At 36.7% G+C, this 115,343-nt stretch carries 94 protein-coding genes, 8 tRNA genes, 3 rRNA genes, 1 pseudogene and 1 other annotated feature (1 of these 107 running past the window's edge); of the genes and pseudogenes, 81 read left to right on the top strand and 25 right to left on the bottom strand.

Translation table 11 applies throughout. The features are described from left to right. Positions 1–229, top strand: the 3' portion of a protein-coding gene (locus AC4BB7_RS17590; protein ID WP_490483923.1) for a M24 family metallopeptidase. The gene continues 1,166 nt to the left of window position 1, outside the view; only the last 229 of its 1,395 coding nucleotides appear in the window; the start codon falls outside the window, past its left edge; the stop codon is at positions 227–229. Between the two features lie 85 nt (positions 230–314). Here AC4BB7_RS17590 and AC4BB7_RS17585 read toward each other — a convergent pair whose 3' ends face one another. Both AC4BB7_RS17585 and AC4BB7_RS17580 read right to left on the bottom strand, forming a co-directional pair. Then, on the bottom strand, positions 315–1,265 hold the full coding sequence (locus AC4BB7_RS17585) for a 1-phosphofructokinase family hexose kinase (RefSeq protein ID WP_490483922.1): 951 nt from the start codon (positions 1,263–1,265) through the stop codon (positions 315–317). Positions 1,266–1,329: 64 nt separating this feature from the next. Next, positions 1,330–2,088 carry a DeoR/GlpR family DNA-binding transcription regulator gene (locus AC4BB7_RS17580; RefSeq protein ID WP_010770240.1) on the bottom strand — a complete coding sequence of 253 codons (759 nt, stop codon included), beginning with the start codon at positions 2,086–2,088 and terminating at the stop codon, positions 1,330–1,332. A 200-nt stretch (positions 2,089–2,288) separates the two neighbouring features. Between AC4BB7_RS17580 and AC4BB7_RS17575 the strand changes: the two genes are divergently transcribed. The 15 genes and pseudogenes from AC4BB7_RS17575 to AC4BB7_RS17505 all read left to right on the top strand — a co-directional run bounded on the left by AC4BB7_RS17575 (position 2,289) and on the right by AC4BB7_RS17505 (position 18,411). Further along, complete coding sequence (locus AC4BB7_RS17575; RefSeq protein ID WP_490483921.1) at positions 2,289–2,759, top strand: PTS sugar transporter subunit IIA; 471 nt, start codon at positions 2,289–2,291, stop codon at positions 2,757–2,759. Further along, complete coding sequence (locus AC4BB7_RS17570) at positions 2,752–3,054, top strand: PTS sugar transporter subunit IIB (RefSeq protein WP_010770238.1); 303 nt, start codon at positions 2,752–2,754, stop codon at positions 3,052–3,054. Before AC4BB7_RS17575 ends, AC4BB7_RS17570 begins: the two co-directional genes overlap by 8 nt. 138 nt (positions 3,055–3,192) lie before the next feature. After that, positions 3,193–4,548, top strand: coding sequence for a PTS galactitol transporter subunit IIC (locus AC4BB7_RS17565; protein WP_490483920.1), 1,356 nt, complete (start codon positions 3,193–3,195; stop codon positions 4,546–4,548). A gap of 26 nt (positions 4,549–4,574) precedes the next feature. Then, on the top strand, positions 4,575–4,832 hold the full coding sequence (locus tag AC4BB7_RS17560; protein ID WP_010770236.1) for a hypothetical protein: 258 nt from the start codon (positions 4,575–4,577) through the stop codon (positions 4,830–4,832). A 6-nt stretch (positions 4,833–4,838) separates the two neighbouring features. Further along, positions 4,839–5,597, top strand: coding sequence for a class II aldolase/adducin family protein (locus tag AC4BB7_RS17555; protein WP_010770235.1), 759 nt, complete (start codon positions 4,839–4,841; stop codon positions 5,595–5,597). Between the two features lie 409 nt (positions 5,598–6,006). Further along, positions 6,007–6,723, top strand: coding sequence for a 16S rRNA (guanine(527)-N(7))-methyltransferase RsmG (rsmG, locus tag AC4BB7_RS17550; protein ID WP_490483919.1), 717 nt, complete (start codon positions 6,007–6,009; stop codon positions 6,721–6,723). 15 nt (positions 6,724–6,738) lie between these two features. Next, positions 6,739–7,500, top strand: coding sequence for a ParA family protein (locus AC4BB7_RS17545; protein ID WP_086314713.1), 762 nt, complete (start codon positions 6,739–6,741; stop codon positions 7,498–7,500). After that, positions 7,493–8,386, top strand: a complete 894-nt coding sequence (locus tag AC4BB7_RS17540; protein ID WP_490483918.1) for a ParB/RepB/Spo0J family partition protein — start codon at positions 7,493–7,495, stop codon at positions 8,384–8,386. Before AC4BB7_RS17545 ends, AC4BB7_RS17540 begins: the two co-directional genes overlap by 8 nt. A 1,017-nt stretch (positions 8,387–9,403) precedes the next feature. After that, positions 9,404–10,231, top strand: coding sequence for a helix-turn-helix domain-containing protein (locus AC4BB7_RS17535; protein ID WP_490483917.1), 828 nt, complete (start codon positions 9,404–9,406; stop codon positions 10,229–10,231). Positions 10,232–10,266: 35 nt separating this feature from the next. Beyond that, the gene (locus AC4BB7_RS17530) at positions 10,267–11,064 is read left to right on the top strand and encodes a hypothetical protein (RefSeq protein ID WP_086314710.1); all 798 of its coding nucleotides are present in this window, start codon (positions 10,267–10,269) and stop codon (positions 11,062–11,064) included. A 17-nt stretch (positions 11,065–11,081) separates the two neighbouring features. Beyond that, positions 11,082–12,203: a hypothetical protein gene (locus tag AC4BB7_RS17525; RefSeq protein WP_086314709.1), complete on the top strand. Its 1,122-nt coding sequence runs from the start codon at positions 11,082–11,084 to the stop codon at positions 12,201–12,203. A 306-nt stretch (positions 12,204–12,509) separates the two neighbouring features. Next, positions 12,510–13,685, top strand: a complete 1,176-nt coding sequence (locus AC4BB7_RS17520) for a WxLIP family cell surface protein (RefSeq protein ID WP_490483916.1) — start codon at positions 12,510–12,512, stop codon at positions 13,683–13,685. A gap of 350 nt (positions 13,686–14,035) precedes the next feature. Beyond that, positions 14,036–15,265, top strand: coding sequence for a hypothetical protein (locus tag AC4BB7_RS17515; RefSeq protein ID WP_490483915.1), 1,230 nt, complete (start codon positions 14,036–14,038; stop codon positions 15,263–15,265). A gap of 366 nt (positions 15,266–15,631) precedes the next feature. Continuing rightward, on the top strand, positions 15,632–16,735 hold the full coding sequence (locus tag AC4BB7_RS17510; RefSeq protein WP_086314706.1) for a tyrosine-type recombinase/integrase: 1,104 nt from the start codon (positions 15,632–15,634) through the stop codon (positions 16,733–16,735). Positions 16,736–16,982: 247 nt separating this feature from the next. Further along, a pseudogene (locus tag AC4BB7_RS17505) lies at positions 16,983–18,411 on the top strand (IS1182 family transposase). Between the two features lie 115 nt (positions 18,412–18,526). Here the strand turns inward: AC4BB7_RS17505 and AC4BB7_RS17500 are convergent. Then, complete coding sequence (locus AC4BB7_RS17500; protein WP_490483914.1) at positions 18,527–20,038, bottom strand: AcpB/EbpR/MafR family transcriptional regulator; 1,512 nt, start codon at positions 20,036–20,038, stop codon at positions 18,527–18,529. A 296-nt stretch (positions 20,039–20,334) separates the two neighbouring features. Here AC4BB7_RS17500 and AC4BB7_RS17495 point away from each other — a divergent pair, with 296 nt between their 5' ends. The 5 genes from AC4BB7_RS17495 (at position 20,335) to guaB (ending at position 25,905) form a co-directional block, all read left to right on the top strand. Beyond that, positions 20,335–20,523, top strand: a complete 189-nt coding sequence (locus tag AC4BB7_RS17495) for a DUF951 domain-containing protein (RefSeq protein ID WP_490483913.1) — start codon at positions 20,335–20,337, stop codon at positions 20,521–20,523. A 10-nt stretch (positions 20,524–20,533) separates the two neighbouring features. Then, positions 20,534–21,634, top strand: coding sequence for a redox-regulated ATPase YchF (gene ychF / locus AC4BB7_RS17490; protein ID WP_086314704.1), 1,101 nt, complete (start codon positions 20,534–20,536; stop codon positions 21,632–21,634). A gap of 102 nt (positions 21,635–21,736) precedes the next feature. Next, positions 21,737–22,420: a DUF1129 domain-containing protein gene (locus AC4BB7_RS17485; RefSeq protein ID WP_086314703.1), complete on the top strand. Its 684-nt coding sequence runs from the start codon at positions 21,737–21,739 to the stop codon at positions 22,418–22,420. Positions 22,421–22,585: 165 nt separating this feature from the next. Beyond that, positions 22,586–24,262, top strand: coding sequence for a 6-pyruvoyl-tetrahydropterin synthase-related protein (locus tag AC4BB7_RS17480; RefSeq protein ID WP_490483912.1), 1,677 nt, complete (start codon positions 22,586–22,588; stop codon positions 24,260–24,262). 158 nt (positions 24,263–24,420) lie between these two features. Then, the gene (gene guaB / locus AC4BB7_RS17475) at positions 24,421–25,905 is read left to right on the top strand and encodes an IMP dehydrogenase (RefSeq protein WP_086314701.1); all 1,485 of its coding nucleotides are present in this window, start codon (positions 24,421–24,423) and stop codon (positions 25,903–25,905) included. 44 nt (positions 25,906–25,949) lie between these two features. Here guaB and AC4BB7_RS17470 read toward each other — a convergent pair whose 3' ends face one another. The 4 genes from AC4BB7_RS17470 to croR form a co-directional block, all read right to left on the bottom strand. Beyond that, positions 25,950–27,443 carry a polysaccharide deacetylase family protein gene (locus AC4BB7_RS17470; RefSeq protein WP_490483911.1) on the bottom strand — a complete coding sequence of 498 codons (1,494 nt, stop codon included), beginning with the start codon at positions 27,441–27,443 and terminating at the stop codon, positions 25,950–25,952. A gap of 110 nt (positions 27,444–27,553) precedes the next feature. Then, positions 27,554–28,825, bottom strand: a complete 1,272-nt coding sequence (gene serS, locus AC4BB7_RS17465; RefSeq protein ID WP_086314699.1) for a serine--tRNA ligase — start codon at positions 28,823–28,825, stop codon at positions 27,554–27,556. A gap of 180 nt (positions 28,826–29,005) precedes the next feature. Further along, positions 29,006–29,217, bottom strand: a binding site (T-box leader). A gap of 38 nt (positions 29,218–29,255) precedes the next feature. Then, positions 29,256–30,407, bottom strand: coding sequence for a sensor histidine kinase CroS (croS, locus tag AC4BB7_RS17460; RefSeq protein ID WP_086314698.1), 1,152 nt, complete (start codon positions 30,405–30,407; stop codon positions 29,256–29,258). After that, positions 30,397–31,086 carry a response regulator transcription factor CroR gene (gene croR, locus AC4BB7_RS17455; RefSeq protein WP_086315696.1) on the bottom strand — a complete coding sequence of 230 codons (690 nt, stop codon included), beginning with the start codon at positions 31,084–31,086 and terminating at the stop codon, positions 30,397–30,399. The genes croS and croR overlap by 11 nt, the downstream gene beginning before the upstream one ends. A 780-nt stretch (positions 31,087–31,866) precedes the next feature. Here croR and AC4BB7_RS17450 point away from each other — a divergent pair. From AC4BB7_RS17450 to gor, 16 genes are all read left to right on the top strand, one after another. Then, a 16S ribosomal RNA gene (locus AC4BB7_RS17450) occupies positions 31,867–33,427 on the top strand. A 283-nt stretch (positions 33,428–33,710) separates the two neighbouring features. After that, a 23S ribosomal RNA gene (locus AC4BB7_RS17445) occupies positions 33,711–36,622 on the top strand. 95 nt (positions 36,623–36,717) lie between these two features. After that, positions 36,718–36,833 (top strand): 5S ribosomal RNA (gene rrf, locus AC4BB7_RS17440). Together the 16S, 23S and 5S rRNA genes with 8 tRNA genes alongside form the textbook arrangement of a ribosomal RNA operon. Before the next feature lie 14 nt (positions 36,834–36,847). Further along, a tRNA-Val gene (locus AC4BB7_RS17435) sits at positions 36,848–36,920 on the top strand. Between the two features lie 6 nt (positions 36,921–36,926). After that, positions 36,927–36,999 (top strand) — tRNA-Lys (locus AC4BB7_RS17430). A 12-nt stretch (positions 37,000–37,011) separates the two neighbouring features. After that, positions 37,012–37,093: transfer RNA gene (locus AC4BB7_RS17425), tRNA-Leu, on the top strand. A 35-nt stretch (positions 37,094–37,128) separates the two neighbouring features. Further along, positions 37,129–37,201 (top strand) — tRNA-Thr (locus AC4BB7_RS17420). A gap of 8 nt (positions 37,202–37,209) precedes the next feature. Then, a tRNA-Gly gene (locus AC4BB7_RS17415) sits at positions 37,210–37,281 on the top strand. 14 nt (positions 37,282–37,295) lie between these two features. Continuing rightward, positions 37,296–37,381, top strand: a tRNA-Leu gene (locus AC4BB7_RS17410). Positions 37,382–37,479: 98 nt separating this feature from the next. Then, positions 37,480–37,553 (top strand) — tRNA-Arg (locus AC4BB7_RS17405). Positions 37,554–37,637: 84 nt separating this feature from the next. Continuing rightward, positions 37,638–37,711, top strand: a tRNA-Pro gene (locus AC4BB7_RS17400). Between the two features lie 143 nt (positions 37,712–37,854). Further along, positions 37,855–38,322, top strand: a complete 468-nt coding sequence (locus tag AC4BB7_RS17395; RefSeq protein ID WP_086314697.1) for a CtsR family transcriptional regulator — start codon at positions 37,855–37,857, stop codon at positions 38,320–38,322. Between the two features lie 4 nt (positions 38,323–38,326). After that, complete coding sequence (locus AC4BB7_RS17390; protein ID WP_490483910.1) at positions 38,327–40,816, top strand: ATP-dependent Clp protease ATP-binding subunit; 2,490 nt, start codon at positions 38,327–38,329, stop codon at positions 40,814–40,816. A 251-nt stretch (positions 40,817–41,067) separates the two neighbouring features. Then, positions 41,068–41,988, top strand: a complete 921-nt coding sequence (locus AC4BB7_RS17385) for a peptidase U32 family protein (RefSeq protein WP_490483909.1) — start codon at positions 41,068–41,070, stop codon at positions 41,986–41,988. Between the two features lie 14 nt (positions 41,989–42,002). Then, entirely contained in the window at positions 42,003–43,244 is a 1,242-nt protein-coding gene (locus AC4BB7_RS17380; protein WP_086314694.1) for a peptidase U32 family protein, read from the top strand. A 65-nt stretch (positions 43,245–43,309) separates the two neighbouring features. Next, positions 43,310–44,662, top strand: a complete 1,353-nt coding sequence (gene gor / locus AC4BB7_RS17375) for a glutathione-disulfide reductase (protein ID WP_490483908.1) — start codon at positions 43,310–43,312, stop codon at positions 44,660–44,662. A 42-nt stretch (positions 44,663–44,704) separates the two neighbouring features. Here gor and AC4BB7_RS17370 read toward each other — a convergent pair whose 3' ends face one another. The 4 genes from AC4BB7_RS17370 to AC4BB7_RS17355 form a co-directional block, all read right to left on the bottom strand. Next, entirely contained in the window at positions 44,705–45,691 is a 987-nt protein-coding gene (locus tag AC4BB7_RS17370) for a polyprenyl synthetase family protein (RefSeq protein ID WP_490483907.1), read from the bottom strand. 39 nt (positions 45,692–45,730) lie between these two features. Beyond that, positions 45,731–46,291, bottom strand: coding sequence for a Gx transporter family protein (locus AC4BB7_RS17365; RefSeq protein ID WP_086314691.1), 561 nt, complete (start codon positions 46,289–46,291; stop codon positions 45,731–45,733). A gap of 16 nt (positions 46,292–46,307) precedes the next feature. Next, on the bottom strand, positions 46,308–46,730 hold the full coding sequence (locus tag AC4BB7_RS17360) for a NusG domain II-containing protein (protein WP_490483906.1): 423 nt from the start codon (positions 46,728–46,730) through the stop codon (positions 46,308–46,310). 108 nt (positions 46,731–46,838) lie between these two features. Further along, on the bottom strand, positions 46,839–48,746 hold the full coding sequence (locus AC4BB7_RS17355; RefSeq protein ID WP_490483905.1) for an FAD-dependent oxidoreductase: 1,908 nt from the start codon (positions 48,744–48,746) through the stop codon (positions 46,839–46,841). Between the two features lie 265 nt (positions 48,747–49,011). On the opposite strand from AC4BB7_RS17355, the gene pplA reads away from it, so the two are divergent. The 3 genes from pplA (at position 49,012) to menA (ending at position 52,152) form a co-directional block, all read left to right on the top strand. Further along, the gene (gene pplA / locus AC4BB7_RS17350) at positions 49,012–49,941 is read left to right on the top strand and encodes an extracellular electron transfer flavoprotein PplA (protein ID WP_490483904.1); all 930 of its coding nucleotides are present in this window, start codon (positions 49,012–49,014) and stop codon (positions 49,939–49,941) included. A 172-nt stretch (positions 49,942–50,113) separates the two neighbouring features. Beyond that, positions 50,114–51,187 carry an FAD:protein FMN transferase gene (locus tag AC4BB7_RS17345; RefSeq protein ID WP_086314687.1) on the top strand — a complete coding sequence of 358 codons (1,074 nt, stop codon included), beginning with the start codon at positions 50,114–50,116 and terminating at the stop codon, positions 51,185–51,187. A gap of 11 nt (positions 51,188–51,198) precedes the next feature. Next, positions 51,199–52,152, top strand: coding sequence for a 1,4-dihydroxy-2-naphthoate polyprenyltransferase (menA, locus tag AC4BB7_RS17340; protein WP_490483903.1), 954 nt, complete (start codon positions 51,199–51,201; stop codon positions 52,150–52,152). Between the two features lie 81 nt (positions 52,153–52,233). Here the strand turns inward: menA and AC4BB7_RS17335 are convergent, their stop codons facing one another. Then, entirely contained in the window at positions 52,234–53,205 is a 972-nt protein-coding gene (locus AC4BB7_RS17335; protein WP_490483902.1) for an LPXTG cell wall anchor domain-containing protein, read from the bottom strand. Between the two features lie 136 nt (positions 53,206–53,341). Continuing rightward, positions 53,342–54,328 carry a biotin--[acetyl-CoA-carboxylase] ligase gene (locus AC4BB7_RS17330; RefSeq protein ID WP_490483901.1) on the bottom strand — a complete coding sequence of 329 codons (987 nt, stop codon included), beginning with the start codon at positions 54,326–54,328 and terminating at the stop codon, positions 53,342–53,344. A gap of 205 nt (positions 54,329–54,533) precedes the next feature. Here AC4BB7_RS17330 and AC4BB7_RS17325 point away from each other — a divergent pair, with 205 nt between their 5' ends. Further along, positions 54,534–54,746 (top strand): zinc ribbon domain-containing protein, encoded by a 213-nt coding sequence (locus AC4BB7_RS17325; RefSeq protein ID WP_086315695.1) that lies wholly within the window; start codon positions 54,534–54,536, stop codon positions 54,744–54,746. Between the two features lie 62 nt (positions 54,747–54,808). Here the strand turns inward: AC4BB7_RS17325 and AC4BB7_RS17320 are convergent, their stop codons facing one another. The 3 genes from AC4BB7_RS17320 to AC4BB7_RS17310 form a co-directional block, all read right to left on the bottom strand. Then, the gene (locus AC4BB7_RS17320) at positions 54,809–55,612 is read right to left on the bottom strand and encodes an ABC transporter ATP-binding protein (protein WP_010771951.1); all 804 of its coding nucleotides are present in this window, start codon (positions 55,610–55,612) and stop codon (positions 54,809–54,811) included. After that, on the bottom strand, positions 55,612–56,562 hold the full coding sequence (locus AC4BB7_RS17315) for an ABC transporter permease (protein ID WP_086314683.1): 951 nt from the start codon (positions 56,560–56,562) through the stop codon (positions 55,612–55,614). The genes AC4BB7_RS17320 and AC4BB7_RS17315 overlap by 1 nt, the downstream gene beginning before the upstream one ends. A gap of 157 nt (positions 56,563–56,719) precedes the next feature. After that, the gene (locus AC4BB7_RS17310; RefSeq protein ID WP_490483900.1) at positions 56,720–57,697 is read right to left on the bottom strand and encodes an ABC transporter substrate-binding protein; all 978 of its coding nucleotides are present in this window, start codon (positions 57,695–57,697) and stop codon (positions 56,720–56,722) included. Positions 57,698–58,189: 492 nt separating this feature from the next. Here AC4BB7_RS17310 and AC4BB7_RS17305 point away from each other — a divergent pair, with 492 nt between their 5' ends. From AC4BB7_RS17305 to rpoC, 3 genes are all read left to right on the top strand, one after another. After that, a complete protein-coding gene (locus AC4BB7_RS17305) occupies positions 58,190–58,762 on the top strand; it encodes a hypothetical protein (RefSeq protein ID WP_086314681.1) in 573 nt (190 codons plus the stop codon). A 367-nt stretch (positions 58,763–59,129) separates the two neighbouring features. Continuing rightward, positions 59,130–62,747: a DNA-directed RNA polymerase subunit beta gene (gene rpoB, locus AC4BB7_RS17300; protein ID WP_170923027.1), complete on the top strand. Its 3,618-nt coding sequence runs from the start codon at positions 59,130–59,132 to the stop codon at positions 62,745–62,747. A 158-nt stretch (positions 62,748–62,905) separates the two neighbouring features. After that, on the top strand, positions 62,906–66,559 hold the full coding sequence (gene rpoC / locus AC4BB7_RS17295; protein WP_086314679.1) for a DNA-directed RNA polymerase subunit beta': 3,654 nt from the start codon (positions 62,906–62,908) through the stop codon (positions 66,557–66,559). Positions 66,560–66,606: 47 nt separating this feature from the next. On the opposite strand, the gene AC4BB7_RS17290 is transcribed toward rpoC, so the two are convergent. Continuing rightward, positions 66,607–67,326: a glucosamine-6-phosphate deaminase gene (locus tag AC4BB7_RS17290; protein ID WP_490483899.1), complete on the bottom strand. Its 720-nt coding sequence runs from the start codon at positions 67,324–67,326 to the stop codon at positions 66,607–66,609. Positions 67,327–67,580: 254 nt separating this feature from the next. Between AC4BB7_RS17290 and AC4BB7_RS17285 the strand changes: the two genes are divergently transcribed. The 9 genes from AC4BB7_RS17285 (at position 67,581) to msrA (ending at position 76,195) form a co-directional block, all read left to right on the top strand. After that, positions 67,581–68,477 (top strand): helix-turn-helix domain-containing protein, encoded by an 897-nt coding sequence (locus tag AC4BB7_RS17285; RefSeq protein ID WP_490483898.1) that lies wholly within the window; start codon positions 67,581–67,583, stop codon positions 68,475–68,477. Between the two features lie 398 nt (positions 68,478–68,875). After that, positions 68,876–69,082 carry a hypothetical protein gene (locus AC4BB7_RS17280; protein ID WP_490483897.1) on the top strand — a complete coding sequence of 69 codons (207 nt, stop codon included), beginning with the start codon at positions 68,876–68,878 and terminating at the stop codon, positions 69,080–69,082. Positions 69,083–69,115: 33 nt separating this feature from the next. Next, positions 69,116–70,012 carry an ABC transporter ATP-binding protein gene (locus tag AC4BB7_RS17275; protein ID WP_490483896.1) on the top strand — a complete coding sequence of 299 codons (897 nt, stop codon included), beginning with the start codon at positions 69,116–69,118 and terminating at the stop codon, positions 70,010–70,012. 12 nt (positions 70,013–70,024) lie between these two features. Further along, complete coding sequence (locus AC4BB7_RS17270; protein ID WP_086314674.1) at positions 70,025–70,747, top strand: hypothetical protein; 723 nt, start codon at positions 70,025–70,027, stop codon at positions 70,745–70,747. A 27-nt stretch (positions 70,748–70,774) separates the two neighbouring features. After that, positions 70,775–71,338: a hypothetical protein gene (locus AC4BB7_RS17265; protein WP_490483895.1), complete on the top strand. Its 564-nt coding sequence runs from the start codon at positions 70,775–70,777 to the stop codon at positions 71,336–71,338. 12 nt (positions 71,339–71,350) lie between these two features. Further along, a complete protein-coding gene (locus tag AC4BB7_RS17260; RefSeq protein WP_490483894.1) occupies positions 71,351–73,462 on the top strand; it encodes an ATP-binding cassette domain-containing protein in 2,112 nt (703 codons plus the stop codon). After that, entirely contained in the window at positions 73,459–73,866 is a 408-nt protein-coding gene (locus AC4BB7_RS17255) for a thioredoxin family protein (RefSeq protein ID WP_490483893.1), read from the top strand. The genes AC4BB7_RS17260 and AC4BB7_RS17255 overlap by 4 nt, the downstream gene beginning before the upstream one ends. Continuing rightward, positions 73,863–74,369: a thioredoxin family protein gene (locus AC4BB7_RS17250; protein ID WP_490483892.1), complete on the top strand. Its 507-nt coding sequence runs from the start codon at positions 73,863–73,865 to the stop codon at positions 74,367–74,369. Before AC4BB7_RS17255 ends, AC4BB7_RS17250 begins: the two co-directional genes overlap by 4 nt. Positions 74,370–75,661: 1,292 nt before the next feature. Further along, positions 75,662–76,195 carry a peptide-methionine (S)-S-oxide reductase MsrA gene (gene msrA, locus AC4BB7_RS17245; protein WP_490483891.1) on the top strand — a complete coding sequence of 178 codons (534 nt, stop codon included), beginning with the start codon at positions 75,662–75,664 and terminating at the stop codon, positions 76,193–76,195. A gap of 47 nt (positions 76,196–76,242) precedes the next feature. Here the strand turns inward: msrA and AC4BB7_RS17240 are convergent, their stop codons facing one another. Continuing rightward, entirely contained in the window at positions 76,243–76,929 is a 687-nt protein-coding gene (locus AC4BB7_RS17240; protein ID WP_490483890.1) for a prepilin peptidase, read from the bottom strand. A gap of 101 nt (positions 76,930–77,030) precedes the next feature. Between AC4BB7_RS17240 and AC4BB7_RS17235 the strand changes: the two genes are divergently transcribed. The 3 genes from AC4BB7_RS17235 (at position 77,031) to AC4BB7_RS17225 (ending at position 79,969) form a co-directional block, all read left to right on the top strand. Then, positions 77,031–78,560: a gluconokinase gene (locus AC4BB7_RS17235; protein ID WP_490483889.1), complete on the top strand. Its 1,530-nt coding sequence runs from the start codon at positions 77,031–77,033 to the stop codon at positions 78,558–78,560. Positions 78,561–78,621: 61 nt separating this feature from the next. Continuing rightward, complete coding sequence (locus AC4BB7_RS17230; protein WP_490483888.1) at positions 78,622–79,359, top strand: DUF5105 domain-containing protein; 738 nt, start codon at positions 78,622–78,624, stop codon at positions 79,357–79,359. A gap of 121 nt (positions 79,360–79,480) precedes the next feature. Next, positions 79,481–79,969 carry a Dps family protein gene (locus AC4BB7_RS17225; RefSeq protein WP_086314665.1) on the top strand — a complete coding sequence of 163 codons (489 nt, stop codon included), beginning with the start codon at positions 79,481–79,483 and terminating at the stop codon, positions 79,967–79,969. Between the two features lie 53 nt (positions 79,970–80,022). Here the strand turns inward: AC4BB7_RS17225 and argH are convergent, their stop codons facing one another. Together argH and AC4BB7_RS17215 are read right to left on the bottom strand one after the other, a co-directional pair. Further along, on the bottom strand, positions 80,023–81,408 hold the full coding sequence (gene argH / locus AC4BB7_RS17220) for an argininosuccinate lyase (RefSeq protein WP_490483887.1): 1,386 nt from the start codon (positions 81,406–81,408) through the stop codon (positions 80,023–80,025). 304 nt (positions 81,409–81,712) lie between these two features. Next, positions 81,713–82,918 carry an argininosuccinate synthase gene (locus tag AC4BB7_RS17215; RefSeq protein WP_490483886.1) on the bottom strand — a complete coding sequence of 402 codons (1,206 nt, stop codon included), beginning with the start codon at positions 82,916–82,918 and terminating at the stop codon, positions 81,713–81,715. A gap of 349 nt (positions 82,919–83,267) precedes the next feature. On the opposite strand from AC4BB7_RS17215, the gene rplM reads away from it, so the two are divergent. The 7 genes from rplM to AC4BB7_RS17180 all read left to right on the top strand — a co-directional run bounded on the left by rplM (position 83,268) and on the right by AC4BB7_RS17180 (position 88,482). Beyond that, a complete protein-coding gene (gene rplM, locus AC4BB7_RS17210) occupies positions 83,268–83,714 on the top strand; it encodes a 50S ribosomal protein L13 (RefSeq protein ID WP_490485167.1) in 447 nt (148 codons plus the stop codon). Positions 83,715–83,727: 13 nt separating this feature from the next. Further along, on the top strand, positions 83,728–84,120 hold the full coding sequence (rpsI, locus tag AC4BB7_RS17205; RefSeq protein WP_010771970.1) for a 30S ribosomal protein S9: 393 nt from the start codon (positions 83,728–83,730) through the stop codon (positions 84,118–84,120). A 484-nt stretch (positions 84,121–84,604) separates the two neighbouring features. Next, complete coding sequence (locus AC4BB7_RS17200; RefSeq protein WP_490483885.1) at positions 84,605–84,889, top strand: hypothetical protein; 285 nt, start codon at positions 84,605–84,607, stop codon at positions 84,887–84,889. Between the two features lie 10 nt (positions 84,890–84,899). After that, entirely contained in the window at positions 84,900–86,432 is a 1,533-nt protein-coding gene (locus AC4BB7_RS17195; protein WP_490483884.1) for a T7SS effector LXG polymorphic toxin, read from the top strand. Between the two features lie 12 nt (positions 86,433–86,444). Next, entirely contained in the window at positions 86,445–86,885 is a 441-nt protein-coding gene (locus tag AC4BB7_RS17190) for a DUF4279 domain-containing protein (protein WP_490483883.1), read from the top strand. A 429-nt stretch (positions 86,886–87,314) separates the two neighbouring features. Next, a complete protein-coding gene (locus AC4BB7_RS17185; protein WP_490483882.1) occupies positions 87,315–87,746 on the top strand; it encodes a hypothetical protein in 432 nt (143 codons plus the stop codon). Next, positions 87,739–88,482, top strand: a complete 744-nt coding sequence (locus AC4BB7_RS17180; RefSeq protein WP_490483881.1) for a hypothetical protein — start codon at positions 87,739–87,741, stop codon at positions 88,480–88,482. Before AC4BB7_RS17185 ends, AC4BB7_RS17180 begins: the two co-directional genes overlap by 8 nt. 216 nt (positions 88,483–88,698) lie before the next feature. On the opposite strand, the gene AC4BB7_RS17175 is transcribed toward AC4BB7_RS17180, so the two are convergent. Then, positions 88,699–88,887, bottom strand: a complete 189-nt coding sequence (locus AC4BB7_RS17175; RefSeq protein WP_490483880.1) for a hypothetical protein — start codon at positions 88,885–88,887, stop codon at positions 88,699–88,701. Positions 88,888–89,415: 528 nt separating this feature from the next. On the opposite strand from AC4BB7_RS17175, the gene AC4BB7_RS17170 reads away from it, so the two are divergent. Continuing rightward, positions 89,416–92,169 carry an SIR2 family NAD-dependent protein deacylase gene (locus AC4BB7_RS17170; protein ID WP_490483879.1) on the top strand — a complete coding sequence of 918 codons (2,754 nt, stop codon included), beginning with the start codon at positions 89,416–89,418 and terminating at the stop codon, positions 92,167–92,169. Positions 92,170–92,542: 373 nt separating this feature from the next. Beyond that, on the top strand, positions 92,543–93,253 hold the full coding sequence (locus tag AC4BB7_RS17165; RefSeq protein ID WP_490485166.1) for a DUF6287 domain-containing protein: 711 nt from the start codon (positions 92,543–92,545) through the stop codon (positions 93,251–93,253). Between the two features lie 187 nt (positions 93,254–93,440). Here AC4BB7_RS17165 and AC4BB7_RS17160 read toward each other — a convergent pair whose 3' ends face one another. Next, positions 93,441–94,403 (bottom strand): tRNA dihydrouridine synthase, encoded by a 963-nt coding sequence (locus AC4BB7_RS17160; protein WP_490483878.1) that lies wholly within the window; start codon positions 94,401–94,403, stop codon positions 93,441–93,443. A gap of 226 nt (positions 94,404–94,629) precedes the next feature. On the opposite strand from AC4BB7_RS17160, the gene AC4BB7_RS17155 reads away from it, so the two are divergent. From AC4BB7_RS17155 to yqeK, 4 genes are all read left to right on the top strand, one after another. Beyond that, the gene (locus AC4BB7_RS17155) at positions 94,630–95,052 is read left to right on the top strand and encodes a MarR family winged helix-turn-helix transcriptional regulator (RefSeq protein WP_490483877.1); all 423 of its coding nucleotides are present in this window, start codon (positions 94,630–94,632) and stop codon (positions 95,050–95,052) included. A gap of 37 nt (positions 95,053–95,089) precedes the next feature. After that, positions 95,090–96,169 (top strand): LLM class flavin-dependent oxidoreductase, encoded by a 1,080-nt coding sequence (locus AC4BB7_RS17150; RefSeq protein ID WP_490483876.1) that lies wholly within the window; start codon positions 95,090–95,092, stop codon positions 96,167–96,169. 11 nt (positions 96,170–96,180) lie between these two features. Then, positions 96,181–96,747: an NADPH-dependent FMN reductase gene (locus AC4BB7_RS17145; protein ID WP_490483875.1), complete on the top strand. Its 567-nt coding sequence runs from the start codon at positions 96,181–96,183 to the stop codon at positions 96,745–96,747. A gap of 147 nt (positions 96,748–96,894) precedes the next feature. Next, a complete protein-coding gene (gene yqeK, locus AC4BB7_RS17140) occupies positions 96,895–97,473 on the top strand; it encodes a bis(5'-nucleosyl)-tetraphosphatase (symmetrical) YqeK (RefSeq protein WP_490483874.1) in 579 nt (192 codons plus the stop codon). 256 nt (positions 97,474–97,729) lie between these two features. Here yqeK and AC4BB7_RS17135 read toward each other — a convergent pair whose 3' ends face one another. After that, positions 97,730–98,077, bottom strand: a complete 348-nt coding sequence (locus tag AC4BB7_RS17135; RefSeq protein WP_490483873.1) for a YbhB/YbcL family Raf kinase inhibitor-like protein — start codon at positions 98,075–98,077, stop codon at positions 97,730–97,732. A 94-nt stretch (positions 98,078–98,171) separates the two neighbouring features. Further along, positions 98,172–98,975 (bottom strand): hypothetical protein, encoded by an 804-nt coding sequence (locus AC4BB7_RS17130; RefSeq protein WP_490483872.1) that lies wholly within the window; start codon positions 98,973–98,975, stop codon positions 98,172–98,174. A 356-nt stretch (positions 98,976–99,331) separates the two neighbouring features. On the opposite strand from AC4BB7_RS17130, the gene AC4BB7_RS17125 reads away from it, so the two are divergent. From AC4BB7_RS17125 to AC4BB7_RS17110, 4 genes are all read left to right on the top strand, one after another. Next, positions 99,332–101,083 (top strand): DUF2264 domain-containing protein, encoded by a 1,752-nt coding sequence (locus AC4BB7_RS17125; protein ID WP_490483871.1) that lies wholly within the window; start codon positions 99,332–99,334, stop codon positions 101,081–101,083. Further along, positions 101,070–101,897 (top strand): hypothetical protein, encoded by an 828-nt coding sequence (locus tag AC4BB7_RS17120; protein ID WP_086314649.1) that lies wholly within the window; start codon positions 101,070–101,072, stop codon positions 101,895–101,897. The genes AC4BB7_RS17125 and AC4BB7_RS17120 overlap by 14 nt, the downstream gene beginning before the upstream one ends. 141 nt (positions 101,898–102,038) lie before the next feature. Continuing rightward, the gene (locus tag AC4BB7_RS17115) at positions 102,039–103,202 is read left to right on the top strand and encodes a glycoside hydrolase family 88 protein (RefSeq protein WP_490483870.1); all 1,164 of its coding nucleotides are present in this window, start codon (positions 102,039–102,041) and stop codon (positions 103,200–103,202) included. A gap of 12 nt (positions 103,203–103,214) precedes the next feature. Next, positions 103,215–104,993 (top strand): glycoside hydrolase family 35 protein, encoded by a 1,779-nt coding sequence (locus AC4BB7_RS17110; protein WP_490483869.1) that lies wholly within the window; start codon positions 103,215–103,217, stop codon positions 104,991–104,993. Positions 104,994–105,011: 18 nt separating this feature from the next. Here AC4BB7_RS17110 and AC4BB7_RS17105 read toward each other — a convergent pair whose 3' ends face one another. Next, positions 105,012–105,719, bottom strand: a complete 708-nt coding sequence (locus tag AC4BB7_RS17105) for a GntR family transcriptional regulator (RefSeq protein ID WP_086314646.1) — start codon at positions 105,717–105,719, stop codon at positions 105,012–105,014. 234 nt (positions 105,720–105,953) lie between these two features. Here AC4BB7_RS17105 and AC4BB7_RS17100 point away from each other — a divergent pair, with 234 nt between their 5' ends. The 8 genes from AC4BB7_RS17100 (at position 105,954) to hylB (ending at position 115,246) form a co-directional block, all read left to right on the top strand. After that, entirely contained in the window at positions 105,954–106,880 is a 927-nt protein-coding gene (locus AC4BB7_RS17100; RefSeq protein ID WP_086314645.1) for a PTS sugar transporter subunit IIAB, read from the top strand. A gap of 260 nt (positions 106,881–107,140) precedes the next feature. After that, the gene (locus AC4BB7_RS17095) at positions 107,141–107,932 is read left to right on the top strand and encodes a PTS mannose/fructose/sorbose/N-acetylgalactosamine transporter subunit IIC (protein WP_086314644.1); all 792 of its coding nucleotides are present in this window, start codon (positions 107,141–107,143) and stop codon (positions 107,930–107,932) included. Continuing rightward, positions 107,925–108,725, top strand: a complete 801-nt coding sequence (locus AC4BB7_RS17090) for a PTS system mannose/fructose/sorbose family transporter subunit IID (protein WP_170923023.1) — start codon at positions 107,925–107,927, stop codon at positions 108,723–108,725. Before AC4BB7_RS17095 ends, AC4BB7_RS17090 begins: the two co-directional genes overlap by 8 nt. 24 nt (positions 108,726–108,749) lie before the next feature. After that, positions 108,750–109,394 (top strand): bifunctional 4-hydroxy-2-oxoglutarate aldolase/2-dehydro-3-deoxy-phosphogluconate aldolase, encoded by a 645-nt coding sequence (locus tag AC4BB7_RS17085; protein WP_490483868.1) that lies wholly within the window; start codon positions 108,750–108,752, stop codon positions 109,392–109,394. A 4-nt stretch (positions 109,395–109,398) separates the two neighbouring features. Beyond that, complete coding sequence (locus AC4BB7_RS17080) at positions 109,399–110,406, top strand: PfkB family carbohydrate kinase (RefSeq protein ID WP_490483867.1); 1,008 nt, start codon at positions 109,399–109,401, stop codon at positions 110,404–110,406. Positions 110,407–110,419: 13 nt separating this feature from the next. After that, entirely contained in the window at positions 110,420–111,262 is an 843-nt protein-coding gene (gene kduI, locus AC4BB7_RS17075; RefSeq protein ID WP_490483866.1) for a 5-dehydro-4-deoxy-D-glucuronate isomerase, read from the top strand. A gap of 15 nt (positions 111,263–111,277) precedes the next feature. After that, positions 111,278–112,081 carry a gluconate 5-dehydrogenase gene (locus AC4BB7_RS17070; protein WP_490483865.1) on the top strand — a complete coding sequence of 268 codons (804 nt, stop codon included), beginning with the start codon at positions 111,278–111,280 and terminating at the stop codon, positions 112,079–112,081. A gap of 144 nt (positions 112,082–112,225) precedes the next feature. After that, positions 112,226–115,246, top strand: a complete 3,021-nt coding sequence (gene hylB, locus AC4BB7_RS17065; protein WP_490485165.1) for a hyaluronate lyase HylB — start codon at positions 112,226–112,228, stop codon at positions 115,244–115,246. The last annotated feature ends 97 nt before the right edge of the window (positions 115,247–115,343 follow it).

Here is a 115,343-nt window from a genome sequence, read left to right as displayed (position 1 = left end):
TACAGGGGTAAGTGCTGAAGAATGTGTAGCGTTGGCTGACGTAACGTTACAAAAACAGCTAAAAGAGGATTATCCTGAGCTATGGCAACGAATCGCCTCAAGGAAACGTTATCTCAAAGATGTATTGAATATCGATTTAAGTGAGGATATCATCCCTTTATCAAATACAGTGGCCTATTTAAGACCGTTTTATTTAGCCAAAGATCAGGCTTTTCGCTGGACAAAATAATACCATAAAAGTAAGAAACGTCTCTTCGTTTTTGAAGAGGCGTTCTTTATTTTATTCCCAAAAGTCATTGTTACACGTGAAACATTTACTTAATTTCTTTTAAAAGAATGTTATTTTTCAAAGATTCAACTGACTCAATAGATACATATCCCACCGCTTGTTCAAGAGCATTACTCATCCCGCAAGCCATCCCGTAACGCAAAGTTTCTTCTATAGAAAGACCTTGGTCTATAGCGAAAGCAATGCCGCCAACTGTAGCATCTCCAGACCCCGTCGGATTGATAATGTCGATTGGAGGAATAATAACATCGAAGATCTGTTCATTATACTTTGCCACTGCGCCATCTCCACCACAAGAAACCAGAATAAAGGGAATTCCCTGCAATAGTGGGTGGTTTAGGTGTTCAACCACATCATTTTTACTACGAATAGGAATACCCAATAACTCTGCAAATTCGTGGATATTTGGTTTGATAAAAAATGGTTTGGTTGCCCCTTGTAGAACATATTGCAGTTGCGTTCCTGAAATATCTGTTAGAATTTTTATTTCTGAACCAAGTTGAGTCTGGAGTTGTTGTAAGTAATCCTGATACAATCGTTCATTTTTCGTATTGGCTGATCCGCATAGAGCAATGATTGGACGTTTTTTTTGTTGAGATGAGAACTCAATGACTTTATTTACTATTTGATGTGCTGTTTCTTCTGTTATTTCAGGACCTAACTCGACAATTTCAGTTTGATTTTTTTCTTGGTCCATAACGGTTACAGCATTTCTCGATTCCCCCTTGATTGCAAGAAAGTCTGTGTTAAATGGTTCATATTCAAGCGCAGATTGGATCAGTTCTCCATTTAGTCCAGCTAAAACGCCCATCGTTGTGACGTCACTTCCTAAAATTGCGGCTGTTCTTCCTGCATTGATTCCTTTTCCGCCAACAGCCTTTACAGGGTTACTGCAGCGGTTCATTTCGCCTAAAATAAATGTATCTGTAAAATAAATAGAATCCATGGATGGGTTAAGTGTCACTGTTAGAATCATTGTTGTTTTCTCTCCTTCAGATACCTAGCTAATCTGGGCTTCTGAAAGAGCAGACCAAACCCAGTTAACTTTTTTTGTTTAATAATGTGCCATAAGATTGATAGAAATTAAGTGTCTGTTCGTCAATTTGATCATCGGTGATTACATAGTCTAAATCAGACAGCTTATAAAAAGTATAGACATCGCTCACATTGAATTTTGTACTATCTGCTACAACAATTTTTTTCTTAGCATTTTTAAAAGCAGCCCGTTGGACGCCGCCTTCTAAATAGTTTGAGGTAGTCACATTATTGTTGTAGATGCCATTTGTTGCAGCAAAAGCAATATCGATATTGATTGTTTCAAATGTTTTCTCCGCATGTTCCCCAATAAATTCTTCCGTAATAGGTGTGAAATCCCCTCCAGTCAACAAAATTCGATAGTCCGTGTGTTCAATCACATAATTGAAAGCCAACAGGCTATTTGTAACGATCATCAAATTTTGTTTTTTGATAAAAGGTAGCGCGTATAGAATAGTCGTTCCTGCACCAACAAAAACAACTTGATGATCCTGGATCAAAGAATTCATGATTTTTCCGATATATTCTTTTTGCTCAATATGGAGATTGATTTTTTCATGAGTGGCCAATTCCTTATTTTTTCGATCGATTTTTTGTGCGCCACCATATAGACGAACGAGTTGGTTCGAATCACTCAATTCGTTGATATCACGGCGAATCGTCATTTCAGAAACATTCAGCTCCTCAGCGATATCGGATACCGTCATAAACGTATTTTTTTCCAGTAATTCTAAAATATGCGCATGGCGCTCTCTTTTTAACATAGTATGTTCCCCTTTTTGTTCGAAAATGTTTATCTATTACATTTTAAACGTAAAACGAACAAAAAACAATCAAAAGAAAGCGTTGACAAACCTTTGTACAAGTTGTATTCTTTTTGTATAAACAAAGTTTAACATATATTTACAAAGTTGAACATAAAAAGTTTAAATATGTTAAAAAGTATAGAGGAGGAATCAAAGACATGAAGCAGATGTTTCAACCAGATTTGATCGATTTACGAGTAAGTGTTCAAGAGGAAGAAGAATTATTTGAGTTGATTGCCTGGCGATTGCAGCAAGCGGGATACGTGAATTCAGGGTATTTGGAAGGAATCAGTTCAAGAGAAAAAAGGTTTCCAACAGGCTTGATCACAGAGCACCTCAATATTGCCTTACCTCATTCTGACACGGAATATATTGAAAGGCCTTTCATATATGTCGTAAGAACCACAAAACCGATCAAGGTCAAACAAATGGGAGATAATCAAGAAATGGAGGTGAGCGATTTATTTTTCCTAGGAATCAAAGAACCCTCAAAACAGGTTGGTCTATTACAGGAGTTAATGGTCTTATTTCAAAATGAAGCATTTGTGTCAGAGCTAAAAGCGACAACAGAAAATGAAGCAGTATTCAACTTATTCATGAAACAATGGGAGGAAGTTAAAAATGCCTAGAAAATTAATTGTAGCGTGTGGTAGCGGTGTTGCAACAAGTACGACTGTAGCAGAAAAAATCAAAAGCCAATTTGATGCTGATAATATTGAATATCCAGTAGAAGCGGTGGATTACAAATCGATTTTACAAGAATTACCAAGTGCTAGTATCTATGTTTATATCGCAAAACCTGATGATGAGGTACTTGAAGCAGCGGAGAAACTGGGCGTTTCGGTGTATGCGGGCGTGCCGTTTTTGACAGGCATGGGTGTTGATGAAGTGTACGAAGGGATTGTCAACGATACGAAGAAATAAAAAAGCGGTTCAGGTTATGACGAACCTGAACCGTAGTAGATAGTGAGAATGAAGCAATGCTTTTCTCTCACCCTCTAAATTAAAAAAGTATACAAACTAATCATACCAAAAATTTAAAGAGATAGGTAGGTAAAAGAGATGGAGATTTTTCAATCTGTGATTGATTTTATATTGAATCTTGGTTCAGCTATTTTTGTTCCGTTGATTATCCTAATTATCGGGCTGATTGCTCGGATGCCACTGAAAAAAGCGTTTATGTCAGCTGTTACACTCGGTGTTGCTTTTACAGGAATGAGTATGGTGATCGGTTTTATGTCGGATGCGGTCAGCCCTGCATCTGAGGCGATGGCCAAAAATACAGGAATCAATTTGCCAGCTCTCGATTTAGGCTGGACGGGTGCGGCGAGTATTACCTGGTCATGGTCTTATGCATTTGTTTTTTTCGCAGTCGTTTTAGGCGTGAATTTTATTATGCTTCTATTAAATTTAACGAAGACACTAAATGTCGATATGTGGAATGTTTGGGGTAAAGCGTTGACTGCGTATCTGGTGTATTTTATCAGTGGATCACTTGTTGCAGGGTTCATTGCGGCTGTTGTTCAAGTCGTTTTGGAACTAAAAATGGGCGATATGTTCCAACGGCATATTCAAGATTTAACAGGGATTCCTTTAGTGACGGTAACCCATTTAATGAATATTTCGGCTGTATTGATGCTGCCAGTTAATATCGTGATGGATAAAATCCCATTCTTTAATAAAAAAGCCGATACTTCAGCACTGAAAGCAAAGATTGGGATTTTTTCTGAAAATAGCGTGATGGGATTCATTATTGGTGTATTGCTTGGTTTTGGTGCAGCGTATGGGATTTCTGGTTCGTTGAATTTAGGGATTCAAGTGGCAACGGCGATGGCATTGTTCCCGATGATTAGTAAGATGTTTATGCAGTCTCTTTCTCCTTTGGCGGATGCGATGTCAGAGATGATGAAAAAACGTTTTAAAGATCGTGAAGTTTTTATTGGTTTAGATTGGCCCATTTTGGCAGGGCGTTCTGAGATTTGGGTAACAGCGATCATCTTAGTGCCGATTTTCATTGGTTATGCCATGATCTTACCAGGCAATCAAGTATTGCCTTTGGCGGGTATCATCAATTACTCGATTGCAGTTGGAGGATTATTACTGACTGGGGGAAACTTGTACCGCATGATCACACTTGGCATTATTTATACGCCGCTTTATTTATATGGTGCAACGTATCTTGCACCAGTGTTGACAGGTTTAGCGAAAAAAACAGGTGCAGTCGATCTAAAAGGCGGCAGTATAACATGGTCATCGATTGAAGGACCAGAATTTAGAATTTTGTTTGCAGAAGCGGCCAACTTGAATGTTGTTGCCATTGTTGGTTTTATCATGTTTATCGCAATGTTCGTTTGGTTATATAAGTATATGGCAAAAGAACCTGTGCCAAGCGCACGTTACGAAGAAGTGAAGGATTGAATAAAGCATAGAAAGGACCAAATGATATGACTCAAAAAGGAAAATGGATGATCCTACTATTTGTAGATAGTTTACTGTTTATACTAGCATTATCAATCAATATCGTTCCATTGTATTTTCTAGTCATGCTCCTTTCTTTTGTCATTTATAAATACGGAAATCCAGTACTTTTTAAGGAATATGATGATAGAAAAAAACAAAAATATAAAGAATATCAAGTGGTGCAGGAAGCAGCGAAAAAAGCGATCCGCACAGGTAAATTACTAAAAAAGAAGGAGCTGTAGTAAATCATGGCAGATGGAAGAATTTTATTTGAACGTGAAAGAGAAGATATGGCAAAAATCGTACAATTGATTTTTGAACGTAAAAATACCAATGTTGCTGGCGGAAATTTTTCATTTAAAACAACGGATAAAGAGGGGAAAGAATATATTATCATGACCCCTACAATGATGTCTCAAGCCTATTTAGGACATGTTTCCCCGTCACAGATTTTAGTGGTGGAACCTCATACAAGAAAAGTCGTTGCAGGAGAAGGGGGATTAACAAGAGAAATCAATATGCATGAAGCGGTATATGATGCAAACCCTGAAATCAAATCTGTTTTACATGCTCACGCACCCAATAGTATGTTTTGGGCCACTAGTGGCTTAGATATGCCTAATTTGACCGAAGCGACTCAGAAAGTCGAATATATTGAAGTCTTGGAATTTGAGCCAAACTGTTCAGAGGAGCTAGCGGAAATCGTCAGTAATCATATTAAGACAATGCCGAGAAAAACATTGCCGCATGAATTTTTGTTGGATAGTCATGGTGTGTTGATCACAACAGGTGGTGAAACAGGGATGGAGGCTATTCATTCAGCTTTAGCCATTCTGGATACAGTTGAGTGGAATGCTGAGATTGCGTATAAGCAAACCATTTTCCAAAAGCTTGGTATTTTAGATGGCTACTATTCTAAAGGAGTTAAAATAGGCACGATTGAAGATCTGATCAATCGTGAACCGATTTATAACCAAAAAATCAAAATGACAGCTGGCGGAGATTAAGAAGGAAAATATTAAAGAGGTTGGGAGAAAAGCGCTTATTTCCGAGACTTTCAAATCTTAGTGCTTTAGTACTTAGAAAATAAAGGGAGCAAGGTGTCTTTCAGACACCTTGTATTGTGCATCATCGAATCACTTCGTTCTTCGTGATTTACAACAATGTGATCGAAGTGTAACGTAGTAGCTGCTTTTTTACCTTAAGGGGCTGAGATATAACTCGAAGGGTTATGTCTCAGCCCCTTCTTTTCGACTAAAAATGAGCGAGATTTTTTTCTGCCATATAATAGAAAGAAACATTTTATTATAACTGTGACAAATCTTGCTAAAAACATTGCAAGAAATCTCTATTTGCGTTAAAGTAAGAAAAGACAACTGTGAAACATTTTCCTGTTTCACGCAAGGAAGGAAACGTATGACACCAGAAGAATTTAAACAACTATTAAGCCAAAAAGGCATTGATTTGTCAGATGAGCAAATGGCGCAATTTGCTCGTTATTTTGAATTACTCGTTGAGTGGAACGAAAAAATGAACCTGACAGCAATTACGGAAAAAAAAGAAGTTTACTTGAAGCATTTTTATGATTCTATCTCATTGGCATTTTTTGAAGATTTTTCAACAAATAAATCAATTTGCGATGTGGGTGCAGGAGCCGGTTTTCCAAGTATTCCGTTAAAAATCGTTTTTCCAACATTACAAGTCACAATTGTTGATTCATTAAATAAACGAATCACCTTCTTAACAGAATTAGTCAATGAATTAAAGTTAGAAGAGGTTTCTTTGTATCACGATCGTGCAGAAACATTTGGACAAAAAGAAGAATTTCGGGCAGCCTTTGACTACGTTACAGCTCGTGCAGTTGCTCGCTTAAATGTGTTAAGTGAGTTATGCTTGCCGTTAGTGAAAAAGGATGGTTTTTTCTTAGCATTGAAAGCTGCTAAAAGTGAAGAAGAAATTATTGAAGCCAAACCTGCAATTGCTATTTTAGGTGGTAAATTTCAAAAAGAAGTTTCCTTTGAATTACCAGTCACAGCGGATGAACGTCATATCGTTGTAGTACAAAAGAAAAAAGAAACACCAAAAAAATACCCGAGAAAACCAGGGTTACCAAATAAACAGCCAATCAAATAAGATGGAGGGACACAAATGGCACGAATTATTTCTGTAGCGAATCAAAAAGGCGGCGTTGGTAAGACAACGACCACTGTGAATCTAGGTGCTTGTCTTGCCTATTACGGCAAAAAAGTGTTGCTGATCGATATTGATGCTCAAGGAAATGCTACAAGTGGTATCGGCGTACGTAAACCAGATGTTGCAACGGATGTTTATGACGTATTAGTAAATGAAGAACCAATCAAAAATGTGATTCAGCAAACATCTAGAGAAAATCTAGATATCGTTCCAGCGACGATCCAACTTGCTGGAGCAGAAATAGAATTAACTTCAATGATGGCGAGAGAGTCGCGTTTAAAAGCTGCGATTGAAGAAGTAAATGATATTTATGATTTTGTTTTGATCGATTGTCCGCCATCTTTGGGACATTTGACTATCAATGCTTTTACAGCTAGTGATTCGATTTTGATTCCGGTGCAATGTGAGTATTACGCACTTGAAGGATTGAGCCAACTCCTTAATACGATACGTCTTGTTCAAAAGCATTTTAATCCAGATTTACGTATCGAGGGTGTATTGTTGACGATGTATGATGCTAGAACTAACTTAGGCGCTGAAGTCGTAGAAGAAGTTCGCAAGTATTTCCGTGAAAAAGTCTATGACACCATTATTCCTAGAAATGTTCGTTTGTCTGAAGCGCCAAGTCATGGTTTGTCGATTATTGATTATGATCCCCGTTCACGTGGTGCCGAAGTGTACCAAGCACTAGCAAAGGAAGTGTTGGATAATGAGTAAAGGAAAAGGTTTAGGTAGAGGTATTGATGCATTGTTTCAAGATTTTGCTAGTTTGGAAGATGTAGACGTTCAAAAAGAAGAAGTACTTGAAATTCCTTTAAATGAACTTCGTCCGAATCCATATCAGCCAAGAAAAACATTTGATGAAGCATCACTGCAAGAATTGGCGAACTCGATTCAGCAATCAGGTGTCTTTCAACCGATCATTGTTAGAAAGTCATCTGTTAAAGGATATGAAATCATTGCAGGTGAAAGACGATTTCGCGCTTCAAAATTAGCAGATAAAGAAACGATTCCAGCAATCGTCCGCGAATTCGATGAAGAAGCCATGATGCAAGTCGCTGTTTTAGAAAACTTACAACGTGAAGATTTAAATCCGTTAGAAGAAGCAGAAGCTTATGATATGCTGATGAAAAATTTAAAACTCACACAAGTAGAAGTTGCAGAACGTCTAGGGAAAAGTCGACCATATATTGCAAACTATTTACGTCTATTAACGTTACCGACCCAAGTTAAAGAGATGGTTCAGAGTGAAACCTTATCGATGGGGCAAGCTAGAACGTTACTTGGTTTAAAAGATAAGGATTTAATTTTAACTCTAGCAAAACGAGTGGTAGAAGAAAACTTGACTGTTCGTCAGCTAGAACAAATCGTCAATGATTTGAATGAAAATCAAGGCAAAAAAGCTTCTAAGAAAGAGAAGAAAACGGTTAAAGATAAACCTTATTACATTCGTGAAAGCGAAGATCGCTTAATGGATAAATTTGGTACAACCGTTGCTATTCAAGAAAAAGAAGGTAAAGGGAAAATAGAGATCGAATACCTTTCACAGTCTGATTTAGCTAGAATTTTGGATATTTTAGAGATTCATTTTGATGAAGCTTGATTAACTAGATGAACAAAAGAGTCTGATACAAAACTAATATTAGTTTTGTATCAGACTCTTTTTTATAGTCGAATTATTATTAGTAATAAGTGAAAAAGAAAGTCACATAGACAGATAAAAATTACTATTTATTAAAATAATTATTTAAACAATTGAATTTCCATAAAAAATATAATATATAGAAATAAATAATATTTTTCTTATTCTTATATAAAATAAGAAAAATCTATAATTGTTTAAATTAAATCATATAGATATTGTTAAAATAGGTACTTACTGTTAAATACTTACATTTCAAGTATACAATAAATAATTTGGACATGTCAATGAGGAATAAAAAAATCACAATATATTTAATTTATGTAAATTATGCTCTACCTAAGAGAACAAATTAGTCAATTGATATAAGTAGCGAGATTACGTATCAAGCCTATATCACATGACGTGTGCTTTGTTGTTGTTCATAATCAATACTAACTCAAAATAAATTTACTTATTTCTATACGCCGTCAAATGAACCGTCAAATAAATAGTCTTAAATAGTTCGTATAGTGAAAAGATCTAAGCACGCTTTTTTTGGAAGTGTGCTGTTTTTATTAATATAGATATAAAAACAGTAATATTTTAAATCGTAAAAAAGCTAAAAGAAAATCATGGATTGTAACTATACATTTGATTAGGTCAAAAAAATAATAAGTAAAGCTTCTGTTTTCATCTCAAAAGTTATGATTCGTTTATTTTTATTAAAATTACTATTTTTTAAAATGTTAATTTATGTATTTTCTTTATTCCACCGTCATCTAACCGTCAATGATAAAAACAAAACTTCTTTGCATATACGTTTAAACAGTTTTTTTCTTATTTTATATAAGAATAGGAAATTCCTATTATCTAATATTTACAGTTTTATGTAGTGCATGTATTAAAACCTGTATTACATGTATTTTTCGAAGGAATCTTAGTAATCATAAATGGTTGGAATTTACTATATAAAAATTAAGAGGAGGATTTTCCATTATGAGGAAAAAAATTATTATATTGACCGAAACGTTAAGCGCAAATGGGCTATTACAAAATAGTTTATTAAATATGGATTATGAAATAATGGTTTCAAAAGATATATTAACTCAACCAAAAGATAAAGAGTTTTATTTTCTGCAAAATTTTGATCTGATTATTTATCAACAATCTATGTATAGCGGCTTAAAGGAATCATTTCTAGATAACTTGGCATTATTGAATAAGCCAATTGTTGTTTTAACATTTGAATCAGAGCAGGTAAACAAGTCTAAGTACTTGAATAATGCTAATGTGAGCTTTGTTCGTTATCCAATATCTGTTACTGATTTAGCGAGTAAATTAGCAGCAATTTTTGAGGAGTCTGCAAATCGTAAAGGTAAAAATAGTCAAGAAAGAGCAGAGGGATCCTCTACAAATAATGATGGATTTGCTCAAAACATGTCAGCTTATTCAAATGCTGTAAAAGTAAAGAAACAATACTCTTTCCAATTAAAAGACCGCACACTAATTATCGATAATTGGTTGATTCCATTGACTAAAAAAGAACATCAGGTATTGACACATTTTATCGAATCGGAGCAAAGAGTTTTTTCAAGTCAATCACTCTGTGAAGCAATCTGGACAAATGCCAAGCAAAAAAACAAGCAGGCACTGTTGAGCAATTTGATTAACCGTATCAAACAAAAAATAATGGATAAAACCTCTATTTTTGAACCATTTATATTAAATAAAAAAGGGATAGGCTATTACCTGAATCAGGAGTTTGTAGCCTTAGACGAACAAAATGATGAACAGATAAGAGAACTATTGGTAGGCAATCTGTAATTTAAAAAAGGTAAGTCAGAAAGGAAGCGGGAGCATTGGCGATATTTAACAAAAAAAGCAAAAAAAAAAAGAATCATGAGGATATTTACGAAGAATACTACGATGAATATGACGAATACGATGAGTATGAGGATTACGACGAGTATGATGAGGATGAATTTGAAGAAGAGGATCATGTACCCCCTAAAAAAAATCGTCCAGAAACTTCAACTAAAAGAGAGCGTTCGGAAAACACTATGAGAAAACAAGAGCAAGAAGCACACCAAGAACAAGCAGCTGTAATTGAACATTTAAACAATGAAAATCAACAGTTTCAAAAAGAAATGCAGCGCCAAAAAACAATGGCAGAGCGCTTAAAAGCAGAAGTTGAAAATAAACAGCAAGAAATAGATCAGTTAACCATGCGTTTGACCAGTTCATCTAAATCAAAAGAAAGAATTCTTTCATTAGAAGAGCAAGTAAGGCAGTCAGAAGAATTGAGAATACAGCTGGATGAACAATTATTAGAAGAACGTAATAAGAGTACAGAGATCGAAAAGCAGCTACGTCAACAGGATTTAATGAAAAATCAAATCGCAGAGGTATTGATGGAAGCGAAAGAGAAAGCGCAACAAATCATTGAACGTGCAACAATTGAAGCTGATCGAACAGTAGAAGCTGCTAGACATGAGACTAAAAAAGCAGTTTCAGAAGCATCAATTGAATTAAAAATGATTAATCAGGAAGCGGCAAACTACCATACACGTATTCTTCGTCTACAAAGTGAAACAAGTGTATTAATGGAAGATTTGTTAAACAAATCTAGCCGATTAGCTGACCAATCACTGGATTAAAGGAAGGGGTTTAAGAAGTGGTTTATCAAAATATTATGGTTGACATCTATCAAGCCGCTTCTCCAGCAGTAGGTGAGCGCCTTTTTGATGACGATATGCTACGGGATATCTATTATATTTGCGAAGAAATTTTTCAAAAAAGAAATAAAAGAATCCCCTATCCTCAAAAAGAAGTGGAAGAATATTTTGAAGAGTTTCATACCATAATTTCTTTTTTTAAACATGTTGAGATCACTTTAGATTTTGTAGATCTTGATTGGTCTGCTTTGTTGGACGAGTTGATTCATACCTTTCCTCAAATTGCCTGGATAGGCGGTTCTAAGGAAAAAGAAGACAATCGCATAGTATATTATATCGACTTTGTTCCTATTGCTTATAGAGAGACCGGATTTCCTTTCATGGTTAATTTACTACAGTCATTAGATCAGCAGTTATTAGTTGAGAGTGATGATATGTTGGAGTCGTTTGTTTGTGAAATCGAAAGGCTTGTAGCTAAGTTTATCAAACCGTTTAAGATGGCTGATTCTGTCGAAAAGACAGAGGTTGTAGAATATAGTGATGATGACAGTGCAAATTATTTACTGAAAATGGAAGAAGCAGTCAGTAGAGAGAGGTATGCAAAAGAAAGAATGCGGCTTGCAAATAAAAAATTGGAAGTTGTCATTGAGCAAATGGAACGGCAAAACTTATCCAGAGCTATGAAAGAATTAAGTAAATCTAGCAGTGATGAAAATGAAAACTGGGATCATGTATTAAAAATTGATTTGAGAGAGTATTCTCAACTTCTACAAAAGGCCAAATTTTTAGAACAGTCGTGGCTAATGAATAAAGAATTGGTTACAAAATCTGAAAAGATGACGATTTCTGATAATCAATTAACTTACGAAAGAGAACAGGTAAGGAGCTTTAAAGATTCAGTTTCAACAAACGAGATTTACCTTATTCTAGATGAGTGTAAGCTAATTGAATCAAGAGTAAAGATTAAGAACAAATCTTGGTTTAGACAACCTCATGTGCGAATCATGAAAATGGACTATGACAGTATATTAAACAAAGCGGCCTATTTTGATCTTATTCAAGGAGAAAATTACTTACTTGAGCAGATAGTACTAAATGAGGAGTCGATAGTAAACGATTAAAATAAGTCGATAGTTGATTTTAATTAAAAAATAAAAGGATTGGGAATAGTCGGCTTTTCCCATCCACCACTACATAATGATTTTAACTATTTACTAAAGAGAAATGTTGAAAAAGAACACAATTATCAATGAGGTAAGAAGGATACCTTCTGGTATATTAAAAAAAATCAATTGAAGGATTGGGAAAAGAAAGTAATTGATCAAAAATAAAGATTTTGACCTATGATTCATTTGATTTTAACTGTTGCTATGTTTAGTTTTTTTCAAAGTACATATGATCTTACTATGCAGGGAGCTTAAAATTCAATGATTAATAAACGAAAAAGACTTCGCTTGATTGTTGTAATGATAGGATTTTTTCTTTTATCACTGATAGTCATAGTTGCTAAACCAGAAGTTGGTTCAGCGGTCTCCGTAAAACCAATTTTACCAAAGAATCAACATAATTCAGAAGCAACTTATTATGATCTTCGAATGAAACCAAGCCAAGAACAAGAGCTGAATTTGGAGTTAGCAAATACTTCTGATACAGAACAAAAAGTTACTTTTCAAATAAATGATGCGACAACAAATGATAGTGGAGATATAGACTATTCTGATCGATCAAAAATTATTTCGCGAGATAAGAGTTTGAAGATTTCTTTGAAGGATATTGCAACCATCGAATCGGAACTAATAATTCCAGCAAAAAAAACGATAACAACCAGAGTTCATTTAAAAATGCCCGAGAATAAGTTTGATGGAATGATTTTAGGTGGAATCAAAGTTGTTTCATCGGAAAAAAATAATGAAACCTCTGATTCCGATGATAAGAGACAAGATAAAAAAACATATATTGTAGCTGTGAAACTGACTGAAACAGACACACCGATTGTAGCAAAATTAAATTTATTGACTATTTTATCTTCAAGAGAGTCAAATAAAACCGTGATAAAAGCAACTATTCAAAATGATCAAGCAGTAAACTTAGAAGATATCGAGTTTGTTGCCAAGGTGTATAAAAAAGACTCGGATCAGTTATTTTCTCAAAGTAAGGTGACAGGTTATCGGATGGCACCAAACTCTAGCTTTGTTTTCAAGCTTGATGAGGAAAATAAGAAATTTTCGGCTGGAAAATACCAAATTGAACTAACAGCTAAATCTAAAGCAACAAATCAGGAATGGCAATGGAAAAAAGAACTGGAAATAGCAAAATCTGATAATAGAAAAGGTAGAACTGCTAAGGATGTAACTGACAAAGAAAAAATAATGCTTTACACCATTATTTGTGTGATTACATTTGTTTTATTGTTGTTACTACTATTGATTTTGTTGATTTTAAGAAAGCGCAAGGAGAAGCGTTACGAAGAAGCTTTGTATCATAGAAAGAAAAAACGTGACCGAAACAATAAAAATATCCAGCGAAACAGAAAATCTAAGAGTAAAAATGTTGAAAGAAATAAGAAAAAAAAGCCTGCAGATTATAGTCGATCAAAAAGATAGAGCATCTACAAAAGTTTGAAGCTGTTTCTCTGTTTTTTTAGAGATAGAAAAACGTATTAGAATAAGTTATTAAGGTATCCGCACCCTTGTAAATTTACTCTTAATTCCACTATTAGAAACAGGCATAACCAAAACGTTTTTGCCTGTAGAGAATGTTAAGAAAATCAATGCTGTAAAAAAGAATTAGGAGCTATATAAAAAAATTTCATAGACGATAGTAGGTTTTCTATCTGAAAAAAAGGAATATATAAAGCGAGTTACTGCTATTCTAGATAATCACTGATTATCAGTTTGTATTTTAAATTATGAAAAATAGATATATAGTATAGAGATTTTAGGAGTTGGAGGATATGAAGAAAGCAGAAGAAAATTCTCAAAAACAGGGAAGAAAGATAATTAAAAAATACATTCTCCATCAAAAAGTCAATCCCAGGCTTTTAGGCGTAGAGTTGTTCGATAAGCATTTAGATACACCATATGAAGCTTATTTATCATGTAAATTAATCTTTAGAAAAGATGTTTGCTCATTGATGGAACTTGAAAATATTGCAACAAAAATATACGAAACTTGGACAAAAAAAAATGATAAGTTACATATAAAAAAAATAAATGTTTTTACCTCAACTGCATATATTGTATTAACATTTACGATCGGTTTCTATGAGGATGTACATGTAAAATATTTACGCAATTTAAAAGAGTGCGCTAAGGAAATTATTGAGACCTATGATAACTTAGTTAAGAAAGAAAAAGCGGCTGAATATAAAAGAAAAGAAGAAGAAATTTATAAAGTTTTAGAAAAGTTTAGTCAGCTAAATGACAAGATGGATGGTTTGGAAGATAGACTCACAAAAAATGAATCGATAGTTTTAGATTCTGGAGAGTTATTGAAAACAGAACTTACTAAGGTCAGTCAAACAATCAAAGAGCAACTGAGCCAAGCTGAATATACTGTAAAAGATGTGCCAAATAGTTTCCAAGGTAACGAGAAGGTAGTAAAAAAAGCCAATCCTAGTAAGGTAAAAACAAAGCAGTTAAAGAAAAAGGTCGTAAAGAAAGAAAAGTATCAAGAACGTAATTTTATACTTGATCGTTCTAAGCTATTACCAGTAGTCAAGATAAAGAGTTGGAAATCAAATCGCTTTTCTTCAAAAAACATGGATGAAAGAGAACCAACCAAAAAGAATGATTTGAAGGGATATGTATCTAAACTTGAGTTGGAAGTGTTAGCCTGTTTCTCGGAAAGTAAGGAATTGAATAAAAAAAGAATGGTACCGAAAAAACAATTCTTAATTTTAAAAGCAAAAGTAGAATTTATAGATTATTTATGGATGTTATTGGAATTAGAAGGAAAAGAAGAAATTATCATTGCTGATAAGCTAAGTTGTAGAGAATTGATCGAAGAGTTAGGTCAATTTATGGAAACTGTTGAAAAGATTGCTACAGGAGCAACAATTTTTAATTACTGGGTCTATTGCTCGCAAGAAATCTTAGTCAAATTAGAAGGATATGCAGCATTAAAAGATTTTTTAAGTAATTCATTAAGACTAAGCAACAATACTTTAGCAAATGAAGTATGATGATTAGCCTGTTTGGGAAAAAAGGGGTGTGTACAAGAGACTAAGACAGTTTCAAATGTATAGGTCCTCTTTCTTTTTCTTTTATTATTATACAAATAGTATTTCTATAACAAAGAAAACTAACATTTTACTTCCAAAAATTCTCTTTTTTTCTAAAATTTTTGAAACTAAATAAAAATGATAATCATGCATACTTAGTTAGGAAAAGCGAACGTATTGTAAGGTCATGATTGGTTTTCGTTGGGAGAAGATGAAGTGAGGAATTTGATTCATTGATTTTAATAAAAATAACACATGAAACTTTAAAATTTGTAGTCATTCATTTTCTTAAATTAATAAAATTAAGTTTTGGAAAGGATCTTAATTATGGCAAGAAGAGGAGAAAATATCTATAAAAGAAAAGATGGTCGTTGGGAAGGCCGATACATAAAAGGGAGACAGAATAACGGGAAGATTCATTATGGTTATATCTATGGATACAAGTATTCAGAGGTAAAGCACCAGCTTATCTTAAGAAAGTACGAAAAACAGACGAGTAATAGTAAGAATCTGCTACCTTATGAAGGAGAGTTGTTGGATTGGACAAAGTATTGGTTGGAGACATTCATTCGTCCAAAAGTAAAAAGCAGCACATATGCTAGTTATAAAAATAAAATGAATGTCCATGTATTATCAAGAATTGGTTCTATCAAGCTCCAAAAACTAAAACAATCAGATCTTGATTCATTACTTAAAGAAATGGATAAAACGTTAAAAGCAAGTTCGATTCGCTCGATATTTTCTGTATTGAAAAATTGTTTGAGTAAGGCAGTAACAATAAATTTGTTGACGGAGAACCCATGTATGGGAGTAGAACTTCCCAAAACAAGAAAAAGTGCAGTGCAAGCGTTATCTATTAAGGATCAAGACAAATTAGTTAAAGAAATTAATACAGATCAGAAGTTTTTTGCAATTATACTTGCTTTACAAACTGGACTTCGAATTGGAGAAATTTGTGGTTTAAAATGGGAAGATATTGATTTTGAGAATAGTACACTAGGGGTGAATAGAACGGTACTTCGTATTCAGTCTGAAGATAAGTCTGGAAGAAAGACAGAGATTGTTGAAGTTACACCTAAGAGTAATAATTCCCAACGTAAAATCCCAATCACGAAAACATTAAAGGAAAAGTTACTAGAGCTTCAAAAAGTATCGACAAGTGAGTATGTTATTTCAAACAAACACAAAGCTTTAGAACCTCGTACGATAGCATATCGTTTCCAAATAATCCGCAAAAAAATTGGATTAGAAAAATTTTCTTTTCACTCTTTAAGGCATACTTTCGCTACTCGCTGTTTAGAAGCAGGGGGAAACATTGCAACAATCAGTTCATTGTTAGGTCATTCATCAACAAAGATGACATTAGATTGTTATACCAATTCTTTTTTTGCGGAGGAACGTCAATTAGTTGAAAAGCTTGAATTTGTTTAGGATGAAATCAAGTAACCTTTTTTTGATAAGGTGAACTGAGAGGCCGAGACAAAAGGATCTAGCTCCGAGAACCAAATAGGTACTATGCAATATCAATTTGTACCTCATTTTGTTTTATCGCAATAAGAAGAAACAAGGTGTCTGAAAGACACCTTGTCAGACTGTAGACAAACGCCTAAATTTGGAGTGTTGTTTACAGTTTTTTTGTTTTATACTAATTGTATAAACTATTTTGGGAGTGATTCTAATGATGAAAAAACAATCTGTTGAAGGTAGAAATCAATTTGCTATGTTAACGCTTGATGATCTTGTACCGAAAGATCACCTAGTTCGAAAAATTGATGCCGCGATTCAATTTGATTTTATTTATCCCATTGTAGAATCTACCTATTCGACCTTAGGTCGCCCTAGTATTGACCCGGTGATCTTAATTAAATTAGTTTTTATCCAATATTTATTTGGTATTCGTTCGATGAGACAGACAATTAAAGAAGTCGAAACAAATGTTGCTTATCGTTGGTTTTTAGGCTTTTCTTTTAACGAAAAAGTCCCTCATTTCTCCACATTCGGTAAAAATTATGTCCGAAGATTCAGAGAAACCACTTTGTTTGAAGACATTTTCTCTCATATTCTAGAACAAGCTGTAAAAGCTGGTTTTGTTACGGAAGACAACCTTTATATTGATTCTACTCATATCAAAGCAAATGCCAATAAACATAAATTCACGAAAGAAATGACCTACAGTCAAGCAAAAGCCTATCAAGATGAATTAGAAGATGAAATAAATAAAGAACGTATTGCGACGGGAAAACGCCCTTTTACATGGGACACAGAAAGTGAGTTGAGTCTTCGAAAAATAAGTTATTCAGACCCAGAAAGTGGTTACTATGTTAAAAGCGAACGAGAAAAACAATTTGCTTATTCTGCACACACTTCTTGCGATGACAATGGATTTGTCTTATCTACGCTAGTCACACCAGGAAATGTACATGATAGTCAAGTCGCAATTACTCTGGTTAAACAGTCAAAAAGAGCTTTTCCAAATATAAAACGTGTTGTCGCTGATGCGGGATATAAAAATCCGAAATTTGTTCATTTTCTGACACACTTGAACCTTTATCCAGTTCTTCCCTATACTGCACCTCATGGTGTGAAAGGGATGTTTCGTAAAAATGACTTTGTCTATGATGACTATTTTGATTGTTATTTATGCCCTAATAATCAACCGTTGCTATTTTCAACAATTACTCGTGAGGGCTATAGGACATATAAATCAAATCCAAAATTCTGTATGAGCTGCCCGTTACTTAAAACTTGTACATTGAGCGCAACACATCAAAAAGTTGTGACTCGACATATTTGGGCTGATCTGATGGACGAACTTGAGCACCAGCGCCATACAGCGTTGAATAAAGAAATCTACAAAAAGAGAAAACAAACCATTGAACGAATATTTGCAGATGCAAAAGAGAAGCATGGGATGCGTTGGACGAACTATCGAGGGATTGAAAAAGTCGCCACGCATACGATGCTTACGTTTGCTACCATGAATTTAAAGAAACTGGCTACATGGCTATGGAAAGAAGAAAAGCCTATAGCTTTTCGTTTCAAAATTAAGTATAGGATAGCCAAAAGGAGCTGGTTTAATTACCAACTCCTTTTTGTCTACAGTCTGACAAGGTGTCTGAAAGACACCTTGTATTGTATATTATCGAAGCACTTCGTTCTTCGTGATTTAAAACAATGTGATCGAAGTGTAACGTAGTAGTAGCTTTTTTAGTGAGGATAAATTTAACGGGAAGAGGAATAAATTTCATGTAGTAACTGATCAAGATCAAAGATGTCTTTTTTTTCGTTATAGTTGGTTAGAAAGAAAAAATATTTTCCTCTCTTTTTTAGGTACGAACAATCTACATTACTAATGACTAAGTCATAAAGTTGGTTGGAAGCAAAAGGACCTGCCTTGGCAAAAGTAGTTAACTCAATGTATTTGATCCACCAGTCCATAAATCTATTTTTGTATAATAGATCACCTTCAAGAAATACCCCAACAGAAATTTTAGTTTTGATACATTCTTCATAAAAATTTATCGCATGAGCATATTTTGAAATTAGAACAATGTCATGTGTGTCATCTACAAAAAGTGTGGAGTATTTTTCTTTTAAGTAATCAATAAAATAATGAATTATTTCGGAGTGTTCAGACTCTTCCCAGTCTGTATACTTTCGTTCCCAATAATAATCAATATGTCCTTTGAATATCAAATGATGGTAGCCAATAGTGTTTAGATAATAATGAAGGGTTGAACTGTGAGTGTTTTTTAAACAAGTGTTGGGATAGTATTTGTTCATTAGATTCAAAAATTCTTTGTTTAACGTAAGAACAAAAAAATCACTATACCTTTCAATCAAATCAAGTTCTTTTAAACAATAAGAATTAGCAGGAATGATTTCTTCACCAAGCATGAAGAGAAGCAATAGGATGGTTTCGTTAGGAAGCATTTTAAAAGAATAATAAACTAAAAACGATTCAAGTGTTTTATTGACTTTTTTGAATAAATGAGAATTTTTAAGTGCATTTATAAATCTTTTTTGACTGCTGATATCTGATTTATTACTGAAAAAAGGTTCCTGATTACTATAATCTGATATATTTTTTTGGGCATTTCTTCTTTTTAGCAAACTAAAATAGACGACTAGCTTTTTTCGGGAAAAAAAAGATAATGGACTATCTAAAATTTGTTGAATCGTATTGATTGTTTCATAAATTCTAGGATCGATGTTTGGGACCTTTAATTGGTGTTTAGGGTCTGTGACCATGTAAAGTGATACATAAAAAAAGCGAATTTGTAACTCAGATCCTAGAAGAGAACCATTTTGGATAGTCAAATCAAACTCTTTCAACAAGCTGTTCAATTCGTTGATTTTTCTGAAGTAGGTTGAATGACTAATTCCAATTTTTTCACATACACGAGTCACATCAATCGTTCCACAACGCAATAATTCTTCTAAAATTTTATATTTTGGTGAATAAATGATTAATTCATTATACAAAGTATGAAGAGAATACTCTGGTGTTGTTTGGAAAGTGATTGTTTGCTTATTTACTTCAATAGAAAAGCGCTTATTTGATTTTTTGGCTGAAGTCATCAATCCATCAATTACTTTTAATAAAAAGTAATCTCCGATGTTTAAATGACGTAAAAGGTCTTTTTTTGTTGCAGTACCTCCAACGTTACTCAAATGTATTAATAAGTCAATTTGATAAACTTCCAATTTTTCTAGTAAGTCAAATTTTCTCATATGTAAAACTCCTTTAAATATCAGTATAGGGAATAGCAACTGAAGGGATAAGATCAGCTGAGACTCTTGTAGTGATATTTTCATTATTATCCAACATAAATACAGCAAATACAATCTCATTTAAATGGATTTATTTTTCATTTTTTTTTTGAGAATTAACCTTATTTCCTCTTTGTGTTTTCTTATTGAATATATAAAAAAAGCGGATCAACAAAATAGTTTTGCTTGATTGTCAAAAAAATGGTATTGTATCTTTGTATGTTTATTGACTATTTTTTAGAAGGGATATGTCTGTTATGTATGATCTTGGTGATATTGTAGAAATGAAAAAGCCCCATGCTTGTCAGGCAAATCGTTGGGAAATTATCCGAATGGGTGCTGATATTAAAATAAAATGTACGAACTGCGGTCATATCGTGATGATGACACGCCGTGATTTTGAAAAGAAGATGAAAAAAATTTTGGAAAAAACTGATAAAGGATAGTGAATGATCAATGGCATTAACAGCTGGAATCGTAGGTTTACCTAACGTAGGAAAATCTACCCTTTTTAACGCAATTACAAAAGCAGGCGCAGAGGCTGCGAATTATCCGTTTGCAACAATTGACCCAAATGTGGGAATGGTTGAAGTACCAGATGAACGCTTGCAGCGTTTAACAGAGCTAGTGAAACCTAAAAAAACAGTGCCAACTACTTTTGAGTTTACCGATATTGCTGGGATTGTTAAAGGTGCAAGTAAAGGTGAAGGATTGGGCAATCAATTTTTAAGTCATATTCGTCAAGTAGATGCAATTTGTCATGTAGTACGTTGTTTTGATGACGATAATATTACCCATGTTGAAGGACGTGTAGATCCGTTAGCAGATATTGATACGATCAATTTGGAATTAGTATTAGCTGATTTGGATTCTATTACAAAACGCTATACACGTGTAGCTAAAATCGCTAAGACAAAAGATAAAGATGCAGTCGCCGAATTAGCAGTATTAGATAAGCTTAAACCAGTTTTAGAAGAGGGATTATCTGCTAGAACGATCGAATTTACAGAAGACGAGCAAAAAATCGTTAAAAGTTTATTCTTATTAACAGCAAAACCAATTTTATACGTAGCAAATGTATCAGAAGATGAAGTAGCGGATTCAGATAATAACCCTTATGTTCAACAAGTACGGACTTTTGCTGCAAATGAACAAGCAGAAGTAATCGTTGTTTGTGCCCGCGCAGAAGAAGAAATCGCTGAGTTAGATGATGAAGATAAAGCTGAGTTTTTAGAAGCGCTAGGTATTGAAGAATCAGGTTTAGACCAATTGATCCGTGCAGCCTATGATTTATTAGGGTTAGCGACATACTTTACAGCTGGTGAACAAGAAGTTCGTGCATGGACGTTCCGTAAAGGGATCAAAGCCCCTCAAGCAGCTGGGATCATTCATACTGACTTTGAACGTGGATTTATTCGCGCAGAGACGGTTTCATTTGATGATTTGAATACGTATGGCAATATGCAAGCAGCCAAAGAAGCGGGTAAAGTTCGCTTAGAAGGAAAAGAATATGTTGTACAAGATGGCGATGTTATGCTTTTCCGTTTCAATGTATAGGAAAAATATTGCTAAAAACTGTTTTTCTCCCTAAAAAATGTGTTAGAATACTTTTTAGGTAAAGACTGCCCCGTTGGCCACGGGCGAGGAGGACGCAAAAAAATGGAATCAGAAGCACTTCGAGATATTGTTTCAGAAAATCGTGAACTTGAACAAAAATTGACAAAGAGAAATGAACAATACATCTTTGACTTAAAAAAATCATTAGTTGCTGCTAATCTTTCAGAAGAAGCACAAACACTTGCTTTACATGAAATTCTACCTCATTTAGTAGAAGGACAAAAAAGCGGGAAAACAGCGCGTCAGCTTTTCGGAACAGTGGCTGAACGTACGGAGTCTATTTTAAATAAACCAGAAGAGCTTCCAGAATCGACACCAATGTTGATGTGGCTAGATAATACATTGCTATTGTTTGGTGTAATGACGATTATGTTTTCAGTTATGATGATGTGGTCTAAAGGAAAATCACAACCATTGGGATTGTTAACATTAGTGTTAGCGTCGATGGCTGGTGGGTATGTGTTTTATCTAATGTATAAATACGTATACCAATATGATCGACCTGGTGTGGATAAATCAAAACGGCCTGGCTGGTTTAAAACAGGGTTAATCTTAGTTGGAGCGATGCTTTTATGGTTGGTTGTTTTTGCAGGTTCTGCAATGCTGCCAGTCGTTATCAATCCTGTGTTGGATCCAATTATTGTTATCATTATTGGTGGGATTGCCTTAGGTACACGTTACTTATTAAAGAAAAAATACAATATGCGTAGTAGTTTGGCGCGTTAAAAATGAAAGTAGAAGAGTGTTAGACAAAGCTAATGATAGTTTTGTTTAGCACTCTTTTTTGTTGTAGCTTCAAAGGGTTCATGTTTGAAAGAAAAGCTTTAGCACGCTACCATAGAGTTTAAGAATGAAATTTACAATGTATTTTCAGTATAAGGAGGTGGATCAATGAAAAAATGGATCAAACAATATAATCAGGTATTGATTTTTCTAAGTTTTTTTCTATTAAGTGTCTTATCTTTATATATTGTTTATCTTCAAAATGGTCATATAATGATTGGTGACGATTATCATTTTCATCAAAATAGGATCGAAGGTTTGGCAATGTCATTGCAACACGGTATATTGCTGCCAAAAGTGAGTTACTTTTTTATTGGGGGATATGGATATGCATCGAGTTTGTTTTATCCAGATTTTTATCTCTATTTCCCGGCACTTTTACGTGTTTTTGGTTTTTCACTCGCTACTAGTTTTGTTCTCTTTGCTATTGGGATAAACTTGTCTACTTTTGCTTTAACATATGTGTCTGGCAGGTACATGGGATTAACGAAAATAAAAAGTTACTTGTTTTCTTTATTATACACGTTATCGATTTATCGATTGCAAGATTTTTTTAATCGGCAGGCGATAGGAGAGCTGTTGGCAATGGGCTTTTTTCCATTAGTTCTAGCAAGCTTATATTTATTGAAAAATGGGAAAGAGAAGAAATGGTTCTTGTTAACAGTAGCTATGACAGGAATTGGTTTAGCTCATTTTATTTCATTGGAAATCGTTAGTATTTTTGTAGGGCTATATATTCTTTTAAATCTGAAGTACTTTTTAAAAAAAGAGGTCATTATTGCGATAATAAAGGCTGCAGGAGTTACTATTTTACTGTTAGCTTTCTATCTAGTACCCGTTTTTGAACAGATGAGTCATGTTACGTTTCAAGTAACGTCCAGTCCATTGACGTTGATTTCAGACAGAAGCTACTCAGTGGGGGAATTAGTGAGTAATAGCTTTGAAAATAGCGTATTCCATGCTTCTTCGGCGAATATAGGTGTCATTCTCTTATTTGGTTTGGTGATCTACGCAGCAATGCTTTTTAAGCGAAATTTGCCCAATCGTGAAGTGGTTATTCTTGCATTGCTATTTATGTTTGTTACGACGAATCTTTTTCCTTGGCAGTTCTTTGACAATACGCCGTTGAATACGATTCAGTTTCCTTGGCGCTTTCTATCGATCGTGACTCTGTTGTTAGCATTTCTTATTGCAAATGATGATATCGGATTATTTAAAAAATTTCCAAGTAGTCAGATAATCTTAATTATGGTTATTTTCCTTGGTGTTGGATTGTATGAAAAAGAAAGTATTGAAACTGAAGGAAAGCGTATCTTATCGCACCACTCATACGATCAAACCAATAGCTATTATATCGGTGCTGGACACGAATATTTACCAAAAGAAGTTGATTATTCTAGTATTAAAAAGAATAAAAAGCGAAAAGTCGTTTATGATGATTCTAAAATAGAAATAACAAACGTTAAAATGAACTTTGATTCAGTGGCTTTTGACTATCGCACAAATGATACAAAGAAAACAACTGTTACTGTCCCATTTATCTATTATTATGGTTATCAAGCTAAAATAGTAAGAGACGGCAACGAAAAAATAATTCCAGCATCATTAAATAAACAAAACGGATTAGTCGATATTCAGTTATCTAAAAAAGGTAGTGTTACTATTTCTTACGATACAACTTGGGCTCAAAAAATTTCTTTAAGTATTTCTGTGTTGACTCTTTTAGTTTGCATAATATGGAAAATTGCGACGATGTGTTCTATTGAGTTGAAAACAAAGAAATAACTATAGTTATCCTTTTATTTCGATAATAAAAAAATGAGAAAACGTTCATGTTCCGAGTGATACAAAGAAAATATCTGTAAACAGGAAAATTCGGTTGACTTACCTTTTATTATCTGTTATTTTCTTATATAAAATTAAATAGAGGAGTGGTCTAGAAAATGTCTAACTGGGAAACAAAATTCGCAAAAAAAGGTCTTACATTTGATGATGTTTTATTGATTCCAGCAGAAAGTCACGTGTTGCCAAATGAAGTGGATATGGGTGTGCAATTAGCAAAAAATATTAAGTTGAATATTCCTCTGATCAGCGCAAGTATGGATACAGTAACGGATAGTAAAATGGCCATTTCAATGGCTCGTCAAGGCGGCTTAGGTGTTATTCATAAAAATATGAGCATCGCTCAACAGGCAGATGAGGTTCGTAAAGTAAAACGGTCTGAAAGTGGTGTGATTATTGATCCATTTTTCCTGACACCAACAAACTTAGTAGCGGATGCTGAAAATTTAATGAGTAAATATCGTATCAGTGGCGTTCCAATCGTAGAAACGATGGACAACCGTAAATTAGTTGGCATCATCACAAATCGTGATATGCGATTTGTAACAGATTATCAAATGAAGATCGACGAAGTCATGACGAAAGACAATTTAGTGACAGCCCCAGTTGGTACTTCTCTAAAAGACGCAGAAAAGATTTTACAAAAGCACAAAATTGAAAAATTACCGATCGTTGATGAAAACAATCGTTTAAGTGGTTTGATCACGATCAAAGATATTGAAAAAGTAATTGAATTTCCAAATGCAGCGAAAGATGAACATGGCCGTTTACTAGCAGCAGCGGCAGTCGGTGTTACTAGTGATACATTTGAACGTGCGGAAGCGTTATTAGAGGCAGGAGTAGATGCGATCATTATCGATACAGCTCATGGCCACAGTGCAGGTGTGATTCGTAAAATCAAAGAAATTCGTGATACATTCCCAGATGCTACGTTGATTGCTGGAAATATTGCAACAGCCGAAGGTGCTAAAGCTCTTTATGATGTGGGCGTTGATGTTGTGAAAGTGGGAATCGGACCTGGTTCTATTTGTACGACTCGTGTGGTTGCCGGTGTTGGTGTTCCTCAGTTAACAGCTATCTATGATGCGGCATCTGTTGCTCGTAAATATGGAAAAGCAATTATTGCTGATGGCGGGATTAAATATTCAGGAGATATCGTGAAAGCTTTAGCAGCTGGTGGACATGCTGTTATGTTAGGAAGTATGTTAGCTGGGACAGATGAATCTCCTGGTGAATTTGAAATTTATCAAGGTCGTCGCTTTAAAACGTATCGTGGAATGGGTTCATTGGGGGCAATGGAAAAAGGCTCAAGTGATCGTTATTTCCAAGGCGGCGTTAATGAAGCCAATAAATTAGTTCCGGAAGGTATTGAAGGGCGCGTCGCTTATAAAGGTAGCGTATCAGATATTGTTTTCCAAATGATCGGTGGTTTAAAATCAGGTATGGGATACGTTGGTGCGGCAAACCTAAAACAATTGCGTGAAGAAGCACAATTTATTCAAATGAGTGGTAACGGATTGAAAGAATCTCATCCTCATGATGTGCAAATTACAAAAGAAGCACCTAATTATTCTGTAGAACAATAACTAAAAAACTTCCGATGTCGCTTATGACATCGGAAGTTTTTTGCTTATTGGACAGGGCGTTCATCTTTAGAACCATAATACATATGGAGTGGCTTGGCTTTTCTCCCTAATAATTCTTTAGAAGGTAAGATTTCATAGCCATCGCTACGTAAATGATCGATTACAGTTGAAACAGAATCAACTGTTTCTGGATGAATATCATGCATCAATACGATTGTGTCATTATAGGCAGTATCATCTATACGCTTGATGATTGCTTGGGCGTTGTGACTTTGCCAATCTTGAGAGTCTACAGACCATTGAATGATTGGTTTCCCAATGATTGCAGCGACATCCTTGTTTACAGCACCATAAGGAGGTCTAAAGTCAGTTGGAATCTTACCGATCGCATGATAAATAGCTTTGTCTGTGTTTTGAACTTCATCTTTTACTCTTTGAGCATCGACTCCAGTTAGTTGTGGATGTGAATAAGAATGACTAGCTACTTCATGGCCTTCTTCGGCTACTCGTTTTACAAGCGCTTCATACTTTACAACATTTTGTCCTAACATAAAGAAGGTGGCTTTGACCCCTTTTTCTTTTAGAATATCTAGAAGTCGAGGTGTTGTTTCAGGATTTGGACCATCATCAAAAGTCAATGAAATATACTTCTTGTTTGGATCTAAAGGTTCCGGTAGGGCATCTTTGATGGAAGAAAAATCGACAAATTCTGGATTCACATAACCAGCAATATCTTTATAAGACAATGTGATTTCATTCTTACCAGTTGAGTTATCAGGCAGGCCCAATTTGATTTTATCAGGATAATAGGTAAAGGCAGTTTTATCTAGTGAAAGATTGGGCAGATTAAGTACATCGTCAATGATAGTATTGCCATCAGAATTCTCATCAAGTAATTGCTGTTGAACAACTTGCTGGACAGCTAGCATATTTGCTTCATTCGAGAAAATATCTTGGAGTGTCAATGGCTGTTTTGTTTTTTGATTGACAAATACTGTGTTTTTACCCAGTTCAGTCTTTTCAGACCAATCACCTTTTTCTTGTTCCCAGGTATAAGTGTCAATAGCTGGGAGGTAACCAACCACCTGATCACTGATTTTGTTTATCTTTATATGCCCAACAATTTTTATAGGAACCTCTTTGGCGCTATTTTTTTTAGAAGTTTCTATTATGGTAGTTAATTCAGTTTTTATTGCTTGGAATTGAGGGACAACGTCTGTGGCAACAGGTTCATAGATTAGCGTCTGGACATTTCCATCTGTTTTTTCTACTTCAGAACTTTCAAGATCCTCTAGTTTTTGAGATTTTCGAATTTTTTCTAAAAGCGTTACTTCTTTTTGCTTATACTGGCGTTCATCTTCAACTTCATTTAGTTTATCTTGCTTATGCTGCATGGCATAGGTTGCATAAACACCACCGCAGATGAAAATAAGTGAAATACTCAATATAGATACAAAAGCGATCTTTTTTGAAAAAATGTGATTATTTCTTTCACGTCGGCTATTTCTAGTTCCTCGTGGGTGATTTTTTCTGTCCATAACGTTTGATCCCTCTAATTTATAAATTTGACTGCGTGCAGTAATTCAAATGTATCATGCTTGATTTATTCTTTCAACAAACATAATGGCAAATTAGCGATTCTTTTTATTTATTTAATTAATTTCAAATTACCCATGTAAGGAACTAAAACTTCTGGAATAGTTACTGAGCCATCTTCGTTTTGATAATTTTCTAAAATGGCAGCGACTGTCCGTCCGACAGCTAGACCAGATCCATTTAAAGTGTGGGCGTATTGAACTTTGTCATTTTCATCACGGTAACGAATCATAGCGCGTCGTGCTTGGAAATCTTCACAGTTTGAACAAGAACTAATTTCACGGTAGGCATTTTGTGCCGGGATCCAGACTTCTAAGTCATATGTTTTCGCAGCTGAGAAGCCCATATCGCCTGTAGCTAGTGACATGACACGATAAGGAAGGTTCAATTTTTGTAGAATATCTTCAGCATTAGCAGTCATTTTTTCTAACTCTTCATAAGAATTTTCTGCATCACTGAATTTCACCATTTCTACTTTATTGAATTGATGCAGGCGAATCAAGCCTCGTGTATCACGACCAGCACTTCCAGCTTCAGAACGGAAAGATGGGCTAAGAGCTGTAAAGTAAATCGGTAAATCTTTGCCATCTAAAATTTCATTATTATAGTAATTTGTCAAAGGTACTTCAGCAGTAGGAATCAAGGTCATATCCGTTCCTTCTAGCTGAAAAACGTCTTCTTTGAATTTAGGGAATTGACCAGTACCAAACATAGAGTTGCTATTTACGATATATGGTGTCATCATTTCAGTGTACCCGTGGTCATAAACATGCATATCCAACATGAAATTGTATAGCGCACGTTCTAATCTAGCACCGAGTCCTTTATAATAAACAAACCGACTTCCTGAAACTTTTGCTCCGCGTTCAAAATCAAGAATATCTAGATTTTCAGCTACATCCCAGTGTGGTTTCGGTTCAAAAGCAAAACTTCTAGGTTCACTCCAACGGCGTACTTCAACATTGTCTTCTTCATCAGCTCCTACAGGGACTGAGCTGTGAGGTAAATTTGGTAAGGTTGTAGAAATTTCTTGAAGTTTAGCATCGATCTCTTCGATTTCAGTATCAAGAGCTTTGATATTCCCGCCGACTTCTTTCATCTCAGCAATTTTTGCAGTGCCATCTTCTTTATTTCTTTTTAATTGCGCGATTTCAGCAGAAACATCGTTACGATATTTTTTCAGTTCTTCAGATTTAACTAATAAGTTACGTCGGCTTTCATCTAAACGTAAGAACTCTACTAATACTTCTTCCTTTACACCACGTGTTTTTAATTTTGCTTGGACTTCATTGAAATTTTGACGAATCATTTTTACATCTAACATAATTACTCCTCCTTAATATAAAAGCGTAGCAGGCTCTTCCAACTCCGACTGGAAAATAGGAAAAATCGATTGTGGTGCTTTTTACCACAAGCTATTTTTATCTTTTTCCTAAGGAGTTAGCCCGCGTAGCTAGATAACCTTGTAGTAAAATAAAAAGTCACTTCATCCCCAGAAAAATATTCTTGGGACGAAATGACTTGAATTTCGCGGTACCACCCAAGTTCAGCTAAATGCTGCCCTTGTATTGCAGATAACGGCTGCAACCGGTCTGACTTATCTCGCCAAACGCATGTAACAGAGACGGACTTCTTTATAGTAGAATATTTGCTCTCACCACCGCAAACTCTCTTTGATTCAAGGCTATAAATACTTTTTCTCTTTGCTTGTCATTAGGATACAAAACTTTTGTTTGGATGTCAACCGTCGTAAATCAATTTCTTTTTAAAGGTAAGTGAATAATAAAAGATGTCCAACGATTATCAGAAGTTGCGTAGATGTATCCACCATGTAAAGCTATGATACTTTGTGCAATAGCTAAACCAAGCCCTGTTCCGCCTGTTTCTTGTGAGCGAGATTCTTCTACACGATAAAAACGGTCAAACAATTGATCTAAAGATTTCTTAGGAATCGGTGGACCATCATTTCTAACAGCAATGACAGCTTCTGTGCCGACTTTCTCTACATCGATCACGATGTTTTCCCCGCCTTTTCCATATTTAAGGGCATTAGATAAAAGATTGTTGAAGACGCGGACTAACTTTTCCGTATCGCCATCCATTTTTATTGACGCTGGATTAGCATTAACTTGAATTGTCATCCCGTTCTTATCCGCTTCGAGCTCGAAATCAGCTGCAAGTTGTTCAATCAATTGTGCCATATCAAAACTGATTGAATTAATAGGAACGGAAGGTTGTCGAACTTTTGTATACTCAAAGAGATCATCAACGAGTAGTTTCATCTGTTTGGCTTTCACATAAGCTGTATGTGTATATTTTAGCAGATCCTCTTCACTATGAAATTGTCGATCCTCAATCAAACCTAAATACCCTATAATAGAAGTTAAAGGTGTTCGGATATCATGACTTACGTTTGTAATCAGTTCATCTTTTGATTTTTCTATCTTACGTTCATCTTCAATTGCTGCAACAGTACTGTCAACTAAACCATTGATACTAGTAACTACTTTTGCTAAATCACCACTTAACTCAAACGGAATACGATGATCATAATTACCATCAGCTATATAATGCAGCTCACTGATAATATGTCGTAATTGCATTTGACGATACCGACGAATCAAACGCCAGTAAAGAACACCAACATCAACTACAAAGAATATTGGGATAACAAATTTGCTCAAACTCCAAAATAAATCTGTATTCAGTTCTGTAGCAAAAGCGCCTTTTGTTGCCCAAATGATTCCTTGTAATGTTTGGTTACCACTCAAGATGACCGTAATTGAGACATTTAATAGAAGCAACAGGATAATCGTGACAATTCCTTCAGCAAGTAATTCGCTAATTTCCTTTGAAGTTAAGGTGATTCGTTTTTGTTTTTCAATTTTCTTTTGTCTAACGAGCATCGATCTTATATCCAACTCCCCAAACTGTTTGAATGACTTTTTCTCCACCAGTTGCTTCTTCTATCTTATCTCTCAGGTGACTGACGTGAACCATAACTGTTTTAGCAGAAACGATACTTTCTTGCTGCCATACGCGTTCAAATATTTCATCAGCACTAAAAACGCGATTTGGATGACTAGCCAATAGATATAAAATCCCAAACTCTAAAGCGGTCAATTGAATTTCTTTTCCATCGACAGTTTTTACTTCGTGAGAATCTTTGTTGATGATCAATGAGCCAGTTTCAAGTACATCTGGTTCATCTGATTTAAGCTGCATTTGACTACGTCTTAAGATAGACTTAACGCGAGCCATAACTTCTAGTGGATTAAATGGTTTTGTAACATAATCATCTGCTCCAGCTACAAGACCTTTGATTTTATCCATGTCAGTTGTTTTAGCAGTCAACATAATAATTGGGATTTGAGATTCTTTTCGCAGCTCTTTTACGACTTGCATACCATCCATAACTGGCATCATGATATCTAAAATAAGTAAATCAATATCTGATATCGTTCGAATCTTAGACAAGGCTTCTTTCCCATCATATGCTTTGACCACTTCATAACCTTCATTGTGAATATAAATACTCAGCAGTTCCACAATTTCTTTATCATCATCTGCAACTAAAATTTTCATATCATTCATTTCCTCCATATATATAGTAGAATTCTTCTCCTACATTCTAACAAAAAAACAGAAAAAAGGACAAAAACAAAGAGAAGTTACGGTAAATTTAGAATATGTTACCAAAAATTAAGAAACTGGCTAAAAAAGATCGTATTTAGGGTCAAAAACGAACAATAAAGAACAAAAGTAATAAAACAATCGGTAACGAAAAAAAGTTTGAAAAAAGTGCAAATTTTAGTTGACCTAAGCGTATAATCTTGGTATATTATATCTTGTCGCAAGGCACTGATGAAACACGCCGAACGATAGGAATAATATAACAATCCAAGTTTGAAAAAAACTTTGGAAATCAGGTGAAAAACTTGTTGACAAACAATGATTAACCTGATAAACTAGTGAAGTTGTCGCGAGAAACACAGACAGCTTAACGAAAAATAGAATAACATTTCAGGTTTTAAAAAAACTTGAAAAATCAGGAAAAAAGTTGTTGACAAATAACAAACAACCTGATAAACTAATGAAGTTGTCGCGAAACATTCGATAACATCAAGCAGAAAAAACTTTGAAACTTTTTTTAAAAAAAGTGTTGACATCAAATCGAAGATTTGATATGATATAAAAGTTGCTGCGAGGTAACATAGTAGACCTTTGAAAACTGAACAAAGTAAGACGAACCAAATGTGTAGGTTGTTTTTACAACGGTAAAAACAAACAACAATTTTTAACAAAGCGAAGCAATATGCTAGCAAACAAATGAGCTTAACAATCTTTCAGATTGTGTTCAACTTTTATTATGAGAGTTTGATCCTGGCTCAGGACGAACGCTGGCGGCGTGCCTAATACATGCAAGTCGAACGCTTCTTTTCTACCGAGTGCTTGCACTCATTTGAAAAGAGGAGTGGCGGACGGGTGAGTAACACGTGGGTAACCTACCCATCAGAGGGGGATAACACTTGGAAACAGGTGCTAATACCGCATAACAGTCGACACCACATGGTGTTGATTTGAAAGACGCTTTCGGGTGTCACTGATGGATGGACCCGCGGTGCATTAGCTAGTTGGTGAGGTAACGGCTCACCAAGGCCATGATGCATAGCCGACCTGAGAGGGTGATCGGCCACACTGGGACTGAGACACGGCCCAGACTCCTACGGGAGGCAGCAGTAGGGAATCTTCGGCAATGGACGAAAGTCTGACCGAGCAACGCCGCGTGAGTGAAGAAGGTTTTCGGATCGTAAAACTCTGTTGTTAGAGAAGAACAAGTAGGAGAGTAACTGCTCTTACCTTGACGGTATCTAACCAGAAAGCCACGGCTAACTACGTGCCAGCAGCCGCGGTAATACGTAGGTGGCAAGCGTTGTCCGGATTTATTGGGCGTAAAGCGAGCGCAGGCGGTTTCTTAAGTCTGATGTGAAAGCCCCCGGCTCAACCGGGGAGGGTCATTGGAAACTGGGAGACTTGAGTGCAGAAGAGGAGAGTGGAATTCCATGTGTAGCGGTGAAATGCGTAGATATATGGAGGAACACCAGTGGCGAAGGCGACTCTCTGGTCTGTAACTGACGCTGAGGCTCGAAAGCGTGGGGAGCAAACAGGATTAGATACCCTGGTAGTCCACGCCGTAAACGATGAGTGCTAAGTGTTGGAGGGTTTCCGCCCTTCAGTGCTGCAGCTAACGCATTAAGCACTCCGCCTGGGGAGTACGACCGCAAGGTTGAAACTCAAAGGAATTGACGGGGGCCCGCACAAGCGGTGGAGCATGTGGTTTAATTCGAAGCAACGCGAAGAACCTTACCAGGTCTTGACATCCTTTGACCACTCTAGAGATAGAGCTTTCCCTTCGGGGACAAAGTGACAGGTGGTGCATGGTTGTCGTCAGCTCGTGTCGTGAGATGTTGGGTTAAGTCCCGCAACGAGCGCAACCCTTATTGTTAGTTGCCATCATTCAGTTGGGCACTCTAGCGAGACTGCCGGTGACAAACCGGAGGAAGGTGGGGATGACGTCAAATCATCATGCCCCTTATGACCTGGGCTACACACGTGCTACAATGGGAAGTACAACGAGTCGCTAGGCCGCGAGGTCATGCAAATCTCTTAAAGCTTCTCTCAGTTCGGATTGTAGGCTGCAACTCGCCTACATGAAGCCGGAATCGCTAGTAATCGCGGATCAGCACGCCGCGGTGAATACGTTCCCGGGCCTTGTACACACCGCCCGTCACACCACGAAAGTTTGTAACACCCGAAGTCGGTGAGGTAACCCTTGTGGAGCCAGCCGCCTAAGGTGGGATAGATGATTGGGGTGAAGTCGTAACAAGGTAGCCGTATCGGAAGGTGCGGCTGGATCACCTCCTTTCTAAGGAATATTACGGAAACTTACACATTCGTCGACACTTTGTTCAGTTTTGAGAGGTTTACTCTTAAAAAAAAAGCGAATCGCTTGATTTTCTTTTTTATATGATTTCTCTCAAACGAATTGTTCATTGAAAACTGGATATTGAAGTAAAAAAGTAATCAAAACAAACCGAGAACACCGCGTTGAATGAGTTTTTTAATTAAAATAGTTCGAATGCTTATTTTATTGGTGACGCCTCTATCGCTAGAGAAACGAACCAAACAAACTGACCGTAAGGTCATAAGGTTAAGTGAATAAGGGCGCACGGTGGATGCCTTGGCATTAGGAGCCGATGAAGGACGGGACTAACACCGATATGCTTTGGGGAGCTGTAAGTGAGCTATGATCCAGAGATTTCCGAATGGGGAAACCCAACATCTTTTATAGGATGTTACTTGCCAGTGAATACATAGCTGGTTAGAGGTAGACGCAGAGAACTGAAACATCTTAGTACCTGCAGGAAGAGAAAGAAAATTCGATTCCCTGAGTAGCGGCGAGCGAAACGGGAAGAGCCCAAACCAACAAGCTTGCTTGTTGGGGTTGTAGGACTCCGTTGTGGTAGTCTGTCAAGATAGTCGAAGAATCTGGAAAGGTTCGCCAAAGTGGGTAATAGCCCCGTAGACGAAATGTTGGCAACACCTAGGAGGATCCTGAGTACGGCGGAACACGAGAAATTCCGTCGGAATCCGCGGGGACCATCCCGCAAGGCTAAATACTCCCTAATGACCGATAGTGAACCAGTACCGTGAGGGAAAGGTGAAAAGCACCCCGGAAGGGGAGTGAAATAGATCCTGAAACCGTGTGCCTACAACAAGTCAAAGCCCGTTAATGGGTAATGGCGTGCCTTTTGTAGAATGAACCGGCGAGTTACGATTGCATGCGAGGTTAAGGTGAAGAGCCGGAGCCGCAGCGAAAGCGAGTCTGAATAGGGCGAATGAGTATGTAGTCGTAGACCCGAAACCATGTGATCTACCCATGGCCAGGTTGAAGGTGTGGTAAAACGCACTGGAGGACCGAACCCACGTACGTTGAAAAGTGCGGGGATGAGCTGTGGGTAGCGGAGAAATTCCAAACGAACTTGGAGATAGCTGGTTCTCTCCGAAATAGCTTTAGGGCTAGCGTCGAAGTTAAGAATGATGGAGGTAGAGCACTGTTTGGACTAGGGGCCCATCTCGGGTTACCGAATTCAGATAAACTCCGAATGCCATTCATTCATATTCGGCAGTCAGACTGCGAGTGATAAGATCCGTAGTCGAAAGGGAAACAGCCCAGACCACCAGCTAAGGTCCCAAAATATATGTTAAGTGGAAAAGGATGTGGGGTTGCACAGACAACTAGGATGTTGGCTCAGAAGCAGCCACCATTTAAAGAGTGCGTAATAGCTCACTAGTCGAGTGACCCTGCGCCGAAAATGTACCGGGGCTAAACATATTACCGAAGCTGTGGATCACACCTCTGGTGTGATGGTAGGAGAGCGTTCTAAGGGCGTTGAAGGTCGATCGTGAGGACGGCTGGAGCGCTTAGAAGTGAGAATGCCGGTATGAGTAGCGAAAGACGGGTGAGAATCCCGTCCACCGTATGACTAAGGTTTCCTGGGGAAGGCTCGTCCGCCCAGGGTTAGTCGGGACCTAAGCCGAGGCCGATAGGCGTAGGCGATGGACAACAGGTTGATATTCCTGTACCAGTTGTTTTTGTTTGAGCAATGGAGGGACGCAGGAGGCTAAGGAATGCATGCGACTGGAAGTGCATGTCCAAGCAGTAAGTCTTGAGTAGAGTCAAATGCTTTACTCTATACGGACAAGCTGTGATGGGGAGGGAAATAATAGTACCGAAGTTCCTGATGTCACACTGTCAAGAAAAGCTTCTAGTGAGAAAACAACTGCCCGTACCGTAAACCGACACAGGTAGTCGAGGAGAGTATCCTAAGGTGAGCGAGCGAACTCTCGTTAAGGAACTCGGCAAAATGACCCCGTAACTTCGGGAGAAGGGGTGCTGACTTCGGTCAGCCGCAGTGAATAGGCCCAAGCGACTGTTTATCAAAAACACAGGTCTCTGCAAAATCGAAAGATGAAGTATAGGGGCTGACGCCTGCCCGGTGCTGGAAGGTTAAGAGGATGGGTTAGCTTCGGCGAAGCTCAGAATTGAAGCCCCAGTAAACGGCGGCCGTAACTATAACGGTCCTAAGGTAGCGAAATTCCTTGTCGGGTAAGTTCCGACCCGCACGAAAGGCGTAACGATTTGGGCACTGTCTCAACGAGAGACTCGGTGAAATTTTAGTACCTGTGAAGATGCAGGTTACCCGCGACAGGACGGAAAGACCCCATGGAGCTTTACTGTAGCTTGATATTGAGTGTTTGTACCACATGTACAGGATAGGTAGGAGCCGATGAACCCGGAACGCTAGTTTCGGTGGAGGCGCTGGTGGGATACTACCCTTGTGTTATGAACCCTCTAACCCGCACCACTTATCGTGGTGGGAGACAGTGTCAGGTGGGCAGTTTGACTGGGGCGGTCGCCTCCTAAAGAGTAACGGAGGCGCCCAAAGGTTCCCTCAGAATGGTTGGAAATCATTCGCAGAGTGTAAAGGCAGAAGGGAGCTTGACTGCGAGACTTACAAGTCGAGCAGGGACGAAAGTCGGGCTTAGTGATCCGGTGGTTCCGCATGGAAGGGCCATCGCTCAACGGATAAAAGCTACCCTGGGGATAACAGGCTTATCTCCCCCAAGAGTCCACATCGACGGGGAGGTTTGGCACCTCGATGTCGGCTCGTCGCATCCTGGGGCTGTAGTCGGTCCCAAGGGTTGGGCTGTTCGCCCATTAAAGCGGCACGCGAGCTGGGTTCAGAACGTCGTGAGACAGTTCGGTCCCTATCCGTCGCGGGCGTTGGAAATTTGAGAGGAGCTGTCCTTAGTACGAGAGGACCGGGATGGACTTACCGCTGGTGTACCAGTTGTTCTGCCAAGGGCATTGCTGGGTAGCTATGTAGGGAAGGGATAAACGCTGAAAGCATCTAAGTGTGAAGCCCACCTCAAGATGAGATTTCCCATTTCTTTAAGAAAGTAAGACCCCTGAGAGATGATCAGGTAGATAGGTTGGAAGTGGAAGTGCAGTGATGTACGGAGCGGACCAATACTAATCGGTCGAGGACTTAACCAAAGAAACGAAATAAAAAAGTTTTTCGGAATGTTTGATTACTACTTCAATCCAGTTTTGAGTGAATAATCACTCAACTTAATAGCAACAACACCCAGTGTGGTGGCGATAGCGAGAAGGATACACCTGTTCCCATGCCGAACACAGAAGTTAAGCTTCTTAGCGCCGATTGTAGTGAAGGGTTTCCCTTTGTGAGAGTAGGACGTCGCCACGCTAAAGTGTTGTCTTGGAGGTTTAGCTCAGCTGGGAGAGCACCTGCCTTACAAGCAGGGGGTCGGCGGTTCGATCCCGTCAACCTCCATTTTTTGAGCCGTTAGCTCAGTTGGTAGAGCATCTGACTTTTAATCAGAGGGTCGCAGGTTCGAGCCCTGCACGGCTCATAGAAATATTTTGCGGGTGTGGCGGAATTGGCAGACGCACTAGATTTAGGATCTAGCGCCTTACGGCGTGGGGGTTCAAGTCCCTTCACCCGCATTTTTAGTCTCGTTTTAATACTAGGCGATTATAACGCCGGCTTAGCTCAGTTGGTAGAGCATCTGATTTGTAATCAGAGGGTCGAGGGTTCAAATCCTTTAGCCGGCATCCAGACTGCGGAAATAGCTCAGTGGTAGAGCACCACCTTGCCAAGGTGGGGGTCGCGGGTTCGAACCCCGTTTTCCGCTTAGCTTGTTCTTTCGCCGGGGTGGCGGAACTGGCAGACGCACAGGACTTAAAATCCTGCGGTGAGTGATCACCGTACCGGTTCGATTCCGGTCCTCGGCATTGCTTTGAAACACTATGAATGGCAATTGTAAAATTGACAGAATAGATGTTAACAAGTACGAAGCAGATGGATACATCTGACTTTGATCCTTGTTTTAGCACCCATAGCTCAACTGGATAGAGTGCTTGACTACGAATCAAGAGGTTAGGGGTTCGACTCCCTTTGGGTGCATACTTTGAATGTTTGACTACGAATTAGAAGGTAGAGAAACTTAGTTCCTTTTAAGCGTTTAGTCTTTTTTTATTATTATAGCTACGGGAAGTAGCTCAGCTTGGTAGAGCACTTGGTTTGGGACCAAGGGGTCGCAGGTTCGAATCCTGTCTTCCCGATTTGATGAACAGAGTGGTCTTCTCTGTTCTTTTTTTGTTTACTTGTTTATCTTTTCTTATCAAATTAGGCATTCTCCTTTATTAAACACTTAAAGTTATGTATAATTAAGGTCAGTATTAGTCAAGGGAAAAGGATGAGTGTGATGAGTAATCAAAATACTTCAGATTTAATAGAAGCATATTTAAAAAAAATTCTTGAAGAAAGTAGTAAGATTGAGATTCGTAGAGCTGAAATGGCTCATTTATTCAATTGTGTTCCCTCCCAGATTAATTATGTGATCAATACGCGTTTTACGATCCAACGAGGTTATTCTGTCGAGAGTAAGCGTGGTGGCGGTGGTTATATTAGGATCGCCAAAGTCCAAATTTCTGATAGTGATCAATTATTAAAACAAATTGCCCAGTTTACGGGTAATGGACTTTCAGAAAAGGATGCACTGATTTTTATACAAAAGTTGTATGAAGAAGAAGTGATTACCAAAAGAGAAGGAAATCTGATGTTGTCTGTTCTTGGGAAACAGGTTTTAGGCAAAGCAGGATCAAATGAAGATTATTTACGTGCTCAATTGATGCATTCATTTTTAGAACGTTTGAGTTACGAGGAGGAATGATAGTATGGACGAATTATTTACAGAAAGTGCCAAGGCAGTACTAGCCATTGCACAAGAAGAAGCAAAGTATTTTAGGCATCAATCCGTGGGCTCAGAACATTTATTATTGGCTTTAGTTTTAGAGCCTAATGGCATTGCTGGAAAATCTTTGCGTCAGTTGAATGCTGATAAAAATGATATCCGTGAAGAAATTGAACACTTAACTGGCTATGGAACAGTTAAAGGTTATCCTAAAGGTGCTTATTTACCCTATTCTCCTCGCGCGAAACAAATCTTTGCGTACGCCGGAGATGAAGCGAAACGTTTAGGGGCACCAAATATTGGAACTGAACATATTTTACTAGGTTTATTAAGAGATGAAGATATATTAGCTTCACGTATTTTATTGAATTTAGGTTTAAGTTTATCCAAAATGCGTCAGTTATTAATGAAAAAAATAGGTATTACTGATCCGCAAATGAGCGGTAATGTAGGACGTCGCCGAAATAATCAAGCTCAAAAAGCAGCACCAAAAGGAACACCGACTTTAGACTCATTAGCACGTGATTTAACGAAATTAGCACGTGAAAATAATCTTGATCCTGTAGTTGGACGTTCACAAGAGGTTAGACGGTTGATTCAAATTCTAAGTCGTCGTACAAAGAATAATCCTGTTTTAGTCGGTGAGCCAGGTGTTGGTAAAACAGCAATTGCTGAAGGATTAGCACAAAAAATCGTGAATGGCGAAGTACCAGAAGATATGTTAGAAAAACGCTTGATGATGTTGGATATGGGAGCGTTAGTTGCTGGGACTAAGTATCGTGGTGAATTTGAAGATCGATTAAAAAAAGTCATTGATGAAATTTATCAAGATGGCGAAGTAATTTTATTTATCGATGAATTGCACACCTTGATCGGTGCAGGTGGTGCGGAAGGTGCTATTGATGCATCGAATATTTTAAAACCAGCCCTTGCAAGAGGGGAACTACAAACAATTGGAGCAACAACATTAGATGAATACCAAAAATATATAGAAAAAGATTCTGCTTTGGAACGCCGTTTTGCTCGTGTACAAGTCGACGAACCGACACCAGAAGAAGCAGAAGAGATTTTAAAAGGTTTGCGTTCACGATATGAAGAACATCATGGCGTAGAAATCACGGATGATGCGTTGCATGCGGCGGTTCAACTATCCGTACGTTACATTAATTCTCGTCAATTACCAGATAAAGCAATCGATTTGATGGATGAGTCTTCAGCTAAAGTTCGTTTAGACTTGGCAGATGAACCTTCGGAAATCAATAACTTACGTATGGAGATTGCTCGCTTAGTTCAAGAGAAAGAAGAAGCGATTCAGTCACAATCCTTTGAAAGTGCGGCAAGACTACGCCAAAAAGAAAAAAAACTGGCTCGTAAATTAGAAAACATTTTATTATTAGAGCAAAAAGAGGCTTCTGGGTATGCAAATCGCGTTACAGAGCAAGATGTTGCTAATGTTGTGTCACAATGGACGGGTGTGCCGTTGCAACAGCTGGAGAAAAAAGAAAGTGAACGTTTACTTGAACTAGAAAGTATCCTACATCATCGAGTAGTTGGTCAAGATGAAGCGGTCCAAGCTGTATCACGCGCTATTCGTAGAGCCCGTAGTGGGTTGAAAGACCCAAATAGACCAATCGGTTCATTTATGTTCTTAGGTCCAACAGGTGTCGGTAAAACAGAACTGGCAAAAACCTTAGCTGAAACAATGTTCGGTAGTGAAGATGCTCTGGTTCGTGTGGATATGTCTGAATTTATGGAAAAATACAGTACTAGCCGTTTGATTGGCTCACCTCCAGGTTATGTGGGCTATGAAGAAGGCGGTCAATTAACTGAAAAAATCCGTCAAAAGCCATACTCTGTCATTTTATTAGATGAAGTAGAAAAGGCTCATCCAGATGTCTTTAATATTCTATTACAGGTATTAGACGATGGTCATTTGACAGATTCTAAAGGACGTAAAGTTGACTTTAGAAATACAATTTTGATCATGACATCAAATATTGGTGCAACAGCGATTCGTGATGAAAAAAATGTTGGTTTCAATGTACAAGATCTAACTAAAGATTACGGTGCGATGCAAAAACGAATCATAGAAGAATTAAAGAAAGCATTTCGTCCAGAGTTTTTGAATCGTGTGGATGAAACAGTTGTTTTCCGTTCATTGGATCAAGAAGAAATTCACGAAATAGTGAAAATCATGAGTAAATCAATTGTTCAACGCTTAAGAGAACAAGATGTCAATGTGAAGATCACGGCAGCTGCTATTGAAGTCATCGGAAAAGTTGGTTTTGATCCAGAATATGGGGCACGACCAATTCGTAGAGCACTACAAAAAGAGGTGGAGGATCGACTAAGTGAAGCATTGCTTTCTGGTCAAATCCATCTTGGAGACAAGGTAACCATTGGTGCAAGCAAAGGGAAAATAACATTGAATGTTAAATCACCTAAACCCGAACAAGTTTTACAAACAATTTAACAAAAAAATCTTTAATTCGCTGTGCAAAACGAATCTGTTTTGCACAGTTTTTTTCTTTAAGAAAAGCAAATTGCAACATTGAATTTGTGAAAAATGTACATTAAAATAAAGAGAGACTATTGGAAAGTTTGTGAACCTATGCTACTATAAAACAGTTGTTAGAAGACTGTTGGAAAAAGTAAAAAACATAACTTTTTAAATAATTTATTCGAAAAATGGACACTTGTTCAGCTTTTAAAGGAGGATATAAAATGATTGAACTTATTGCGACTGCTGAATCTGTCGAACAAGCGGAGGCATTGTTAGCAGTCGGGGTAGACACTTTATACATTGGGGAGGAGATGTTTGGTTTACGATTACCAACATCGTTTTCTCGTGAGGAACAGCGAATCATCACTGAAAAAGCGCACAATACTGGTAAAAAAGTAACTGTAGCGTTAAATGGGATTATGCATCCAGAAAAGATGAAAAAGGTTCCAGAATATTTAACATTTTTAAAAGAAATAAACGTAGATCAGGTAACGGTCGGTGATCCTGGAGTTGTGTTTGTGATGCAACGAGATGGAATCGATATTCCCTACATTTATGATGGAGAAACATTAGTAACTAGTTCTCGTCAGATCAATTTCTGGGCGAAGCGTGGATCGGTTGGCGCGGTCTTGGCTCGTGAAGTTCCTTTTGAAGAGATGAAAGCGATGAAGGAAAACTTGATGGTTCCAGCTGAAGTTCTTGTATATGGTGCCACATGTATCCATCAATCCAAACGCCCTTTACTACAAAATTACTACAATTTCACTAAAAATGATGAGTCTGCCAGCAAAGAACGAGGTTTGTTTATATCGGAACCTAAAAAAGAAGAAACGCACTATTCGATTTATGAAGATAGCCATGGCACTCATATTTTTGCGGACAATGATGTAAACCTAGTTGGTGAATTGGACAAACTTCATGAACATAATTACACAAAGTGGAAACTTGATGGGATTTATGCTCCGGGAGAAAATTTTGTAGAAGTTGCTAAGCTATTTGTAAATGCGAAAGAAAAAATCGAAGCGGGTCTTTGGTCGAGCGAGCAGGCTTGTAAAGCAATTGAACAAATCGAAGTGCTTCACCCAGAAAATCGTGGTTTAGATATCGGATTCTTTGATTTGGATCCAGACGAGATAAAATAAGGAGAAAAAAACACATGACAAACGAACGAACATTGAAGCGTCCTGAGGTCTTAGCACCAGCAGGGACGCTAGAAAAACTAAAAACAGCTATTCATTACGGTGCAGATGCGGTATATATTGGCGGAAATGCTTATGGTTTACGCAGCCGAGCAGGTAATTTTACAAAAGAAGATATGATCGAAGGCGTAGCATTCGCTAACGAACATGGTGCAAAAGTTTATGTGGCAGCAAATATGGTTACTCATGAAGGAAACCAAGAAGGAGCAGGAGACTTTTTTAGAGAAATACGTGATGTCGGTATTTCTGCAGTAATCGTATCTGATCCAGCCTTGATTGAAATTTGTGCAGCGGAAGCACCAGGCTTGCCAATCCACTTGTCCACACAAGCTTCAGCTACGAATTATGAAACATTAGAGTTTTGGAAAAATGAAGGACTGGAACGGGTTGTTTTGGCGCGTGAAGTATCTATGGATGAAGTAGCTGAAATTCGTAAAAATACGGATGTTGAGATTGAAGCGTTTATTCATGGAGCGATGTGTATTTCTTATTCAGGTAGATGCACGTTGTCTAATCATATGTCTATGCGTGATGCAAACCGCGGTGGCTGTTCTCAATCTTGCCGTTGGAAATATGAGCTTTATGACATGCCTTTTGGTGCTGAGCGTACAAGTTTAACCGATAAAGGTGAAGTGGAAGAAGAATTTTCAATGAGTGCGGTGGATATGGCGATGATCCAGCATATTCCTGAACTGATTCAAAATGGTGTAGATAGTTTTAAAATCGAAGGCCGTATGAAATCAATCCACTACGTATCAACTGTAGCGAATGTGTATAAAAAAGCAGTAGATACTTATATGGAAGATCCGGAAAATTATGAATGTAAACAAGAATGGATCGATGAGCTTTGGAAAGTTGCTCAAAGAGAACTTTCAACTGGTTTTTATTATCATGTACCGACTGATGAAGAACAATTATTCGGAGAACGCCGCAAGATTCCTCAATATAAATTTATTGGAGAAGTCATGGCGTATGATGCTGAGACAAAAGTTGCAACGATTCGTCAGAGAAACCATTTCAGTGTCGGCGATGAAATTGAATTTTATGGTCCTGGGTTCAATCACTTCCATCAAACGGTAGAAGTTATGTATAATGAAGAGAACGAGTCGATCGATCGAGCACCAAATCCAATGATGATTTTAACGATGCCGGTCGTAGAACCAGTAGCAGTTGGCGATATGATTCGTAAGAAGAAATAAATAAATTAAGTGAGGGATTGGCTGTTACGGCTTGTCCCTTTCATTGCAGAGAGGATAGGTAAACAATGGCAAAACAATATGATTATATCGTAATTGGCGGTGGAAGCGGCGGAATTGCTTCTGCTAATCGCGCAGGTATGTATGGTGCTAAGGTTTTATTAATCGAAGCAGGTGACATCGGCGGAACATGCGTCAATGTTGGTTGTGTACCTAAAAAAGTGATGTGGCAAGCAAGTTCAATGATGGAAATGATGAAGCGTGATACAGAAGGATATGGTTTTGACGTAGATGTAAAAGATTTCAGCTTTAAAAAGCTTGTTCAAAATCGTGAAGCCTACATTGATAATTTACATGCGGCGTATCATCGTGGATTAGATAGTAATAAAGTAGAAGTTTTATCTGAATATGCAACATTTGTTGATGATCATACAATCAAAGCGGGAGCTGAAACATATACAGCGCCCAATATCTTGATTGCCACTGGCGGTCGTCCTAAAAAGTTAGGGATTCCTGGTGAAGAATATGCAATAGATTCTAATGGTTTTTTTGCCTTAGAAGAACTGCCAAAACGAGTAGTGTTTGTGGGAGCAGGTTATATAGCAGCTGAACTTGCTGGAACGGTCCATGGTTTGGGTGCTGAAACGCATTGGGCATTTAGAAAAGAGCGACCGTTACGGGAATTCGACGAGATGCTTTCTGAAAAAGTGGTTGAGCACTATCTTGAAGATGGGATGCACATTTATCCTCATTCAACACCTCGTTCAATTGAGAAGTTTGAATCTGGAGAATTGATGATTACCTTTGAAAATGGGACTAAAATCACAGCTGATAGCATTGTATTTGGTACAGGACGTCAACCGAATACAGATACGCTAGGTTTAGAGAATACACATATTGAGTTGACAGATAAAGGCTATGTAAAAGTCGACAAATTCCAAAATACGACCCAATCAGGTGTATATGCCGTTGGAGATGTCATTGGTAAAATCGATTTAACACCTGTTGCTATTGCGGCAGGAAGAAGATTATCAGAACGTTTATTTAATGGGAAAGAAAATGAATACTTAGATTATGAAACGATTCCGACCGTTGTCTTTACTCATCCACCGATTGCGACAGTTGGTTTAACTGAAATCGAGGCAGAAGAAAAATACGGTGATGAAAATATCAAAATCTATCAATCCACTTTTACGCCGATGTATTTTGCGCTAGGAGAGTATCGCCAAAAATGTGATATGAAACTAGTTTGTGTGGGTGAAGAGGAAAAAATCGTTGGGTTGCACGGAATAGGTTTAGGTGTGGATGAAATGCTGCAAGGTTTTGCAGTAGCTATTAAAATGGGGGCGACGAAAAAAGATTTTGATAATACAGTCGCAATTCACCCAACAGGTTCAGAAGAATTTGTAACGATGAGATAAGGAAAAGGACAAGGCGGAAAAAATCGTCTTGTCCTTTTTCTCTTAATTTGTTCTTGCAAGAATTGCTTGTGTAATAGTTAAGAGTTTACCCCTAGCATCAGCTGATGTATCAGGTAACTTAGTGATGCCTTTTAATGCTTGTTGTGTATATTTTTCTGCAAGTTTTTGTGCCTTAGCAACACCGTCAAATGAATGAACCAGTTCGTAGATTTTATTGGTTTCAGCATCAGTCAATGCTTCCCCTTTTTCTAGATAGGGAAGTAAAACTTCTTTTCCTTCTTCCAAAGCGTATAGTAAAGGAAGCGAATAAACACCTTGACGGACATCTTCCAACACAGGTTTACCAATTTGTTCAGGACTTTGCGTATAGTCTAAAACGTCATCAATAATTTGAAAAGCAATACCAATGTTTTCTCCGATCTTTCCGCAATTTTTAGCAAATCGTTCCGAAGTTCCACTTTCGTAAGCCCCAACAAAACAACTTAGTGAAAATAGCTCAGCAGTTTTACCAGAAATGTTTTCAAGGTATTGATCGATCGTCATTTCAAGGTTATAGCGATTGTCCATTTGCCCTAATTCACCGCTTAGTATTTTTTCCATGCTTCGGGAATTTAACTGGATGCTCTTTAAAGAAGAAGAGTAGTCAGCCAACAATTTGAAACAACTGACAAATAGATAATCACCAGCGTAAACGGCTGTGCTATTACCAAATTGAGACCGAATAGTTGGTAAGCCGCGTCTTATATCTGCATCATCTACAATATCATCATGAATCAATGTTGCAGTATGCAGTAATTCAATCGCAGCAGCAAGAGCAACTGTTTTTTTCGACTCTCTATTTTCTCCAAATTGAGAAAATAGAAGTTGATAAGCTGGTCGAAGCAATTTTCCACCAGAATGAATCATCGACATAACCGCGTTTTCGACTTCTTTGTTTTTCAAATTAACACTATTTTCCATCAGCTTTAGTGTGCTATTTAATTCTTTTGCTAGTTCAGGATATTTTTTCCACATTGGGTGAATGTTCATAAAATGACTCCTTTGATTGTACTCGATCAGACTAAGATGTTATTGGAAATATTGACTCCATTTATGCTTGGTTGTTGATTCGTAATTCAATTGAAATTGCCGTAAGGTTTGAACATGGCGAAGTAAGTAGTTGGCCGCAATACCTATGGCAATCCCAGATAATAAGCCGATAAATGAAAGAAACGGTAGATAAAGCATCGGAGCCCACGATTGCGCGAAGAAACAAGTGGTCAATAGCTGCCCAACGTTATGCAAAAATCCACCCGCAGCACTAATACCGATAATGCTGACACGTTTTGGTCCTAATTGCATGATGAGCAACATACCAAAATAACTAAGTAGAGCGCCACTAGCGCTGTAAAAGAAGGTCGAGATCGTTCCACCAAGTAAGGTCGTCAAAATTAGACGCATGCAAACTAAAAAGAAACTGTCTCTTTTTCGCATTGTGAAAATAGCAATGATCGTAATCAAGTTAGCCAGTCCAAGCTTTGCCCCAGGGGCGAAAGCAAAGGGATAAGGAATCATATTTTCAATCAAACCAATGATCACACCCTGAGCGACTAACATGGAAATATAGATGTTTTTTTGTAATTTACTCATAAAATGTTGGCAATGTTTAGTATATCAAACTGCCATCCTCACTCCCGTCAGAAGCTTCAACTGTGATGAATAAATTATGGGGCAAACACGCAATCGGTGTTTCTCCTGCTTTAGATATCCAGCCTCGTTGTACGCAAATTTGATCTCCGCAATTTGTTTCTGCCATACGGATTTTATCTCCACTAACTTCAATCACATTGTAATCACCATCAGCGGCTTCGTATCTGTATGTATAAGTAGGGCCATCTTTTTTTAAGTCGAAGACCTTGATGACTTCACCGTCTACTTTTAGTACTGCCTGTTTTGTGGCATCATCTTGTGCCGTGTTTTGTATGCCAAAAACAACAAGGGGCAAGAAAGAACTGATTGTTAGAAGTAAAATAATGACAATATCCCAAGGACGTATATAACTTTTTTGAATAAATTCTTTAAAATCCAACTCTTTCCTCTCCTTTGTCGTTTTTAGTTTAATATATTCTATCATAATGAGAAAAGAAAGTTCTAGGAGTAAACCTAGAACTCTCTTAGATTTTTGCTATAAAAGTATTTATTTACTGCCGTATCTAGATTTAGGTGTACCATACCACCATTTACCTAATGTACGTTGTACCCAAGGGATGACCCAGCGGTCTAAACCAAGTGAACGTCCAGAGCCATTCATCAAAGCAAAGGCTACAAAGATAAACCAAATATTTACCCAGTAGAACATGCCTGATAGACAAAAGGCAATTGTTAAACCAATTGTTGCGGCACTACTTAACCAAGTGAATAATCCAGCGATCAATGCTAAAGCAATCAAGACCTCAACGATTGTCATGAATTTTTGCATGAATAAAGCAACTTCTTGGTTAGGCATCATGAATTTCATAACACTTTCAAACCATTTAGGCATGTGATCGAACACTTGCATTGGTTCTTCACCATATGCATAGCTTAAACCAAATTGAGCAGCTTTAGCTGTTGTTTCAGTTGCCTCAGCACCGCCACCTGCGGCAGATGCACCAGTCGTTACTTGTTCTTGTAACCAAGGGAATGGGAAAGCGACTTTATCAGTAAACCATGAACCATCACCAAACCAAGTGCTTGGTTTCAAGTAATCGCCAGTTCCGACAATTTTCTTCATTGATTCAACTAGCCAAACCATACCATAGAATACACGTAATGGAACGCTCCATAAAACATTACCATAACGAGAAGAATGTCCGCGTGTTACGTTGCGGTCGTCTTTAATATGGAAGAATTCGTGCATAATATATTGGAACATGTAGTAACCAGAACGGATATCAAAGAAATATTTCAAGTTAACGATGTGTTTCATAATGATTGCTAAGAAACCGCTAAGGTGAATTTTATCAAATAAGTTCGCCACACCCCATTTAGAGCCGACAGAAACCATGAATCCTTGATAATTTCCTTTGAATTTGTGTTTTTCGCTGCCTTTGATGTCAGCTACGATATTAGCAGCGGCTGTGTGACCAGTTTGTTCAGCTGCTTGAACGATTTGCGGAGTTGGTGTTTCAGGGAATTCTTCGTAATACACCAAGTCACCAACGATATAAATGTTTTTGTCTTCATATCCTTTGGCTTGCATAAATTCGTTTGCGATCAAACGATTTCCACGAGCTGATTCTAAACCGAAGTCCGCAGCATCAGAAGTTGCTTTAACACCGGCAGTCCAGATCAATGTGTGTGTTGGAACTGTAGAACCATCTTTTAATTTAATATGATCTGCAGCGACTTCAACGATTGGTGCGTTAAGCAACAATTTTACATTTTTCTTCTCTAAATAACGTTCAGCTTTGGCTGCGTCATTACGAGATAACATGTTTAAGATTGTCGGCATTGCTTCAACGACCATTAATGTAAATTCATTAGGATCAAGTTTGAAGTCTTTAGCTAGACGATCTTTCCAGTCGATCAGTTCGCCGACCATTTCGATACCAGTAAATCCTGAACCACAGACAACAAATGTTAGCATTGCTTTACGAACTTCTGGATCTGGTTCGATTGCTGCTTTTTCAACTGTTTCCAAGATATGTTCACGAATTTTCAGAGAGTTTTCAAAAGACCATAGAGTAAATCCATGTTCCTTAACTCCAGGAGTACCAAAGTCATTTGGCTCGCCACCCATACCGATGATCAATTGGTCAAATTCATAAGAACCTAACTTCGTTTGAACGACTTTTTTGTCTTTATCGATACCAGTTACAGTGTCTGTTACAAGAGTAACGTTCTTTTTACGTGAGAATAAACGTTGCAAATCGTATTGGATCGCAGAAGGTTCAACACGTCCTCCAGCTACTTCGTGCAACTCAGTCATCATGGTGTGGTAAGAATGACGATCAATTAAAGTAATCTCAACGTCAGAATCTTTTTTCAATTTTTTTGCTAAAAATTTAGTAGCTGAAACTCCAGCATAACCAGCTCCCACAACGACAATTTTTTGCTTTGTCATTGATAATCCGCTCCTTAAAAAAATAAAATAGAAAATGATAATAATTACACAATCGATTTCATTATATAGCGATATTCGGGTTTTGTCTAATAACAATTCTTAAATATAGGAAATAAATTTTTATTATTAAAAAAGTGTGAAAAACGGGTAAATTTTTGTCTTTCTTTTATAACTTTAATTGACATAATTGAAATTTTCTATAGAATGTAAATTATATCACAAACTTAATTTGTGGAACGTTTAAGAAAAGGAAATGGTGAACAAAATGAAAATGAATAAAATTGTAAAGGGCTTCACAGCTATCGCACTATCATCTCTTTTATTAGCAGCATGTGGATCAGATCAAAAGAAAGAAACAGCAAAATCATCTGATTCAAGTACTGCAACATCAAAAACAGCTGATTCTTCTACAGTAGCAGAAAAAGAAGCTGGTGGCGATTTACAAGATGGTACGTATAAATTAGAAGAAAAGAACGAATCTAACGGTTACCGTGCAACATTTGAAATGACTGTTAAAGATGGCAAAATCACTGAATCTAAATATGACAATATCAACGCTGATGGCAAATCTAAAAAAGATGACGCTGACTACAACAAAAACATGAAAGACAAATCAGGCGTAGGTCCAGCTGAATACATTAAAGAATTAAACGATTCTTTTGTTAAAGCTCAAAGCGCTGACGGTGTAGAAGTAGTAACTGGTGCGACTCACTCTAGTGAATCATTCCAAAACTATGCACAACAATTGATCCAAGCAGCTCAAGCAGGAGATACTAAAACAATCGAAATCGACAATGGTGCTGACCTTAAAGATGGTACGTATTCATTGAAAGAAAAAAATAATTCAAATGGCTACCACACTGAATTTTCAATCGTTGTGAAAGATGGCAAAGTAACAGAATCTAAATACGATAACGTAAATGATGAAGGCAAATCTAAAAAAGATGATGCTGACTACAACAAAAGCATGAAAGACAAATCAGGCGTAGGCCCAGCAGAATACATCAAAACGTTAAACGAAGAATTAGTAAAAACAATGGGTGAAGAAGGCAAATCAGCTGCAGACGTTGAAGTTGTAACAGGCGCAACTCACAGCTCTCATTCATTCGTAATGTATGCTGAACAATTGATCAATGCTGCTGAAAAAGGCAACACTGATGAAATCGTTGTAGACAACATTGTAATGAAAAAATAATTTTTCACACAAGTGAACGAACAAATATATACGTGGCAGAATTCAGATATCGCTCTGAATTCTGCTTTTATTTTTATCAAAATACATAAATGACAGATAGAAAATCCTTCCCATTCACGAAAAAAAGAGCTACTATAAATAAGACAATTTTCTATTTAGAAAGAGGGATATGATGAAGAACAAAAAAACACTAATCACTGTAGCAATAGCATTATTATTGGTTGTTTTGGCAGGATGTAATTCGAAAGACGCGCAGTCAAAAATCAATAAAGAACCTTATTCAGATCAGCAATCATTGTTAGGAACGTATGTACAAGTAAGAATTTACGATGATGGTAAAGAAGAAGTGTTAAAAAAAGCTTTTGATCGGGTAAAAGAGCTAGGCGCTAAAATCACGGTTAATGAAAAAGGGTCTGAGATAGATGAGATCAATGAACAAGCTGGAATCAAACCAGTTAAAGTTTCCGATGATATTTACCCATTATTAAAACGAGCATATGAATATAGTGAAGATTCTTCTGGCGGTTTTGACATGGCTATTGGGCCGATCACGCAATTATGGCATATAGGATTTGATGATGCCCGTAAACCTTCACAAGAAGAGATCGATCAAGCATTAAAATTAGTTGATTATCACAAAGTGAAGTTAAATGATGAAGACAAAACAGTCTACCTTGAAGAAAAAGGTATGGAGCTAGATTTAGGTGCGATTGCTAAAGGGTTTATCACAGATGAGGTCGTGAAAGTCTTAAAAGATAATGGTGTCACGACCGCTATCGTGGATTTAGGCGGGAACGTTTATGTTCTTGGACATAGCCCTCGAGGGAAAGATATGGACTGGAATGTTGGTATTCAAGATCCTAATAAAGCACGAAATACAGTGATCGGAACAGTTCAAGAAAGCAATAAAACATTAGTTACTTCTGGAATCTATGAACGTTTCTTAGAAGTAGAGGGTAAAAATTATCATCATCTATTTGATCCAAAAACGGGCTATCCTTTTGATAATGATATTGCTGGAGTGACTGTGATCACGAATAAATCAATTGATGGTGATGGTCTATCAACAGCAGTATTTTCTATGGGTGTCAAAAAAGGGCTAGAATATGCTGAAGGTCTAAAAGATGTCGATGTGATTTTTGTTACAAAAGAAGATGAAGTATTTGTAAGTAAAGATATTGAAAAAGTGTTTGAGTTAGGAAAAGATTCAGGTTACACCATGGGTAATCGTAAAGACCTGAAATAAGGAGAACGGATATGACGTTGAAAGTGTTTTTGCAAGTTGTGGAAATCCAGACAAAATTAGCAAGTCTATTTCCTTTTGCAGTTGGGGTGTTATTTTCTATTGCTTATTTTAATCAGTTTCAATTAGGGTATACAGTGTTGTTTTTTGTTGGTATGGTCGTGTTTGACATGGCGACGACAGCAATCAATAATTATATGGATTTTAAGAAAGCAAAGTCTGAAGTATATAAATATGAAGAAAACATTATTGGGAGCTCGGGAATTGCCCCAGTTCTTGTGCGAAATATGATCTTTGGAATGATTACTTTTTCTGCTTTGATCGGTATTTTTCTAACAATTAAAACTGGTTGGTTATTTTTAGTGATGGGCGGCGTATGTTGCTTCATTGGTATTTTTTACACGTTTGGTCCAATCCCATTGTCGCGGATGCCTTTAGGTGAAGTGTTCAGTGGGTTTACTATGGGACTTGGGATCTTTGCGATGACGATTTATTTAAATGTTCAAGAGAGCCGTCCATTTTACCTGTTGCTTGATTGGAGTCGTGGAACATTTGCTTTGACTGGGAGTTTGTGGGCAGTAGTTGCAATTATTTGGGCTTCATTGCCGATGGTGTTTACAATTGCGAATATTATGTTGGCAAATAATTTGAGGGATCTGGATACAGATATTGAGAATCATCGGTATACATTGGTTTATTACATTGGTAGAAAGCAGGGTGTGATCTTGTTTCAACTATTGATGTTGGCGTGTTATGCCGTTGTATTGATCGGTTTACCGTTTGGTGTATATCGTTGGCCGATTTTAGTCGTATTCTTATCATTGCCAATTGTTTGGAAGAACCTTCAGCTGTTCAAAAAAGAATTGCCACATCCTAAAAGCTTTGGTTATTCGATAAAAAATTTGATAGCCTTTAACGGTAGCTATTTAGTCGGTTTATTTCTGACAATTGTTTTAGAGAAATTATAAAAAAAGAAGGAAGCAGTAACCAACAACGACTCTGCTTCCTTCTTTTTTTTGCGATCTATTTTAACAACCCTTTTTCATAAATTAACCTTTATTCTTTTTACTTTTAATGAAAAGAAATAGTATAGCTAATAAAATAATGGCAATACCAGCAATTGAATAGTAAACAGTTTTCTTTTCCCCTGTATTCGGAAATAACCCTTTTTTCTTTTCTTCTTTTTTCTCAGAAGATGATTCTGTATTTTTGACTTGTTTAGAAGAATCAGCTGTTTCTGAAGTTCCAGCAAATGCTTTATCAGTCAACGTGTAGATTGGTGAATAGTCCCCTGATTCAGGATTGAATGCAGAGAAACTATAGTTGTCTTGGTAAGGAAGAGTGAAGAAACCGTCTGCATCAGTGGTAGTCGAATGACTTGGATCTATTAATGAATAAAGCTCTTTGATCGTTGCGGCAGTTAGACCTAGTCGGCTATCTACACTATAACCAATAATAGATAAGTCGTTTATTGAACCGCTATCAGTAGACAGTACCCTTCCTTTAACTTCATTGTTTTCTTTGCTGTAAGAAATAAATTGGATATCATAGGTTGGAGCAGCTTTGATTACAGTGTAACCCATCTCTAAGGTAACTTTTTGTTTATCCCCTTGACCTTCTTCTAAAGGATAAATCATGAAGCTGACTTTTACTTTATTTTTCCCTACTTTTTCTGTGGAAGGTTCTTCCAAAAGCTTGAGCTCTCTAAATGCAGCACCGTGAGATGAAGCATCATCATGCAACATTTCTGCGGTAACTTTTTCTCCTTGAGAAACTACGAGTGTTGAATCGACAAAATCCCCATAAGCAATTTGGTTCGTGCTAGATGATTCTGTGGAACTTGAGTCTATTGTAGAAGAAAAGCTACTTTCCTCTATTTTTGTATCCCTATTTTGTGTTGATTCTACAACGGATGAACTTTCAACGTTTGAATTCTCCGTTGTGGATGTGTTTTCTTCTGCTACTGCTGTGTTTGGAAGAATCAAAGCTAAAGTAACCAAACAAAAAACCATTTTTTTCATAAATACTCTCCTTTTTCGTAACATTCGTATTGATAGCGATATAAATGTAACATAAATGAAATATAAGTAGAATACTTGTGAGGTTAGATTCTTTTTTTCTTAAGGAATTCTTAATATTTTTCGTTTGTTTAGCAAGCTAAATCGTTGATTTTATTTTACTTAAACTGATTTCTCCAGAAGAAAGGATTTTTTCCGTTTTATCTGGTAGTTGAACAACTAATTCGCCATGATTATTGATTGCGATGGCGGTTCCCTCATAATCAATGCCTGTTTGAGTAAATGAAACAGTCTTCCCAAGTACAAAGGATTTGTTGCGGTATTCTTCTAGGAATGTTTGTTCAGGTAGCTTATTCAATATGCTGTAGAATTGATTCCAAATCGCCCCGATCAGTTCGTTTCGTGTAATCGTAGGTTCTTTTTCTGAAAATAAAGAGGTTGCTTTTTCTCTTAACTCTTCTGGAAATTCATTTTGTTTTAATGAAAAATTGATTCCCATACCAATAATGACATTTGAAATTTGTCCAGATTCAACATCGCTCATTGCTTCTGAGAGAATACCACAGACTTTTTTGCCGTTGATATAGATGTCATTGACCCATTTGATTTCGGTGTTTACATTGGCAAGGTCATCCATAGCGCGAGCAATCGCTACAGCCATGATCACTGTGTATTGTGCCATTTCTTCAAAGTTTTGATTGGGTCTTAACAACATACTCATATAGATACCGCTACCAGCTTTTGAGAAGAATGGTCGACCGAACCGTCCTTTAGGAGCTTCTTGAGTATTCGCTACGATCAATGTATTATCTGGATCACCGTTGATTGCCGCAAGTTTAGCATCTTTCATAGTAGATTCTGAAGAATTTAACACGGTGATGGAAAGCTTTGGTGTTTTAGAATCTAGTGCTAAATGGATTCCTTCTGCAGATAAGACGTCTGACTTATCGTAGCAGTAGCCTTTATTCCGGCTACTCGAAATAGTGTGGCCTTCTTTCTTTAATTCATTGATTGCTTTCCAAATGGCAGTTCGAGATAAAGAAAGTTGTTGGGCCATGTCTTCTCCTGAGATAAATTTTGGCGCTTGTTTCATTAATAGGGTTAACACCTGACTTTTAGTAGACATATACTTCGCTCCTTTATAGTAGTTTCATTGTATCTGATGGGAGGAAGGTGGGTCAACCGCGATAGGCCTAAAAGAGGAGGAAAAAATCCTTCTTAGGATGTATGATTTCTCTTTGAAAGCTTGCTATACTTACATGACAGGAACGAAGGACAATGTGTTTGATTGTTCATCGAATAGAGAGTTTATAGAGATGGAGTGGGTAAGGATGGAAAAGCAGCAATATGTTTGTGATAAGTGTGGGAATGAACATTATGTTTCCGATCAGTTTCAAGCAACAGGGGGAAACTTTGCGAAAATATTTGATGTGCAAAATAAAAAATTTATTACGGTCAGTTGTACAAGATGCGGCTTTACGGAACTATACCGTGGGCAAACATCAGACGGCTGGAATGTTTTAGACTTTTTAATGGGTGGTTAATAACCACCATAGGAACAAAAAAGGAACCCAATTACATTGTGCAATTGGGTTCCTTTTTTTATTTAAACTAATAATAATTGATCATCTTTTAATTCAGTGCCGCTATTTTTATGGAACATGTCCATCAATTCATTTACAGTCAAATCTTTTTTCTGCTCAGCAGGCACATCTACCACGACTTGTCCTTGATGAAGCATGATCAAACGGTTGCCATAACGAATAGCATCTTCCATGTCATGTGTGACCATAAATGCTGTCAGGTTTTGCTCTTGAATCAATTTTTCAGTCAGTTCCATAACTGTGATCGAGGTTTTAGGGTCAAGTGCTGCAGTATGTTCATCCAACAATATCAATTCTGGACGAATCAACGTTGCCATCAGTAAGGTGATTGCTTGACGTTGACCGCCAGATAATAAGCCGATTTCTGCACCTAAACGATTTTCGAGTCCTAAATTTAAACTAGCTAACTGTTCTTTAAAAAAAGTACGATCCGCTTTGCGAACGCCGTTGCCTAAACCACGTTTTTTACCACGTTTCATTGCAAGCGCCATATTTTCCTCCACAGTCAAACGAACGGCAGTCCCCATTTTAGGATCTTGGAAAACACGGCTGATCTGTTTGGAGCGAGCGACAACGCGCTGTTTAGTGATGTCTTTGCCGTTTAAAGCTAATTGGCCTTCTTCAATCGGTAAAGTACCTGCGATACTGTTTAATAACGTCGATTTACCAGCGCCATTTCCACCTATGATCGTAATGAATTCCCCTTGATTGATTGTTAAATCAATCCCTTTTAATACGTGATTTTCATTGACTGTTCCACGTTCAAAATATTGGTGTAAGTTTTTGATTGTTAATACAGGCTCCATTAATTTGCGCCTCCTTTACGTTTTCCGAGTTTAGAAAGTCCTAATTTTTTTTGTATCAATGGTGAAGATAAACAAATAACTAGAATGATCGCGGAGAATAGTTTCAAGTCTGCTGGATCAACACGTAATTCTAAAACGCAAGCTAGTATGAAGCGGTACAAAATAGCACCGATCACAATCGTAATCAAACGCAGACCTAATGATTTGTTTTTAAAGAGAACTTCTGCAATGATGATCGAAGCAAGGCCGATAACGATGGTTCCAATTCCTGAGTTTAAATCCGCAAAGTTATTATTTTGTACAAGCAAAGCGCCAGCCAACGCAATACAACCATTTGAAAGCATATAGCCGATGATCTTCATATTGTCTGTTTTGATTCCGTTAGCCTCACTCATATCGATATTATCGCCCGTTGCACGAGTGGCTAAGCCGATTTCAGTTTTGAAGAATAGAACGAGCAAGACGATAACTAAAAGCACGATGATCAAACCGACAACGATGGCACTGTTGATTTTCGTTAAGCCTAATGACTGAGCATGAGAGAAAATTGAATCTGTACCAATCAATGAAATATTTGGAGCGCCCATGATTCGTGAGTTGATACTATAAAGTCCAGTCATAGTAATGATTCCTGCTAATAAAGCGGGGATTTTTAATTTTGTGTGTAAAAGCCCTGAAACAAGTCCCGCTAGCATACCAGCGATAAAAGCAATGATCAATGCAACAATTGGTGCTATCATATAATGAAGGTCAAATAAAGACTGGATCGGTGCAGGCCAAGTCGTTGGATCTTTCGCTAAAATAACCGCTGCGACAGCTCCGCCTAAAGGGAAACTTCCTTCGGTAGTTAAATCGGCAATGTCTAAAATCCGGTAAGTCAGAAAGACTCCGATGGCTAATAAGGACCATAAAAGACCTTGAGAGGTTGAGGAAAGTAATATGTCTAACAATAAAATCAGCTTCTTTCAATAATTTTTATGTATAGGTTGGGACAGGAATGCTTAATCCCGAGAAATAAAAAGGAATTGCTTCTGCTCCCACCGTTTATCTTGATTTCACGTGAGTGGGATATGACACGAAGAGTTATGTCCCACTCACAAAATTCAATTAAGGTGCTTTGATAGTATCTGGATCAATATCCAAGGCTTTTGCCATGTCTTTATTTACGAACAGTTCTAAGTCTTTGGCTTTTTCAACAGGCATGTCAGCTGGTTTTGCTTCACCTTTTAGAATTTTCGCCGCCATGACACCTGTTTGTTTACCAAGTGATTTATAATCGATCCCGACTGTTGCTAATCCGCCTTCTTCTACTTGCTCGATCGAACCAGCGATAACAGGGATTTTATGTTCTTTGGCTACTTCGCCGATGACAGCTGCAGCCGAAGCAAATGTGTTGTCTGTTGGAATGTAAATTGCATCGACGTCTTTTGCTAAGCTAGTTGTTACTTGCTGTACGTCATTGGTTGAGTTAGCAGTTAAAACTTTTGACTTGATTCCAGCATCTTTTAAAGCTTTTTCTGCCATGTCTGCTTGTATTTTAGAATTTGCTTCACCTGCGTTATACATAATTCCGACAGTTTTTGCCTCTGGTACGATGTTCAACAATAAGGCGATTTGTTTGTCGATTGGGACGATATCTGTAGTTCCAGTTACATTTCCGCCAGGTTTTTCATCTGATTTTACTAATTTAGCGCTGACTAAGTCGGTAACTGCTGTGACTAGGATCGGAATATCTGTTGTTTCGTTTAATAGTGATTGTGCAGCAGGTGTGGCAATGCCTAAAAGTAGATCTGGTTTTTCTTTGACTAATTTTTCACTCATGCTTTTTAATTGAGCTTGATCATTTTGGGCATTACTGTATTCAATCGTTAAATTGTCGCCTTCTTTAAAACCATTTTCGGCTAAACCTTCTTTGAACCCTTCAAATGCAGCATCTAATGAGCCGTGTTCAACGGGTTGTAAAACACCGATTTTTTTATTATCACTATTTGCACCGCTGTCCGTTTTTTTTCCATTTCCACATGCTCCGAGAGCCAATAATGCTACGGCCGATATGATACTTAGTCCTACTAGTTTCTTTTTCATTCTGATTCCTCCAGTTTTAGTTGATGTTGATAAAACAAAAAATCCATTCAGACAATATGCCTAAATGGATTGATAAAAGTCGTAGGTAAACACTTCTTTATTCGCCACTTAGGATTGTCTACGTGGCTGTTTGTTCAATACAAAGCGCTCTAGCCATCATAGATACAAAAACAGGTTTTTGCTGTTTGTACCCACGATTGCATGAATACAAAACTATCTAAAGTAGCTAAAGTAAGCTTTATTCAGTTGTGCGTTGATTGAGTGTGTCATAAAAATCCCTCCGCAAATTGAATTGTGTTTAGTATAAAGGAAAAGTAAGCCATATGTCAACAGATTATTTTAAATTTTCTGAACATTCGTATAAAGGATGTGATTTTGTGAATTTTTTAAATTAATCGTAATAGTACCCATTGAAATAGATATCTTTGTGAATTTAAACGATTTCATGCTACTATTTAATTGAATAAATAGTAAATAATTAGGAGGATGTATATGATTTCGAAAAAATTGATTACATTAGGAACATTAGCAGCAACAGTATTGGTGTTAGGTGCATGTAACAGTGATAATAAAGCTTCTAAAGACAGTTCGTCTGATAGCAAAACAGAAACATCAATGAGTTCAAGTGTGGATGCAGTAAGTGGTGCGTCAATCAGTGATAAACCAGAAGTAATCGAAAAAGCATTAAGTAAAGATGGAAATTGGATCGTTGCAGCAACAGCAGATCTGACGTTTGATAAAGATGTGACCGTTGCAGGTGAGTTTCATGATAAAGGTGAAAAATCTGGCGATATTTATAGAAAACTAGCATTATACGCGCAAGATTCAGATAAAAAAGTGACAGCTGAGTATACAGTAACGGTTCCTAAACTAATTGTTGAAACAGAAAACTTTAATATCGTTAACGGAACTGTTAAAGGAGATATCTTAGTTAAAGCGAATGGTTTTGTCTTAAATGGAACAAAAGTTGAAGGTAACGTAATGTTTGAAAAAGAAGAATATAAAACTTCTGCTACTTTAGACAAAGAAGGCGCTGAAATTACTGGAGAAACTACGGTTCAGTAAGATAAAATAATAGAATCTGTGAAAAAGACACTTGAGTTTTTATCGAGTGTCTTTTTTTGTGAATAAAATAGTATTTTAAACTCTCAGAAACCCTTGACTTTTACTATAGAAGGAAGTACAATATATAGATGCAAAAACTATCTGAAAAATGACAAAGCAGGAGCGAAATATTGTCCGTTCCGGTTTTTAATAGGGAAACAAAAGTAGAGACGCACGAGAAATTTTCAAGAGCACATTCTATTTTTGGTTTTTTTTTGCCTAAAAACTGCAAAAAATGCTCAATATTACAAATATTTAATATTTGTAATATTAAAGAAATATTTTCGGTTAGTGTTTTGATAGACTTTTAATTAGAGGAGTGAAGAGCTTGGCTGGACACGTAGTAAAATACGGAAAACACCGCGAACGTAGAAGTTTCGCCCGGATCAGTGAAGTGTTAGAGTTACCTAACTTGATCGAAATTCAAACAGACTCTTACCAATGGTTTTTAGATGAAGGATTAAGAGAAATGTTTGAGGACATTTTACCGATCGATGATTTTCAAGGAAACTTATCTTTGGAATTTGTGGATTATGAATTAAAAGAACCTAAGTATACGGTAGAAGAAGCGCGTGCACATGACGCAAACTATTCTGCACCGTTACACGTTACTCTACGATTGACGAACCGTGAATCTGGAGAAATCAAATCACAAGAAGTATTCTTCGGTGATTTCCCTCTAATGACTGAAATGGGAACATTTATCATCAATGGTGCAGAACGTGTTATCGTTTCTCAATTAGTACGTTCACCAGGTGTTTATTTCCATGGAAAAGTAGATAAAAATGGTAAAGAAGGCTTTGGCTCAACAGTAATCCCTAACCGTGGTGCATGGTTAGAAATGGAAACTGATGCGAAAGACATTTCTTACGTACGTATTGACCGTACACGTAAAATTCCTTTAACTGTATTAGTTCGTGCCTTAGGTTTTGGCTCTGACGATACGATTTTTGAAATTTTTGGTGAAACATTAAGCTTACGTAATACGATCGAAAAGGATTTACACAAAAATGCCAGCGATTCTCGTACTGAAGAAGGCTTGAAAGATATCTATGAGCGCCTTCGACCTGGTGAGCCGAAAACGGCTGACAGTTCTCGTAACTTACTGAACGCTCGTTTCTTCGATCCGAAACGTTATGACTTAGCGAACGTTGGTCGCTACAAAGTCAACAAAAAATTAGATTTAAAAACTCGTTTATTGAACCTAACTTTGGGAGAAACATTGATCGATGCTGAAACTGGCGAAATCATTGTTGAAAAAGGGACAGTATTGACCCACCAAGTAATGGAAACATTAGGTGAACATATCGATAACGGCTTAAACAGCGTAACGTATTACCCAAGTGAAGATGGTGTAGTTACTGAACCAATGACAGTTCAAGTAATCAAAGTTCTTTCTCCAAAAGATCCAGAGCGCATCGTTAACGTAATCGGTAATGGTTATCCTGATACAAGTGTGAAGACTGTTCGTCCAGCAGATATCGTCGCTTCAATGAGTTATTTCTTTAACTTACAAGAAGACATCGGTAACGTAGATGATATCGATCACTTAGGAAACCGTCGTATTCGTTCAGTTGGTGAATTACTACAAAACCAATTCCGTATTGGTTTAGCTCGTATGGAGCGTGTGGTTCGTGAAAGAATGTCTATTCAAGATACTGAAACATTGACACCACAACAATTGATCAATATTCGTCCAGTAGTGGCAAGTATCAAAGAATTCTTTGGTTCTTCTCAGTTATCACAGTTCATGGATCAAACAAATCCTCTAGGTGAGTTGACACACAAACGTCGTCTATCTGCCTTAGGACCTGGTGGTTTGACTCGTGACCGTGCCGGCTATGAAGTTCGAGACGTTCACTATTCCCACTATGGCCGTATGTGTCCGATCGAAACGCCTGAGGGCCCGAATATCGGATTGATCAATAGCTTGTCAAGTTATGCTAAAGTCAATAAATTTGGATTTATCGAAACACCGTATCGTCGTGTAGATCGTGCTACAGGAAAAGTAACCGACAAAGTAGATTACCTAACTGCCGACACAGAGGATCACTACATCGTAGCGCAAGCAAACTCACGTTTGAATGACGATGGAACGTTCGCTGAAGAATTGGTAATGGCTCGTTTGCAAAGTGAAAACCTTGAAGTGACGATCGATAGAGTCGATTACATGGACGTTTCGCCTAAACAGGTAGTAGCAGTTGCGACAGCATGTATTCCTTTCTTGGAAAACGATGACTCCAACCGTGCCTTGATGGGTGCCAACATGCAACGTCAAGCAGTACCGTTGATCCAACCTCGTTCACCACTTGTGGGAACTGGTATGGAATACAAGTCAGCTCATGACTCGGGTGCCGCTTTACTATGTAAACATGATGGTGTCGTTGAATATGTGGATGCATCAGAAGTACGCGTTCGCCGTGACAATGGCGCATTAGATAAATATATGGTAACAAAATTCCGTCGTTCAAATTCAGGTACAAGTTACAACCAACGTCCAATCGTTCTTTTAGGCGAAAAAGTTGAAAAAGGCGATACATTAGCAGATGGACCTTCTATGGAAGAAGGAGAAATGGCTTTAGGACAAAACGTACTTGTCGGATTTATGACATGGGAAGGGTATAACTACGAGGATGCGATCATCATGAGCCGTCGTTTGGTGAAAGATGATGTCTATACTTCTATCCATATTGAAGAGTATGAATCAGAAGCTCGTGATACAAAATTAGGCCCTGAAGAAATCACTCGTGAAATTCCAAACGTCGGGGAAGATGCTTTGAAAGATCTTGACGAAATGGGAATTATCCGTATCGGTGCTGAAGTCAAAGACGGCGACCTATTAGTAGGTAAAGTAACGCCTAAAGGGGTAACTGAGTTATCTGCTGAGGAACGTTTACTACATGCTATCTTTGGTGAAAAAGCTCGTGAAGTTCGTGATACATCTCTACGTGTACCTCACGGTGGCGGCGGGATCGTTCATGATGTGAAAATCTTTACTCGTGAAGCCGGAGACGAATTATCTCCAGGCGTAAACATGTTAGTTCGTGTATATATCGTTCAAAAACGTAAAATCAACGAAGGTGATAAAATGGCCGGTCGTCACGGTAATAAAGGGGTTGTATCCCGTATTATGCCGGAAGAAGATATGCCGTTCTTGCCAGATGGTACACCGATCGATATCATGTTGAACCCATTAGGGGTGCCATCACGTATGAACATCGGACAAGTACTAGAATTGCACTTGGGTATGGCTGCTCGTCAGTTAGGTATCCACATTGCAACACCAGTATTTGATGGTGCGAATGATGATGATGTCTGGGAGACTGTTCGTGAAGCTGGTATGGCTAGTGACGCGAAAACAGTTCTTTACGACGGACGTACAGGTGAACCATTTGATAACCGCATCTCTGTTGGTGTGATGTACATGATCAAATTGGCCCACATGGTCGATGATAAATTACATGCCCGTTCTATTGGACCATACTCACTTGTTACCCAACAACCACTTGGAGGTAAAGCTCAATTTGGTGGACAACGTTTTGGGGAGATGGAAGTGTGGGCACTGGAAGCATACGGTGCAGCTTACACATTACAAGAAATTTTAACGTACAAATCTGATGATGTGGTTGGTCGTGTGAAAACATACGAAGCCATCGTCAAGGGTGAACCAATTCCAAAACCAGGCGTACCTGAATCATTCCGCGTATTGGTAAAAGAATTACAATCACTTGGGTTAGATATGCGCGTATTGGACATTGAAGAACAAGAAATCGAATTACGTGATATGGATGACGATGATGATGACTTGATCACAGTTGATGCCCTAACAAAATTTGCCGAACAACAATCAGCGAAACAATTAGAAAAAGAAGCAGCTGAAGCAAAAGAAGCGGCTGATGCAGTTCTTGAACAAGAAATTGAAACTGCAGAAGATACAAAAGACTAATTGTTTAGAGTCTTATTAAAATTGTCAAGTTAGTTTTGTCTCAACACTCTTTGCAAAAACAGAGTTGAGACAGCTGGTGGAAGAAAATGAGTATTAAAAAATACTGTATTTTTCTTCTCACCCTAACTTTTCCTATCAAGAAATGGAGGGAATCCCTTTTGATCGATGTAAATAAATTCGAAAGTATGCAAATAGGTTTAGCTTCTCCAGAAAAGATCAGAAGCTGGTCTTACGGTGAAGTAAAGAAACCCGAAACGATTAACTACCGTACGTTAAAACCTGAACGTGAAGGTTTGTTCTGTGAACGCATTTTCGGTCCAACTAAAGACTGGGAATGTGCCTGTGGAAAATACAAACGTATTCGTTATAAAGGTATCGTTTGTGACCGTTGCGGTGTAGAAGTAACTCGTTCTAAAGTTCGTCGTGAACGTATGGGACATATCGAGTTAGCAGCACCTGTTTCACATATCTGGTATTTCAAAGGCATTCCATCTCGTATGGGACTAGTGTTAGACATGAGTCCTCGTGCGTTGGAAGAGATCATTTACTTTGCATCTTATGTAGTAATTGATGCTGGAGATACTTCTTTAGAGAAAAAACAACTATTAACAGAGCGTGAGTACCGCGATAAACGTGATCAATATGGTCAAGGTTTTTCAGCCGCAATGGGTGCAGAAGCTGTTAAACAGTTATTAGACAATGTTGACTTAGATGGCGAAGTAGCTCAACTAAAAGAAGAGTTGAAATCTGCCCAAGGTCAAAAAAGAACACGTGCAATTCGTCGTTTGGACATTTTAGAAGCATTTCGTGCCTCTGGAAACTTACCAAGCTGGATGGTTATGGATGTTATTCCTGTAATTCCACCAGATTTACGTCCGATGGTTCAATTAGAAGGTGGTCGTTTTGCGACTTCTGACTTGAACGATTTATACCGTCGTGTAATCAACCGTAACAATCGTTTGAAACGTTTATTAGATTTAAATGCGCCAAACATCATTGTTCAAAATGAAAAACGTATGCTGCAAGAAGCGGTCGATGCGTTGATCGATAATGGTCGTCGTGGCCGTCCTGTTACAGGACCAGGTAACCGTCCATTGAAATCTCTTTCTCATATGCTAAAAGGGAAACAAGGTCGTTTCCGTCAAAACTTACTAGGTAAACGTGTGGATTACTCTGGTCGTTCAGTTATCGTCGTAGGGCCTAACTTGAAGATGTACCAATGTGGTTTACCAAAAGAAATGGCGATTGAATTATTCAAGCCATTTGTGATGCGTGAACTAGTTCAACGTGAAATCGCAACAAACATCAAAAACGCAAAACGTAAAATCGAGCGCGGAGAAGATGAAGTTTGGGATATCTTAGAAGAAGTCATTCAAGAGCATCCTGTATTGCTTAACCGAGCACCTACACTACACAGACTTGGTATCCAAGCCTTTGAACCAGTGTTAGTTGAAGGTCGTGCAATCCGTCTTCACCCATTAGTTTGTGAAGCCTACAATGCCGATTTCGATGGAGACCAAATGGCCGTTCACGTTCCATTGAACGAAGAAGCACAAGCAGAAGCACGTATGTTAATGCTAGCTGCTCAAAACATTTTGAATCCAAAAGATGGTAAACCAGTTGTAACGCCTTCTCAAGATATGGTCTTAGGTAACTACTACCTAACAATGGAAGAAGACGGTCGTGAAGGGGAAGGTATGATCTTCCGTGACATGAACGAAGCTGTTTTAGCATGGCGTAATGGATACGTGCATTTACACTCACGTATCGGTGTTCAAACAACCTTACTTGGCGACAAACCGTTTACGGATTGGCAAAAAGAACGTATTTTGATCACAACAGTAGGTAAGATTATCTTTAATGAAATCATGCCTGTGGAATTCCCTTACTTGAATGAACCAACAGATTACAACTTAACTGTACAAACACCTGACAATTATTTTGTAGAAGCTGGTACAGATATTCCTGCGCATATTAAAGCACAAGAATTAGTCTTACCATTCAAGAAGAAAAACTTAGGAAATATTATCGCTGAAGTATTCAAGAGATTCCATATCACTGAAACTTCTAAGATGCTTGATAGAATGAAAGACTTAGGGTATAAACATTCTACTCATGCTGGTATGACTGTTGGTATCGCTGATATCATGGTGTTGCATGAAAAACAAGAAATCATCGATGATGCCCATAAACAAGTGGAAAATATCACGAAACAATTCCGTCGTGGTCTGATTACAGATGACGAACGTTATGAACGTGTTATTGCTGTTTGGAATAAAGCTAAAGATGAGATCCAACAAAAACTGATCGAAAGTATGGATGCTAAAAATCCAATCTTCATGATGTCAGATTCTGGAGCCCGTGGTAACATCTCCAACTTTACTCAGCTTGCTGGTATGCGTGGACTGATGGCCGCACCGAACGGACGTATCATGGAACTACCGATCATCTCGAACTTCCGTGAAGGACTTTCTGTCTTGGAAATGTTTATCTCTACCCATGGAGCTCGTAAAGGGATGACCGATACAGCCTTGAAGACTGCCGATTCAGGTTACTTGACTCGTCGTTTAGTTGACGTTGCCCAAGATGTTATCATTCGTGAAGATGATTGTGGAACTGACCGTGGTCTAGTGATTCAATCTATTCGTGAAGGGAATGAAATCATTGAACCTTTAGAAGAACGTTTACTAGGACGTTACACTCGTAAATCAGTGATGCATCCTGAAACTGGCAAAATGATTATTGGCGAAGATCAACTGATTTCAGAAGATCTTGCAAGAGAAATCGTAGATGCTGGTGTTGAAACTGTAACAATCCGTTCCGTATTTACATGTAACACCAAACATGGTGTATGTAAACACTGTTACGGCCGTAACTTAGCAACTGGTTCTGGTGTTGAAGTTGGGGAAGCAGTTGGTACAATTGCCGCTCAATCAATCGGTGAACCTGGTACTCAGTTAACAATGCGTACGTTCCATACAGGTGGGGTTGCCGGAGATGATATTACTCAAGGTCTACCTCGTGTCCAAGAAATCTTTGAAGCACGTAATCCGAAAGGACAAGCAGTTATCACAGAAGTTACCGGTGAAGTTATCGATATTTCTGAAGATCCTGCAACACGTCAAAAAGAAGTAACAATCAAAGGGAAAACAGATACTCGTACGTATACAGTTCCTTATACAGCTCGTATGAAAGTTGCTGAAGGCGATACGATCCATCGTGGTGAGCCGTTGACAGAAGGTTCGATCGATCCTAAACAACTACTACAAGTTCGCGATGTTTTATCTGTTGAAAACTACCTATTGCGTGAAGTACAACGTGTGTACCGTATGCAAGGGGTGGAAATCGGTGATAAACATATCGAGGTAATGGTTCGTCAAATGCTTCGTAAAGTTCGTGTCATGGATCCAGGTGATACTGAAATCTTACCAGGTACATTACTAGATATCGCTGAATTTAAAGATCGTAACTACGACACATTAGTAGCCGGCGGCGTTCCTGCAACAAGCCGTCCAGTCTTGCTAGGAATCACAAAAGCATCATTAGAAACAAATAGTTTCTTATCTGCTGCGTCATTCCAAGAAACAACTCGTGTGTTAACAGATGCTGCGATCCGTGGTAAAAAAGACCCATTACTTGGTTTGAAAGAAAATGTTATCATCGGTAAGATCATCCCAGCTGGTACTGGTATGGCTCGTTACCGTAACATGGAACCAAAAGAAGTTGGCGTAGCGAGCGAAAATGTCTACAGTATCTCTGATATTGAAGCACAAATGGCTGCTGAAGATGCTTTGAATGAGTTGAATAAATAATAGATAATAAAAAGGCTTGAAATCAATCGATTTCAAGCCTTTTTTGTTTAATCAAGTTCTGACGCTGCATCTTGATCTAAAACAATCGTTAAATTAGGGTGTGTTTGTAATAAAGAAGCGGGTACTTCATTTGTGATTGGACCGAAGAAAGCGCGTTTGATGATAGCAGCTTTTTTCTTGCCCGTAGCAAAGAGCACAATTTCTTTTGCATGCATCACGCTTTTTGGTCCCATCGTCACATAAAAGTCTGGGCGTTCATTTTCATCTCCGCCGACTTCACTTAATAAGATCTCTTTCATATTTTCAGTAGCATTTTCTCCTACATAAGAAGTTAAATCTTCAAATTTGGTTGTTCCTGGCAGGTTTCCGCAATAATGACCATCTGCTCCGATTCCTAATAAAATCAAATCTAGTCCGCCATCTTGTTGAATCCTCTTATCTTGGGTTTTGTAGTTGTTTTCGTCTAAGGGATGGATCTGGCTCTCAGGAATTTCTGCGGGTTTAAAAAATAGGTTGTTGAGATTTGTCATCGTTACACCATATCCTTTTTTCTGTTTAAATGGGATTTCATCGAAGTTGTAATAATGAACATTATCAAGATAAGATTTGTTTTTTACATCTGAAACTAAGTATTCATACATTTTAACGGGTGTTGAGCCAGCGGTTATAGCTAAGTTCACTCGTTTTTGTTGGTACATTTTACCAAGTAGAATATTTGCAGCGACCCGGCTCATTTTTTCGTAGTTTTCTTCAATGATGATTTTCATTTTTTTGAACAGCTCCTTCTTTTTATTTAACTTATCATATGGGAACCATCCCATGTCAATGGGATTTTTGTAGAAGATATGAGTTTAGTATATATCTTTTGTGTATCAATAAGTTCAGAATAGCATAGAATTACAGTAACTTGGTTGAATGGCAGTCAATAAATAAAAAACTTCCCGATAAGTAGTTGTAATTATACTAAGGCTAAAATATAATTAACATACTGAACAAATAGGGGTTTGAGGATGGTAAAATTATGAATATAAAGTTAGAATTAGGAAAAAAAATCCGTATGTTTCGAGAACAAAAAGGTCAAAGTAGAGAAGCGTTTTGTGATGATGAGTTAGAATTGACTGTTAGACAACTTTCTAGAATAGAAGCTGGAGAGTCACTGCCCACACTACCAAAGCTTACATATATATCAAAACAACTTTCTATACCTATTTCACACCTAATTAATGAGAATGAAATCACATTGCCTAAACGTTATATCCAGTTGAAAATGAATTTATTCAAAAGACCTCCGCAATATAATGATGCGATGAAAAAAATGGTCGAGGACACCTTTGAGGAAATATATGAAGACTACTACGAGACTTTACCTGAAGAAGAGCAACTTTTAGTGGATACTGCTCAGGCGCATAATGATGTAAATCTTTCTAAGAAAATTGATTTTGGTGAGGGAATACTGCAAGATTATTTTTTTCAAATTAGAAAAAAAAAGGAGTATACTGAAAATGATTTGTTAATTATACATTTATATTTTGCCTGTTGTCATTATAAGCCATTCGATAATCAAGAGTTTGATACTTTGGTGGAGAAGATATTGGAACAAATCAATTACAGTTCAGAATTTGGCTTGATTATTCTAAATAGAATTCTAGTTACAATAGCTGGTCTATACATTATTTCTAATCGATATGATAGAATTTTAAATATTACAAAAATTTCAAATACCATCATGAAAATGAGTCAGGACTTTCATCAAAAACCGATCATTGATATGCTTGAAGGAAAGCATTGGATGTATCTTAATGATTTAGAAAAGGCGAATAAAAAGTATAATGATGCAATATTACTTGCTCAATTACATGGTGAGGAGCTATTATCAGATAGAATTAAGCAAGAATGGGAAGAAGATTTAAATAGTTAATTATAGACTGTGGAGACATAATTATGTTTCCACAGTTTTTTTCTAATTATTTAGGAATGTTAATAACCGGACAAAGATGTCCTGTTAGAAAAATACAGAAAACAGTAAAGTAATACATGTAAAGAGGACACAAAACAAAAAATAGAACGATGTTTAAGAACTTTAGTAAGGATTATAAAAAATGACAAAGATGTCCTGTTGGAAAAAAGGATAAAACAGTAAAGTAATATATATCAAGAAGACCTAAATAGAAAAGGAAAGGAGGAATTAGAGTATGAAATTATGGAGTATTTTATGCGGATTTTGGTGGGAACTATAAGATGAATAATTTAAGTAAGTATAAAGTTATAACATGATAGATAAAAAATAATTAGCGAACAAAAAGAGAGGTGATATTCATGACAAATATAAAATATTTTATTAAAGATCAAGAAATCATACATAGAAAATTGGTTATTTTAAATGGTGGCGATGAAGATAAGCTACTAAAAATACTTAACAAAGGCGAGCTATTGAAAATTGTTATGCTCCCTCAAAAAACAGAAAAGGAATTACTTTTTGACTATTTGAATGTAGAAGATGTTGAAGTACTAGAAATAAAATGAAGAAAATCCAGTTAAATCATAGGAGTGATAAACATGCAGGAAGTTAGAATGAATAACTATTTATTAAAAACGAAGAGTTTAGTAAAAAAATATAAAGATTATCATGCAGTAAATGAAGTCTCAATGACGATCAATCAAGGAGATATTTACGGATTTATTGGCAAGAATGGTGCAGGTAAGACAACTTTTATTCGGATGTTAACGAATTTAATCGAGAAAAGTTCAGGTAGTATCGAATTTTTTAATGGTAAGGAAAAAATAAAAGTTGGTGCTGTAATAGAATCACCAGCATGTTATCCCTACCTATCTGCCCAAGAGAATTTGAATTATTATGCTATCCAAATGAATTTACCTGATAGGAAAAATCGTATTAAAGAAGTGCTTGAGTTTATTGGGCTAGGATCTGTTGGTAAGAAAATGTTTAAAGACTTTTCTTTAGGCATGAAGCAGCGCTTAGGTATTGGGTTAGCTATTTTGAATAACCCTAATCTACTTATTTTGGATGAACCAACCAATGGTTTGGACCCACAAGGGATAGTTGAAATTAGAGAAATCATAAAAAAATTAAATAGAGAGTACAAAACGACTATCTTAGTATCAAGTCACATTTTATCAGAATTATCCATGATAGCGACAAGATACGGAATCATTCATCAAGGAAAATTGATTAAAGAAGTGACAACACAAGAACTTGAGAATGAATGTAAAAAAACAATTCTATTATCGAGCATGGACAATCAAAAATGCCAGAATATTTTAGAAAAAGAAGGTTATGTCGTGAATAGTGATGATGTTGGATTAGTAGTTAGTGCAGAAAAGTCTGAAATGCCAAGCATTTCTCAGGTTCTATTTAACAACCAATTGTATCTTACTTATTTTTCATACAAAGAAGAAAGTCTAGAAGACTACTATTTAAAATTAACAGAGTAAAGGGGAATTTATATGTTAAATCTATTAAAATCAGATACTTATAGAATTTTAAAAGGAAAACTTGGTTTTTATTCAGTCGCAGGTTTAATTTTATTCGGAATATTTTTTGGAATAGTGAGAGATGATACACCGAGTTTAGAAGTGATCCAAGATGGCTTATCCAGTGCTTCGATTTTTGTTTCAATTTTTATGATCAATATTTTTATTATTGTTTGGGGTCATGAGTTTATGAATCGGGTTGTCAATAATTCATTGATTTTTGGGATTAAAAGATGGGTATATTTTCTAAGTAAAGTTGCATTAACCTTTATTCTGGTATTTATCTTTTTAGTAATTTATACAGGATCATTAGCAAGTACGGTGTGGTTTACAGGTGGCGGGTTTTCTCTGTTTGAAATGGCAAAAATAATGTTGTTACAACTGCCATTGTATTTTGCAGTCAGTCTTATAGGTGTGTTGTTGTTTAATGTAATTAAATCAAGTAATGTTGCAACTGCGGTATTTGTGGCACTAATTTTAGTAGGAGAAGGGCTCGCCTCAAGTTTTGTTTCAAGTTATTTTTCAGCAGCCAACTCATTATTAGACACGTTATTATTTACTAATATTAGACAATTGACGGACTATCAAAATGTATCAAACCAGACATTTGTAATTGTTTTTAGTAGTGCATTAGTTTACAGCATTATATTTTATGTATGCAGCTATACGTTGTTCAAAGAAAGAGATTTTAAATAATAAAAAGAGAAGAAAGAAGTGAATCGTATGAAAAAGAAACTAATGATTTTGATCCTTGTGGTCGCAGCTGTTCTCCTTGTCGGCTATACAACGATGCGCTCAGATAAAACAACAAAAGACATAACGAAAGAATGGAGCCTTTCAACAGATGTGATTGAATCGCTATCGTTATTGGGTGCAGAACAAAATGTTAAGACAACGATCATTGAAACGGATAAAGAAAAAACAGTAGTTAAATTAGCTGGAAAAGTATCTGATAAAACAGAAAAAGAACTCAATAAGACAACGGCTAAGAAAGCGAATTTGGAAATTACATTATCTGATATAGATGGCTTCAAATTGATGCCAAGTAACGATGGGAAAAGTGAACTAGAAATGCAGATTTTATTAGGCAAAAATGCAAGTATAAAACATTTAAAAATAGAGTCAATCGTAGGAAATGTTGATGTTACTGTTCCACAAGGTTTTCAAGGTAAGTATGTGACGACCGCCAAAAATGGTGGAGAAGTTTTAGAAGTTCCAGATACAAGTAAAGATCAGGATGAAGTTATAGAAATTAACACCATTGGAGATATTCACATTAAAAAGTAAGGAGAATGTATTATGTATGCTCATTATATGCAACATTCAACGACAGATTGTGGAATCGCCTCGTTAAAAACAATCTTAAAACAGTTACGAGTAAAAATTGGTAGTGAGAATGAATTATATGAACATTATAGTATTAAAAAAACACAGGGACTTTCTCTAGATGAAATGAAAACCATTTTAAAAAAGTACGGAGTGAATTCTAGTGCGTATGGTGTTACGGATTTTGAGAAGTTAAAAAAAATTGAAAAACTACCTATGCTCTTGGTCGTGGAGAATGATGGCGTGGGTCACTATATAGTTGTTCATGAGATAAAGGAGGACCAATCATTTATAGTCTCTAATCCTGCAGAAAGCACTCTAATGGAGTACGATGAAGCCTATTTGAAATCTATATTTTTAGGCTATGCTTTATGTATTGCAGATTCTAGCCCAGTTGTTACAAGCAAATCAAAAAAGAGATTCAGAATGAATAATGAAGAATCGAGTCTGGGTAAAAGGCTTTACAAGGAAGTAATGCAAGAGATTTCTTATAGTTTAAAAGTGAAAATGATTGGGTTGATATTGCTAAAATATCTACTTCCGATAGTGACAACTTTTCTGATTCAAGGGACACTATCATCAAACAGACTACATTCTGTCCCTGTCTTTGTTTTTGTAATTTCTGTAGCCATAATGTTGATTTTAGGATTCTATAAAATCAACATTATGGAAGGCAATCAAAAAGTTGCGCTTGAAAATAAAATACAAGAAAAGATTTTAATGAAGTACTACGCTCAAAAAGTTAGTGATATCAAATCAGGAGGCAATAGTGATAATATAACTGGCTATTTTTGGAATTTGTTTGGTTCAGTTTCGGGTTTATTGGAAAAATTTTATTTTAAACTCAATTTATGTTATGTGTTGTTATTGGCAAGTATTGTTTTTAGTATCACTCCCCTATTATTTGGTGTATTAGTTTTCTGGATTGGTTTATTTTCTTATTTTTTAAAAATGAAAGTGGACACTATCAGAAACAATGAGAAAGATGTTATTGGGAAATCATCGGCTTTTTCATTCTCTGTTGAAAATAATATAAAGAGCTCATTTGATATCAATTTATTTTCTAAAAATAAAGAAGCTGAGAACTTTGTTCAACAAAAAATCCAAGATTATTTTGAAAGCAAAAATCAAATGGTTAAGAATGATTTGAAAATAGCTTCAACGTTTCAAGTTTTTTCAACGCTAATTTCAATCTCAACATTTGTTGTATTTGGAGTTAATGCAGCACTTCATGCAGGAGATACAACTAGTTTATTAAATGATTCAAATGGTATTTTGATCATCTCTATTATACTTAGTTCGGTTGCTCCAGTCCTGCAATCGTGGTTGAGCTATCAAAAAAGTGCTATTGCGATCGACTATATTCAAAGTGGTGAAGATTATACGGAACAAGCAGAAATTTTAGAGAATGTATTAGATGTTCCCAAAATTACAACTATTGATGTGAAGAATTTGGATTTTTCTTACGATGAGAAGAAAAAGATGTTCAAACAATTCAATACTCGGTTTGAAGCTGGGAAACTATACACTCTTATTGGGGATAATGGTTGTGGCAAATCAACACTCATTAATTTACTTTCTGGGGTGCTAGATCCAGATTCTGGCACATTGATTGTTAATGATTGTGTCGAGAAGCGGTCATTTAAGAATACTAACATTAGAGAGTATATTAGCTTGTATTCACCTGAATTCAGTTTATATGGAAATACTGTTGGTCGTAATATCCGCTATAAGGTATTTAATGAGCATTTGACGACAGAGGAGAAGTCTCACTATGATGACTTACTAGATTTAAAGTTGCCAAATAATTATTTAATTCAAAGTGATGGTCGAAATTTGTCTCAAGGTCAAAAGCAAAAAATTCTGTTAATGAGAGCTTTGTATCAAGATACGAGCTTATATATTTTTGATGAACCAACTGGAAATTTAGATAGTGCGTCTAAGCAGAAATTTATGAATTATATCAAAAAACTAGCGAATCACGAAAAGAAGATCGTGATTGTAATAAGTCATGAATCAGATGTTTTAGAATATGCTGATGAAATCATCAATATAAAAGAAAAAAGACAAGGAGGGAAAGAATGAAAAACAAGACAGGGATATTTATGCTCTCTATAGTTGTTGTTGTATTCTTTATGATTCTAACTGCGACTAAATCTAGTGCTAGTATAAAAGACAATACAATATCTACCCAGCAAATCGAAGATACTATTAAAAATGAAGAGGATGCATTCATTTTAGTAGGAAATCGAAATTGCACTTCATGTCAAAAGTTTCTCCCAATACTAGAGAAAGCAGCGAAAAAAACAGATACTGAAGTTTATTATTTGGACACTGAAAATACTAGCAATAAAAAATTTATTACTAGTAACAATGTAACAGTGACACCGACAATACTAGTAATCAAAGAGGGGAAACTAACGCGTTATGAAGGTGCTCTGGAATACGAAGCAACAAAAAACATTCTTGAAAGCGGGGAAGTGAAATGAAGTTAAAGAGGGTAGCAGTCGTTTTGGCAGTAATTGGGTTATTTAGTCTAAGTGGGACAGCATATGCGTTAAAGATGGATAATGATAAAAAGGATGAGCAATTGGTAGTAGAGCAGTCTAATTATCCAGATATATACAATACAGTGGATTCAATTACATTTGATAGCTTTAAAGAAAAAATTGAGAGAGAAGAGGATTTTTACGTTTATGTGGGTCGGCCAACATGTGGGGATTGCAATGATTTCGAGCCAGAATTTATTAAGTTAGTAGAAGAAAAAAAGATAACACAACGAATATTTTATCTGAATGTCGCAAAGGTTAGAGAAAATGAAGAAGAGTGGGCAAAATTCAAGGTGGATTACAACATTATGTATACACCAACACTAGCTAAATATAGTAAAGGTATTTTGACAAGCAAAATAGAATGGACACCTGAAAATGGAATATCCCTGCAAAAAGTCGCAGAGTGGATAGATATAAATATTGCATCAGAAACAGTATAAAAATAACTACTAAGTTATTAAAAATATAAAAAGAGGAGGAAAAGCAGATGAAAGAATTAACGAAAAACGAAGCGAAAACAGTAGAGGGCGGATTGAGATTTTGTTTCTTCTATTGGAAAGGCTGGGGCTTCTTCTGTAAATAAAAAGAAGGAAGCAAGTTAAAAAGCATAAGAAATGGAATGAATATAAAACAAACATAAAAAGAGGAGGAAAAAAGATGAAAGAATTAACGAAAAACGAAGCAAAAACAGTAGAGGGTGGATTGAGATTTTGCTTCTTCTATTGGAAAGGCTGGGGCTTCTTCTGTAAATAAAAGAAGTGATCAAGTAAAAAGGTATACAAAAACGAAATTAATGTAAAACAAGCATAAAAAGAGGAGGAAAAAAGATGAAAGAATTAACGAAAAACGAAGCGAAAACAGTAGAGGGTGGATTGAGATTTTGCTTCTTCTATTGGAAAGGCTGGGGCTTCTTCTGTAAATAAAAGAAGTGATCAAGTAAAAAGGTATACAAAAACGAAATTAATGTAAAACAAGCATAAAAAGAGGAGGAAAAAAGATGAAAGAATTAACGAAAAACGAAGCAAAAACAGTAGAGGGCGGATTGAGATTTTGTTTCTTCTATTGGAAAGGCTGGGGTTTCTTCTGTAAATAAAAGAAGTGATTAAGTAAAAAGGTATATAAAAACGGAATGAATATAAAACAAGCATAAAAAGAGGAGGAAAAAAGATGAAAGAATTAACGAAAAACGAAGCGAAAACAGTAGAGGGTGGATTGAGATTTTGCTTCTTCTATTGGAAAGGCTGGGGCTTCTTTTGTAAATAAAAAGAAGGAAGCAAGTTAAAAAGCATAAGAAATGGAATGAATATAAAACAAGCATAAAAAGAGGAGGAAAAAAGATGAAAGAATTAACGAAAAACGAAGCGAAAACAGTAGAGGGCGGATTGAGATTTTGTTTCTTCTATTGGAAAGGTTGGGGCTTCTTCTGTAAATAAAAAGAAGGAATTAAGTTAGAATTGAATTGTTGAATAAAGTAAGTAAAAAGATAAACGCTTTAGTATTTTATTCATAGAAGATACAAACGCAACCTTGTTCATTAGGTACAGGTTGCGTTTTTTGTTTGTAATAGTAACGAACAGTATGATGAGATAAGTTGATTTTTTAGTGTATCATCTTTAGGCTATCTTGACTTTTAGTTTTTCACTCATTATTGAAGGGATCTTTTATTGTAGGCAAATCAATATCATTATTTTTTGATTCGGCTTATGATAAAGAAAAAAGAGGTGAAGGAATCATGGAACATAATTACGAAAAAGCGATTTTTGCTGGTGGATGTTTTTGGTGTATGGTAAAGCCTTTTGACTCTCAACCAGGCATTATTTCTGTGGTATCAGGATATACAGGTGGACATGTTGAAAACCCAACTTATGAACAAGTTACAACAGGAACAACGGGCCATACAGAAGCAGTTGAAATAACGTATGATCCTACGATTATGTCATATGAAAAACTAGTGGAAACTTACTGGCAACAGACAGATCCGACAGATGCACTAGGACAATTTGCAGATCGCGGTGATTCTTACCGTCCTGTTATCTTTTATGCAAATGAAGCGCAAAAAGAAATTGCAGAAAAATCAAAAGCAATACTACAAGAAAGTGGTCGCTTTACTCAGCCAATCGTTACAAAAATTGAACCTGCTAAACCTTTTTATCCAGCAGAGGACTATCATCAAGATTATTATAAAAAACACAGTGTACACTATAATCTATATAGAGAAGGTTCTGGTCGTGCTGGTTTTATTCGGAAGAACTGGAAAGATAAATAACTGAGAGAAACGAGACAAAAGTAAACATGTGCTTTTTGTCTCGTTATTTATTTACAGAGCAATACAAAAAATAGTCCAATACTTAAAAAGGGGACAAAGGGAAGATGTTTTATTTTTTTCTTTAAAATATATCGGTAAAACAAAATAAAAAGTAATCCGCTGCTACTAGCGCAGAATAGTAAAAAGATAAGTGACTCACTTCCTAAAAGTGCACCCCATAAAGTTAATAGGATGATATCTCCACCGCCTACTGAATCAGGAAAGAGATAGTTTAATCCATGCAAAGCAAAAAAAGAAATGCCGCTTGTAAAAAGATAAAACGGCCATGCTAAATAAAAGCGCCAAATACATAGTAAAACCGCGAGTGGGAAAAAAATTTTAGGCTCAACGATCAAATAAAAAATATCTGTTAAAGACAAAACTACTGCTGTAAATAAAAAGCAAAGAGAGTACAGTGGATAACTAGATTTGAACGCGACAAAAGAGCAAAGAAGTCCACAAATTATTTCACTACAAAAATAAACAAATGGTAATTTATGCCCACAATAACGGCAGCGAAAACATAGAAAAATAATAGAAATAACCGGAATCAATTCAAAAACTTTTAACTTCGTCTGACAGAAGGAACAATGTGACGCTGGAAATAGAATCGATTCCCCAAGAGGAATTCGTTCAGCAACTAAACAAAGAAATGAACCTATCACACTACCAAAGATAAAATAAATAACCAACATATAAAAACTCCTTTCATAAATAAGTACGCAAAAAAATGTCTTTTTAACTAGACAATTCTTTTTTTATTCGGAATAATGAAAGTGAGAAATGAGGCGAGAAGATGGAAAAAATAGCAATCGGAGTAGATATTGGTACGACGCAAACAAAGGCTGTTGCCTTTAGGGAAGATGGAACAGTTCAAGATTCTGCTTATGTACGTTATCCACTCATTCAGGAAGCAGAAGGCATGGCAGAACAGGATATAGAGCAGATATTTCAGGCGGTGGTTACTTGTATCAAACAAGTTGTGGCTAAAGTGCAGCCATTGGAAATTTCAGTTGTGTCTTTTTCCACGGCAATGCATGGGTTGATCGTCATGGATAAAAATCATCAACCTCTGACAAGGGTCATCACATGGGCCGATAATCGTGCGGAAAAATATGCGGAAGAACTAAGAGATACCGCTTTGGGGAAAAATATTTATCAAAATACAGGATTACCGATGCATCCAATGACTCCTTTTCATAAGATTCGTTGGTTAAAAGAAGAATGTCCAGCAATCTATGAGCAAGCTGAGACGTTTATTGGAATGAAAGAGTATGTATTTTATCGTTTGTTTGACCGATATATTACAGATATTAGTACCGCTTCGGGAACAGGATTTTTGAATATCCGCGACTTGAATTGGGATCAATTAGCTTTAGCCGAGATGGGAATTACAACTGATCAATTACCATTATTAGTAAAACCAACTCATCAACTATCCGGATTAAAAGCTGAGTGGATCGAACAGTTAGGTTTGACTGCACAAACAGTTTTTGTGTTGGGGGGTGCGGATGGTCCATTATCTAATTTAGGATTAGGTGCTGTGGCAAAAGGAACTGCAACATTGACTGTTGGAACGAGCGGTGCTTTACGTTATATCGTGGATAAACCTCAGACCCATCCGCAGGAGGAAACTTTTTGTTGTGTGCTAGACGAAAAACATTGGGTGATCGGAGGCGCAACAAGTAATGGCGCTGGGATTTTCGATTGGGCTTGCGAAAATTTATTGAAAGAAGTCCAAGCGGAAGCTCGTGCAGCGGGGAAAAATCCTTATGATGCTGTGATGGATCTTGTGAAGGCAACACCTATTGGGGCTAAAGGACTATTATTCCAACCTTATTTGTTGGGGGAACGTGCTCCTTTGTGGAATGCAGAAGCTACAGGTAGTTTTGTTGGATTGAAGCGAAACCATGATGACAAATTGATGATGCGTGCAGTAGTTGAGGGGATTTGTTTGAATCTGAAACGTATTTTAACAGAGTTAGAAGAGTTAGGCGGAACAGTTAAAGAAATTCGAGCCACAGGTGGTTTTGCTGATTCAGAAGTATTCAAACATGTGATGGCTGATGTTTTGGGTCAAAGTCTTTCGTTAACGGAAAGCGTGGAGGCTTCAGCTTTCGGTGCGGTTTTGTTAGGTTGGCAAAGTCTTGGTAATATTACTGATTTAAAAGTAGCGAGTGAACAAGTAGAAATTTATGAAACACTTGAACCTAATAGTGAAAACAGTCAAGTTTATCAACAGATTTATCCACTGTTCATAACTACACAGCAACAATTATCCGCCAGTTATCACCAATTAGCGAAACTAAGAGCAGACTTAGAATAAATTTTTTTGACAAATAACTATGAACTTGCTTTACTAGTAGTAAGAGAACGGAGGAAAGGAAATGAAAAAGTTATGGATCACCTCGTTACTCGTAATGGGAATAGTGCTGACAAGCTGTGGTTCCAAAGGTATCTCAGCAGAAGATGCGGGTGAATTATTTGTTGATCGTCTTGTTTATCAAAAAGAAGAACAAAAATTTGCAAAAGAATTTCGAGATGGCGAGCAAGTGGGTAAGGAATTAGATGAAAATAGTAAGACTTTTGAAGAGAACTTTGCTAAAGGTTTATCCTCTACAGGAGCGAAAGTTCCAGAAAAACAGGCAGATCAACTAACAAAGGAGCTTTTACAACAAGCAAGGGAAAAAGCAACTTATAAAATCGTTCAAATAGATGAAACAAAAAAGGGCGCAACAATCACTTATTATGTCACTGGACTGGATCTAGTAAGTGCAATGCAGGAAATGACAAGGCAGTTAGTGAAAGAGACCTTAGCTGATACTGAAATAGCGAAAGATGAGCAAAAAACCCTAGATGCTACGTTTTCCATTCTCGAGGAACGGGTCAAAGCAATTAAAATAAAAACAGATCCAGTAGAACTAAAATTACGCTTAGAGAAGGAGAAAGGGAAGTGGTTTGTGCCAAATGATCAAAAACAGGCAGTATCTAACTTATTTCTGGCGTTCATTTCTGGCTCGAAAGACGTAAACACAATGAATAAAGAATTACAAGAAGCATTAAATGAAGTAGCTAAAGAGATTCTGGATTCATTAGACACTATACCGATACCAAACAGTAATTAATCTTTTTAGTTTATAATTATTATTAAATGAGAAAAGTTATAAAAATGAAGATTTTAGTGTACTTTTTTGTGGTTTCGTACTACAATTGTATATAGATAAAAATTTAGGAGGATGATGTATAATGAAATTTGAACAAACTAAAGAAGTATTGAACCAACTAGTTGCAGATTTAAGCCAGTTTTCAGTGGTAATCCACCAAACTCACTGGTACATGCGTGGCCCAGAATTCTTGACATTACACCCTAAAATGGACGAATACATGGATCAAATCAATGACCAATTAGATGTTGTATCTGAACGTTTGATTACACTAGATGGCGCTCCTTACTCAACATTACAAGAATTTGCGGACCATACTGGTATTGAAGATGAAATCGGCACATATGAGCGTACAATTCCTGAACGTATGGAAAAATTAGTTGAAGGCTATCGCTATTTAGCTGACTTATACCAAAAAGGAATTGATGTTTCTGGTGAAGAAGGCGATGACTCTACACAAGATATCTTTATTGCAAACAAAACAGATATCGAAAAAAATATTTGGATGTTGCAAGCAAAATTAGGTAAAGCACCTGGTATTGATGCAGATTCACGTGCAAAAACTCGTTAATCAAAAAAATTGAAAGCTGATGGAAGATAGTATGCTATCTTTCATCAGCTTTTTTAGTTTTTTTCACTTTCTAGTTTTAACTTACTGCGTTCAATTGCGGCCGTTACTTGGTCAAATCCAGTACCGCCATATGAGTGTCGACGCTCGATTGCGGTCTTTGATGCTAGAGTTTGGTAGATATCAGAGTCAATCAATGGCGTAATAGCTTGATATTCTTTTAATGGAATATCTTGTAAATAAATGCCTTGTTTGGTACAGTCCAAGACTAATTTCCCTACGACTTCATGTGCTTGCCTAAAAGGCATTCCTTTACTTGCAAGGTAGTCAGCCAACTCTGTTGCGTTTGAAAAATCCTTCTCGGTCGATTTTTCCATCATTTCCTGATTTATTTTCATGGTCTCTACCATACCTGACATGATTTCTAAACTAGTCAAAATCGTGTGAGACGTATCAAACATACCCTCTTTGTCTTCTTGCAAGTCTTTGTTATAAGCTAACGGCAAACCTTTCAAAACCGTTAAAAGGCTGAATAAATTGCCATATACGCGACCTGATTTCCCCCGAATCAATTCTGCCATATCTGGGTTCTTTTTTTGAGGCATGATTGAACTACCAGTAGAAAACGTGTCCGTCAATTCAATAAATTGAAATTCATGACTGCACCATAAAATGATTTCTTCACAGAATCGAGAAAGATGCATCATTAGAATGGAACTATTACTAAGAAACTCTAAGATAAAGTCCCGATCACTTACACCATCAAGACTATTTTCATAGATTGAAGAAAAACCTAGCAATTCAGCTGAATAAGCCCGATCGATTGGAAACGTTGTGCCGGCCAAAGCTGCACAACCCAAGGGAGAAATATCGATACGCTTCAAACTTTCTTTAAAACGCTCTTGATCCCTTGTCAACATGCCGTAATAAGCCATCATATGATGTGCAAATGAAATCGGTTGTGCATGTTGTAAATGGGTGTAGCCAGGCATAATAGTCTCTATATTTTCTTCGGCTTTGTGGACTAAAACTTGGCGAAATGAGTGAATCTTTTCAATAACTTCTTGGACGATTTCCTTTAAGTAAAGATGCATGTCTGTGGCGACCTGGTCATTTCTACTACGACCTGTATGTAGTTTGCCAGCAACTGAACCAATTTCATCATGTAGATGCTTTTCAATATTTAAATGGATATCTTCATTTTCTATACTGAAGGTGAGGTCACCAGCAAGCAGTTTTTCTTGAATCGTAGTTAGTCCAGAACTAATTTGTTCAGCTTCTTCTGCAGTTAAAATTCCTGTTTTTGCTAACATTTTTACATGAGCTAAACTTCCAGTGATATCTTGTTTTGCTAATTTTTGATCAAAAGGAATCGAAGCCCCAAATGCATCGATCCATGCTTCACTTTTTCCTTCAAAACGTCCGCCCCATAATTTTTCCATGATACACACCTCATTTTTGTATTATTATTCAGTGGAATAAGAAAGAGGTCATCTACTTCCCGATGCAGATAACCTGTTTGCTTATTAAGTGACACTAGAAGTAACTATTTCGTTAAATTCCTGTTCAACTTTGTAACGAGTTTGGCACACCTATAAAGACGTACGATTTCCTTATTTCGATCCGCAAATCGAAAAGAAATTCTCCTTAGATAAGTCTGTTTAATAGGTGGATTGGATAACCTTATTTACAAACCTGTAAAAGTTATCTCACAGTAGTTTCAACCTAGGTAAAATGAGATTGTTGCTAGTTATTTTTGTATAGAGAGGCTTGGACTTCAGCATTTACCTTAGTCGGAAGTCCCCAGAGTTTAATAAAACCGACAGCCGCATCTTGATCAAAAGTATCAGCTGATGTATACGTTGCTAAGTTTTCATTGTATAAGCTATTATCAGATTTACGTCCCTCAACTACGGCATGTCCTTTGAATAGTTTTACTCGAACTACACCATTTACATACTTTTGTGTAGATTTTAAGAAGGCAATCAGAGCATCTGTCAACGGGTTGAACCATAATCCATCGTAAATTATTTGTGATAATTGATTTTCGATGATTGGTTTGAAGTGTGCTACTTCACGAACAAACGTTAAATCCTCAAGCTCTTTATGAGCAGTCATCAACGTAATCGCTGCCGGGCACTCATAAACTTCACGAGATTTGATCCCAACTAAGCGATTTTCCACATGATCGATCCGACCGATTCCGTGCTTACCAGCTAAATCATTTAACTCTAAAATTAAATCGGATAACAGCATTTTTTTCCCGTTGATAGCTGTAGGTACACCCTCGACAAATGTCAACTCAATAATATCTGCTTCATCAGGAGCATTCTCTAAGCTAGCGGTTAATTCATAAGCCCCTTCTGGCGGAGTTGCCCATGGATCTTCTAAAATGCCGCATTCATTAGCACGTCCCCAAAGATTTTGATCGACTGAATAAGGATTATCTAAATCGGCGGGAACCGGCACGCCTTTTTCTTTGGCATAATTAATTTCTTCTTCACGGGACCATTTCCATTCACGAACGGGTGCAATAACGTTCAGCTCAGGTGCAAGGGCATTGATCGCAACTTCAAAACGAACTTGATCATTCCCTTTTCCTGTACAGCCATGAGCAATTGTTGTTGCACCAGTTTCGTGTGCCAACTCTACTAATTTTTTAGCAATCAGTGGGCGGGATAAAGCGGAAACGAGTGGATAAGATTGTTCGTAAAATGTATGCCCTTGTAAAGCGATCAAGGCAAACTCTTGCGCAAATTCTTCTTTAGCGTCAATGGTATAAGACGCAGAAGCACCGACTTCTAATGCTTTATTTTTGATGAAGTCTAAATCTTTTTTTTCACCGACGTCTAAACAGCATGCAATCACATCATATCCTTCGTCGACTAACCATTTAACAGCAACAGAGGTATCTAATCCCCCAGAGTAGGCTAAAACAACTTTTTCTGTCATGAGTAACACTCCTTATTTTCTAATTGTCTTTTTTGATTGTTTTCATCATATCACTTGAAAATACAAAAATCAACCATTTTTATAAATAAATATGCATAAAAATGAAATGAAAAGGAATAATATACATTTTCGTTTAGAGAGATTACGTAATATACATTACGCATTTTTTGAAGGAATCGATTTGATAGTGCAGATATTTTTTGGATAAGAAAAATATGGCGAAAACTGCAGAAATTCATTGACTTTGCTAGTGATAGAAGGTATCATATTAAATGGTATTGTTTGCCCCACAATGAGCCCCGGAAACTCAAGTGAATGTCAAACATCGAATAGAAAATTGGAGGAAAGAATCGTGCGTACAACATATATGGCCAAATCTGGCGAAGTAGAACGTAAATGGTATGTAGTAGATGCGACAGATATCCCAATGGGACGTCTATCAACTGTAGTTGCTTCTATCTTACGTGGAAAAAATAAACCAACATTCACACCACATGTGGATACTGGAGATTTCGTAATTGTAATTAATGCTGATAAAATCAAATTAACTGGTAACAAAGCAAGTGATAAAATTTACTACCGTCACAGCCAATACCCAGGTGGGTTAAAATCTGTTACTGCTGGTGAATTACGCGATAAAAACTCTCGTCGTTTAATTGAAACTTCTGTAAAAGGTATGCTTCCTAAAAACACTTTAGGCTGTAAACAATTTACTAAATTAAACGTATACGGTGGAGCTGAGCATCCACATGCTGCACAACAACCAGAAGTATTAGATATTACTAACCTAATTTAAGGAGGGAAATTCATTGGCTCAAGTACAATATAGCGGCACTGGCCGTCGTAAAAAATCTGTAGCTCGCGTACGTTTAGTACCAGGTACTGGTAAAATTACTGTAAATAAAAAAGACGTTGAAGAATATATTCCACACGCTGACTTGCGTGAAGTTATCAACCAACCATTTGGTGTAACTGAAACTAAAGGCGCTTATGATGTAATGGTAAACGTTAATGGTGGAGGCTACTCTGGTCAATCAGGTGCGATCCGTCACGGAATCGCTCGTGCATTATTAGAAGTAGATCCTGACTTCCGCGGAGCTTTAAAACGCGCTGGACTTCTTACTCGTGATGCCCGTATGGTAGAACGTAAAAAACCAGGTCTTAAAAAAGCCCGTAAAGCTTCACAATTCTCAAAACGTTAATTGTTGGAGTCGTTGCGAATTTATTCGCTTACGAGTACCATTCAATTGTAACATTTCAAGACACTTTCCATTTTTTGGAAGGTGTCTTTTTTTGATTTAGTTAAGAGTTTAATTTGCCCGTCTATATTCTTCAAAACGTTCATTTCTATGCCCGTAAACTTTTCTAAGTATATTAGAAGTTTCTGCCTGACCGAAAAGAAATTTAATAATTGAACTATTGATTACGTGATTTAGTAAATCTAAAACAAATGCTTGTCTTAAGCTTTGAGAAGGAATGTGAGGAACCCTATATTTTTTATTAATTGAAAAGGTCCCTGAACGATTTTTATAGAGTAACATCTTTTCGCTGTTTTTATTCTTTATTTTTTTATTTTTAAGTCAGGTATATTTTTTTATTTGTCGCGTTTGTTATCCACCCAATGATGTTATAATTGTTATGACTGTTTAATTGTTAACGGTAATAATTAATAGGAGTGTGAAAAAAATGGGAGAAACGGTCAGTACAGATGGAAATGCAGTTGCTAAATTTGCTGCGGATATTTTAGCTGCAAAGGGAAATATTAATTTTAAGCCAACAAATAGCATTAATACATCTACAAGTCCAGCAACAAATGAGTTAAAAACATTGATGACTTCTTTTCAGCAAACAATTGATACCTATAAAACGTGTTTAGCTACAGAAGTAAGAAATGTTCAAGCCGTACATAATGCAATTGAAGAAACGGATCAAAAAATAAAAGATAGCATAGCAACAACGATGCAAGCATGAGGTGGAATAGATGGATAAGAATTTATTTAGCTTGCGTATGAAAGTAGAGGAAGCAGAAGAAGATTTCAACAGCTTGAAAAAGAAAACTGGAGAGATCCCATTTGCTTATGAAGAGTGTCAAAAAGCAATCAACCGACAAAAAGAGATATGGGAATGTGTCCTACATTATTCTAAAGGGACAGATTCAGAAAGACAAGTCTATCAAAAATTAGATGAACTGGAAGAAAAGCAGTTTATGAAAAAGCTGAATTACTATATGAAGAAACTAGAAAGGAGGGCTCCGATGAAAATAATGTATGAGGAACTAAGTGATGTAAAAAGTAGCATTCGTTCGGAACGTTTAAATGCTGTAGGTAGTTTTAATTCTGTGACAAGTTCAATAGATGGATTAGCTGGAAATAGAAATTTATTAGGTGGTGGTTGGGTTTCAACTGTGAGCCATCTCCAAGCGTATCAAGAGATAGACAAAGCACTATTCAACGTTTATTATGAGATGGACAACAGTTTAAATAGCTATTTAACAGATTTTGTTGGTGAAGTTGGCAAGACAGATGAAGTATTAGACACAGATGATTTGGAAGGATTGCTTAGAGATTTACAAACTGCTCAAAATGAATATACTAACTTAATGAGTGATTTGGCTAAGTCGATGAAGAATGTTCCTGTATTAGGTGATTTTTTTAAACAACAGAGTATTGATCCTATTAAAGAAGATATTGAGATTTTACAGAAATATCAAGCTTTTGAATCTAGTCATGCCTCTCATTATTCGGAATTATCTAGTTTGATCAGTGATGTAAACACAGGATTAGCACAATTAGGTAATCCAGCAAATTTTCTTAATCCAAGAGACGGATATAGAATTGTTGATTATGGTAATCAACAATGGTTTAAAAATTTAAAAGGATATAATGATAGCCAACCAAAAAGTCGTGTTGAAACGGTGACAGAATTAGATGTTGCTGGAAATGTTGTCTATGTTGTTTATACAAATGGTGTAAAAGATGAGAAGCTAACAGCTCAACTAACAGAAGCAATGAAAGAAAGTTGGCTTGATCGAAGCATAGATGCGGTTGCTCAATTTTTGGATATTGTAGGGAATGTTGTGAAGACAACATTAGGTGTGGTAACGACAATTACAGGTATTATTGGGACGATTGGTGGCTGTGCCGTTGTAACATTAGCAACGGGTGGTGTAGGAATACTTATTGATGGTGTGATAGTGACGGAAGGTGTAATAGTAACGACAGCTGGCGTTGCGTTAACTGTTGATGGGGTTAATGGATTAACAACGAGTAATTTTGCTTCTAAAGGAGGAGCAGGAGAGCAACGTAGTTTAAAGAAAATAGATGGAAACAAAGCCGCAAATAAACAAGCAAAAAAACAAGGATATGATGATGCTCATGATTTTAAGGAATCGTTTGTGGGTGAAAATGCAGTCTCAAAATTTGATATTTTGTATGATACTGTTACAGGACAAATTCTTTTAAAATCACAGCGAGGGAATATAATTATAGAAACTGGACATTTCTTTATAAAATAGATGGAGGAACTTATGAAATTACCAAAAATAAAAATTAGCTTAGTCGCTGATGGTAAAGATTTTAACTTAGAAAATATGACACAAAAATTAGAGGTACAACCAACAAAAGTTAGAACTAAGGATGATTGGCCAGATGCAATAAAAAATAATCCCGATCTACCTGATGAATATAAACCAAGACATAATTGGTGCTATAGTAAAACGTTTGAAGAGATGTATGATTTTACTTTAGCATATCAGGAGATATTAAGTAAATTTAGACCTAAAACCAGTATTCTGAAAAAAATGTCTACAGATGAACAAATTAAATATGCCGTAGTATTATCAATAGATTGTTATGATGGAGATTTTCCTGCAATGGTTGTAGATTCAGCAATGGTTCATTTCTTAAGTGAAATTGATGCTGAAATCAGTTTTGACATCATTACCTATGAAGAAGATTCTGAAAGTTAGCATTATTGCATGGTTAAGGAATATTTTGATAGAAAAATGGAAAGAAAAGCTCATTTAGTTTATAAAATATGATATAAATAAGGTTTATTAATAAATTAAGAATGAATAGGCATTAGATAAAAGAGGAGTTTATCTGTGTCTATTTTTATAGTTTAAAGTACGCCATTAATATTAGATGACTTAGAAGTTTTTTTGATCAATAGTAATGTTGACAAAAAGCACCTAAAGGGATAAAAAGAGCCGATAAAGAATTTAATGATGTAGAAGATGCGCAAGATCATATCCATTTCGATGATTCTAGGTGGACTCTAAACAGAGATGGTTCAGGAGGCATAATTCTAGTGGTCAGCCACCAAAACTGACTAAGAAGATATTAAAATGGTTACAAGATATAGGTTGGAAACTACCTTAATATGAAGGAGTAATAACATGGAAAATATAGATGAATTTATTGCAGAGTGGCAAGATAGTTCTAGTGAAGTTTATTCAGACCACATAGATTTTTTTATAAATAAAACGACATTTGATTATAAAGACTGTTTAATGGTTATGAAGGAAATGAGAAAAAAACTAAACGCTCAAGGGTTCGACAAAATAAAAATAATGATAAAAATACAATGTGGGCAATCGAAAAAAATGCAAATCTGGGGAGAAAATTTTTGGAATTTGGTAGATGCTACCTTAACTCCACCAGAACTTTTTATAGGGGAAAAATTTCCAAAGGATTCTTGGTCGAATTGTCATAAGATTAATCATTCAAATCAAATAGAAGGTATTGAAAATTATATTGTTTCTTATCCTGTTGAAGATGGATTCATTAGATGCCTTAATTTAGTAGAAAATGAGGTGTCGTATGTATAATGTTGCTAATTTTTTAGAAAAAGTAGAAAAGAAAAGTAGTAAGCGGATATCTGCAGATGATGTGTTGAATAAAGATATATTTACTTATAGAGAACTAATATCATTAATTAATAGTTTTGTTGTGAATTTAAAGAATGAACAATTTATAGAATGCCAAATCTCATCAGAAACAGAAATAGATACAGGCAGTAAAGAAGCTTTACTAGATGCACATGTAGATACAGAGTGGTCTATTCCAGATATTGAAATTAATGAAAACTTAGTGTGGTATCCTCAAAAAAATGAAACAACTATAGAACTTGACGAATTATCAGAATCACTGATTGCTATTTACTCTTCTCAATTGGATTATTGTTTAACAATAGTATCTAAAGAAGTTTTTTATAATAGGCAAGTTTCAGATATGGTTCAGTCGTTATTAACTGATATTTCTTTTGGAGATATTAATTTGGTTGATAGTGGGAAGCTCATTGGGGAGAAAAAACTTAGAGAAATTGTAGATTATTTAATCAAATTAGATTATGTTTTTGTAGTCAGAAAAAAACTGGTTAAAGATATGGAAGAAATTATTATGGAAAATACTGTTGATTGGGAAATTATAGAGAACTATAGTATTGAATTTACAAAAAAAGGTAGGGAAGATTATTCAAGTAATGTTCTAGGTATTGAAGTAATGAGATTTATGAGTTTAATATATGTTCAATATGTTAATGAACAAAATATGTTTAAAAAATAACCACAAAAAAGAGCTACAGCCAATATGTTAGTAAATCATAGTGGCTGTAGCTTTTTTTGTGAAGATGTTGTGTTCAGAGTCTAATAGAATAACATGGTTATATTCTAACTGTTGGTCTTGTTTTTAACACTTCAATTTTTTTCTCTAAAGGAGTTGTACTGACTAAGAAATCTTAATAAAAGGTATTGAAAATATAAGAGCTGTAATGAAATTCTCTCATATTTGTTTCTTACCTTGTGGAACAACATTTCTGTTATTAAAAAATTTATTTAGCACAGCTAAGGCTTCTGTCCATGAATAAATTTGATTGAATGTATTTTTCAATTGATACATATCTTGATATGAAATTTCCTTAATTAGGTGGTTGCTTTTTGTTAAAATTATCTCTGTTCGTTGTTCTGTCATGATGTATTTTCTCCTTATTTTTTACATTGCTTATATAAGCAATAAAGGGAGAGGTTTTTATGAAGGAGATAATATTTGAAATAAAAATTCATAGCTTACTAAATTTAATTAGAATTTCAGAAGCTTTGGATATAGATGATATTATTCAACTAAAGAATATTGGGTAAATTTATCTAGCAAGTAGACGTTTATAATGTATAATAGTAGTGTAGTCAAAATGTAAATACATATTGACTATATAAAAGTGAAAATATATTTGTAAACGCTATATTTCGTTAATATAATGAGTGCGAATTGAAAGTCTGTGACTACTTTGTTCAGTCGATACAAGTTGAAATTAGTAGTAAAATACCTTGATATATGTTGAAAATTATTACATCGGGTAGATGATGCTAAAAATAGTTGGTTTTTAAAGTGAGTTTTCCTTCATAGATATTCAAAATTACATTAGTATACCATAAATTACTATCCATAGAGTGTACACAGTAACTGATAAAGGTAAAATAATAATTTAATTAGGAGGTTAAAATGAAGTCAGCAATGTATAAACAAACAATTAATCGTATTATTGAAGCTATGAATGATGATTCTTTAATTATTTTTGTTGGAGCTGGAGTATCGGCTAATTCAGGACTTCCTAGTTGGAATCAACTTATAAACGAGTTAAGAATAGAGTTATCGCTTGGAGCTAATGAAGAAGATAATTTAAAAGTTGCTCAATTCTATTATGATACTTGGGGGCAACAGAAATATTTTCAGAAAATTTCTGATATTTTTGGGGAATACATGAATGCAGGACCTAACGAAATACATGAGCATATTCTAAAAATACAACCAAGACATATTATAACAACAAATTATGATACTTTACTTGAAGAAAAATTAAGTAAAGGTATCACAAAATATAGTATTATTAAAAGTGACGATGATATTCCGTATACGCAAGGAAATAGGCACCTGATAAAAATGCATGGCGATTTGGATAGAAAAAATATTGTTTTAAAGGAGAATGATTATTTAGACTATGAAAATAACTTTCCAATGATGTCTACTTTAGTAAAATCATTGATAATGAATAATACTATCTTATTTATAGGTTACTCATTGGGAGATAGCACATTTAATTCAATTTTTAGACTAATTCATAACAGTTTAGGAGATCATACAAAAAAATCTTATTTCTATACACCCAATCAACCTAGAGAAGCTGTTATTGAGTACTATAAGAAAAAGGGTATCCATGTATTATCGAGTGAAAAATCTGATATTTCTAATGAAAATCTGGGAGTATCTACTGTTGAATTTCTATCGGAAATATCAAGTAATAATAAGAACAAGAAAGTTGTTAATTATAAAGAATTGTGGGGAAATATCAAATTTTTAGATAAACTTAGTTTTGTAGAATCAAGAGATGTTGTTAGCCATATAAATTTGGAAAAAAGTGCCTATCTTTATACTCCATACAGCTACAGTTATAGTCTAAATGATACGGAAAAGCTAGTATTTGAATTACCAGAAGATAGTAAGGCAAACAAATTTTTGGAAAATAAAACGTGGATAACTAATTTTTTAGGAGTAGAGATTAATCATTTTGAAGAAATTGAAAGTAATGCTGTTTTAAAACCTGCTTTTGATTTGTATAAGTTAAATAGAAATAACGAAGCCAAAGCGAAGTTTAGAGAAATATCAAATGAAGCATACAGTAAGCAAGATTATTTGAATTATATGATTGCAGAGTTTAATGTATCTAAAATAGTATTTGATGGGTTCGAAGAAAAACTTGAATTAGTTCAAAGTATTGTGAATGCAGAACTTAGTGAAGTAATAGATAAAATAATAGATAATTCAAAAAATGATATTAAAAAAAGTGCTATCTATTTCAGAGATACAATTCTAAATTTTAATTTTGTCTATAAAAAAATGTACAAAATAAATGAACTGTTAGATAAATTGAAATCAGAGCATAATACTGTGAAAAATGGTGGCTTTTCATATAATAATAATTTTAAATTATTAAAATATGAGTTTCACTCATTTATGCAATTTGTAAATAAAAATTGCATCTGTGTTGGACACTATAAAGAGTTTCAGATGATAGTTAACAGATATTTTGAAAGTTTACTGGTCGCATTTGCTAATTCAAACAATTTAAATCCTGAAGATGACACTTTTGCTCAGGCTTCATCAATGATAAATGCAATTGAGATGAATGATGTAGAAGAACTAATTCCATATATAGATTTAAAACTATTACCTATTTATCAGGGTAACTATACTTTTAAAACAATTAAAATAACTGAAGAAGCGTTTGGTTATATTCTAGATACAAGTTTAGTGTTATGTGGTGATGCTAAGAGTCATTTTGACAAGAATGTTTCGCTGCTGAAGCAATATATAACTTTTTTATCTTATGTAGACATTGAAGGTTTTAATTATAGAAAAGTAATTGATTTATTTTGTAAATACCCAGTTTATTACAATAATAGAAATGAGTGTAGGGCTATTCTATCTATGTTAATAACTCAAAGCGATAATTTTACAACAGAAGATGTTCCGGATATAGTTAAATGTATCAATAGACATATAGAAATTATAATGAGCAAGAATCATGAATTACATTTTGCAAACTTTGATCAATACAGAAATATATTAGAAGTACTAAAAAAAATAGATGAAAATGTAGAATTAAATATAGAAAACGTTTTTGAAGAATTTTTAATTTTTAATACAGTAAAAGAAAAGTTGCGACATATAGAAAAGTATAAGGGATATTTATCTGATTTTTACAATTATTTAGGAAAACCAGAACGTAACTTAGTTAACAAAATATTGAATAAATATTCCAAATTACCTTCTAATGGAAAATCGTATAGCTTCATTATCAGTTTAATTGAGTCTGGAATAAATAATTTTAATAAAATTAAGGATGATGTTTTCTCTGATATAATTGAACGGATAAAAGTAGAAGAAACTGAAGGGATTAGGTATTATCCAGACAAAACAGAAGTTGCTACATTGGAATTGTTTAATTTAATTCAACAAGGTTATTTGGATAGGAAGCAAATCAGGAGCAAAGAAATAGAAGAAAGAATGATAGGCCAATCTCCAATAGTTGATTGGATACTATTTGACATAAGATCAGATGAATTAATTGAAAAATTATTAAAAATCATGAATTTTTCTAAATTAAAAGAATTGTTATGTGATACAGATGAAGATAAAAAAATTATAAATAGTTGGGCAATAAGACAACTTGAATCAGGTAAAAAAGATTTATTATAATTTATAGGTGGAGATTCAGAGTATTCTATTCAGCTCGCAGTTTTTTTCTAAATCACGTTTAAATTGTTGAAGTCGTTGCGAATTTATTCGCTTACGAATACAATATGGGGCGGAGATTTCGCAAGAAATTGAGTACCATTTAATTACAATATTTATGACACTTTCCATTATTTTGAAGGTGTCTTTTTTATTTTTTTCTTGTAACTAGATGTTAGTTTATAAACTGCTAAGGATTTAAACATTATAATCTAGCTTGAAAAGAGAGAAGAACATTATTTAAAGCTAGACGGAACCCGCATTGTATACTACTATGAGAATGATAAATAGATTTCACTAAATAGACGAAAGACTTGGGGGATTTGTTGTGAAAAAAATGAAAAGAACTATTTTGTTAGGTGTTTGCATTGCATTTTCAGGCTTATTAGTAGGGTGTAATAATTCTGGTAAATCAAGCGTGGGTACTGATAAATCATCAGCTAGTATGAAAGCAACTACAGAGTTGACTACTAGTATTAAAGAAACTAAAGAAACCACAGAACAAACTACGGAACAATCAAGCACAGTTCAGGACACAAAAGAAACAGATCAATCACATGAACAGGTAAAAGAAGAGCAAGTAAATGAAGTGACTGAAGAAATGAATCTCTCTCAAATTCAACAAGGAGATTATTCGAGCCTTAATGGAATTTGGGAAAATGGATTAGGTAATACAATCTTTGTGGAAAACACTACAATGAGTTTTACAGACATTTCTAACCAGAAACAAGCAGCGGAAATAAATGGGTTAAACGTAAATATTCCCACTTTGAATTCACCTGACGGGACACCTGAGTTAGTATCTTTTATGGGAGATAATAATAAAGTTCAATCGTATGAACAGCAATTAGGAATTGAAGAGAATCAAGGATTTATTTCTTTAAAAAGTAGTCTGCCAAGTGCAGTAATCTACGTATCATTTTTACCAAAAGGGATAGTGGGAGACCTACTTGAAGGAGATAGCACCAGAGATAAAATTGTTGCTGTGGGTACCCAAAATACCGCTACATCAGTTCGCGCAGAGTATGTCTATTACAAAATCGACTAGATATGTGTTAGGGAATTAAAACAATGCATTCAAAAAAATTAGTATGCATCTGTAATGAGATACTGCGATTTCTTTATGAAGTGCCCACAAAAAATGGGTGCTTTTTTTGTTTAATATCCTGACAAAAATCAAAAGAAAAAGCGCTCCATTTTAGTGAGCGCTTAAAACAACTTATTCTATCATAGCCTTATTTCTCTTTATAAAAATCCTTCAAAATCTCACGCACTTCATCCGTCGATTTTGTCCCCATCAATTTAACACGCAAATCACTTGCGCCAGGAAAACCCTTTACATAAATCTTAAAGAAACGATGCAAGCCAACGATCGAGCGTGGCACCATTTCAGCATACTGATCCTGTAAATCAAGCTGCATCTCCAATAATCCAAGCAATTCTTGAGATGAATGCTCTTTTGGTTCCTTTTCAAACGCATAAGGATTTTTAAAAATCCCGCGACCGATCATAATTCCATCTACGCCGTATTGCTCCGCAAGTTGTAACCCAGTTGTGCGATCAGGAATATCGCCATTGATCGTAATGAGTGTTTGAGGGGCAACACGATCACGAATTTCCATAATTTGAGGGATCAAATCCCAATGAGCATCGACTTTACTCATTTCATTTCGTGTTCGCAAATGGATAGATAGGTTCGCAATATCTTGTTTTAATAAGTGGGTGATCCACTCCTCCATTTCGGCTATTTCTGCATAACCGATTCGCGTTTTGACGCTGACGGGGATACCTCCTGCTTTTGCAGCTTCAATCAGCTCAGCGGCAACTTCTGGTCGTAAAATAAGACCGCTTCCTTTTCCACGACCCGCTACATTCGGAACTGGACAGCCCATATTGATGTCAACGCCTTTAAATCCCATGTCAGCTAGACCAAGACTCATTTCTCTAAAGAATTCTGGTTTATCCCCCCAAATATGAGCGACCATCGGCTGTTCATCTTCGGTAAAAACGAGACGTCCACGTACGCTCTCCTTACCATCTGGGTGGCAATAACTATCCGAATTCGTAAATTCAGTAAAAAAGACATCGGGTGCGCCAGCTTCTTTCACAACATGGCGAAAGACAACATCTGTCACATCTTCCATTGGTGCTAAAACAAAAAAAGGCTTTGGTAGTTCTGCCCAAAAATTATTCATCATTCTATAATCTCCACTCTATTACTTTCGGTTACGATCTGAAAAACATAATCATTATACTAATAATAGTAGAAAGAATCAAAGGGAAGATTTGCTCAGCTAAGATGAGAGCTAGTATTGAGAACCACAAAAATTGGTAATAGTGGGAATCGATAGTTTGCTTATTTTTAGTAAGTATAATATACTAACGTTATCAGTTTAGTCCTAAACTATGAAGGAGGTTCAATCAATGGAAAAGTTATCGATTTCAGAAAAAGTAAAATTAAGTTGCTGGATGTCCATTTTGCAGTTCGTTCAAAAGAGCAATCTCCAGTCGAATGAGTTTCTTAAACAATATGACTTAAATGCTTCAAAATTTGATATGCTCCATCAAATTCAGGAAAATCAACCTATCACGCAAAAAGAACTAGGAGAGAAGTTACTGATCTCTAAGGGTGGAGTTTCTCAAATGATCAAGCAATTTGAGTCGGATGGTTGGATCACGCGTCGACAAGAATGGAAGGAAAAATACATTTCCTTAACCGATAAAGGACAAAAACAACTAGATAATTGTTTTATTGCACAAAGTAAGCAGCAGGCAGCAGCGTTTGATAATTTAACCAAACAAGAAGTTCTTCAACTAGCAAAAATCAGTAAAAAGTTGATGAAGTGATAACTATATCAAGATAATGAAAAAGGAGTGCAGGAAAATGAACAAAAAAATGAATGAAAAATTCGGTATTGATTCCTCAAAAGGGATGGAAATCGGCTTGTATTCTTTAGGCGATTACGTTACAAATCCAATGACAGGAAAAAGAATCAGCGAGCAGCAACGAATCAATGATATTATCGAAGCAGCGAAATTTGCTGATGAGGCAGGAATCGATGTATTTGGTGTTGGTGAGAGTCATCAAAGCCACTTTATCGGACAAGCCAACCAAGTGATTCTATCCGCAATCGCGGCACAAACCAAAGATATCAAAATTTCTAGTTCAGTCACCGTTTTAAGTACCAATGATCCAGTCCGAGTTTATGAAGAGTATGCAACCTTGGATTTAATTTCAAACGGTCGTGCTGAAATCGTGGCTGGTCGAGGTTCTCGTGTTGGTGTTTATGAGCTTCTGGGATTTGACTTAAAAGATTATGAAGAACTATTTGAAGAAAAAATGCATTTGTTAAAGCTATTGAATGAAGCTTCACCAAATGAACGAATGAATTGGGAGGGTGCATTCCGTGCCCCGCTAAAAAATGCAGAAATTCTACCACAACCTGTTCGTGGTCATTTACCTATTTGGAGAGCGGTAGGTGGACCGGCGGACAGTGCAATAAAAGCTGGATTAGATGGGATTGCCATGATGTTGACGACATTAGCTGGACCTGCTCCGATTTTTAAACGAGCAGTAGATGCTTATCGATTATCTTTAACAGAGGCAGGTTATGATGAGAAAGAATTTCCGCTTGCTACTACAAGTTTATTTTATGTTGCAGAGTCTGGCAGCCAAGCGCGTAAAGAGATGTATCCATTTTTAAATGCTGGCTGGAGTGCGATTCGGGGTGGAACGTATCCGAAGCAGCATTTTGCCCAATCAGCTGATAGCAGAGACACATTGATGGTTGGTGGTGTTAATGAAATTATCGAGAAGATGCTCTATCAATATGAATTATATGGACATCAACGTTTTATGGCACAAATCGATTTTGGTGGAGTGCCGCTTGATCTTGTGAAGAAAAATATTGAATTGATTGCGACGAAAGTGATGCCAGAAGTTAAAAAATATACGAAAGAGTAGGGTGAGCTTTTATGAAAATCGTAGCAGTCATCGGTTCCGCTTTTGGTAGTAAATCAAGGGTAGCCGTAAATTATACAATGAATAAAATAAAAGAAGTACGAGAAGATGCTGAAGTTGAAGTGATTGATTTTTCTGAAATACAATTTCCATTCGCTGATGGTCGGGAATATTTTCAGCATGAAGGTGAAGTTGGTATTGCGTTGAAAAAAATCATGGAGGCAGATGGCTTGATTATTGGAACACCGATTTTTCAAGCATCGATGCCTGGAACGTTGAAAAATTTATTTGATATGTTGCCAGTCAATGCTTTCCAAAATAAAGTAGCAGGAATGATCGTCACAGCTGGATCAGAGAAACACTTTTTGATCCCTGAGCAACAAATCCGCCCTGTTTTAAGTTATATGAAGGCGAATTTAGTGCCGAACTATGTATTTATTACAGAGCAGGATATTATTCGAAAAGAAATTAAAAATCCTGATATTGAATTTCGTTTGGATCGATTCGTGGATGATTTCTTCTTATTGTTGGATACGTATCAAACAATGATTCAGCAAAAAGAAGCAGAATATGATTTTTAAGAGACGATAATAGAATTTATACACTTTTCTTTTTAGAAGAGTGTATTTTTTTATCCTAAAAAGTGGCAGTTAGCACGTGTATAAAATGGTATCATGAGAGTAACATATCAACTAAAAAATAAAATCATATTTCAGGAGGCTCATAATATGGAGACATGCGACCAAAACAATTTAAAAAACTTGATAAAGGAATTTCTAACGGATCAAAATTGTTTGAAAACGTATGAACACTGTATTTCAGTAGGCGATTATGCATATGAATTAGGGAAAAAATTTTTAGATGAACCATATAAAGCACGAGTTGCAGGATATTTACATGATATTTCAGCTATTTACCCAGATGATCAAAGAATCGATGTATCCAAGAAGATGGGGATCGAATTATATCAAGAAGAATTAGAGCTTCCTATGATTATTCATCAAAAAATCTCAAAGGAAATTGCGTTAAATGAATTCAATGTGACGGATCCAGCAATTCTGTCTGCTATTGAATGCCATACGACGTTAAAAGAGGAGTATTCTGATTTAGATTTAGTTGTATTTATTGCCGACAAAATAAAATGGGATCGAAAAGGTGAACCGCCGTATCTTAACCAACTTATGGTAGCTTTAGACATTTCTTTAGAAGAAGCGGCCTACTGCTATATCGACTATCTGTTAAATCATGACATTCAAGTGATTCATCCATGGTTAAGAGAAGCTTATTTGAAATTAAAACATCATTAAGCAAGTTCCTCTTTACTATTTTTTATTGTATAAGGAAAACGAAAAAAGTTCTCTAGTAACGTTGGTTACTAAAGAACTTGAACCGTGTGTTAACCTCAAGCATTTATCTTGTTATCAGCTGAGAGGCAAATTGAGTTGCCGCTGATTCTTGAACCGAGCTCCTGCATGATTTTCAATGCTTCTAATAATTCCAAACCCAAACTGCTCAAACTGTATTCAACTTTAAGTGTATACGTATGGGTTTTATCAGGAGGTGTCATACCACCATAAAAAGAAGATAATTCATTTGATTGATTGGTCCCGAGTGGACTGTGCTAACTATTGATCCTTGAGTGAAATCAAGTGCTGTTTGGCTTTCATTTGCGGATAATTCTGCTCTTGTTAAGTCAGAGATGACCCAGTGGATCCATGGAAAACCTTTGGTTGCAGCAAAAGCATCTATGTCATATAAAATGACAGCATAACTTTTAGTATTTTCAGGTGCATTTTCTATTTTAAAAGGGATAGAGTAAGTAGGCATTCCATTTTCATTAAATTTTGTTCCGTGTCCGCCATAACTATCTAAAAAGTAACCATTTTCAATTGCTGAACTGCTGATATTCATCGTATCATCCTTTACTGAATTATTTGTACATTCATCATAAAGGAAAATACTAAGCTTGAAAATCACTTACTTTTTAGTGGGTATGCTTTTTTAGTTAAACAACTGTCCACTCATTAAGGGTTTTCCCATTAGCATCGATCAGCTCAAGCCAACTATTTGTTCCGCCAAAATATAAAAACAATCCAACTTCATTAACGCTTTTTAAAATAATATCTTCAGTCGTAACGAAGTTTTTCACCTTGTCTTTATGATCTTCTCTGATTCTTTGACCCATTTTAGCTGAAAAGCCCAATGAACCGTCTTTGTTAAGCGGTGGCGTTGCCATCATCGTAGCGCCTGCTTTTAAGAGCATTTCATTTCGCTTATGCCAAAGTGCAGTGGCTTTGCTATCTCTGGTATCAATAAAAAATTCAATTTGACTGACTTCTTTTGTCCATTTATGGCGTGCTTTTGCTGGTTTGGCTTTCTCTTTTTTAGGTTCTTCGTGGCGCTTTAGAGGGTAACCGAATGTTTCAAGAACTAAAAGTACGTCTTCTTTGTAGGTGGTAACCGCTTTTTCATAGTTGGTAGGGATTTTTGTTTCTATTTCAGATAGATTAGTGAGTGTTATACCATTTGCCGTGGCTTCTGTGATGAATTGTTGTTCTAAATAGTCTAATTCGATATCCCATGATGGGTTGACTATAATTATTTTGTTAAAATCTACGTCATTTTGGAAGTTGCCTGCAGCTGATTTTCCAATGGAAATAATCACGTTATCTTTTAACAAAATATAGACAGCAGGTTGGTCTAATGTGATTTCTTTATTGCTATCAATGATGTTGATTTGGCCGTGATTGTTAGGGAAGGTAATTGTTGTTTTTGCTTCTGTAATAAGCACAGATAAATTGATTTCCATGTTAAGCTCCTTTTACCATTTTTGTCGTTTGAGATGTAAGTAAATAGTATCATGAAACGATCAATAAATCCTAAAATGAGTGTTTATCATAAAAAAGGGTGTATTTTAGTAAAGTTTTTTTATGAGAGTGAATTTGTAAAAGCTTACCATTTGCTCATTTTCGATAGAGTAAGTTCATAAGAACTGGTTTCTTTTTGTATTGGCAAGACTGTTTTTCTTTAATTTGAAAACAAGATAAGTAAAAAAGGGAGATCCGTATTTTCTCATTTTCATTTGGTTTGATTGTAAAATTGTAGTTGAAAAAGAAGTGCCTCCTTGTTATTCTGTTCAGTAAATTGATGAAGGAGGTTCCATTGATGGAAAAAATTCGCAGCAATCAATTTGTGACACAAGAAGATTTCCAGAGTGCTCTGGAAAAAATTATCCGCCCTTTGAGAAGGGAAATACTTGAAACAGACACTGCAGGGCTACATTTAGGCAGTAGTGGTGCTGTATACAATCAACAACGAGCTGATATGGAAGCGCTTGTTCGCCCGTTGTGGGGGATTGCGCCTTCTTGGATTTTTCAAAAAGATGATGAATTAAGAGATGCATACCTAGATAAATTGGTTAAAGGAACAGATCCAACAGGACCTTATTATTGGGGGATGATCGACAATTATGATCAATATATTGTCGAAACTGCTGCTTTGTCTGTGACGTTGTTATTACACAAAGAATATTTCTGGGAAAAGTTATCGAAACAGGCGCAACAAAACGTTATCAACTGGTTATCTCAAGCGTTGGACCGAAAAATTCCTAAAAATAATTGGACTTTTTTCAAAGTGTTGATTCGAATTGCCCTATATCATTGTGGCGAGATATTGGATCGTGAGAAGCTATTAGTGGAACTGCAATTAGTGGATTCCATGTATATCGGGGCAGGATGGTATGTGGATGGAAAAGCGGCGCAAAGAGACTACTACATTCCATTTGCTTTTCATTATTATGGGTTGATTTATGCACGATTTATGAGAGAAGAAGATCCTGAATGGTCGCAGCGTTTTATCGAAAGAGCTACGCTGTTTGCTCAAGAGTTTATTTATTACTTTGATAGCGATGGGGAAGCATTGCCATATGGGCGGAGTTTAACCTATCGATTTGCTCAAGGCGCATTTTTTTCAGCGTTGATATTTGCTGATGTTGAAGCGATCCCTTGGGGAGAAATGAAAACAATACTATCTGCACATTTAAAAAGCTGGATGAATCATGATATCTTCACTTTTGATGGGCGACTTTCGATCGGTTACCATTATGAAAATCTCGTGGTGGCTGAAGGATATAATGCGCCAGGTTCCCCTTATTGGGCCTTAAAAACATTTTTATTGCTAGCAGTAGAAGCAGATCATCCTTTTTGGCAGGCAGAATTATTACCCGTTCAGAAAAGCTCAAAAAAACTTGTAGAAAAGGGCAATCTGCTTTTGCTTCAACAAAAATCGGGTCATCATTTATTAGGTTATCCAGCAGGAATGATGGTTGAAGGACAGGCGCATGCGCAAGCGAAATATAGTAAATTTGTTTATTCTACTAAGTTTGGTTTTAGTGTGCCTAAAGCAGGTGTTTGTTACGAGGAAGGAGCTTTTGATAATACATTAGCTGTTTCTTGCGATGGTCGATATTTTAGGACGAAAAGGGAAGTAAGAGACTATCGTTTGACGGAAACATGTGTTTATCAGCGGTGGTCTCCTTTTAAAGAAGTATTGATCGAAACGGAAATTTATCCTTTTGATCAGTGGCATCTGCGTGTGCATACTATCGATACTAAGATGCCGATAGAGATTCGTGAAGGTGGCTTCAGCGTACCACTGTCTGGGCGAAAATCAAAAGGAGCGGTCGGTACTGACTGGGCTTTTGCAACAGAAGGCAGCCTTACGTCTAGAATTATTGGGATTGAAGGGTATGAAGAAGCGTTGCTGGTCACTCCAGAAGCGAATACGTCCTTATTTTTCCCAAGAACAAGTTTACCGTGTTTGAAAAAAGTACTTCCGATTGGTAGGCATCGCTTGATATGTCTCGTTGGTGGAATACTTGAACAAAAAGAAGGAGTGAAAGAGCATGATAAAAATTGAATTGAAAAATCAAACGAATCAGCCGATCATTGGTCGAATCGATCATGAAAAACAGGAGCAAGCTTACGTAGCGCAAGGGGATGACATGGCAGTTCTGGCTATCAAAGAGTATGCTTATGAACAAGGGGATAAAATTGTTGTGACAACAGACGAAGAAGATCAATACTTTGTCGTACAGTTAGATGAAACCTTGGCGTCGTCGGTTATTTATCTGCCTCAAAGAACGTGGGAATATCTAATACCGTTATCAGATGCGGCTAGAAAGGCTTCGGTTGAAACCAGCTTTCATTCTAAACGTCATCACTTAATGGTGCGAAAAGCGCATGATTTTGAAATCAAAAACTATCAGAATCTTTCCTTTAATGCCCATGATCAAAAAGAGTTATCAGGCGCTTATCCACATGCCCATGCCAATGTGGAGACTAGAGATGATGCCGTCTTTTTTGCTAAAAATGCGATTGACGGGAAGTTTGGGAATTTATCTCATGGTTCGTATCCATTTGCATCGTGGGGCATTAATCAACAAAAGGATGCTGCTTTAACGATTGAGTTTGGTCGTAAGGTAGAAATTGATTGGATTAGGTTGTTATTTAGAGCAGACTATCCTCACGATAGTTACTGGACTGAAGTGACATTGGCATTTTCTGACGGCTCACAGAGTATTGTATCAACAACAAATGCTGCAGGATTTCAGGAAGTTCATTTTTCTCCCAAAGAAACAAGTTTTGTTACGTTGAAAAACCTCAAAAAAGCAGTGGAGAAATCTCCATTTCCAGCTCTTACACAAATTGAGGTTTTTGGAAGGAATAAGTAAAGAAATTGACCATGGTTTTTCATAGATAGAGAAATCATGGTTTTTTGCTGGAAAAAATTTCCAAGGAACGTTCGCTTTTTAATTTTTTTTGAGTTATAATGATTTTAGTTAATATGTTAACAAGTTAAGGAGATGTGAATAATGACTCTTCAAGAGAATAAAAATAAGCTAATTCATTTAGGGGAAAAAGTGACGCAACAATGGCTAGATGAGCAAATTCATTGGTGTATCACACAAATCGAGAAAAATATGGCGCGCTTTGGCACGGAATTCCCTTCCGCTTGCGGGACAAATGGAAAATATAGAATCAAAGCCAATGATGATTGGACGAATGGCTTTTGGACAGGGATGCTTTGGTTAGCATATGAATGGACTGGGAAAGCAACGTTTTTGAATCGAGCAATGGAAAATATTAAAAGTTTTCAGCAACGTTTAGATGATCATTTTGTGCTAGATCATCATGATATCGGTTTTCTGTATAGTTTATCAGCAGGTGCAGGTTACAAAATCACAGGTAGCGAGGCTTGCAAAAAAGAACTTTTACAGGCGGCAGACGTATTAGTGGCTCGTTTTCAGACGCAAGGCAATTTTATCCAGGCGTGGGGGAAATATGGTGATCCTAAAGAATACCGTTTGATTATTGATTCTTTGCTCAACTTACCGTTATTATTTAGCGCAACAGAAATTTCTGGCGATCTTCGTTATTCAGCTGTGGCAACTAAGCATTATCGCACCTTGTTGAATACGGTGATCAGAGAGAATGCAACAACATTTCATACTTACTATTTTGATCCTGAGACAGGGAAACCGAGTCATGGTGCAACTCATCAAGGAAATAGTGATGCATCGATTTGGGCAAGAGGGCAAAGTTGGGCAGTGTTAGGGATTCCGTTAAATGAAAGCTATATTCAATCTAAACCATTTCCAGAAAATTATGCAGAAATCGTAGATGTTTTTCTTAAACATTTGCCTGAAGATCTTGTGCCGTACTGGGATTTTGATTTTAACGATCAGTCTCCTTCTGACAAAGATAGTTCAGCTGCTGCAATTGCTGTTTGCGGATTACTGGAAGCTGAACGATTACAGGCTTATCCAGATGCTAAAGCTCTCGCAAAAGGCATGATGTATCAACTAGGAGAACACTATTCAGCTAAAGAAGCGATAGATAATGAAGGTTTGTTGTTACATGGTGTTTATGCTCATAGTGAGGGTAAAGGAATCGATGAGCCAAACTTATGGGGCGATTACTTTTATTTAGAGGCTTTGATCAGATTAGCAAAACCAACATGGCAAAGATACTGGTAAAGGAGAATGACGATGCAAACGTTTGAGATAAAAGAAGATTTTTTATTAGATGGTAAACCGATCAAGCTGATCAGCGGAGCGATTCATTATTTTCGGCTGACACCTAGTCAGTGGGAAGATAGTTTGTATAACTTAAAAGCCTTAGGTGCCAATACGGTCGAAACCTATATTCCTTGGAATATCCATGAACCTGTTGAGGGAACTTATGATTTTGAAGGATTAAAAGATATTGAAGCTTTTGTAAAGCTTGCTCAGAAAATGGGGCTAATGGTGATCTTGCGCCCTTCTGTTTATATCTGTGCTGAATGGGAATTTGGTGGACTTCCAGCTTGGTTACTAAAAGAAAAAGGCGTGCGTCTTCGCTCGACAGATCCGTTTTTTATGGAAAAAGTTCGCCAGTATTTTAGTGTTTTGATACCTAAATTAGTTCCATTGCAGCTGACGTATGGCGGTCCTGTTATTATGATGCAAATCGAAAACGAATATGGCTCTTACGGAATGGAAAAAGAATATCTGCGCCAGACAAAACAGTTGATGGAAGAGTTTGGTATTAATGTCCCGCTGTTTACATCTGATGGTGCGTGGGAAGAAGTGCTAGACGCAGGAACGTTGATTGAAGAGGATGTTTTTGTAACAGGAAATTTTGGCAGTCACTCAAAAGAAAATGCCGTTGTGATGCGTAAATTTATGGAGCGACACGGTAAAAAATGGCCGATCATGTGTATGGAATACTGGGATGGATGGTTTAATCGTTGGCATGAGCCAATCATCAAGCGGGATGGACAGGAATTAGCGGCAGAGGTCAAAGACATGCTGGAAATTGGCTCGTTGAATTTATATATGTTTCATGGTGGCACGAACTTTGGTTTTTATAATGGCTGTTCCGCTCGTGGGACGCTTGATCTGCCTCAAGTGACAAGTTATGATTATGATGCATTATTAAGTGAATCAGGAGAACCAACTGAAAAATACTATCATGTCCAAAGAGCCATCAAAGAAGTTTGTCCCGATGTATGGCAAGCAGAACCTAGAAAAAAAGAGCTTGTAGATCTAGGTTCATATCCTGTAAAAAGGAGTGTTTCCCTTTTTGCAACAAAGGATAAAATGATGCAGGCCAAACAGACAATGTATCCGCTAAGCATGGAAGAAGCAGGTGATGGATATGGCTATATGTTGTATTCAGCAGAGATGAACAATTATTTTCGTGAAAATAAATTGAAGGTCGTAGAAGCTAGCGATCGCCTTCAAGTCTATGTCGATGGGGAACATCAAGCGACGCAATATCAAGAAACGCTAGGGCAAGAATTGACAATAAAGGGTCAAGCGAATCAAGAGTTAATTAGCGTAGACGTTTTAGTAGAAAATCTAGGCCGAGTAAATTATGGCTTTAAACTAAATAGTCCAACGCAATCAAAAGGCATCCGCGGCGGGATCATGCAGGATATCCATTTTCATCAAGGCTATAAACAATACCCGTTGATGTTTTCCACAGAGCAGTTGGAGGCAATCGATTACGCGGCAGGGATGAATCCCTTACAGCCCTCATTTTATCAAGTAGAGTTCGAGTTAGAGAATGTGGGAGATACTTTTATAGATTGTTCCGCTTATGGTAAGGGGATTGTCTTGGTAAACGGAATGAACCTTGGTCGTTACTGGAATGTTGGACCGATTCGTTCACTTTACTGTCCAAAAGAATTCTTGAACAAAGGACATAATGACGTTGTGATTTTTGAAACAGAAGGACAAGAAATTACTGAGCTTACATTTTCAGAAAAAGCAATCGTAGATTAAAAAAATAGAAGTAGAAGCTTATTCGGCTTCTACTTCTATTTTAGTTTTGAAATACTTCCAATGTTTGTAACTAACGATGTATTCAGCCACACTTCGGTCAGGTAAATAAGAATGCTTGATTTGTTTCACTACAGGCTCACGAAAACTTAGTTGCAACAAATTTAACAATTCTGCATCGTCTGGAAAGACGATCTCATTCGTTTCCACTGAAGCTAATGAGAACAGATCAACGTCAAAATCTTTTCGAACGCGCTCGTAAACACTAGAATAAGTGGATAGTTTTTTTGAAATGGGTTCTTTCATTAATTTTTTTGGTAAATGTGTAATGTGAACCAAAAAAGGAACATCACCAAAAGAACGGACACGGATGATTTTATAATAAGAACTATTAGCGGACAACCCTAGCTCTTTTAAGATTTCAGGGTTATTTTCTTCTTCAACAGAAACGACTTGAATCTTTTCTGTGTCTAAAGAATGAAGCTCTATATCAGAAAATTTTACGTTTTGTGAGACTTTTGATTTTGAGACAAATGTTCCTTTTCCTTGTATGCGGTAAAGATATCCAGCACTGGTTAATTCATTTAATGCCTTTACTGCAGTAATGGAACTGACGGAGTATCTTCGTTTGATGTCCGCCTCTGAATAGAATTTATCACCAGGGATAAAGGTGTGATTTTTTATTTCACTTAAGAGATCCTGTTTGATCTGCTCATATTTAGGGATCACGATGGATTACCTCCGTTCTCATAGAATAGTCAATTAAGCATAACATGTTAATTTAACTTTAGCAATTGCATTATAGCCTATTCTGTTAATAAATACACACAATAAGTAAGGCTAAAATAAAAAACTCAACATATTAAGATGTTAGGTTTACGAATAACTTATCATGTGTTATAGTATATTCGTAAGGGGCATAACATGTTAAGTAGGGCGACCTGCACTTTAGGAGGGAATTGAGTGGAAAATATTGTATTAATAAGCCACGGCGGGATGGCGGAAGGTGTCAAAGTGAGTCTCGAGATGATTGTTGGACAACAAGAGCATATTCATACTGTTTCTTTACGGCCAGATGGAGACAACATCCAGTTTGAAAATGAGTTGAATGAAAAAATGAAAGCCCTTAACGGATCAACGCTGATCATCGCAGACTTACTAGGAGGAACGCCTTGTAATGTAGCTGTGAAGAATTATTTAAATGTGGAGGATGTTGAAATCATTGCTGGAATGACTCTTTCAATCGTGATCGAAGCGGTTGTAAATCAACAAGTATCTATAAAAGAACTGATTGGTTTAGCAAAAGAAAATATTGTTGATGTCAAGGCTGGTATGAATAAGGCGGAGAAAGATATCTCAGAGGCTAACTTGGAAGCAGAATTAAGTAATTTTAGTGAGTATGCTGGTAAAGCGAATATCGTTAATACGCGAATCGATGAGCGTTTAATCCATGGTCAGGTTGCAGGGATATGGTCAACAAGTTTAGATACACAGCGAATTATTGTAGCAAATGATGAAGCCGCCGCCGATCCATTACAAAAATCCTCTCTCAGAATGGCTGCACCTACTTCTATGCGATTATCTGTTTTACCTGTCACTGAAGCGGCTGAAAATATTCTTTCTGGTAAGTATGGGAAACAGAGACTGTTTTTATTATTCAAGAACCCGACGGATGTCTTAAAGTTTATTGAAGCGGGCGGACCGATCCAAGCAGTTAATGTTGGGAATATGAGTTATAAAGAGGGCGCTCGTGAAGTGACGAAAAGTATTCAGGTTTTAGAAACAGAAGAAACGGTTTTTGAGACGATTGCTTCAAAAGGAGTAAATGTAACCGCTCAATTGGTACCAAATGATCCAGTGATCGATTTCATGAAAAAATTAAGAAGTTAAAATTTTGTATATTATGAGCTGATTTTTTTGGGGGAAATATAAAATCTGATTGTGGCGAAGAGCGCCATCCTCTGATTTTCCTATTTTCCAGTCGAGTCTGAACGAGCTCTTTCAGCTTTTAAATTGTCTAGCTTCACGGGCTAGTTCTTCGGAAAAAAGATAAAATATGCCTGTGACAAAAAGCGTCACAAACCTATTTTCCTATTTTTCAGTCAGAACTGAACGAGCCCGCTACGCTTTTAAAATTAGGAGGGAAATTTATGCATTTAGCGACGTATCAAATTATTCTTATCACGGTTTATGCTTTTATTGCGATTAATGATTCACTTATTTCAAATACGTTGACACAGCCAGCGATTGCCGGAATGATTTCTGGGATGATCATGGGTGATTTGAAAACGGGATTGATGGTTGGAGGAACGTTACAGCTTATGCGTCTTGGTATTGCGGCTTTTGGTGGAGCTTCTGTTCCAGATTATTTTACGGGAGCAGTATTGGGAACAGCCTTTGCAGTGATTTCTGGAAAAGGTGCTGAGTATGGTATCGGTTTAGCGGTTCCAGTGTCGTTGCTTATGTTGCAATTAGATGTTGTTGCACGATTCTGTAATGTGTTTTTATTACATCGTGTTGATAAAGCCATCGACAATATGCAAATCAAACGAATTCCTAAATTAGTTCTTTCTGGTTCATTTTTATGGGGATTATCTCGTGCGATACCAATTCTTTTAATGTTATTAGTCGGCGATGCAGCTGTTACAACGATTACTGAAAATACGCCGGAATGGTTAATGACAGGGTTAAAAACAGCGGGTGGTGTCTTGCCAGTTGTGGGTGTGGGGATTTTATTACGTTACTTGCCAACCAAACAATATATTCCATATCTGCTTTTAGGTTTCTTCTTAGCAGCGTATTTACAAGTGCCGATGTTAGGTGTTTCGATCATCGGAATGGTTGCGGCAATGCTTGTATTTAAACGTGACAGTGACAAAGCAGTAACTCAAACGGCTTCTAGCACAAGCAACTTTGAAGGAGGATTTGATGGCGATGAGTAATCAAAAACTAACAAAACAAGAACTGAATGCAATCAGTTGGCGCTATATCTTAGGAAGCCAATTAAACTGGAACTATGAGCGAATGATGAGTTCAGGGTATCTATATGGAATCTTACCAGTATTAAAAAAATTCTACGGACATGATGATAAACAGTTTCAAGATATGTTGCGTACCCACAATCAATTCTTTAATACGAATGCTATTTTTGGCAATCTGATTATGGGGATCGATGTGGCGATCGAAGAACAAGATGGGTATAAAGCTAAAGATACGATCGTTGCGTTGAAAACAGCTTTGATGGGTTCACTTGCAGGTGTGGGTGATTCGCTGTTCCATGTCATCTGGGGGACAATTTTTGGTTCAGTTGCTGGAACTCTTGCACAAAATGGTTCTGTTGTTGGCTGTGTGATCTGGATCATTGCCAACATTGCATTATTATTTGGCCGAGCAGCTTTATTGCCGTTAGGGTATAAGCAAGGCGTTAAGTTAGTTACCACATTGAAAGATAAATTATCAGCATTTACAAATGCAGCAACAGTTTTAGGAATTACCGTGATTGGTGCGCTGATTCCTTCGGTGATCAAAGCCACAGTTCCATTTGTTTATAAAAAAGATGGCGTTGAGTTAGTTATCCAAGATACATTAGATGCAATTTTACCATCATTAGTGCCGATTCTCTTGGTTCTTTTGACTTACTGGATGTTAGGACAAAAGAAATTAAACTCAACTCGAGTGATTTGGATTATTTTGATCCTTTCAATTGCATTAAGTGCTTTTGGTATTTTAGGTTAATAAAACGATGAAATAGGTGATTAGATGAAACGAGTCGATATTTTATCTCGTTTGGAGAAAACAGGTGTGGTTGCTGTTGTGCGGGGTGAAACGAAAGAAGGAGCCTTAAAAGCAAGTCACGCGATCATAGAAGGCGGAATGACAGGAATCGAGTTGACTTTTACAGTGCCGCAAGCAGCTGAAGTTATTAAAGAATTAGTCGCCGAGTATAAAAAACGTTCGGACATTGTGATTGGTGCGGGAACAGTTTTAGATGCTGTGACGGCGCGATTGGCAATAATGGCAGGGGCTGAATACATTGTCAGCCCAAGTTTTGATGCCAAAACGGCTGAGTTATGCAATCTGTATCAAGTTCCCTATTTACCAGGTTGTATGACAATTACAGAAGTGCAAGAAGCGTTGAAAAGTGGTGCGGATATCGTGAAATTGTTCCCTGGCAGTGCTTATGGGCCAAGTATCATTTCAGCTTTTTCAGCACCGATGCCACAAGTTAGTTTGATGCCGACTGGCGGAGTTAATTTAGAGAATATGGCTGATTGGTTTAAGGCAGGTGCGGTGACTGTGGGTGTTGGTGGTGATTTACTAGCGCCAGCTGCAGTTGGTGATTTTCAAAAAGTGACAGAAATAGCTCGCCGATATGTAGCGAAACTAAAAGAAATTAAGGGATGAGTAGATGGGAAAAGTCGTTACTTTAGGAGAAATCATGCTGCGTTTATCTACTCAGACTGGCAATCGCTTAGTTCAAAGTCAATCTCTGCAGGCCCATTACGGGGGCGGAGAAGCTAATGTAGGGATTTCTTTAGCGAATTATGGACATGATGTCTTGTTTGCCAGTAAAGTGCCAGACACGGCTTTAGGTGATGCGGTTTTCAAACATTTGCAGCGCTATCAGGTAGATACTCGCTTTTTATTGACGGGTGGCCCTCGTTTGGGAACATATTATCTCGAAGCAGGTGTAGGTGAACGAGCGGCTTCAGTCATTTATGATCGGGCAGGATCAAGTTTTGCGGAGATGGTAATGCTTGAGTGGGATTTAGCAGATTTGTTTCAAGATGTAACTATTTTTCATATATCAGGTATTACCCCTGCTTTATCTGAAAACTGGCGAATGATGACGTTAGAATTGATGAAACAGGCAAAAAAAGCTGGTTGTAAAATTAGTTTTGATATCAATTATCGTGGGAAATTATGGACTCAAAAAGAAGCTGGGGAAACCTTAAAACAACTCTTGCCATATGTAGATTATTGTTCGGCTGGAAAGCTGGATGCTATTTACTTGCTGGGAATAGCTGAAATGCAAGGGAATGAACAAGAGGAACTAAGTTTTTATTATAAACAAATGCAACAGATGTTTCCGAATATTCAGGTGTTTTATTCGACTAAAAGAAACGTACAATCGGCGAGTGCCAATCAGTTGATTGGTACGTTATGGCAGGAAAATCAGTTTTATCAATCGCAAATCCATGAGATTACTCCGATCGTAGATCGTGTGGGGGCAGGAGATGCTTTTGCTGCGGGGATTTTACATGGCTTGTTAGTAGAAATGCCCTCTCAAGGTACCGTCGATTTTGCTACTGCTGCATCGGCTTTAAAGCATACGATCCATGGCGATTGCAATCAGTTTAGCAAAGAAGAAGTCATGAACTTCTTAGCAGTAGGTTCAGGAAAAATAATTCGTTAAAGGAGCATGAATCATGCAAAATATGGAAAATAGATATACGCATAGTCCAGAAGATATCCGTCACTATTCGACGGAAGAATTACGTAGAGAATTTTTAGTAGAAAAGGTATTTGCGCCAGGTGAAATCAGTTTGACGTATACACATAATGATCGCATGATTTTTGGTGGAGTGACCCCTACAACAGAGCCATTAGAGATCGTTTTAACCAAAGAACTAGGGGTTGATTATTTCTTAGAACGTAGAGAGTTAGGCGTTATTAATATCGGAGGGGCAGGCTCGATCATTATCGATGGAAAAACGGAACCGATGAAAAAACAAGATGGGTACTATATTGGAAAAGAAACCAAACAAGTGATTTTTCAATCAGACGATCCGACCGATCCAGCGAAGTTTTATGTGAATAGTGTTCCAGCTCATCATAAATACCCTAATGTAAAAATCAGTATCGATCAAATCAAACCGATGGAAACAGGCGAAGCGTTAACGTTAAATAAACGCAGAATCTATCAATATATTCATCCAAACGTATGTGAAAGCTGCCAATTACAAATGGGTTATACCGTATTGGAACCAGGCAGTTCATGGAATACAATGCCTTGTCATACCCATGAGCGTCGGATGGAAGCCTATCTTTATTTTGATTATGCAAGTGAAGATACTCGTGTTTTCCATATGATGGGTAAACCAGATGAAACGAAACATTTAGTTGTTGCCAATGAACAAGCGATTATTTCGCCAAGTTGGTCGATTCATTCAGGAGTAGGGACGGGCGATTACACATTTATCTGGTCAATGTGTGGAGAAAATATCACGTATACCGATATGGATATGGTTCCAATGGACCAACTAAAATAGAAAAGAGGCAAGACAATGGATTTCAATATGGATATGTTTCGTTTAGATGGAAAAGTAGCCTTAGTGACAGGTGCTGTCCACGGGATTGGCTTGGAAATTGCTAAATCTCTAGCAGCGGCTGGAGCAACGATCGTTTTTAATAATTTATCTCAAGAATCAGTGGATAAAGGACTTGCTCTTTATCAAGAGGCAGGAATCAAAGCAGTTGGTTATGCTTGTGATGTGACGGATGAAGCAGCGGTTCAAGCGACCATTGAGCGAATCAAAGCAGATGTAGGGTCAATCGATATTTTAGTGAATAATGCAGGAATCATCAAACGTATCCCGATGATCGAGATGTCTGCAGCGGAGTTTAGACAAGTAGTAGATGTCGATTTGAATGCGCCATTTATTATGGCCAAAGCCGTTATTCCAGATATGATCGAAAAAGGCGGCGGTAAAATTATCAACATCTGTTCTATGATGAGTGAGCTAGGTCGGGAAACAGTGAGTGCCTATGCTGCTGCTAAAGGTGGATTAAAAATGTTGACGAAAAATATTGCTTCAGAGTATGGACAATACAATATTCAATGTAATGGTATCGGACCAGGGTATATTGCTACTCCGCAAACAGCACCACTGAGAGAAGTGCAAGCAGATGGAGAGCGTCATCCTTTTGACCAGTTTATCGTGGGGCGTACGCCAGCTGCTCGTTGGGGGAATCCTGTTGATTTGGCTGGTCCAGCAGTTTTCTTAGCTTCAAGCGCCTCAGATTTTGTGAATGGACATATTTTATATGTGGACGGCGGTATTTTAGCCTATATTGGAAAACAACCTTAAGTAAATCATTTTTTAAAACCCATAATTGCTAAAAATGGCTTATGGGTTTTAAGTGATTAATTTTATGAAAACGCTTGCTTTTGAGTGGTGAATATTCTATTGTGAACTAAATAGTTGTTGAATCAAAGAAGGAGGGTAACAATGATAAATTTACGTAAAAAAATAATGTTTATGCTTGGATGTTCTGTTTTAATTGGTAGTTTTTCTTATGGGAGGAGTGATGAGGGTTTCGCTGTGGGCGCAACCGAAGTAACCTCAACGACTGCTAGTATTTACGAATCAGACTTTACTAAACAACTAGGGGAGTGGCAGGACATTGTCGGGAAATCAGATAAAACGACTGGCGATAACGGGCTGACGATCGCGAATACAAAGCAAGGGACAAACTTAGAAGCTGTTTCACTGAACAAAAGTGCTGGTGTAAAAAGCTCGGGAGATCTTGAATATACTTTTTTATATGAAGGGCAAACTAATTTTGGCGTAGTGTTTCGTGGAGATTTAAATGACTCAAAAAAATGGCAATCGTTCGCTTATACTCGTGATGGTCAATGGCAATTGGGTCAGCCAGGAGGAAAATGGATCACAACGATTACTGGTGCAAAACTCATCTCCGGACAGCAGTATAAACTCATGATTCGCTATGAAGGAAAAAGCATCAAAGCATTTTTAAACGATCAATTACTTTATGAAAATAACGAAGTCATTTACCCAAATACTTCCGCTTCTATTGATGGTGATTGGGAAGGATATGTAGGGATTCGTCTTTTTGGCAATCTGTCAAAACTAAATGTTCTTTCGATGCGTAGTGGGGCAGTGGGGAGTATTCCTGTAGAAAATGCTGCGAGCGATTATGCAAAATTAAAGGAAAAATGGAAAAATCAACTAGTGTCTGAGCAATATGATGAAACGAATACAACGGTTGTTAATTATGTTCAAAAACTTTCAGACGAAGCAAACGAACTATATCAAACATTGAATAAAGAACCGAATCGAACGTATTTATGGCCAGTTGAACAAGGCAATACGGCATCGGCAGATTTAACGACACAATTTACAAAATTGCAGAAATTAGCATTAGCGTATGGAACGAACGGTAGTAAGTTTTATCATGATCCGCAAATTGCGACTGAAATCGAAGCGGGACTTGATTTTATGGTCACGAAAAAAGGATATGATGGAAAAAAATATCATGGCAATTGGTGGGATTGGCAGATTGGTGTACCGCAAAAATTTGTAGGAATTCTAATGATTCTAGGAGATGAAATTCCACAAGCGAAACAGCAACAATATACTGCTGCGATGAGTGGATATGTGCCAGATCCATTCAAACAATTGTACACTAAAGCGCAAGGAACCTTTGTTGATTTAGCGTTTATTCCAAATTTTGTGACATCAGGAGCGAATCGGACTGATCTTGCTCAAACGGTGTTGGCATTAGGTATTTTACAAGAAAATGAAGGGAAAATAAGCCAAGCTTCTAGTAGCATCGTGGATGTATTTAAACTCGTTACAAAAGGTGATGGATTTTATCAAGACGGTTCATTTATTCAGCATAACAATATTCCGTACACAGGTTCATATGGTAATGTCCTAATGAAAGGAGTCGGTCAAATTTTAGCGATCACGAAAGATTCTAAGTTTGAAATGGCACCAGATATTGTGCAATCTTTTGTAGAAAATGTTGATCGGGCGTTTATTCCATTGATTTACCAAGGTGAAATGCTGCCTCTAGTCAATGGCCGCTCAATCTCTAGAGCCCCTGCTAAAACCAAAGTGGGCTATGGGTCTACTACACTTTATAATTTACTGATTGTTTCTAAATTTGCCCCAGAGGAGTATCAAGTGAAGTTTAAAGAAGCAGTCAAACATTGGATGAAAGCAAATCCAACGTACTATTTGACCAATGCAAGAGATTACAACGATTTACAAATGACGATGTCGTTATTAAACGATTCTTCGATCATCGGTGACGCACTGCCATTTATCGGGACTAAAATGTACGCATCAATGGATCGTTTTGTCCAAAGAACACCGAATTACATGTTAGGATTAAGCATGTATTCAAGTCGCACCTCTTCATTTGAAGCGGGAAATAAGGAAAACAAACGAGGTTGGCATACTGCTGATGGCATGATGTATTTATATAATGACGATGAAGTTCAATTTAATTCGGCGTATTGGCCAACGATCGATCCATACAGATTGCCAGGGACAACGGTAGATACAGTCCCTCTAAAAGATGAAGTATCAGCCTTTACAACGGTGACATCAAAAGAAAAATGGGTCGGCGGTGTTCAGTTAGAAGATCAAGCAGTTGTAGGAATGGCGCTAAATAAAACAGGTACGAAAAATAATGGCACAGTGCTTCCAATGGATCTTCAAGGGAAGAAATCATGGTTTATGGTAGATGGACAAATCGTTGCACTAGGAGCAGGCATTAAAGGAAATACTACCGCGTCGATTGAAACAATCATAGACAACCGTTTATTAAATGAGAATTATATGTATCAAGTATTATCAAATAATGGTGTGATTCAACAAGAGAATGAACGCAGTAGTAAAGAGTGGCTGCTTTTACAATCAGATCATCAAAACGCAAACATTGGGTATTATTTCCCGGAAAAAGCGACGGTCGATGTCATCAGTGAAGTCCGTACAGGCTCGTACGCGCAAATCAATGAGGCTTTCCCTAGTAACGATGTTTATACAGGGAATTATCGGAAATTTGTGATCGATCACGGGAAAAATCCAGCAAATGAGCAGTATGCGTATGTGACCTTGCCAGGTATCGATGAAGCAGATTTAAAAGCATATGCGGCGGAAAAACCAGTAACGATTTTAGCAAATACGGCAGATATCCAAGCGGTCGAATTAAAAAAAGAGAATTTTCTTGGGGTAAACATCTGGAAAGAAACTGGTGGCAGTATTGCTGGGATAACATCGAATAAAGCTGTGTCTTTATTGCGAACAAATAATGAAGGCAAGAAAACGTATGTAGTATCAGATCCAACACAGTCAAATGCGGTTATGACAATCAAATTGCCAAAAGATTTTACTAAGGTCTTAACATTGAGTGAAGGCATTACGTATGATGAAGCGACGGGTACATTTACACTCCGTTTTGAAGGAGCTGGCGGAAGTAGTAAACAAATCGTTGTAGAATAAAAAAATTTCAGAACCGATATTCAGTTTAGGACACTCTATTTGAGAGAGAAAACTGAATATCGGTTATTTGCAAAAGAAAATATACTTTATTAAAATA

The sequence above is a fragment of the Enterococcus sp. AAFC-DPL-5182 genome, assembly GCF_058216605.1.
Note: the sequence above shows the minus strand (reverse complement) of the source record. Positions and strands in the feature narration are given on the sequence as shown.

Excerpts from the sequence above, each read along its gene's own strand:
- AC4BB7_RS17585 (WP_490483922.1), bottom strand. The coding sequence starts at position 1,265 with ATGATTCTAACAGTGACACTTAACCCATCCATGGATTCTATTTATTTT.
- AC4BB7_RS17580 (WP_010770240.1), bottom strand. The coding sequence starts at position 2,088 with ATGTTAAAAAGAGAGCGCCATGCGCATATTTTAGAATTACTGGAAAAA.
- AC4BB7_RS17575 (WP_490483921.1), top strand. The coding sequence starts at position 2,289 with ATGAAGCAGATGTTTCAACCAGATTTGATCGATTTACGAGTAAGTGTT.
- AC4BB7_RS17570 (WP_010770238.1), top strand. The coding sequence starts at position 2,752 with ATGCCTAGAAAATTAATTGTAGCGTGTGGTAGCGGTGTTGCAACAAGT.
- AC4BB7_RS17565 (WP_490483920.1), top strand. The coding sequence starts at position 3,193 with ATGGAGATTTTTCAATCTGTGATTGATTTTATATTGAATCTTGGTTCA.
- AC4BB7_RS17560 (WP_010770236.1), top strand. The coding sequence starts at position 4,575 with ATGACTCAAAAAGGAAAATGGATGATCCTACTATTTGTAGATAGTTTA.
- AC4BB7_RS17555 (WP_010770235.1), top strand. The coding sequence starts at position 4,839 with ATGGCAGATGGAAGAATTTTATTTGAACGTGAAAGAGAAGATATGGCA.
- rsmG (WP_490483919.1), top strand. The coding sequence starts at position 6,007 with ATGACACCAGAAGAATTTAAACAACTATTAAGCCAAAAAGGCATTGAT.
- AC4BB7_RS17545 (WP_086314713.1), top strand. The coding sequence starts at position 6,739 with ATGGCACGAATTATTTCTGTAGCGAATCAAAAAGGCGGCGTTGGTAAG.
- AC4BB7_RS17540 (WP_490483918.1), top strand. The coding sequence starts at position 7,493 with ATGAGTAAAGGAAAAGGTTTAGGTAGAGGTATTGATGCATTGTTTCAA.
- AC4BB7_RS17535 (WP_490483917.1), top strand. The coding sequence starts at position 9,404 with ATGAGGAAAAAAATTATTATATTGACCGAAACGTTAAGCGCAAATGGG.
- AC4BB7_RS17520 (WP_490483916.1), top strand. The coding sequence starts at position 12,510 with ATGATTAATAAACGAAAAAGACTTCGCTTGATTGTTGTAATGATAGGA.
- AC4BB7_RS17515 (WP_490483915.1), top strand. The coding sequence starts at position 14,036 with ATGAAGAAAGCAGAAGAAAATTCTCAAAAACAGGGAAGAAAGATAATT.
- AC4BB7_RS17510 (WP_086314706.1), top strand. The coding sequence starts at position 15,632 with ATGGCAAGAAGAGGAGAAAATATCTATAAAAGAAAAGATGGTCGTTGG.
- AC4BB7_RS17500 (WP_490483914.1), bottom strand. The coding sequence starts at position 20,038 with ATGAGAAAATTTGACTTACTAGAAAAATTGGAAGTTTATCAAATTGAC.
- AC4BB7_RS17495 (WP_490483913.1), top strand. The coding sequence starts at position 20,335 with ATGTATGATCTTGGTGATATTGTAGAAATGAAAAAGCCCCATGCTTGT.
- ychF (WP_086314704.1), top strand. The coding sequence starts at position 20,534 with ATGGCATTAACAGCTGGAATCGTAGGTTTACCTAACGTAGGAAAATCT.
- AC4BB7_RS17485 (WP_086314703.1), top strand. The coding sequence starts at position 21,737 with ATGGAATCAGAAGCACTTCGAGATATTGTTTCAGAAAATCGTGAACTT.
- AC4BB7_RS17480 (WP_490483912.1), top strand. The coding sequence starts at position 22,586 with ATGAAAAAATGGATCAAACAATATAATCAGGTATTGATTTTTCTAAGT.
- guaB (WP_086314701.1), top strand. The coding sequence starts at position 24,421 with ATGTCTAACTGGGAAACAAAATTCGCAAAAAAAGGTCTTACATTTGAT.
- AC4BB7_RS17470 (WP_490483911.1), bottom strand. The coding sequence starts at position 27,443 with ATGGACAGAAAAAATCACCCACGAGGAACTAGAAATAGCCGACGTGAA.
- serS (WP_086314699.1), bottom strand. The coding sequence starts at position 28,825 with ATGTTAGATGTAAAAATGATTCGTCAAAATTTCAATGAAGTCCAAGCA.
- croS (WP_086314698.1), bottom strand. The coding sequence starts at position 30,407 with ATGCTCGTTAGACAAAAGAAAATTGAAAAACAAAAACGAATCACCTTA.
- croR (WP_086315696.1), bottom strand. The coding sequence starts at position 31,086 with ATGAAAATTTTAGTTGCAGATGATGATAAAGAAATTGTGGAACTGCTG.
- AC4BB7_RS17395 (WP_086314697.1), top strand. The coding sequence starts at position 37,855 with ATGAGTAATCAAAATACTTCAGATTTAATAGAAGCATATTTAAAAAAA.
- AC4BB7_RS17390 (WP_490483910.1), top strand. The coding sequence starts at position 38,327 with ATGGACGAATTATTTACAGAAAGTGCCAAGGCAGTACTAGCCATTGCA.
- AC4BB7_RS17385 (WP_490483909.1), top strand. The coding sequence starts at position 41,068 with ATGATTGAACTTATTGCGACTGCTGAATCTGTCGAACAAGCGGAGGCA.
- AC4BB7_RS17380 (WP_086314694.1), top strand. The coding sequence starts at position 42,003 with ATGACAAACGAACGAACATTGAAGCGTCCTGAGGTCTTAGCACCAGCA.
- gor (WP_490483908.1), top strand. The coding sequence starts at position 43,310 with ATGGCAAAACAATATGATTATATCGTAATTGGCGGTGGAAGCGGCGGA.
- AC4BB7_RS17370 (WP_490483907.1), bottom strand. The coding sequence starts at position 45,691 with ATGAACATTCACCCAATGTGGAAAAAATATCCTGAACTAGCAAAAGAA.
- AC4BB7_RS17365 (WP_086314691.1), bottom strand. The coding sequence starts at position 46,291 with ATGAGTAAATTACAAAAAAACATCTATATTTCCATGTTAGTCGCTCAG.
- AC4BB7_RS17355 (WP_490483905.1), bottom strand. The coding sequence starts at position 48,746 with ATGACAAAGCAAAAAATTGTCGTTGTGGGAGCTGGTTATGCTGGAGTT.
- pplA (WP_490483904.1), top strand. The coding sequence starts at position 49,012 with ATGAAAATGAATAAAATTGTAAAGGGCTTCACAGCTATCGCACTATCA.
- AC4BB7_RS17345 (WP_086314687.1), top strand. The coding sequence starts at position 50,114 with ATGAAGAACAAAAAAACACTAATCACTGTAGCAATAGCATTATTATTG.
- menA (WP_490483903.1), top strand. The coding sequence starts at position 51,199 with ATGACGTTGAAAGTGTTTTTGCAAGTTGTGGAAATCCAGACAAAATTA.
- AC4BB7_RS17335 (WP_490483902.1), bottom strand. The coding sequence starts at position 53,205 with ATGAAAAAAATGGTTTTTTGTTTGGTTACTTTAGCTTTGATTCTTCCA.
- AC4BB7_RS17330 (WP_490483901.1), bottom strand. The coding sequence starts at position 54,328 with ATGTCTACTAAAAGTCAGGTGTTAACCCTATTAATGAAACAAGCGCCA.
- AC4BB7_RS17325 (WP_086315695.1), top strand. The coding sequence starts at position 54,534 with ATGGAAAAGCAGCAATATGTTTGTGATAAGTGTGGGAATGAACATTAT.
- AC4BB7_RS17320 (WP_010771951.1), bottom strand. The coding sequence starts at position 55,612 with ATGGAGCCTGTATTAACAATCAAAAACTTACACCAATATTTTGAACGT.
- AC4BB7_RS17310 (WP_490483900.1), bottom strand. The coding sequence starts at position 57,697 with ATGAAAAAGAAACTAGTAGGACTAAGTATCATATCGGCCGTAGCATTA.
- AC4BB7_RS17305 (WP_086314681.1), top strand. The coding sequence starts at position 58,190 with ATGATTTCGAAAAAATTGATTACATTAGGAACATTAGCAGCAACAGTA.
- AC4BB7_RS17290 (WP_490483899.1), bottom strand. The coding sequence starts at position 67,326 with ATGAAAATCATCATTGAAGAAAACTACGAAAAAATGAGCCGGGTCGCT.
- AC4BB7_RS17285 (WP_490483898.1), top strand. The coding sequence starts at position 67,581 with ATGAATATAAAGTTAGAATTAGGAAAAAAAATCCGTATGTTTCGAGAA.
- AC4BB7_RS17280 (WP_490483897.1), top strand. The coding sequence starts at position 68,876 with ATGACAAATATAAAATATTTTATTAAAGATCAAGAAATCATACATAGA.
- AC4BB7_RS17275 (WP_490483896.1), top strand. The coding sequence starts at position 69,116 with ATGCAGGAAGTTAGAATGAATAACTATTTATTAAAAACGAAGAGTTTA.
- AC4BB7_RS17270 (WP_086314674.1), top strand. The coding sequence starts at position 70,025 with ATGTTAAATCTATTAAAATCAGATACTTATAGAATTTTAAAAGGAAAA.
- AC4BB7_RS17265 (WP_490483895.1), top strand. The coding sequence starts at position 70,775 with ATGAAAAAGAAACTAATGATTTTGATCCTTGTGGTCGCAGCTGTTCTC.
- AC4BB7_RS17260 (WP_490483894.1), top strand. The coding sequence starts at position 71,351 with ATGTATGCTCATTATATGCAACATTCAACGACAGATTGTGGAATCGCC.
- AC4BB7_RS17255 (WP_490483893.1), top strand. The coding sequence starts at position 73,459 with ATGAAAAACAAGACAGGGATATTTATGCTCTCTATAGTTGTTGTTGTA.
- AC4BB7_RS17250 (WP_490483892.1), top strand. The coding sequence starts at position 73,863 with ATGAAGTTAAAGAGGGTAGCAGTCGTTTTGGCAGTAATTGGGTTATTT.
- msrA (WP_490483891.1), top strand. The coding sequence starts at position 75,662 with ATGGAACATAATTACGAAAAAGCGATTTTTGCTGGTGGATGTTTTTGG.
- AC4BB7_RS17240 (WP_490483890.1), bottom strand. The coding sequence starts at position 76,929 with ATGTTGGTTATTTATTTTATCTTTGGTAGTGTGATAGGTTCATTTCTT.
- AC4BB7_RS17235 (WP_490483889.1), top strand. The coding sequence starts at position 77,031 with ATGGAAAAAATAGCAATCGGAGTAGATATTGGTACGACGCAAACAAAG.
- AC4BB7_RS17230 (WP_490483888.1), top strand. The coding sequence starts at position 78,622 with ATGAAAAAGTTATGGATCACCTCGTTACTCGTAATGGGAATAGTGCTG.
- AC4BB7_RS17225 (WP_086314665.1), top strand. The coding sequence starts at position 79,481 with ATGAAATTTGAACAAACTAAAGAAGTATTGAACCAACTAGTTGCAGAT.
- argH (WP_490483887.1), bottom strand. The coding sequence starts at position 81,408 with ATGGAAAAATTATGGGGCGGACGTTTTGAAGGAAAAAGTGAAGCATGG.
- AC4BB7_RS17215 (WP_490483886.1), bottom strand. The coding sequence starts at position 82,918 with ATGACAGAAAAAGTTGTTTTAGCCTACTCTGGGGGATTAGATACCTCT.
- AC4BB7_RS17200 (WP_490483885.1), top strand. The coding sequence starts at position 84,605 with ATGGGAGAAACGGTCAGTACAGATGGAAATGCAGTTGCTAAATTTGCT.
- AC4BB7_RS17195 (WP_490483884.1), top strand. The coding sequence starts at position 84,900 with ATGGATAAGAATTTATTTAGCTTGCGTATGAAAGTAGAGGAAGCAGAA.
- AC4BB7_RS17190 (WP_490483883.1), top strand. The coding sequence starts at position 86,445 with ATGAAATTACCAAAAATAAAAATTAGCTTAGTCGCTGATGGTAAAGAT.
- AC4BB7_RS17185 (WP_490483882.1), top strand. The coding sequence starts at position 87,315 with ATGGAAAATATAGATGAATTTATTGCAGAGTGGCAAGATAGTTCTAGT.
- AC4BB7_RS17180 (WP_490483881.1), top strand. The coding sequence starts at position 87,739 with ATGTATAATGTTGCTAATTTTTTAGAAAAAGTAGAAAAGAAAAGTAGT.
- AC4BB7_RS17175 (WP_490483880.1), bottom strand. The coding sequence starts at position 88,887 with ATGACAGAACAACGAACAGAGATAATTTTAACAAAAAGCAACCACCTA.
- AC4BB7_RS17170 (WP_490483879.1), top strand. The coding sequence starts at position 89,416 with ATGAAGTCAGCAATGTATAAACAAACAATTAATCGTATTATTGAAGCT.
- AC4BB7_RS17165 (WP_490485166.1), top strand. The coding sequence starts at position 92,543 with ATGAAAAGAACTATTTTGTTAGGTGTTTGCATTGCATTTTCAGGCTTA.
- AC4BB7_RS17160 (WP_490483878.1), bottom strand. The coding sequence starts at position 94,403 with ATGATGAATAATTTTTGGGCAGAACTACCAAAGCCTTTTTTTGTTTTA.
- AC4BB7_RS17155 (WP_490483877.1), top strand. The coding sequence starts at position 94,630 with ATGGAAAAGTTATCGATTTCAGAAAAAGTAAAATTAAGTTGCTGGATG.
- AC4BB7_RS17150 (WP_490483876.1), top strand. The coding sequence starts at position 95,090 with ATGAACAAAAAAATGAATGAAAAATTCGGTATTGATTCCTCAAAAGGG.
- AC4BB7_RS17145 (WP_490483875.1), top strand. The coding sequence starts at position 96,181 with ATGAAAATCGTAGCAGTCATCGGTTCCGCTTTTGGTAGTAAATCAAGG.
- yqeK (WP_490483874.1), top strand. The coding sequence starts at position 96,895 with ATGGAGACATGCGACCAAAACAATTTAAAAAACTTGATAAAGGAATTT.
- AC4BB7_RS17135 (WP_490483873.1), bottom strand. The coding sequence starts at position 98,077 with ATGAATATCAGCAGTTCAGCAATTGAAAATGGTTACTTTTTAGATAGT.
- AC4BB7_RS17130 (WP_490483872.1), bottom strand. The coding sequence starts at position 98,975 with ATGGAAATCAATTTATCTGTGCTTATTACAGAAGCAAAAACAACAATT.
- AC4BB7_RS17125 (WP_490483871.1), top strand. The coding sequence starts at position 99,332 with ATGGAAAAAATTCGCAGCAATCAATTTGTGACACAAGAAGATTTCCAG.
- AC4BB7_RS17120 (WP_086314649.1), top strand. The coding sequence starts at position 101,070 with ATGATAAAAATTGAATTGAAAAATCAAACGAATCAGCCGATCATTGGT.
- AC4BB7_RS17115 (WP_490483870.1), top strand. The coding sequence starts at position 102,039 with ATGACTCTTCAAGAGAATAAAAATAAGCTAATTCATTTAGGGGAAAAA.
- AC4BB7_RS17110 (WP_490483869.1), top strand. The coding sequence starts at position 103,215 with ATGCAAACGTTTGAGATAAAAGAAGATTTTTTATTAGATGGTAAACCG.
- AC4BB7_RS17095 (WP_086314644.1), top strand. The coding sequence starts at position 107,141 with ATGCATTTAGCGACGTATCAAATTATTCTTATCACGGTTTATGCTTTT.
- AC4BB7_RS17090 (WP_170923023.1), top strand. The coding sequence starts at position 107,925 with ATGAGTAATCAAAAACTAACAAAACAAGAACTGAATGCAATCAGTTGG.
- AC4BB7_RS17085 (WP_490483868.1), top strand. The coding sequence starts at position 108,750 with ATGAAACGAGTCGATATTTTATCTCGTTTGGAGAAAACAGGTGTGGTT.
- AC4BB7_RS17080 (WP_490483867.1), top strand. The coding sequence starts at position 109,399 with ATGGGAAAAGTCGTTACTTTAGGAGAAATCATGCTGCGTTTATCTACT.
- kduI (WP_490483866.1), top strand. The coding sequence starts at position 110,420 with ATGCAAAATATGGAAAATAGATATACGCATAGTCCAGAAGATATCCGT.
- AC4BB7_RS17070 (WP_490483865.1), top strand. The coding sequence starts at position 111,278 with ATGGATTTCAATATGGATATGTTTCGTTTAGATGGAAAAGTAGCCTTA.